The organism is Halorientalis regularis (assembly GCF_023698535.1).
GTDB classification, from domain to species: Archaea; Halobacteriota; Halobacteria; order Halobacteriales; family Haloarculaceae; genus Halorientalis; species Halorientalis regularis.
On record NZ_JALJCL010000006.1, the window covers coordinates 115,344 to 225,984 of the forward strand.

At 67.4% G+C, this 110,641-nt stretch carries 117 protein-coding genes and 2 tRNA genes (2 of these 119 only partly in view); 56 read left to right on the top strand and 63 right to left on the bottom strand.

The window, feature by feature from the left end; translation table 11 throughout:
- Together MU521_RS09370 and MU521_RS09375 are read left to right on the top strand one after the other, a co-directional pair.
- Nucleotides 1-850, top strand: the 3' portion of a protein-coding gene (locus MU521_RS09370) for an MFS transporter (protein ID WP_092691668.1). 371 nt of this gene lie to the left of the window's left edge; 850 of the gene's 1,221 nt are visible here — the last part of the coding sequence; the start codon falls outside the window, past its left edge; the stop codon is at nt 848-850.
- A 740-nt stretch (nt 851-1,590) separates the two neighbouring features.
- Nucleotides 1,591-3,003: an alpha/beta hydrolase gene (locus MU521_RS09375; protein ID WP_092691670.1), complete on the top strand. Its 1,413-nt coding sequence runs from the start codon at nt 1,591-1,593 to the stop codon at nt 3,001-3,003.
- Between the two features lie 19 nt (nt 3,004-3,022).
- Here MU521_RS09375 and MU521_RS09380 read toward each other — a convergent pair whose 3' ends face one another.
- Entirely contained in the window at nt 3,023-3,730 is a 708-nt protein-coding gene (locus tag MU521_RS09380) for a helix-turn-helix domain-containing protein (protein ID WP_092691673.1), read from the bottom strand.
- Nucleotides 3,731-3,822: 92 nt separating this feature from the next.
- Here MU521_RS09380 and MU521_RS09385 point away from each other — a divergent pair, with 92 nt between their 5' ends.
- Entirely contained in the window at nt 3,823-4,464 is a 642-nt protein-coding gene (locus MU521_RS09385) for a metal-dependent hydrolase (RefSeq protein ID WP_092691675.1), read from the top strand.
- Here the strand turns inward: MU521_RS09385 and MU521_RS09390 are convergent.
- Entirely contained in the window at nt 4,461-5,018 is a 558-nt protein-coding gene (locus MU521_RS09390; protein WP_092691678.1) for a DUF7978 family protein, read from the bottom strand. The two genes, MU521_RS09385 and MU521_RS09390, sit on opposite strands and share 4 nt — an antisense overlap.
- A 161-nt stretch (nt 5,019-5,179) precedes the next feature.
- Between MU521_RS09390 and MU521_RS09395 the strand changes: the two genes are divergently transcribed.
- Nucleotides 5,180-6,697 (top strand): replication factor C large subunit, encoded by a 1,518-nt coding sequence (locus MU521_RS09395; RefSeq protein ID WP_092691680.1) that lies wholly within the window; start codon nt 5,180-5,182, stop codon nt 6,695-6,697.
- Nucleotides 6,698-6,718: 21 nt separating this feature from the next.
- Here the strand turns inward: MU521_RS09395 and MU521_RS09400 are convergent, their stop codons facing one another.
- Nucleotides 6,719-7,228 (bottom strand): COX15/CtaA family protein, encoded by a 510-nt coding sequence (locus MU521_RS09400; RefSeq protein WP_092691683.1) that lies wholly within the window; start codon nt 7,226-7,228, stop codon nt 6,719-6,721.
- A 119-nt stretch (nt 7,229-7,347) separates the two neighbouring features.
- Between MU521_RS09400 and MU521_RS09405 the strand changes: the two genes are divergently transcribed.
- On the top strand, nt 7,348-9,606 hold the full coding sequence (locus MU521_RS09405; RefSeq protein WP_092691685.1) for an NADP-dependent malic enzyme: 2,259 nt from the start codon (nt 7,348-7,350) through the stop codon (nt 9,604-9,606).
- Nucleotides 9,607-9,825: 219 nt separating this feature from the next.
- Here the strand turns inward: MU521_RS09405 and MU521_RS09410 are convergent, their stop codons facing one another.
- Both MU521_RS09410 and MU521_RS09415 read right to left on the bottom strand, forming a co-directional pair.
- Nucleotides 9,826-10,221, bottom strand: coding sequence for a hypothetical protein (locus tag MU521_RS09410; protein ID WP_139171106.1), 396 nt, complete (start codon nt 10,219-10,221; stop codon nt 9,826-9,828).
- Between the two features lie 152 nt (nt 10,222-10,373).
- Entirely contained in the window at nt 10,374-11,015 is a 642-nt protein-coding gene (locus MU521_RS09415; RefSeq protein ID WP_092691690.1) for a ribonuclease H family protein, read from the bottom strand.
- A 120-nt stretch (nt 11,016-11,135) separates the two neighbouring features.
- Here MU521_RS09415 and MU521_RS09420 point away from each other — a divergent pair, with 120 nt between their 5' ends.
- On the top strand, nt 11,136-11,681 hold the full coding sequence (locus MU521_RS09420; RefSeq protein ID WP_092691691.1) for a CBS domain-containing protein: 546 nt from the start codon (nt 11,136-11,138) through the stop codon (nt 11,679-11,681).
- 3 nt (nt 11,682-11,684) lie between these two features.
- On the opposite strand, the gene MU521_RS09425 is transcribed toward MU521_RS09420, so the two are convergent.
- The 6 genes from MU521_RS09425 to MU521_RS09450 all read right to left on the bottom strand — a co-directional run bounded on the left by MU521_RS09425 (nt 11,685) and on the right by MU521_RS09450 (nt 16,445).
- Complete coding sequence (locus MU521_RS09425; RefSeq protein ID WP_092691694.1) at nt 11,685-11,945, bottom strand: DUF8028 family protein; 261 nt, start codon at nt 11,943-11,945, stop codon at nt 11,685-11,687.
- Between the two features lie 254 nt (nt 11,946-12,199).
- Complete coding sequence (locus MU521_RS09430; protein ID WP_092691697.1) at nt 12,200-12,469, bottom strand: helix-turn-helix domain-containing protein; 270 nt, start codon at nt 12,467-12,469, stop codon at nt 12,200-12,202.
- Nucleotides 12,470-12,505: 36 nt separating this feature from the next.
- Nucleotides 12,506-12,937 carry a DUF8009 family protein gene (locus MU521_RS09435; RefSeq protein ID WP_092691700.1) on the bottom strand — a complete coding sequence of 144 codons (432 nt, stop codon included), beginning with the start codon at nt 12,935-12,937 and terminating at the stop codon, nt 12,506-12,508.
- Nucleotides 12,938-12,981: 44 nt separating this feature from the next.
- The gene (locus MU521_RS09440) at nt 12,982-13,950 is read right to left on the bottom strand and encodes a methyl-accepting chemotaxis protein (protein WP_092691702.1); all 969 of its coding nucleotides are present in this window, start codon (nt 13,948-13,950) and stop codon (nt 12,982-12,984) included.
- Nucleotides 13,951-14,042: 92 nt separating this feature from the next.
- A complete protein-coding gene (locus MU521_RS09445; RefSeq protein ID WP_092691705.1) occupies nt 14,043-15,659 on the bottom strand; it encodes a bacterio-opsin activator domain-containing protein in 1,617 nt (538 codons plus the stop codon).
- 81 nt (nt 15,660-15,740) lie between these two features.
- Nucleotides 15,741-16,445 carry a 5-formyltetrahydrofolate cyclo-ligase gene (locus MU521_RS09450; RefSeq protein ID WP_092691710.1) on the bottom strand — a complete coding sequence of 235 codons (705 nt, stop codon included), beginning with the start codon at nt 16,443-16,445 and terminating at the stop codon, nt 15,741-15,743.
- A 109-nt stretch (nt 16,446-16,554) separates the two neighbouring features.
- Here MU521_RS09450 and MU521_RS09455 point away from each other — a divergent pair, with 109 nt between their 5' ends.
- Complete coding sequence (locus MU521_RS09455; RefSeq protein ID WP_175452840.1) at nt 16,555-16,728, top strand: hypothetical protein; 174 nt, start codon at nt 16,555-16,557, stop codon at nt 16,726-16,728.
- 222 nt (nt 16,729-16,950) lie between these two features.
- Here the strand turns inward: MU521_RS09455 and MU521_RS09460 are convergent.
- Nucleotides 16,951-17,091, bottom strand: a tRNA-Met gene (locus MU521_RS09460).
- A gap of 57 nt (nt 17,092-17,148) precedes the next feature.
- Nucleotides 17,149-17,319: a hypothetical protein gene (locus MU521_RS09465; RefSeq protein ID WP_175452847.1), complete on the bottom strand. Its 171-nt coding sequence runs from the start codon at nt 17,317-17,319 to the stop codon at nt 17,149-17,151.
- Nucleotides 17,320-17,666: 347 nt separating this feature from the next.
- Here MU521_RS09465 and MU521_RS09470 point away from each other — a divergent pair, with 347 nt between their 5' ends.
- Nucleotides 17,667-18,728: a DUF7115 domain-containing protein gene (locus MU521_RS09470; RefSeq protein WP_092691716.1), complete on the top strand. Its 1,062-nt coding sequence runs from the start codon at nt 17,667-17,669 to the stop codon at nt 18,726-18,728.
- Here the strand turns inward: MU521_RS09470 and MU521_RS09475 are convergent.
- Nucleotides 18,725-19,087 carry a DUF5830 family protein gene (locus tag MU521_RS09475; RefSeq protein ID WP_217630142.1) on the bottom strand — a complete coding sequence of 121 codons (363 nt, stop codon included), beginning with the start codon at nt 19,085-19,087 and terminating at the stop codon, nt 18,725-18,727. The two genes, MU521_RS09470 and MU521_RS09475, sit on opposite strands and share 4 nt — an antisense overlap.
- Before the next feature lie 83 nt (nt 19,088-19,170).
- On the opposite strand from MU521_RS09475, the gene MU521_RS09480 reads away from it, so the two are divergent.
- Nucleotides 19,171-19,839, top strand: coding sequence for a TVP38/TMEM64 family protein (locus MU521_RS09480; protein ID WP_092691722.1), 669 nt, complete (start codon nt 19,171-19,173; stop codon nt 19,837-19,839).
- Here the strand turns inward: MU521_RS09480 and MU521_RS21810 are convergent.
- Nucleotides 19,833-19,991 (bottom strand): HVO_2523 family zinc finger protein, encoded by a 159-nt coding sequence (locus tag MU521_RS21810; RefSeq protein WP_175452848.1) that lies wholly within the window; start codon nt 19,989-19,991, stop codon nt 19,833-19,835. The genes MU521_RS09480 and MU521_RS21810 overlap by 7 nt on opposite strands.
- Nucleotides 19,992-20,109: 118 nt before the next feature.
- On the opposite strand from MU521_RS21810, the gene MU521_RS09490 reads away from it, so the two are divergent.
- The 3 genes from MU521_RS09490 to MU521_RS09500 are packed head-to-tail and all read left to right on the top strand — an operon-like array spanning nt 20,110 to nt 22,221.
- A complete protein-coding gene (locus tag MU521_RS09490) occupies nt 20,110-21,591 on the top strand; it encodes a molybdopterin-dependent oxidoreductase (RefSeq protein ID WP_092691724.1) in 1,482 nt (493 codons plus the stop codon).
- Between the two features lie 51 nt (nt 21,592-21,642).
- On the top strand, nt 21,643-21,918 hold the full coding sequence (locus tag MU521_RS09495; protein WP_092691726.1) for a winged helix-turn-helix domain-containing protein: 276 nt from the start codon (nt 21,643-21,645) through the stop codon (nt 21,916-21,918).
- A 12-nt stretch (nt 21,919-21,930) separates the two neighbouring features.
- A complete protein-coding gene (locus MU521_RS09500; protein ID WP_175452849.1) occupies nt 21,931-22,221 on the top strand; it encodes a DUF8036 family membrane protein in 291 nt (96 codons plus the stop codon).
- A 13-nt stretch (nt 22,222-22,234) separates the two neighbouring features.
- Here MU521_RS09500 and MU521_RS09505 read toward each other — a convergent pair whose 3' ends face one another.
- From MU521_RS09505 to MU521_RS09515, 3 genes are all read right to left on the bottom strand, one after another.
- Nucleotides 22,235-22,771, bottom strand: coding sequence for a phage tail protein (locus MU521_RS09505; protein ID WP_092692029.1), 537 nt, complete (start codon nt 22,769-22,771; stop codon nt 22,235-22,237).
- 39 nt (nt 22,772-22,810) lie between these two features.
- Entirely contained in the window at nt 22,811-23,251 is a 441-nt protein-coding gene (locus MU521_RS09510) for a phage tail protein (protein WP_092691733.1), read from the bottom strand.
- Nucleotides 23,252-23,463: 212 nt separating this feature from the next.
- Nucleotides 23,464-26,604: an adenosylcobalamin-dependent ribonucleoside-diphosphate reductase gene (locus MU521_RS09515; RefSeq protein ID WP_092691736.1), complete on the bottom strand. Its 3,141-nt coding sequence runs from the start codon at nt 26,602-26,604 to the stop codon at nt 23,464-23,466.
- Nucleotides 26,605-27,120: 516 nt separating this feature from the next.
- On the opposite strand from MU521_RS09515, the gene MU521_RS09520 reads away from it, so the two are divergent.
- Nucleotides 27,121-27,324, top strand: coding sequence for a DUF8029 family protein (locus MU521_RS09520; protein ID WP_092691738.1), 204 nt, complete (start codon nt 27,121-27,123; stop codon nt 27,322-27,324).
- Here the strand turns inward: MU521_RS09520 and trpG are convergent.
- The 5 genes from trpG to MU521_RS09545 all read right to left on the bottom strand — a co-directional run bounded on the left by trpG (nt 27,318) and on the right by MU521_RS09545 (nt 32,632).
- A complete protein-coding gene (gene trpG, locus MU521_RS09525) occupies nt 27,318-27,944 on the bottom strand; it encodes an anthranilate synthase component II (RefSeq protein ID WP_092691741.1) in 627 nt (208 codons plus the stop codon). The genes MU521_RS09520 and trpG overlap by 7 nt on opposite strands.
- Nucleotides 27,941-29,602: an anthranilate synthase component I gene (gene trpE, locus MU521_RS09530; RefSeq protein WP_092691744.1), complete on the bottom strand. Its 1,662-nt coding sequence runs from the start codon at nt 29,600-29,602 to the stop codon at nt 27,941-27,943. The genes trpG and trpE overlap by 4 nt, the downstream gene beginning before the upstream one ends.
- Entirely contained in the window at nt 29,599-30,240 is a 642-nt protein-coding gene (locus tag MU521_RS09535; protein ID WP_092691751.1) for a phosphoribosylanthranilate isomerase, read from the bottom strand. Before MU521_RS09535 ends, trpE begins: the two co-directional genes overlap by 4 nt.
- A complete protein-coding gene (gene trpD / locus MU521_RS09540) occupies nt 30,237-31,238 on the bottom strand; it encodes an anthranilate phosphoribosyltransferase (protein WP_092691757.1) in 1,002 nt (333 codons plus the stop codon). Before trpD ends, MU521_RS09535 begins: the two co-directional genes overlap by 4 nt.
- A gap of 101 nt (nt 31,239-31,339) precedes the next feature.
- Nucleotides 31,340-32,632, bottom strand: a complete 1,293-nt coding sequence (locus MU521_RS09545) for an RNA-guided endonuclease InsQ/TnpB family protein (RefSeq protein WP_175452850.1) — start codon at nt 32,630-32,632, stop codon at nt 31,340-31,342.
- A gap of 231 nt (nt 32,633-32,863) precedes the next feature.
- Between MU521_RS09545 and MU521_RS09550 the strand changes: the two genes are divergently transcribed.
- Nucleotides 32,864-32,938 (top strand) — tRNA-Val (locus MU521_RS09550).
- Nucleotides 32,939-32,973: 35 nt separating this feature from the next.
- Here the strand turns inward: MU521_RS09550 and MU521_RS09555 are convergent.
- A complete protein-coding gene (locus tag MU521_RS09555; RefSeq protein WP_092691760.1) occupies nt 32,974-33,774 on the bottom strand; it encodes an HNH endonuclease in 801 nt (266 codons plus the stop codon).
- A gap of 113 nt (nt 33,775-33,887) precedes the next feature.
- Between MU521_RS09555 and MU521_RS09560 the strand changes: the two genes are divergently transcribed.
- Entirely contained in the window at nt 33,888-35,405 is a 1,518-nt protein-coding gene (locus MU521_RS09560) for a sensor histidine kinase (protein WP_092691763.1), read from the top strand.
- Between the two features lie 63 nt (nt 35,406-35,468).
- Here MU521_RS09560 and MU521_RS09565 read toward each other — a convergent pair whose 3' ends face one another.
- Nucleotides 35,469-35,963 carry an HTH domain-containing protein gene (locus MU521_RS09565; protein ID WP_092691769.1) on the bottom strand — a complete coding sequence of 165 codons (495 nt, stop codon included), beginning with the start codon at nt 35,961-35,963 and terminating at the stop codon, nt 35,469-35,471.
- Between the two features lie 281 nt (nt 35,964-36,244).
- Between MU521_RS09565 and MU521_RS09570 the strand changes: the two genes are divergently transcribed.
- Complete coding sequence (locus MU521_RS09570; protein ID WP_092691772.1) at nt 36,245-37,387, top strand: CBS domain-containing protein; 1,143 nt, start codon at nt 36,245-36,247, stop codon at nt 37,385-37,387.
- 15 nt (nt 37,388-37,402) lie between these two features.
- Here MU521_RS09570 and MU521_RS09575 read toward each other — a convergent pair whose 3' ends face one another.
- The 3 genes from MU521_RS09575 to MU521_RS09585 all read right to left on the bottom strand — a co-directional run bounded on the left by MU521_RS09575 (nt 37,403) and on the right by MU521_RS09585 (nt 41,019).
- Complete coding sequence (locus MU521_RS09575; protein ID WP_092691775.1) at nt 37,403-37,801, bottom strand: hypothetical protein; 399 nt, start codon at nt 37,799-37,801, stop codon at nt 37,403-37,405.
- A gap of 601 nt (nt 37,802-38,402) precedes the next feature.
- Nucleotides 38,403-38,555 carry a hypothetical protein gene (locus MU521_RS09580; RefSeq protein ID WP_175452851.1) on the bottom strand — a complete coding sequence of 51 codons (153 nt, stop codon included), beginning with the start codon at nt 38,553-38,555 and terminating at the stop codon, nt 38,403-38,405.
- Between the two features lie 238 nt (nt 38,556-38,793).
- Nucleotides 38,794-41,019 carry a CDC48 family AAA ATPase gene (locus MU521_RS09585; RefSeq protein WP_092691778.1) on the bottom strand — a complete coding sequence of 742 codons (2,226 nt, stop codon included), beginning with the start codon at nt 41,017-41,019 and terminating at the stop codon, nt 38,794-38,796.
- 228 nt (nt 41,020-41,247) lie between these two features.
- On the opposite strand from MU521_RS09585, the gene MU521_RS09590 reads away from it, so the two are divergent.
- The gene (locus MU521_RS09590) at nt 41,248-43,410 is read left to right on the top strand and encodes a PAS domain S-box protein (RefSeq protein ID WP_092691780.1); all 2,163 of its coding nucleotides are present in this window, start codon (nt 41,248-41,250) and stop codon (nt 43,408-43,410) included.
- On the opposite strand, the gene MU521_RS09595 is transcribed toward MU521_RS09590, so the two are convergent.
- Nucleotides 43,388-44,620 (bottom strand): MFS transporter, encoded by a 1,233-nt coding sequence (locus MU521_RS09595; RefSeq protein ID WP_092691783.1) that lies wholly within the window; start codon nt 44,618-44,620, stop codon nt 43,388-43,390. The genes MU521_RS09590 and MU521_RS09595 overlap by 23 nt on opposite strands.
- Nucleotides 44,621-44,880: 260 nt before the next feature.
- The gene (locus MU521_RS09600; RefSeq protein WP_092691784.1) at nt 44,881-45,132 is read right to left on the bottom strand and encodes a hypothetical protein; all 252 of its coding nucleotides are present in this window, start codon (nt 45,130-45,132) and stop codon (nt 44,881-44,883) included.
- Between the two features lie 147 nt (nt 45,133-45,279).
- Here MU521_RS09600 and larC point away from each other — a divergent pair, with 147 nt between their 5' ends.
- The gene (gene larC / locus MU521_RS09605) at nt 45,280-46,647 is read left to right on the top strand and encodes a nickel pincer cofactor biosynthesis protein LarC (protein WP_092691787.1); all 1,368 of its coding nucleotides are present in this window, start codon (nt 45,280-45,282) and stop codon (nt 46,645-46,647) included.
- On the opposite strand, the gene MU521_RS09610 is transcribed toward larC, so the two are convergent.
- Complete coding sequence (locus tag MU521_RS09610) at nt 46,644-47,408, bottom strand: hypothetical protein (protein WP_092691790.1); 765 nt, start codon at nt 47,406-47,408, stop codon at nt 46,644-46,646. The genes larC and MU521_RS09610 overlap by 4 nt on opposite strands.
- A 75-nt stretch (nt 47,409-47,483) precedes the next feature.
- Between MU521_RS09610 and MU521_RS09615 the strand changes: the two genes are divergently transcribed.
- The 5 genes from MU521_RS09615 to MU521_RS09635 all read left to right on the top strand — a co-directional run bounded on the left by MU521_RS09615 (nt 47,484) and on the right by MU521_RS09635 (nt 51,752).
- Entirely contained in the window at nt 47,484-47,891 is a 408-nt protein-coding gene (locus MU521_RS09615) for a hypothetical protein (protein WP_092691792.1), read from the top strand.
- Between the two features lie 49 nt (nt 47,892-47,940).
- Complete coding sequence (locus MU521_RS09620; protein ID WP_092691794.1) at nt 47,941-48,798, top strand: hypothetical protein; 858 nt, start codon at nt 47,941-47,943, stop codon at nt 48,796-48,798.
- Between the two features lie 19 nt (nt 48,799-48,817).
- Nucleotides 48,818-49,537: a DNA repair and recombination protein RadB gene (radB, locus tag MU521_RS09625; RefSeq protein WP_092692034.1), complete on the top strand. Its 720-nt coding sequence runs from the start codon at nt 48,818-48,820 to the stop codon at nt 49,535-49,537.
- A 104-nt stretch (nt 49,538-49,641) separates the two neighbouring features.
- On the top strand, nt 49,642-50,979 hold the full coding sequence (gene hisD / locus MU521_RS09630) for a histidinol dehydrogenase (RefSeq protein ID WP_092691797.1): 1,338 nt from the start codon (nt 49,642-49,644) through the stop codon (nt 50,977-50,979).
- Nucleotides 50,979-51,752: an SDR family NAD(P)-dependent oxidoreductase gene (locus MU521_RS09635; protein WP_092691799.1), complete on the top strand. Its 774-nt coding sequence runs from the start codon at nt 50,979-50,981 to the stop codon at nt 51,750-51,752. The genes hisD and MU521_RS09635 overlap by 1 nt, the downstream gene beginning before the upstream one ends.
- Before the next feature lie 183 nt (nt 51,753-51,935).
- Here MU521_RS09635 and phoU (MU521_RS09640) read toward each other — a convergent pair whose 3' ends face one another.
- The 6 genes from phoU (MU521_RS09640) to MU521_RS09665 form a co-directional block, all read right to left on the bottom strand.
- Entirely contained in the window at nt 51,936-52,622 is a 687-nt protein-coding gene (gene phoU, locus MU521_RS09640; RefSeq protein WP_092691801.1) for a phosphate signaling complex protein PhoU, read from the bottom strand.
- A 217-nt stretch (nt 52,623-52,839) separates the two neighbouring features.
- Nucleotides 52,840-53,508 (bottom strand): phosphate signaling complex protein PhoU, encoded by a 669-nt coding sequence (phoU, locus tag MU521_RS09645; protein ID WP_092691804.1) that lies wholly within the window; start codon nt 53,506-53,508, stop codon nt 52,840-52,842.
- Nucleotides 53,509-53,511: 3 nt separating this feature from the next.
- Nucleotides 53,512-54,477, bottom strand: coding sequence for a phosphate ABC transporter ATP-binding protein PstB (gene pstB, locus MU521_RS09650; RefSeq protein ID WP_092691806.1), 966 nt, complete (start codon nt 54,475-54,477; stop codon nt 53,512-53,514).
- The gene (gene pstA / locus MU521_RS09655) at nt 54,470-57,139 is read right to left on the bottom strand and encodes a phosphate ABC transporter permease PstA (RefSeq protein ID WP_092691808.1); all 2,670 of its coding nucleotides are present in this window, start codon (nt 57,137-57,139) and stop codon (nt 54,470-54,472) included. The genes pstB and pstA overlap by 8 nt, the downstream gene beginning before the upstream one ends.
- Nucleotides 57,136-58,257 (bottom strand): phosphate ABC transporter permease subunit PstC, encoded by a 1,122-nt coding sequence (pstC, locus tag MU521_RS09660; protein WP_092691811.1) that lies wholly within the window; start codon nt 58,255-58,257, stop codon nt 57,136-57,138. Before pstC ends, pstA begins: the two co-directional genes overlap by 4 nt.
- Nucleotides 58,258-58,351: 94 nt before the next feature.
- Nucleotides 58,352-59,416, bottom strand: a complete 1,065-nt coding sequence (locus MU521_RS09665) for a PstS family phosphate ABC transporter substrate-binding protein (RefSeq protein ID WP_092691813.1) — start codon at nt 59,414-59,416, stop codon at nt 58,352-58,354.
- 319 nt (nt 59,417-59,735) lie between these two features.
- Between MU521_RS09665 and MU521_RS09670 the strand changes: the two genes are divergently transcribed.
- Entirely contained in the window at nt 59,736-60,731 is a 996-nt protein-coding gene (locus MU521_RS09670; protein ID WP_092691816.1) for a phosphate signaling complex PhoU family protein, read from the top strand.
- Between the two features lie 4 nt (nt 60,732-60,735).
- Here the strand turns inward: MU521_RS09670 and MU521_RS09675 are convergent, their stop codons facing one another.
- The gene (locus MU521_RS09675) at nt 60,736-61,110 is read right to left on the bottom strand and encodes a 30S ribosomal protein S8e (protein ID WP_092691818.1); all 375 of its coding nucleotides are present in this window, start codon (nt 61,108-61,110) and stop codon (nt 60,736-60,738) included.
- A gap of 83 nt (nt 61,111-61,193) precedes the next feature.
- On the bottom strand, nt 61,194-62,153 hold the full coding sequence (locus MU521_RS09680) for a hypothetical protein (protein ID WP_092691821.1): 960 nt from the start codon (nt 62,151-62,153) through the stop codon (nt 61,194-61,196).
- 89 nt (nt 62,154-62,242) lie between these two features.
- Here MU521_RS09680 and MU521_RS09685 point away from each other — a divergent pair, with 89 nt between their 5' ends.
- Both MU521_RS09685 and MU521_RS09690 read left to right on the top strand, forming a co-directional pair.
- The gene (locus tag MU521_RS09685; RefSeq protein WP_092691824.1) at nt 62,243-62,683 is read left to right on the top strand and encodes a DUF2240 family protein; all 441 of its coding nucleotides are present in this window, start codon (nt 62,243-62,245) and stop codon (nt 62,681-62,683) included.
- Nucleotides 62,683-63,063: a DUF7993 family protein gene (locus MU521_RS09690; protein ID WP_092691826.1), complete on the top strand. Its 381-nt coding sequence runs from the start codon at nt 62,683-62,685 to the stop codon at nt 63,061-63,063. Before MU521_RS09685 ends, MU521_RS09690 begins: the two co-directional genes overlap by 1 nt.
- Before the next feature lie 9 nt (nt 63,064-63,072).
- Here MU521_RS09690 and MU521_RS09695 read toward each other — a convergent pair whose 3' ends face one another.
- On the bottom strand, nt 63,073-63,726 hold the full coding sequence (locus MU521_RS09695) for an HAD family hydrolase (protein ID WP_092691829.1): 654 nt from the start codon (nt 63,724-63,726) through the stop codon (nt 63,073-63,075).
- Nucleotides 63,727-63,831: 105 nt separating this feature from the next.
- Between MU521_RS09695 and MU521_RS09700 the strand changes: the two genes are divergently transcribed.
- The 3 genes from MU521_RS09700 to MU521_RS09710 all read left to right on the top strand — a co-directional run bounded on the left by MU521_RS09700 (nt 63,832) and on the right by MU521_RS09710 (nt 67,672).
- Entirely contained in the window at nt 63,832-64,590 is a 759-nt protein-coding gene (locus tag MU521_RS09700; RefSeq protein WP_092691832.1) for an SIMPL domain-containing protein, read from the top strand.
- Nucleotides 64,591-64,625: 35 nt separating this feature from the next.
- Entirely contained in the window at nt 64,626-65,465 is an 840-nt protein-coding gene (pyrF, locus tag MU521_RS09705; protein ID WP_092691835.1) for an orotidine-5'-phosphate decarboxylase, read from the top strand.
- A gap of 173 nt (nt 65,466-65,638) precedes the next feature.
- A complete protein-coding gene (locus MU521_RS09710; RefSeq protein ID WP_175452852.1) occupies nt 65,639-67,672 on the top strand; it encodes a PAS domain S-box protein in 2,034 nt (677 codons plus the stop codon).
- Here the strand turns inward: MU521_RS09710 and MU521_RS09715 are convergent.
- Nucleotides 67,660-67,857 carry a hypothetical protein gene (locus tag MU521_RS09715; RefSeq protein ID WP_092691840.1) on the bottom strand — a complete coding sequence of 66 codons (198 nt, stop codon included), beginning with the start codon at nt 67,855-67,857 and terminating at the stop codon, nt 67,660-67,662. The genes MU521_RS09710 and MU521_RS09715 overlap by 13 nt on opposite strands.
- Before the next feature lie 115 nt (nt 67,858-67,972).
- On the opposite strand from MU521_RS09715, the gene MU521_RS09720 reads away from it, so the two are divergent.
- The gene (locus tag MU521_RS09720) at nt 67,973-68,512 is read left to right on the top strand and encodes a J domain-containing protein (protein WP_092691842.1); all 540 of its coding nucleotides are present in this window, start codon (nt 67,973-67,975) and stop codon (nt 68,510-68,512) included.
- Here MU521_RS09720 and MU521_RS09725 read toward each other — a convergent pair whose 3' ends face one another.
- Nucleotides 68,513-69,391 (bottom strand): MBL fold metallo-hydrolase, encoded by an 879-nt coding sequence (locus MU521_RS09725; protein WP_092691845.1) that lies wholly within the window; start codon nt 69,389-69,391, stop codon nt 68,513-68,515.
- Nucleotides 69,392-69,482: 91 nt separating this feature from the next.
- Between MU521_RS09725 and MU521_RS09730 the strand changes: the two genes are divergently transcribed.
- The 4 genes from MU521_RS09730 to MU521_RS09745 all read left to right on the top strand — a co-directional run bounded on the left by MU521_RS09730 (nt 69,483) and on the right by MU521_RS09745 (nt 72,720).
- Nucleotides 69,483-70,154 (top strand): phosphoglycolate phosphatase, encoded by a 672-nt coding sequence (locus tag MU521_RS09730; RefSeq protein ID WP_092691847.1) that lies wholly within the window; start codon nt 69,483-69,485, stop codon nt 70,152-70,154.
- A 76-nt stretch (nt 70,155-70,230) separates the two neighbouring features.
- Entirely contained in the window at nt 70,231-71,877 is a 1,647-nt protein-coding gene (locus tag MU521_RS09735; RefSeq protein WP_092691849.1) for a GTPBP1 family GTP-binding protein, read from the top strand.
- Between the two features lie 47 nt (nt 71,878-71,924).
- On the top strand, nt 71,925-72,518 hold the full coding sequence (locus tag MU521_RS09740) for a nucleotidyltransferase domain-containing protein (protein WP_092691851.1): 594 nt from the start codon (nt 71,925-71,927) through the stop codon (nt 72,516-72,518).
- Nucleotides 72,496-72,720: a DUF8150 family protein gene (locus MU521_RS09745; protein WP_092691854.1), complete on the top strand. Its 225-nt coding sequence runs from the start codon at nt 72,496-72,498 to the stop codon at nt 72,718-72,720. The genes MU521_RS09740 and MU521_RS09745 overlap by 23 nt, the downstream gene beginning before the upstream one ends.
- A gap of 76 nt (nt 72,721-72,796) precedes the next feature.
- Here MU521_RS09745 and MU521_RS09750 read toward each other — a convergent pair whose 3' ends face one another.
- The 4 genes from MU521_RS09750 to MU521_RS09765 form a co-directional block, all read right to left on the bottom strand.
- On the bottom strand, nt 72,797-73,477 hold the full coding sequence (locus MU521_RS09750) for an HAD family hydrolase (protein WP_092691857.1): 681 nt from the start codon (nt 73,475-73,477) through the stop codon (nt 72,797-72,799).
- Nucleotides 73,478-73,562: 85 nt separating this feature from the next.
- Complete coding sequence (locus MU521_RS09755; protein WP_092691860.1) at nt 73,563-74,045, bottom strand: double winged helix-containing putative transcriptional regulator; 483 nt, start codon at nt 74,043-74,045, stop codon at nt 73,563-73,565.
- A complete protein-coding gene (gene mch, locus MU521_RS09760; RefSeq protein ID WP_092691863.1) occupies nt 74,045-74,977 on the bottom strand; it encodes a methenyltetrahydromethanopterin cyclohydrolase in 933 nt (310 codons plus the stop codon). Before mch ends, MU521_RS09755 begins: the two co-directional genes overlap by 1 nt.
- Nucleotides 74,978-75,001: 24 nt before the next feature.
- Nucleotides 75,002-75,322, bottom strand: a complete 321-nt coding sequence (locus MU521_RS09765; RefSeq protein WP_092691865.1) for an MTH1187 family thiamine-binding protein — start codon at nt 75,320-75,322, stop codon at nt 75,002-75,004.
- Between the two features lie 101 nt (nt 75,323-75,423).
- Here MU521_RS09765 and MU521_RS09770 point away from each other — a divergent pair, with 101 nt between their 5' ends.
- From MU521_RS09770 to MU521_RS09780, 3 genes are all read left to right on the top strand, one after another.
- Entirely contained in the window at nt 75,424-76,344 is a 921-nt protein-coding gene (locus tag MU521_RS09770) for a hypothetical protein (protein ID WP_092691870.1), read from the top strand.
- Between the two features lie 51 nt (nt 76,345-76,395).
- Nucleotides 76,396-77,283 (top strand): alpha/beta fold hydrolase, encoded by an 888-nt coding sequence (locus tag MU521_RS09775; protein ID WP_092691872.1) that lies wholly within the window; start codon nt 76,396-76,398, stop codon nt 77,281-77,283.
- 66 nt (nt 77,284-77,349) lie between these two features.
- Nucleotides 77,350-78,225, top strand: coding sequence for a homoserine kinase (locus tag MU521_RS09780; RefSeq protein ID WP_092691875.1), 876 nt, complete (start codon nt 77,350-77,352; stop codon nt 78,223-78,225).
- Between the two features lie 9 nt (nt 78,226-78,234).
- On the opposite strand, the gene MU521_RS09785 is transcribed toward MU521_RS09780, so the two are convergent.
- From MU521_RS09785 to pdxS, 4 genes are all read right to left on the bottom strand, one after another.
- Nucleotides 78,235-80,241 (bottom strand): DUF6114 domain-containing protein, encoded by a 2,007-nt coding sequence (locus MU521_RS09785; protein ID WP_092691877.1) that lies wholly within the window; start codon nt 80,239-80,241, stop codon nt 78,235-78,237.
- Between the two features lie 153 nt (nt 80,242-80,394).
- Nucleotides 80,395-81,612 (bottom strand): mechanosensitive ion channel family protein, encoded by a 1,218-nt coding sequence (locus MU521_RS09790; protein WP_245681172.1) that lies wholly within the window; start codon nt 81,610-81,612, stop codon nt 80,395-80,397.
- 76 nt (nt 81,613-81,688) lie between these two features.
- On the bottom strand, nt 81,689-82,192 hold the full coding sequence (locus MU521_RS09795) for a thiol-disulfide oxidoreductase DCC family protein (RefSeq protein WP_092691880.1): 504 nt from the start codon (nt 82,190-82,192) through the stop codon (nt 81,689-81,691).
- Between the two features lie 6 nt (nt 82,193-82,198).
- Nucleotides 82,199-83,107 carry a pyridoxal 5'-phosphate synthase lyase subunit PdxS gene (gene pdxS / locus MU521_RS09800; protein WP_092691883.1) on the bottom strand — a complete coding sequence of 303 codons (909 nt, stop codon included), beginning with the start codon at nt 83,105-83,107 and terminating at the stop codon, nt 82,199-82,201.
- A 111-nt stretch (nt 83,108-83,218) separates the two neighbouring features.
- Here pdxS and MU521_RS09805 point away from each other — a divergent pair, with 111 nt between their 5' ends.
- Together MU521_RS09805 and MU521_RS09810 are read left to right on the top strand one after the other, a co-directional pair.
- Nucleotides 83,219-83,983, top strand: coding sequence for a DUF1405 domain-containing protein (locus MU521_RS09805; RefSeq protein WP_092691885.1), 765 nt, complete (start codon nt 83,219-83,221; stop codon nt 83,981-83,983).
- 65 nt (nt 83,984-84,048) lie between these two features.
- Entirely contained in the window at nt 84,049-84,630 is a 582-nt protein-coding gene (locus MU521_RS09810) for a hypothetical protein (RefSeq protein WP_092691887.1), read from the top strand.
- On the opposite strand, the gene MU521_RS09815 is transcribed toward MU521_RS09810, so the two are convergent.
- From MU521_RS09815 to MU521_RS09830, 4 genes are all read right to left on the bottom strand, one after another.
- On the bottom strand, nt 84,631-85,545 hold the full coding sequence (locus MU521_RS09815; protein ID WP_092691890.1) for an HFX_2341 family transcriptional regulator: 915 nt from the start codon (nt 85,543-85,545) through the stop codon (nt 84,631-84,633).
- A 547-nt stretch (nt 85,546-86,092) separates the two neighbouring features.
- Nucleotides 86,093-87,583, bottom strand: coding sequence for a sodium:solute symporter family protein (locus MU521_RS09820; RefSeq protein ID WP_092692040.1), 1,491 nt, complete (start codon nt 87,581-87,583; stop codon nt 86,093-86,095).
- Nucleotides 87,576-87,788, bottom strand: coding sequence for a DUF3311 domain-containing protein (locus MU521_RS09825; protein WP_092691892.1), 213 nt, complete (start codon nt 87,786-87,788; stop codon nt 87,576-87,578). Before MU521_RS09825 ends, MU521_RS09820 begins: the two co-directional genes overlap by 8 nt.
- A gap of 126 nt (nt 87,789-87,914) precedes the next feature.
- Nucleotides 87,915-88,262 (bottom strand): tRNA-binding protein, encoded by a 348-nt coding sequence (locus MU521_RS09830; RefSeq protein WP_092691895.1) that lies wholly within the window; start codon nt 88,260-88,262, stop codon nt 87,915-87,917.
- A gap of 186 nt (nt 88,263-88,448) precedes the next feature.
- Between MU521_RS09830 and dnaG the strand changes: the two genes are divergently transcribed.
- Nucleotides 88,449-89,792, top strand: coding sequence for a DNA primase DnaG (dnaG, locus tag MU521_RS09835; protein ID WP_092691898.1), 1,344 nt, complete (start codon nt 88,449-88,451; stop codon nt 89,790-89,792).
- Here the strand turns inward: dnaG and MU521_RS09840 are convergent.
- Both MU521_RS09840 and MU521_RS09845 read right to left on the bottom strand, forming a co-directional pair.
- A complete protein-coding gene (locus MU521_RS09840; protein ID WP_092691901.1) occupies nt 89,783-90,211 on the bottom strand; it encodes a GNAT family N-acetyltransferase in 429 nt (142 codons plus the stop codon). The genes dnaG and MU521_RS09840 overlap by 10 nt on opposite strands.
- Entirely contained in the window at nt 90,208-91,599 is a 1,392-nt protein-coding gene (locus MU521_RS09845) for a DUF92 domain-containing protein (RefSeq protein ID WP_092691903.1), read from the bottom strand. The genes MU521_RS09840 and MU521_RS09845 overlap by 4 nt, the downstream gene beginning before the upstream one ends.
- 250 nt (nt 91,600-91,849) lie before the next feature.
- On the opposite strand from MU521_RS09845, the gene MU521_RS09850 reads away from it, so the two are divergent.
- Nucleotides 91,850-92,458 carry an undecaprenyl diphosphate synthase family protein gene (locus MU521_RS09850; RefSeq protein ID WP_092691906.1) on the top strand — a complete coding sequence of 203 codons (609 nt, stop codon included), beginning with the start codon at nt 91,850-91,852 and terminating at the stop codon, nt 92,456-92,458.
- A 214-nt stretch (nt 92,459-92,672) separates the two neighbouring features.
- On the opposite strand, the gene MU521_RS09855 is transcribed toward MU521_RS09850, so the two are convergent.
- Entirely contained in the window at nt 92,673-93,869 is a 1,197-nt protein-coding gene (locus tag MU521_RS09855; protein WP_092691909.1) for an outer membrane protein assembly factor BamB family protein, read from the bottom strand.
- A 163-nt stretch (nt 93,870-94,032) separates the two neighbouring features.
- Entirely contained in the window at nt 94,033-94,962 is a 930-nt protein-coding gene (gene uppS / locus MU521_RS09860) for a polyprenyl diphosphate synthase (protein WP_092691911.1), read from the bottom strand.
- Nucleotides 94,963-95,067: 105 nt separating this feature from the next.
- Between uppS and MU521_RS09865 the strand changes: the two genes are divergently transcribed.
- The 6 genes from MU521_RS09865 to hemA all read left to right on the top strand — a co-directional run bounded on the left by MU521_RS09865 (nt 95,068) and on the right by hemA (nt 99,129).
- On the top strand, nt 95,068-95,262 hold the full coding sequence (locus MU521_RS09865) for a cold-shock protein (RefSeq protein WP_092691914.1): 195 nt from the start codon (nt 95,068-95,070) through the stop codon (nt 95,260-95,262).
- Nucleotides 95,263-95,264: 2 nt separating this feature from the next.
- Nucleotides 95,265-95,459, top strand: a complete 195-nt coding sequence (locus tag MU521_RS09870; protein WP_092656603.1) for a cold-shock protein — start codon at nt 95,265-95,267, stop codon at nt 95,457-95,459.
- Nucleotides 95,460-95,600: 141 nt separating this feature from the next.
- Nucleotides 95,601-96,014: a DUF5778 family protein gene (locus tag MU521_RS09875; RefSeq protein ID WP_092691917.1), complete on the top strand. Its 414-nt coding sequence runs from the start codon at nt 95,601-95,603 to the stop codon at nt 96,012-96,014.
- A gap of 52 nt (nt 96,015-96,066) precedes the next feature.
- Nucleotides 96,067-97,140 (top strand): siroheme decarboxylase subunit beta, encoded by a 1,074-nt coding sequence (ahbB, locus tag MU521_RS09880; protein WP_092691920.1) that lies wholly within the window; start codon nt 96,067-96,069, stop codon nt 97,138-97,140.
- 13 nt (nt 97,141-97,153) lie between these two features.
- Nucleotides 97,154-97,801: a precorrin-2 dehydrogenase/sirohydrochlorin ferrochelatase family protein gene (locus MU521_RS09885; RefSeq protein WP_092691923.1), complete on the top strand. Its 648-nt coding sequence runs from the start codon at nt 97,154-97,156 to the stop codon at nt 97,799-97,801.
- Nucleotides 97,798-99,129 carry a glutamyl-tRNA reductase gene (gene hemA / locus MU521_RS09890; protein ID WP_092691926.1) on the top strand — a complete coding sequence of 444 codons (1,332 nt, stop codon included), beginning with the start codon at nt 97,798-97,800 and terminating at the stop codon, nt 99,127-99,129. The genes MU521_RS09885 and hemA overlap by 4 nt, the downstream gene beginning before the upstream one ends.
- A 2-nt stretch (nt 99,130-99,131) precedes the next feature.
- Here hemA and MU521_RS09895 read toward each other — a convergent pair whose 3' ends face one another.
- Entirely contained in the window at nt 99,132-100,328 is a 1,197-nt protein-coding gene (locus tag MU521_RS09895; RefSeq protein WP_092691929.1) for an MFS transporter, read from the bottom strand.
- 83 nt (nt 100,329-100,411) lie between these two features.
- Between MU521_RS09895 and MU521_RS09900 the strand changes: the two genes are divergently transcribed.
- Genes MU521_RS09900 through MU521_RS09910 form a run of 3 tightly spaced genes read left to right on the top strand, consistent with a single transcriptional unit; the run spans nt 100,412 to nt 101,409 of the window.
- On the top strand, nt 100,412-100,690 hold the full coding sequence (locus MU521_RS09900) for a 4a-hydroxytetrahydrobiopterin dehydratase (RefSeq protein ID WP_092691932.1): 279 nt from the start codon (nt 100,412-100,414) through the stop codon (nt 100,688-100,690).
- Nucleotides 100,687-101,103, top strand: coding sequence for an LWR-salt protein (gene lwrS / locus MU521_RS09905; RefSeq protein WP_217630143.1), 417 nt, complete (start codon nt 100,687-100,689; stop codon nt 101,101-101,103). The genes MU521_RS09900 and lwrS overlap by 4 nt, the downstream gene beginning before the upstream one ends.
- Before the next feature lie 54 nt (nt 101,104-101,157).
- Nucleotides 101,158-101,409, top strand: a complete 252-nt coding sequence (locus MU521_RS09910; protein ID WP_092691934.1) for a ribbon-helix-helix domain-containing protein — start codon at nt 101,158-101,160, stop codon at nt 101,407-101,409.
- A gap of 59 nt (nt 101,410-101,468) precedes the next feature.
- Here MU521_RS09910 and MU521_RS09915 read toward each other — a convergent pair whose 3' ends face one another.
- Nucleotides 101,469-102,230 (bottom strand): DUF547 domain-containing protein, encoded by a 762-nt coding sequence (locus MU521_RS09915; RefSeq protein WP_092691937.1) that lies wholly within the window; start codon nt 102,228-102,230, stop codon nt 101,469-101,471.
- Between the two features lie 133 nt (nt 102,231-102,363).
- On the opposite strand from MU521_RS09915, the gene MU521_RS09920 reads away from it, so the two are divergent.
- Nucleotides 102,364-103,782: a radical SAM protein gene (locus tag MU521_RS09920; RefSeq protein WP_092691939.1), complete on the top strand. Its 1,419-nt coding sequence runs from the start codon at nt 102,364-102,366 to the stop codon at nt 103,780-103,782.
- Between the two features lie 2 nt (nt 103,783-103,784).
- Nucleotides 103,785-104,489, top strand: coding sequence for a class I SAM-dependent methyltransferase (locus MU521_RS09925; protein ID WP_092691941.1), 705 nt, complete (start codon nt 103,785-103,787; stop codon nt 104,487-104,489).
- Between the two features lie 19 nt (nt 104,490-104,508).
- Here MU521_RS09925 and MU521_RS09930 read toward each other — a convergent pair whose 3' ends face one another.
- Entirely contained in the window at nt 104,509-105,150 is a 642-nt protein-coding gene (locus MU521_RS09930) for a class I SAM-dependent methyltransferase (RefSeq protein ID WP_092691943.1), read from the bottom strand.
- Between the two features lie 155 nt (nt 105,151-105,305).
- Between MU521_RS09930 and MU521_RS09935 the strand changes: the two genes are divergently transcribed.
- Nucleotides 105,306-106,061 carry an acetoacetate decarboxylase family protein gene (locus MU521_RS09935; protein ID WP_092691946.1) on the top strand — a complete coding sequence of 252 codons (756 nt, stop codon included), beginning with the start codon at nt 105,306-105,308 and terminating at the stop codon, nt 106,059-106,061.
- A 107-nt stretch (nt 106,062-106,168) separates the two neighbouring features.
- Nucleotides 106,169-106,867: an HAD family hydrolase gene (locus MU521_RS09940; protein ID WP_092691949.1), complete on the top strand. Its 699-nt coding sequence runs from the start codon at nt 106,169-106,171 to the stop codon at nt 106,865-106,867.
- A gap of 3 nt (nt 106,868-106,870) precedes the next feature.
- On the opposite strand, the gene MU521_RS09945 is transcribed toward MU521_RS09940, so the two are convergent.
- Entirely contained in the window at nt 106,871-108,775 is a 1,905-nt protein-coding gene (locus tag MU521_RS09945; protein WP_092691952.1) for a molybdopterin biosynthesis protein, read from the bottom strand.
- Between the two features lie 88 nt (nt 108,776-108,863).
- Entirely contained in the window at nt 108,864-110,114 is a 1,251-nt protein-coding gene (locus MU521_RS09950; RefSeq protein ID WP_092691954.1) for a molybdopterin molybdotransferase MoeA, read from the bottom strand.
- A 109-nt stretch (nt 110,115-110,223) separates the two neighbouring features.
- On the opposite strand from MU521_RS09950, the gene MU521_RS09955 reads away from it, so the two are divergent.
- Together MU521_RS09955 and MU521_RS09960 are read left to right on the top strand one after the other, a co-directional pair.
- On the top strand, nt 110,224-110,586 hold the full coding sequence (locus tag MU521_RS09955) for an Hsp20/alpha crystallin family protein (RefSeq protein WP_092691957.1): 363 nt from the start codon (nt 110,224-110,226) through the stop codon (nt 110,584-110,586).
- Between the two features lie 18 nt (nt 110,587-110,604).
- Nucleotides 110,605-110,641, top strand: partial view of an ABC1 kinase family protein gene (locus MU521_RS09960; RefSeq protein ID WP_092691961.1) — the 5' portion only. 1,844 nt of this gene lie beyond the right edge of the window; the window shows 37 of its 1,881 coding nt (coding positions 1-37); it begins with the start codon at nt 110,605-110,607; the stop codon falls past the right edge of the window.

Here is a 110,641-nt window from a genome sequence, read left to right on the forward strand (position 1 = left end):
CGTGATCGGGGACCTCGGCGAGAACAGCGCCGTCAGCAACGCCGGCAACTTCACCAGCGGGGACGACCCCAAGAGCGCGCTCGAAAACGCCAACGACCGCATGAACGACGTTCTCTCCGGCGACGTTGCGGCCCAGGGCGGTGCCGAGGGCGCGAGCGACGACGAGCGCGCCTACGACCGGCCCCGGCCCGACGGCGACGGGGACCGGCTGAAGGATAGCTGGGAGCGAGCCGGCGAGACACCCGGCGGTGCGGAACTGCCCGACGCCGACCCAGACCGCATGGACCTGTACGTCCAGTTCGACTACGGCAGTTACACCCACCCGCTCTCCCAGCGTGAACGGCAGGCGCTCAAGCAGGTCTGGGCGGACATGCCCGTCGAGAACCCCGACGGCTCGACCGGCATCACCCTCCACATCGACGACGAACGCGACGACGGGTACGGCGGCGCCATCGGCGCCGAGGTGTCCGTCTCCGGCGAGCGCGTCGAAGACGTCCACCAGTACTACACCGCCCAGAACCTCGGCCCACGGCGCTGTCACTACCACCAGGTCGTCGTCGGCGAGGTCCGCGGTGGCAGTCAGGTCGGCTTCGCCAGCGCGCCCGGCTTCGGTAGCGTCGTGGACGACGAACGCCGCGCCTACGACGGCGACGTTCCCTTCCGCGTCCACGTCATCACCCACGAACTCCTCCACAACGTCGTCGGCGAAGTCGACGGCGGCACCCACACCAGCGAGGGCTGGCTCTCCCCGACGGTCGACGCCGACGAGGCGTTCCTCTCGGACGCCGCCAAGGAGGAACTGAACGACGGGCTGGCCGGGTCGGGGTACTATCAGCAGAACCTCTGCTAACACACCCGTTTCCGTCCAGCGGTGGGCATCACCCACCCCAATCTGTACAGCCGCCACCGAGATCAGCGTGCGAGAGAGCGTGTGGATCGTTGCACGGAGCGTACGCGCTTCCTCCCACGGCTAAAGCCGTGGGCATCCGCGCTGTATCCGCTGTGAAGTCACCGAGCGATATCCCTTCGTTTAATCTAGAGGGCACTGTCGCAGAGCACGCAGTGACGAGGAAGGTTGCCACTCGCCCGCGAGAGACACCGGATTATGTCGAGAGACGAATTCAGCACCAAACAGGAAGAGCAGATAAAACGATACGTCATCTGGACCGCTGTCACAGTAATTGCGGGATTTATCGTATTGTATGTCGTCTGATGGACTCTCGCCCGACCGATGTCCAGAAACAGTTGGTCGCGTCGCAAAGCGGTCTGTGATTTGTCGCTGGGACTCTCGCTCGGGAGACCGCGGCTCGTTGCTGACTTGCACGATCGGTGGGGCAGTTCGTCGCGGAACGACTGGGAGTGTCCGGGTCGGCTTACCATCGACCGAAGTCGGAGCGCTATCTCTGATCCCGCCGCTGTCCGGTGTATCCGCTGGCTCTGTCGTCGCTCGCTGACCTCACTACGGCTCCGGTGAACCGGTCTCACACGGCCACCAGTATCGGTCACTCACAGCCAGTCGCGGCAGTGTTTCAGGGTACGAAACACTCTACCGGTATTGATGCATCTTCCCGGGTGCATACAGTATAGACGATGACGTCCCCCGACAGGCGGACCTTCCTCGGCAGTCTCGCGAGTATCGTCCTCGCCAGCAGTTTCGCGGGGTGTAACGAGTCGACGGACAACGCGCCGACCGCCGGAGTGACTCCGACCGAATCACCCACCGAGACGGCGAGTCCGACCCCAACAGACGCCGCCACAGCGCAGGCGTTCGTCAGTGACCTCAGCGATGGCGCATACGGGCGAGCACGCGAGCGACTCACCACGGACGCCGCGACTCGGTTGTCGGCGAGCACGCTCGAGCGACTCTGGCTCGGACTCACCGCACAACACGGCGCTTTCCGAGAGGTTGTAGGCGCCAAGCGTACGACGGAGACGGGGCGTCCAGTGGCCATCGTGACCGCTCGCTGTGACGAAGCAGACCAGTCCGTGCGATGTACGTTCGATGACGTGGGAGATATCGACACGGTTCGGTTCCCGGCGGAGTACAGTCCGCCGGCCTACGCGGACGAGTCGGCGTTCACGGAACGCACGGTCACCGTCGAGGGGACCGGGTGCTCACTCCCCGGGACGCTCAGCGTTCCCGGAGGGGTCGCTGGAAGCGCGGGCGGACGTGCGGATGCTGATGGCAGGACGGTTCCCGGGGTCGTCCTCGTTCACGGCAGTGGGGCGCACGGCCGTGACGAGACGATCGGTCCAAACAAGCCGTTCAGAGACCTGGCGTGGGGACTTGCTACTCGTGGTGTAGCGGTCCTGCGCTACGAGAAGCGGACGGCGGCCTGCGACGTCCCACCTGGCGACCGGGATATCGACAACATCGTCGTCGAGGACGCCGTTCGGGCGGTTGACCTGCTCGGCGCACAGGATGAGATCGACCCGGACCGACGATACGTCGTCGGCCACAGCCTCGGGGCCACCTGCACGCCGCGGATCGCCGAGCGGACGGCCCTCGCAGGCGGGGCGATGTTAGCCGCAAACGCCCGGCCGATAACTGCGGTCGTGCGTGATCAGCGACGATACCTCCTCTCGATTACCGGGGAGCTCAGCGAGGCGGAGAAGGAGAAGATCGCGGCCCTCGACGAGGCACTCGTTCGGATCGAGAACGGCGGCGTCGCCCCGGACGAACGAGTCATGGGTCTCCCGGGGTCGTGGTGGTCGAGTCTGCTCGCTTACGACCAGGTCGCGACAGCAAAGCGCGTCGAGACGCCACTGGCGTTCTTCCAAGGCGGGCGCGATTATCAGGTCACCGAGGAAGACGACTTCGCACAGTGGCGGTCCAACCTCGGCGACGCCGCGAACACGAGTACGTTTCTGTATCCGGACCTTTCGCATCTCTTCCAGTCCGGTACCGAGCCGTCGCTGGGTGCCGAGTACAGTTTCCACGACAACGTTGCCGAGTCCGTGGTGACCGACATCGCTGCCTGGGTCGACCGGAGCGGCAGATAGGCTGTCCTCGAACCCACTCTCAGGGCAACTCGCGCATCCCGTCGAGCATCGTCGGCAGGTCAGTGGTCGTCACGGCCAGCGAGAAGCCGTCGATGCGGGCCAGTCGCGGCGCGTGCTCCCAGAGGCTATCTTCGTCCAGTCCGTGGAGGACGATGGCGTTGGGCGTCGGCGTGACGACGCGCATCGCGACCAGCGGTGACTCCCCGCGCGTGACGTTCGTGAAGACCAGCGCCCGGTTCGTGGACTGCCCGTAGAGCCGGTAGAACTCCTCGCTGGAGAGTCGGGTGATCGCCTCGATGCTGTCGATGACGGTGTGGCCAGCGACGGTCGTCTGTGCGCCCTCGACCAGTTCCGTCGCGCCGATGGCGTCGTAGTACCGGTCTATCGGGATCGTCGCCGGGTACTCCCGGAGGTCGTGGACGATCTCGCTGTCGAATCCCGCCGAGAGTACCCGCGCGTGCTGGCGGATGCGCCCGCCGCCGCGGGCCTCGTCGATGTCCAGCAAGGCGCCGACGATGCGGTCGACGACGCCGATGCCGGGGCTCTGTCGGCGACCGCTCTCGTAGTCGGAGATTACGGAGGAGGAGACCTCCAGCGTGTCGGCCAGTTCGGTCTGGGACACGTCGAAGTCGGTCCGCCACTTCCGGAGGGTCGCCCCCGGGTCGTCGCTGAGCGTGATCTCGCCGGCGATCTTCTCGGCGAGTTCACGGCGTGGCCCACGTCCCATGTCGCCAGTGGACGCACTCGAGGACTTTAACGTATCGGCACAGCAGAGAGGTCACCGGAAGGGATTTGCCCGGACGTTCCCTGGACACCACTATGCCATCGACGGTGGTGCATCTCGCCTTCGCGGGCATCCTCGCCGCCGCCGTGCTCGGTGACGCCTTCTCCCGCCGAAGTCTCACGGTCGTGTTCGCGGTCGTGATATTCGCCGACCTGGACGTGTTCGTCGGGTTGGCGGTCCCGGGCGCGCACCGCGCGGCCTTTCACACGCTCCTCATCCCCGTCGTCGCCGGTGGCCTGCTATACTCCGACCTGCGCCGCGACCGGCCGTGGCTCACCGACCGATTCGGCGGGCGGGCACCGCGCGTCGCCTGGGTGTCGCTGCTCGCGTTCACGTTTGCGGCGGTCGGGCTCGACCTGTTCACCACGTGGGGTGCGAACCCGTTCTATCCACTGCACGATCAGTTCTACTCCGTCGATGGGACCCTCGAGTACTCCACCCAGCGGGGACTGGTCCAGACGTTCGTCGAAATCGGTACCGATCCCGTCAGCGACGGAACTGGAACGCAGGCACTTGGCACGACGGACAGCTACCACGTCAACAGCGGCGTCGACCCGACCGCCGGAAGAGAGCCCGAAACCGTCGACCGCGTGTTCCCCGTCGCCCAGTCGGGCTGGCAACTCCTCCTCGTGCTCACCAGCCCCGTCGTCCTGTGGGCCCGGGCACGGCAGAACTAGTTCGTCTGGCCGGCGACGACGCTCCCGAGTGCGCCCAGCACGAGCGGATACACCAGCCCTGCGACGAGAATCGCCAGCAGGGGGTCCGGCCCGACCGAACCGGCATCACCCTGAACCTGAACGAGGAACGCACCGACCGCCGCCAGCGGGAGATACCCGGCGACGACCGTCGCGCCCGCCTTCGCCGCCTCGGCCGCGTCGGCCGAGACGTTCCGGCGACGACCCACGGCCAGGCCCGCACCGAACAGCAGGAGGACCGGGAGCAGATACAGAACCGGAGAGATCGTCTCTGACCGGGAGATCAAGTCGACGGTCTCGCCGAAGATGGGCACGTCCACGACCGTCGAGACGAAGTGAGCGTTGTAGAACACCCACCCGACGGCCTGATATGTCAGGTCCTGTCCACCGAACGCCTGGAAGACTTGATTCAGGGCCGATTCGCGAACCTCGCTCCCGACCAGCAGGTACGTGAAGGCGTACCCCAGCAGGTACGCGCCCGCGCCAGCTATCGCTCCCGTTCCCAGCGGCAACCCACCGAACCGATCAGTGCTCATATCTTTCACCTCGTCGGTCCAGGGAAAGTACCTTGTGGCACCACCTTTTTGCCGCGTGTCGCGTTCGCTGGCCGGATTCAGACCCGGAGACGACAGTGCGTGCAAATCCGAAAGCCACCCGCTCCGCAACCCCTAAACGCGGTCCGTTCGTCCTCCCGACAATGAGTGACTGGACGGAGAAATACCGCCCGTCGACCCTCTCGGAGGTCCGGGGCAACGACAAGGCCCGCGACGCCCTGAAGGAGTGGGGGCGGACCTGGGACGAGCACGGGGAGGCGGCCATCCTGCACGGCAGCCCCGGGATTGGGAAGACCTCCGCGGCCCACGCGCTGGCCAACGACATGGGCTGGGAGGTCGTCGAACTCAACGCCAGCGACTCCCGGACCAAAGACGACATCGAACGTCTGGCCGGCCGCGCCGCCAAGAACACGACGCTGGGCGGGACCGGCAAACAGCTCATCATCGTCGACGAAGCCGACAACTTCCACGGCAACGTCGACCGTGGTGGCTCGAAGGCAGTCACGTCTATCGTCAAGGAGGCCGGCCAGCCCGTGGTCCTCATCGCCAACGACTTCTACGAGATGTCCAACACTCTCCGGAACGCCTGCCGAGAGATCGAGTTCCGCGACATCTCGGCGCGATCCATCGTCCCTGTTCTCCGGGACGTGTGCCGCCAGGAGGATATCGAGTTCGAGGACGAGGCCCTGGAAGCCATCGCCGAGTCCAACAGCGGCGACCTCCGGGGCGCGATCAACGACCTGCAGGCGCTCGCCCAGGGCCGGGCGGAACTCCGGGCCGAGGACGTGGTGACCGGCGAACGCGACCGGACCAACGGCGTCTTCGACTACCTCGACACCGTCATCAAGACGGCCGACGCCGAAGAGGCGCTGAAAGCGTCCTACGATGTGGACGAGACGCCCGACGACCTCATCAACTGGATCGAAGACAACATGCCCAAAGACTACGAGGGCAGGGAACTGGCGCGGGCCTACGACTTTCTCGCCAACGCCGACCGCTGGCTCGGGCGCGTGCGGGCGACCCAGAACTACTCCTACTGGCGGTACGCCGGCGACAACATGACCGCCGGCGTCGCCGCCGCCCGCGACGGCGAGAAGGGGGGCTGGACCCGCTACGGCCCGCCGAGTTACTGGTCGAAACTCGGCCGCTCGCGGGGAACACGGGAGAAACGCGACTACGTGGCCCGCAAGATCGCCGAGAATCTGGGGGTGAGCATGGCCACCGCCCGCCGGGAGGTCATCCCACACCTGGCGGCGATGACCCACCACTGCAAGAACCGCGAACTCACCGTGGCGATGACCGCCCGCTACGATCTGGACGCCGAGCACGTCGCCTTCGTCACCGGGTCGGGCGAGGACACGAACAAGGTCCAGGACATCGTCGCGGACGCCGAGCAGCTACGGGAGGAAGCCGCCGTCGAACACTCCGGCGGTGCGTTCGAGGGCGGTCGCGCTGGCGGCACCGACGAGGAGGAGGCGAGCGAGGACGCCGCTGACGGCGACGGTGATGGCGGTGACGAGAGCGACGACGGCGACGGCCAGGCGACGCTCACCGCGAGCGCCGGGGCCGACGAGAGCGACGACGACACCGGCGAGGCGGAGTCGGCCGAAGAAGACGCGAGCGCGGACGATCAGCAGTCGGGGCTGGGCGAGTTTATGTAGCGGCGGCGAAAAGGGGTGACCTCAGAGCCGGACTGGCCCCGAGGAGCCCTCGGCGCTGGCATCGGCGTCCGCGTCGCTCGCGGTGTCGGCCGTGGTGGCGACCCCCTGGAACGCCCAGGCGGTCGTCGCGGTCATGGCCGCGAAGATGGTCAGCGCGGCGGTGTGGTGGAGGACCTGCGCGACGGGTCCGTAGAACCAGATGGTGTTCGCGCCGAGCAGGACCTGCACGGGCAGGACGGCCAGCGCGACGGTCGAGGCCCAGCGGATGTCGGTCCGTGGTTGACGTTTCCAGGCGGCGTAGGTCGTCCCCATGATCATGAAGCCGGTGACCATCGCGACGAAGCGGTGGAACCACTCGACGAAACTCGGCCAGTTGGCCGGGAACAGGCCGAACACGGCCCCGTTACAGAGCGGCCAGCGTGCGCCGCAGGACAGTCCCGCACCGATGGCACCGGTGTAGACGCCGAGCAGGATGAGCGAGAACGTCATCCCGGTCGTCGCCGCGGCGAGGTGGCGAAAGCCCAGTCGCATACTCGCCTCTCAGGTTCGCGTCTACTTATGTTCGGCCTTTCGTTCCCGGGAGATGGGATCGACGAACGTCGAACATTATTTTCGGTTACCTTTTTACGCTGGCAAGGTCCCCATAGTGCATGGGACTAGACGAGGATTCGCTCGACTATCACCGGGAGGACCCCCCGGGGAAGATCGAGATCTCGACGACGAAGCCAACCAACACCCAGCGTGATCTGAGCCTCGCCTACTCGCCGGGCGTCGCCGCCCCCTGCCGTGCGATCCGGGACAACCCCAACGACGCGTACAGCTACACCGCGAAGGGGAACCTCGTCGGCGTCGTCTCCGACGGGACCGCGGTCCTCGGACTGGGCGATATCGGTGCACAGGCCTCCAAGCCCGTGATGGAGGGCAAGGGCGTGCTGTTCAAGCGATTCGCCGACATCGACGTGTTCGACATCGAACTCGAGGACGCCGACACCGAGGAGATGATCCGCTCGATCAGTTCGATGGAGCCGACCTTCGGCGGGATCAACCTCGAAGACATCAAAGCGCCCGAGTGTTTCGAGGTCGAGGGCCGGTTGCGAGAGGAGATGGACATCCCCATCTTCCACGACGACCAGCACGGCACCGCCATCATCTCCGGGGCGGCCCTGCTCAACGCCGCCGACATCGCCGGCAAGGACCTCTCGGAACTGGACATCGTCTTCTCCGGAGCCGGCGCGAGCGCCATCGCGACCGCCCGCTTCTACGTCTCGTTGGGTGCGGAACGCGAGAACATCACCATGTGTGACTCCTCGGGGATCATCACCGAGGCCCGCGCCGAGAACGACGACGTCAACGACTTCAAAAAGGAGTTCGCCCGCGACGTGCCCGAGGGCGACCTCGCGGACGCGATGGTCGACGCCGACGTGTTCGTCGGCCTCTCGGTCGGGGGCATCGTCGACCAGGAGATGGTCCAGTCGATGGGGTCGGACCCGATCATCTTCGCGATGGCCAACCCCGACCCCGAGATCGGGTACGAGGACGCCAAACAGGCCCGCGACGACACCGTCATCATGGCCACGGGTCGCTCGGACTACCCGAACCAGGTCAACAACGTCCTCGGGTTCCCGTTCATCTTCCGGGGTGCACTCGACGTTCGCGCCACCGAGATCAACGAGGAGATGAAACGCGCCGCCGCCGAGGCGCTGGCCGAGCTGGCCCGCCAGGACGTGCCCGACGCCGTCGTCAAGGCCTACGGCGACCAACCGCTCCAGTACGGCCCGGAGTACGTCATCCCGAAACCGCTGGACCCCCGCGTCCTGTTCGAGGTCGCACCGGCCGTCGCCGAGGCCGCCATGGACAGCGGGGCCGCTCGCGTCGAGATCGAACACGAAGAGTACGTCGAGCAACTGGAGGCCCGCCTCGGCAAATCCCGCGAGATGATGCGGGTCGTCCTGAACAAGGCGAAAAACGAGCCAAAGCGGGTCGTCCTCGCGGAGGGCGACGACGAGAAGATGATCCGCGCGGCCTACCAGATGGACGACCAGGGCATCGCCAAACCCATCCTGATCGGCGACCGCGAGCGCATCTGGGCGATCATGGAGACGCTGGCGCTGGATTTCGACCCCGAGATCGTCGACCCCGGCGAGGGAAGTCTCGAACCCTACGCCGAGCGGCTGTACGACCTCCGCAAGCGCAAGGGGATCACCCGCCGCGAGGCCGGCGAACTCGTCCAGGACGGCAACTACCTCGGGAGCGTCATGGTCGAAATGGGCGACGCCGACGCCATGCTGACCGGGTTGATGCACAACTACCCATCCGCTCTGAAGCCCCCGCTCCAGGTCGTCGGCACCGCCGAGGACGCCAACTACGCGGCGGGCGTCTACATGCTCACGTTCAAGAACCGCGTCGTGTTCTGTGTCGACACCACCGTCAACCAGAGCCCCGACGCCGAGGTCCTCTCGGAGGTGACCTGCCACACGGCCGAGCTGGCCCGTCGGTTCAACATCGAACCCCGCGCGGCCATGCTGTCGTACTCGAACTTCGGCAGCGTCGACAACGAGGGCACGCGCAAACCGCGAACGGCCGCCGATCTCCTGCGTGACGACCCGCAGGTCGACTTCCCCGTCGACGGGGAGATGCAGGCCGACACCGCCGTCGTCGAGGACATCCTCAACGGCACCTACGAGTTCTCCGACCTCGACGAACCCGCGAACATCCTCGTCTTCCCCAACCTCGAAGCCGGGAACATCGGCTACAAACTGCTTCAGCGCCTCGGCGGCGCGGAGGCCATCGGCCCGATGCTCGTCGGCATGGACAAGCCCGTCCACGTCCTCCAGCGCGGCGACGAGGTCAAAGACATCGTGAACCTGGCGAGCGTCGCCGTCGTCGACGCCCAGCAAAACGACCACTAGTCACCGTTTTGCCGCTCGGGTTCGTCGCGTCGCTCCGAACCACTCGCGGCAAAAACGTGGAGGAAAAAGATGGGACTCGCGCTCCGTGCGAGTCCCGGGATACCGGCGAGTGACCGCAGGGAACGAGGGGGTGCTCGTCAGAGCGTCGCTCTGACGGTGACCGGCGCGCCGGGGGCGCGCGGACGCTGGACACAGCATCGCCGTGAATTGATCCGGCACTCACTCCGGTCCCAGCGACGCCAGCCGCTTCTCGGTCTCGAAGTAGAACTCGGCGATCACACCCGACCAGAGAAAGGCGAGGACGACGACCGAGACGGCTCCAGGGACGCCGACGGGCGAGAGGAACCTGGCGACGGCCAGCCCCACGGCCAGCAACGTCACCAGGAAGACGTACTCGTCGAGGGGATCCGTGGCCAGCAGTGCGGTGTCGAAGTAGGCGTAGGTCGCACCGACGGTGACCCCGACGACGAGACTGGCCAGGGACAGCGCGACAGGGCCGTCCGGAAACGGACCGCCCCATAGCTCGACGACGACGTAGATCGTCAGCGCGAGTGTCAACACCCCTGCATGTGCGACTGACGCTGCTGGCTCCCAGAACCCCCCATCACTCCCCATTGCCCCATCGTGGCAACGCCCAGCGTGTTAAATCTTTCCGGCTATACTGCCGGATAGCAGTTCGGAACCGTCGGTTTTCGGGAGCGGCAGGAACACCGTCAGTTCCGTCGACAGTGATACACGTCGGATGCAAAATGTGCTGTCCGACAGTATCAGTCGCTGGCACCACGGTCCGACCGCGAGGGCGGTGGGACCTGTTCCTCGGTCGGGTCCTCCGGAATCACACACCGGTCGGGTTCGTGATTGACGTGTGCGTACTGGTCCGGCGCGTTCGCCAGCGGGTGGGCCGGGTTCACGTCACTGGAGATTCGAGCCGCGCGAATCTCGTCGAATCCGTTGATCCGGGCGCGGATGCCCCGCCAGTGGTAGTTCGTCGCCCGCGGGACGGAGACGGCGGGGTTCCAGTCCGCGCCACGGGAATCGAGGACGGCCTGGTTGACGTTACCCGCCAGATCGTCGTGGTCGATCAGGACGCCGATGCGAGCGTCGTCGGGCGCTCGCGCCGCGAGGACGTCCAGCCCCAGGTGGAGTGCGCGGTACTCGGCAACGTTGTTGTCGGGTGCGCTGTCCACGACCGAAAGCCGCGCCACACGCTCCCCGTCGCGTGTCTCGATGACCACGCCGAGACCGCCGTCGGGGTCGTCCCCGCCCCCGACCGCGCCACTCCGGCCTCTGTAGGAACCGTCTGTGGCGAGATAGAAGTCCCGGTGGTGGGTGCGAGGGGGGTGTGCAATGTGTGGCGTCGGCGACTCGTCGAACAGGTCCCGAAGGGACGGCCGGCCGTAAGCGGCCATGTCTCCACTATAGACACGGGACAATTTAAATATATGGGCCTTTCGAGGGAAACGACTGGACGCCCGCGGGCGGGGTCGCCCATCGGAAGGCCTACGGCCGGGCCGGCCGTCCCCCGGGATATGCCCACCGCTCGCGACATCATGACGACCGACGTAGTGACGGTCGCCCCCGACGACGACGTGGCCGAGGTGCTCACGAAACTGGCTCAGGCGCGGTTCAACGGCTACCCGGTCACCGACGGCGACGAACTCGTCGGCATCGTCACGCAGGGTGACCTGGTCGACCTGTTCCAGCCCTCCGACCGGACGCTGTGGATCCCCGTCGGTTTCCCCCCGTTCCTGGAGAGTCTGACCTACGGGATCGACCTCTCGTGGGACAACTTCGACGTGGGACTGGACATGGTCCGCAACTCCGGGAAGTCGATCAGCGACGTGATGACGGCCGACGTAGTGACGGTCGCCCCCGACGACGACGTCGACCGCGTGCTGGACCTCCTGGCCGACCGCGACCGGGACATCAACCGCTTGCCGGTCGTCGAGGACAGCGAGGCGCGAAGCGCCGCTGGCAGCCGGACACAGTCCGGCGACGGCCGCGTCGTCGGTATCATCGCTCGCCAGGACGTACTGCGGGCGCTACGCGACGAGCGAGTCGGAAGCGGGGAGTGAGAGTTAGTCGTGGTAGCGGTGGCCGATGACCGCCGCGACCACGTTCAGGGCGAGCAGGCCGACGAACGCTCCAACGATGGAGCTGCTCCGGAGACCGTAGGCCAGCAGCGGGAGGTAGAGGAAAGGCAGGACGATTGCGGACCAGAAGGCGAGACCGGTTACACCGGCTTTCAGACCGGTCCCGTACTGCGCCAGTGCAGGGCGGACGTCGCTCACTGGCGGGAACAGTTGCCGTTCGTTACTGGAGGGACTTGACGATGCCATCGTGTCGTTCTACTCCCTTCTTGAACAGCCGACCCCTTATAACCGGTCGAGCCTTCGACCCGTTTCGGCTCATTTCACTCGACTATCGGCAGCATCCGGACCTTTCACGACCGCCTCAGATCCGCCTATAAATTTTAAACTTCGATTTGACGCCGTAACTCCGGATTACGGCCCGACATTATTTCGCAGCCAGCTGGGCGGAACGAGTGGGACAGGCCGGGGGTGTAAGACATCGGTTAACACACGCATGATCGCTACTCCGTCGTATCGAGGTCGGCGAGCAGTCGGTCACGGGTCGTCGAGTCGAGGTCGGCGGCCGCGTCGTCGGTGAACGGGGAGGCCAGGAGTGTCGCGAGCGCGCGGTCGGTCTTCTCCCGGATTCGGTCGATGGCTTTCTCGACGGATTCGACGGACTCGTCACGTGCCGCGGCGATCTCGTCGACGGAGTCGTCGTCGTCGAGCATGGCTGCGATCTCTCGTTCGCCGTGGCTCAGAATCGACGAGTGGGGCGTGGCGTCGGTCATATCGGTGGTTCGGAGCGGGCGGCCAAAACGGTGGCGTCAGCCCAGCACGCTGACGGAGACCTCGTGGGGTTCGGATGGGGTGTCGAGCGTGACGGTGTCGGCGAAGTGATCGGTGACGGCCTCACGCCAGTTGGCGACGGCCTCGGCGTGGCGCTCGCGGTGGCGCTCGCGCGTGTACTCGACGGTCGGATCGGTTCGGAGGGCGTCCTCGGTCTCGGCCGGTGTGGGGTAGGCGGGTGCGGACTCGGTGACGAAGGCGTCGGGCTCGACGTGGATCGGCGCGGGTTCGTCCTCGTAGTCGGTGGCACCGTCGCGGTGAATTCGAGCGCGCATCCGCCCACTGAACGGCGGTGTCACGCGCAAGACGGGGTCCTGTCCGCTCCGCCGACCCGCCTCCAGGGCGGTGACTACGTCCTCGGCGTCGACCGCAATCGCGTTGATCGCCGTCGGATCGGCTGACCCGGGCATAGCGGGAACTATCGGCCCACAGTATTGAGGGTTCCCGTCCCCGCTCAGTTCCCGGTCGCGCTTTGCCGTTGCACGTCCGCGATCAGCTCGTCGACGGCCCGGTTGATGTCGACCACCTCGTCGGTCTGATCGTCGAGATCGCCCGTGACCTCTTCGACGGCGTCGACGATCTCGGCAGCGTTCTCGGTCGATTCGTCGATCATGCTGGCGACTTCCTCGGTCGAGGCGGCCTGCTCGTCGGTCGCCGTCGCGACCTCCTCGATCCCGTTGTTGACTTCCCGGACGGTCTCGCTGATCTCTTCGAGGGTGTCCATCGCGTCGTCGACGGACTCGATCCCGCGCTCGATGCGCTCGTTGTTCTGTTCGAGACTGCCGACGGCCTGCTCGGTGTTCTCCTGAATCTCGTCGATCATGGCCTCGATCTCGCCGGCCTGGGTCTGTGACTCGCCGGCAAGGTCTTTGATCTCGTCGGCCACGACCGCGAAGCCCTCGCCGGCCTGCCCGGCGCGGGCGGCCTCGATGGACGCGTTCAGCGCCAGAATGTTGGTCTGGTCGGCGATGTCGTTGATAATCTCGACGATCTCGTCGATCTCCTGGACGCTGTCCTGGATCGTCCGCACGTCCTCGGCGACGCTGTCGGCCGCCGCCTGAATTTCCTCCATCGCGTCGACGACCTCCGCCGCCGAGTCCTGGCTCTCGTCGGCGAGGTCTCGGGCCTCCTTGCTGGCGGCGGCGACCTCCTCCGCCGACGAGGCGATCTCCTCGACGGAGGCCGACAGCGTCGATACCTCGCTGGCCACCTCGGACACCCCCTGGTGTTGCTCGCGAGCCAGATCCGAGATCTCCCGGGTTCGTTCGGCGATATCGACCGAGGAGTCCTCGAGTTCGGCGATCGACGTCTGAATCTCGCTGGCCGCATCGTGGTCGTACCCCGCGTTACGGTCTACATCCTGTTCGATATCGTCTTCTATGTCGTCGTCGATCCCGGCGTCGAGACCAGCCTCACGGGACATTGTGACGGGAGAAAGGCAACTTGCAACAAAACGATGCCTACCCGACTGTCAGCATTGATAATCAGTCGGTCAGCCAGGTTACACGTCCGGCGCTACTGTCGGTCACGCTCGAAGAACGAGTCGAGCAGTTTCCGCTCGGCCACCCGGAGGTGCTGGTGGAAGGTCGAGCGGGAGATGTCCATCATCTCGGCGAGTTCGTCGCCGTCGACGGCGCGGGGCCAGTCGAAGAAGCCGCTGTAGTACGCCGTCCGGAGGGCGGTGAGCTGTCGGTCGGTGAGTCGCTCTTCGAGGCCGGCACGGAACTCCTGTCGGGTCTGAACCGGGCGCTCGTGTTCGTGGTAGCTGGCGAGTTCGGTGCCCTCGTACCGGTCCGCGATCAACTCGAAGAGCGATCTGGCGTCGGCCTCCTGGGAGAGTTCGACGGTAAAGGCCGTCACGCCGCCCTCGCTGGTGACCTCCTTGGTGACCGCACCCCTGTCGACGAGGCGTTCGACGAGCGAGCCCTCGAGCGTCAACTGCAGGAGACAGCCGTCGTCGTGGTCGGCCAGAACCGTCACGTCGGTGACGGCGTCCTGATCAGTCGCGAACGCGCGGACGGCCTCGGGATCACACCCCTCGACGGTGTAGAACTCCCGGAGCGCGCCGTTCGACCCGTAGACAGACCCGGAGTAGGAGAACTGGCAGTCAAGTTCGGTCGAGGCGGCGTTGAGCAGGAGCGTCGGATCGTCGACGGTGAACTCCATCTCGACGATCCGGTCGGCCGTGAGCGTTCGCTTGCTCTCCAGGGCGTCGATGGCGTTGGCGATGGCGCGGCCGAGCGCCTCCAGCACGACCTGTTCGCGCTCGTCGAAGGCGTCGGGGTGGCCCGCACAGACGGTGAGGACACCGTACTCGCTCTCACGGTTCCCGATGGGGACGGATATGACTGCCTCGATCCCGGCATCACCGTAGCGTCGCCCGACGGCAGAGCCGCCGTCGACCGTCGAGACGATGTGGCCGCTCCCGGTCGCGAACGCCCGTGCGCTCGGCGTCGGTGCGTCGGCGTCCAGCGCGACCGCCTCGTCGGCGAGATCCACGTCGGCCGGCCCGGCGGACGCCCGCACGCGGAGTCGTTCCTCCGAGATGTCGGCGCTCCCGATCCAGGCGAACAGGTAGGGGTCGGTGTCGGCCAGTCGCTCACAGACGCCGTGTTCGATCTCGTCTCTGGAGACCGACTCGACGAGCAACCGGGTGATGTCCTGGACGAGGCCATTGATTCGGTCGACGAGGTGTTCGAGCTTCCGGCGCTCCTGCTCGGCCTGGCGGGCGTTCTCCTGGGCCTCCAGTTCGGCGAGCCGCCGGTCCGTGATGTCGATGTGTGCGACGGTCGCGAAGTTGCCGTCGCCGATGGTGAACGGCGTCGCGCGCATCAGGAACCAGCTCTGCTGCTCGGGCGTGTGGCAGGGGTATTCGAGGGTGAACTCCTCACACTCGCCGTCGAGGACGCGTCTGATCCCTCGCACCGCCTCGATGGCGTAGTCGTCCTCGGTCGGATCGACCGAATCGAAGTAGTTGAACCTCTCCGCGTCCGCTTCGGCCCCGGCGGTCCCGTCACCCGCAGTCCCCCAGGAACTGTTAGTGAACAGAATGTGTCCCTCCTCGTCCAGCACAGCGACCTGGCTCGACAGCGTATCGAGGGCTGCCCTGGCTATCGATTCGGTGACTTCCATTCAATCACTTTCGGAACCGCAGACGCATAAAAATCCCCCCGCCGACCCCGGGCCGTGTCCCCCCTCGCCGCTGGGATGGGGTCACTCGGGCGAGACCCGCGAAAGAACCGGAATCTCGGCCCGACGCTCGTCGGAGAGCAAGGCCCAGTCGATGCCCGCCGGGTTCTCGCCACCACCGGTCCGGACCGTCCGCTCGGGCGTCACGACCGGATCTAACGGCACGTCGTGGTCCTCCGTCGGCACGTCCGCGTCGACCAGTTGTCGCTCGTGGACCGTCGTCGCGACCGGCGTCGCCCCGTCGACCAGCCCCAGTTCCCGCAGAACCGCGAACTCCAGGTCACTGTACCCCTCACCCTTGCCGACCCGTGCGCCGTCGGCCGTGACGGCGACGCTCCCCGAGACGATCAGATCGACCGACCGCAGCTCGTCGGGACCGACCTGGACGCCGACTTCGGCCGACCCACCGACTGTCGTCGCGTGGTCGATGTCTTCGATCTCCGCGGGATCGAGCCGCAGAAAACACTTCTCGTCGCGGAGCCGCGGCACGGCCATGTAGACCGTCTTCTCCTGTCGCAGGGCCGCGCGCCGAACCGGAAGCTGTGGCGCGTCCGGGTTGGCCTTGAGCACGTCGGCGTCGGCCCACTCGTCGGTCTCGGCCAGTCGCTCGGCGGCCTCCGCGGCCCCCGCGAAGTTGGGAATCCGCCCGTGTGGCGGGAAGGGGAACCGCGCCTCGCCGCTCTCGTCGAGGTCGTCCCAGACGCGTTCGCGGAGCGTCTCCTTGTCCATATCCGACCCAGCGGTGCCACCGGCTTCAGCCTTCAGGACGACGACGGTGACTTAAACGACCGCAATATGTTCGCACAACAGCTACTCACCAGTCCCGCCACTCGACTGTATGAGCAGCGTTGACAGGACTGATGGGGACGAGGGGGAACGCAGTGCTACGACCGAGCGGGGACGGCCGACCGTGACGGCGATCGCGGGGGCGTCGGACCGGACGGTGTTCACCGAGACGGGTAACACCGACGCATGGATCGCGACCGACTCCGTCAGCGACGTCCAGCGGTAGCGCCCGCTCCCACGCAGCGACGCGAGCGCGAACAGCCGTCTGCTCGGCTTTCTCACCGCGTTCGAGAGGCTGCCGGGGAGGGCTCGCGAACTACGTCGAGACGCGCAAGGCGCGTCTCGCCGCTTGCACGCTCACTGACGTTCGCGTGCAACCTACCGGGTTCTCGCCCACCGCCGGGCATTTCGGAGCAGTCGCTCACACGAGGTTCGCGACGGAAGGAAATGCCCGGGGAGGGCTCCGAACCCTCGATCTCCGCATGTCCCAGGTTCGAGGTTGACGGGCCTCACGGGACCGGGAGCGACGCCGCGCAGAGTCTCGAAAACCCTATGAGTGCGGCGCTATGTCCAGCTAAGCCACCCGGGCTCAGTGTGCACCCGGTGCTAAACGAGTGGTCGTCTTTAACCTTCCCATATCCGGCGGCTATCCCCGCCACTGCATGCGAATCCCACACACGAGAAGCGTCACCGCGACGAGTCCGACGACCAGCCCGAGGCTCGCACACTCGGCGTCCGTGACCCAGAGCCCGACGACGGTCCCTTCGGGCGTGGCTGCCGTCGTTGTGGCCGTGGCGTTTTCGGCGCCGACCGCCACTGGTGGGCCCACCGCCATCCCGACTCGCGTCCGATCGGTCGTCGACTGTTGCGTGGCCGTCGTGGGTCGCTCCGGCGTCGACTCCGTGGGCGTGCTATCGGCCGGTTCCGCCGTCGGTGGAGTCGGCTCGGGCGTTCCCGGGTCGTCGGGTTCCGTGGGGGTGGGGTCCGGTGTCGGCTCCGGTGCGGGCGTGGCCCCGGTGTCGTTCTCCTGCAGCGTGAGTGGTGACGGGGCGTCGGCCGCGGGGGTGACGGCGACGGCGGCGAAGACACCGAGCGAACACAGTGCGGGGACCGACGGGCCACACCACCCGCGGATTTAAGCCACCCGGCAAGTACACAACGATCATGGAGATTCCTGACCTCGTCCGGGACGCGCTCGGGGACGAGGACGTCGAGTTGGGCGTCAACCTCGGTGACGAAGACGTCGTCTGTCTCACGCCGACCCGGACGCTCCTGTACCGGGCCGAAGGGCTGTTAAGCGACGAGAAAGTCCAGGAGTTCCCCCACGACGTGGAGTGGCTGGACGTGGACGAAGGCCGCCGCAAGACGAAGTTCGTCCTCGAGTACGTCGAGAACACGCGCAAATTCGGCGTCCCGAGCAACAGGGACGGCGCGGTGCTGGAACTGCTGTTGACCGGTATCCTCCGTGCCGACGGCGTGACCGACCCCGACGAGTCCGTCGCCGGTGCCTTCCGGTTCAGCGAACTCGTGTTGATCGTCACGGACAAGCGAGTCGTCCGCCACATCGGTTCGGCGGTCTGGACCGAAGATTACGAGGAGTACCCGTTCAGCGACCTCACCGACCTCTCCTTCGAGCAGGGCAACGTCGCCACGGAGGTCGTTCTCGAGATCGACGGTCGGCCCAAACGAATCAAGACCCCCAACGAGCAGTCACGGAAGGTTCAGCAGGTCGTCGAGGACGCCGTCTTCGACTTCTACGACGTGGGCAGTCTGGAGGAACTGAACGCCACCATCGGCGTCGAGGAGAGCGAGAAAGCGGACGACGGCGACGCCGGCGGCAGCGACATCGACATCGGCGGCGGCATCGACCCGCTGGTCTCCGACGACGAGGAGCGGAGTGCGAGCATCGACGGCCCCACGGCGAGTGGCTCGTCCGAGGCTGCCACACAGGCAGAGTCCCAGTCCCGGAGCGGCGACGACAGCGACGCCGCGTCCGAATCGACCGGCCGACAGGAGCGAAGCGCCGACGCCGGCGGCAGTCGGTCGAGCGCCACCGAGACGACGACCCGGAGTCGGCAGTCCGGAGCGGCGAGTCAACGCGACCTCGACGCCGTCGAGTCACAGCTCGCGGAGTTGACGACGGCGGTCGAGCGCCACAACGAGTTGCTCGAACGGCAACAGCGGACGATCAAGCAGTTGATCGAGGAGTTGCGCGAGGGACGCTAGGTCTCGCGGCCAGTGACTTTCCGGATACACGAGGATCCGAACGGGCCGTGTTCGCCCGCGTCGAACGTGATGAAATAGCCCGTCGAGATTTCGGCACTACAGCGTCGACAGGTGAACTCGCCCTCTTTCGTGATCACGTCTGTCTCGAAGCTCACGTAGTCGTGACTCGTCGGGCGGACGGTGCCGTCCTCGCGCTCGACGACACCGCGGGCGACAGCGGTGTCGAGAATCTCGCGCTGGACGTTGGGATCGGTCGTGATCGTCTCGATCCGGTCGAGCGCCGCGGCGACGGACAGGGCGTCGTGTTCGAGGCTGGCGAGCAACTCCAAACCGAGTTCGACCGGGTCCACGTCCTGCACGCCCGACACTGTGACGGCGACCGGATTAAGCGTTGTGAGCCCACCACAAGAGGTATACGGCGCGGGCATCGCCTCTTGTGTAGATGCGAGGCGTGACGCGCCAGCGGTTCCTCGTCGGGTCGATACTCGTCGCCGTGGCGGCCGTCGCGGTCGCCGGTCGGTCGCCGACCGCGGTCCTCCGGTGGGCCGAGAGTCTCGCCGGCCAGCCGGTGCTGTTCGCCGTCGCGCTCGCGGGCCTGTATCTGTTTCGCCCGCTCGCGCTCCTGCCCGTCGCCGTCTGTTCGGTCCTCGTCGGCTACGTGTACGGCCTCGCGGGCATCCCCATCGCGATGGTCGGCGCGGCCGTGACCAACATGCCGGTCTTCCTGCTGGCCCGCTACACTGACATGAGCGGGCGGCTGGCGTCTTGCTTCGAGAGTCACGCCGGCCGGTTCGTCGCCGCGACGGGTGCGTTCCGGAGCGTTCTGGTGGCGCGACTCCTGCCGATTCCCTCGGACGCCGTCTCCTACGCGGCCGGGCTGACACGGGTGCCCGTCCGGTACTACGTCCTCGGCTCGACCGTCGGGGAGATTCCGTGGATCGTCGCCGCAATCCTCGCGGGGCGGTCGATGCACGACCTCACCGTGTCCGGCGCGAGCGTCGGCCTCGACGTGATCGTCGGCCTCGTGGCGCTGGCGGCCCTGTTGCTCGCCGGCCCGGCCTATCGGTACCTCACCGAGGGACAGCGACCGGGCACCGCCGACGCTCAGTAGAAGGTGTCCGCACAGTCGTAGACGACGCCGTGTTCCGGACAGACGTACTTGCAGTGGCGGCTGTACATCGGCCGCTCACACATCGGACAGGGGCGGCCCCCCGAATCGGAGTCCCGACCCTCGGTGTCGACGCCGCCGCTCTCCTCGTCCATGCTTGCCGAGTGAGGGCAGCGCAGGCTTGACTCTTCGGGTCGATCCCGGCCCAATTCTAGAACCATCCCGAACGGAGTTCGGACAATCGGTTTCAGTGGGCACCGCCTCCGAACAGGTATGTCACGGTTCCGTGTGCAGGTGTCGAACGCACTGCCGACGCTGGTGGTCGGCCTAGTCGCCGGGTTCACCGCCGTCGTCGGCTCCTACGCCGCCGCCGGGTTCACTCCGTCGTTCGTCGTCACGCCGGTCACGAACTGGATCCGGGAGACGAGCCCCGCGGTGGTCACCAACTCGATCATCGAGAACCTCGGGAGTCTCGGTCAGACGCTGCTCTTTCTGAGTGCCGTCGCGCTGTTCGTCGGCGGCATCGCCGCCCTGGTCGTCGGCTCGCGCTCCCTCGGCCAGCGACTCAACAACCGGGCGCTCCCGGTCGTCGCGACGACGGCCGGCACCTGGGCGTTCGTGGCGCTCACCACCGGCCAGCCGTTGCTCGCGCTCGGCGCGGCGCTCCCGCCGGGCGCGGTCGTCCTCCTGTTCGTCACCGCGCCGTCGCTCCCGGTGCCCGAAGCCGTCGACTCGCGCCGCCGACAGGTCCTCTCGAGTGGGGTCGCACTGGCCGGCTTCAGCCTCGCCGGGTACGCCGTCGGCCAGCGTCGCACGCCGGATCTGGGCGGCGAACCACTCGCGGAGAACTCGAAACAGCAGCAACTGCTCCAGGGCGCGGCCGAGAAGTCCTTCTCGATGGACGGTGCGGAACCGCTGGTCAGCGAGAACTTCTACACCGTCGACATCGCCAACGTCGACCCGACCGTCGACGAGTCCGAGTGGAACCTGACGATCACCGGCGAGGTCGACGAGGAGGTGACCCTCGGGTATTCGGACCTCAAGGCGATGGAGTCGGTCGACCGTTTCGAGACGCTGCGCTGTGTCGGCGAGGACCTCAACGGGAAGAAGATGGACACCGCGCTCTGGACCGGCGTCCCGTTGCAGGATCTGGTCGCACGGGCCGGCCCGAACGGCGACTGTGACTGCGTGCGGCTCCGGGCCGCCGACGGCTACTACCAGGTGTTCCCGATGGACGCGCTCGAAGACAGCCTGCTCGCCTACGGGATGAACGGCAACGCGCTCCCGCGCGGTCACGGCTACCCCGTCAGGGCGCTCATCCCGGGCCACTGGGGCGAGATCCAGGTCAAGTGGATCAGCGAGATCGAAGTCCTCGATCAGGACGCCGAGGGCTACTGGGAGAAGAAGGGGTGGCACGGGACCGGCCCCGTCGAGACCGTCGCGAAGCTCCACGCCGTCAACGACCTCGACGACGGGCGCAAGGAGGTCGGCGGCCACGCTTACGCGGGCGTCCGGGGCATCCAGCAGGTGGAGGTGTCCACCGACGGTGGCTCGACCTGGAACGCGGCCGAACTCACCGAGCCACTGGAAGGCATCGACACCTGGCGACAGTGGCGGTACCGCTACGATCCGCCGGGCGGGTCGCACGAAGTCGTCGTCCGCGCCACCGACGGCGAGGGACGGCTCCAACCCAGCGAGGAGAGCGACTCTTATCCCAGCGGTGCGACCGGGTGGGTGTCGAAGACAGTGCAGTGACCGAGACCAGCACGCATAAACGGGAACCGTGAGAACCCCGACCAACTGTCGATGGAGAAGGCCCTGTGGTACCTGCTGGCCGGCACACGCGGGGGTGAGAACCGCGCCCGGATCATCCGGACGCTCGACGAGCGTCCGCGCAACGCCAACCAGCTCGCCGAACACCTGGACGTGGACTACAACACCGTCCGGCACCACCTCGACATGCTCGAAGACCACGACGTGGTCGAACCGGGCGGGGACGATTACGGCCAGCTGTACTTCCTCACGGACCGCTTCGAACACCACCGCGACGCCTTCGAGGAGATCATCGATCACGTGGAGTGACAAATAATGGCAATGAGTACCTGGATCACGGCCGCGAGCGGACTCGCCGGACTGAACGTGCTGTTGCTGGCGTCGCTTGGCTTCGTCTGGCTACGCAACTACCGGCAGTTCAAATCGCCACTCGTCCTCGGCCTGCTGGCCTTCTCGGCCGTGATGCTCGTCGAGAACCTCGGCGCCATCTACTTCTTCTTCTCGATGGGCATGCTGTACGCCAGCGATCCCACGGCCCAGCAGTTCGTCGTCGCCCTGCGCGGACTAGAGACCATCGCCCTGGCCGTCCTGACCTACGTCACCTGGCAGTAGCGCGGGGGTCCAGTCACGCCGAGTCCTCGCCCGCCTCGGTCCACGCCGACAGATCCGACACGGCTTCGAGTCCCTCGTGGGCGAGTTCGAGTTCCTCCATCGCGACGCCGGACCGCTCCGCGACCAGTTCCGGCCCGGTCCACTCGACGGGCGTCGCCGCGAGACACCGCCAGCCCCGGACGGGCCGACCGGCCCCGTCGAGCAGGAAGACGTGGACCGGTCGCGGTTTCACCGTCCCCGCGACCCAGTCCTGGAGCCAGTCCCACAGCGTCGTGTCGTCGCCGACCCCACGCCGGAGTTCCAGGTTGGGTGACTGGGTGCGCCGGCGCTCGGTCGTCGGGAGTGACTCGCGATACTGGTCGAACCAGTCGCCGAAGTCCCACCAGGGGCTGTCCCCGGTGTCGCCCGCACCGCTCTCGGCCTCGTCGGGTGCCACCTCGACGCGGACGGAGAGCCCGCGGACGGCCGCAAAGCCCAGTCGCTCGCCGGTGCCGATGTCGACCGCGAACCGGTGACGCGGGTACGGGTCCGCCGACTCGTCAGCGGCCATCGGTTCGTCCCCGCCGGTCACGCGCCGGTTCGGTGTCCGTCATGCCGTGCGCTCGAACCCCTCACAGACGAGTTCGAGCGATTCGATGGCCACGTCCTCGCCGGTGGCGTCGAGTCGCGGAGCCTGGTAGGTCGCCGGCCACACGTCCCTAAGTTCCCATCGCGGACCCGCTTCGCCCTCGCGGTCGAGGACGACGATGGCGACCGTCCGGCGCGCCTCGTCGACCTTGCCCTGCTCGACCAGCTTGCGCCACTCGTACAGGACGATGGAGTCGTCCGTGACGCCGCTCCGGAGGACGACCCGGCCGTAGCGGTTCAGCCCCGCCAGCTGTCGGACCGTCGGTGGGTCGGTCCCCTCACGGTACTCGATCACATCTGTGCTGCTCGTGGGCTGGCGACACTCGGCGAAGCCGGCCTTGGCGATCCCGTCGATCTCGAGCAAGAACCGCACGTTCCGGTAGGGCCCGTGTTTGTCCGGCATGGCTACACCGTGCCCCCCGGTCGAAGTTCGATGTCGACTGTGCGTCTCCCTGGCGCGAGGCGCTGATACATTTCGTTTCGCCTTCAGGTCGGACGTACATAACGATACTGCTGCCGACGACGAGAGAACGAAAATCGGCGCGTCCGCGTTCGGTCGATCGCTCCCCGTAGTGTCACACGCTCCAGGTGCGAAGGGAGGTCCAGCCCGTCAGCTCAGCACTCGGACCAGCCACAGGACTCGCAGGTCTTGCAGCCCTCCGAGTAGTACAGCGTCATCGCGCCACAGTCGGGACACTCCGGACTCTCGCCGCTGGAGATGAGTTCCTGTGTCGCGTCCTCGCCGGATTTCGTCTGTGCCTTGGCCCCACCGTCAGGCTCGGGCGCGCCCGCGCCGGTGTCGGCGACGGCCTCGGCGTTGGGATCCTCGGCGGTCTCGGTCTCGGCGGCCGTCTCCTCGAGGGTCTTCTGCTCGGGGTAGCCCTTGTCGATCTCGTCGTCGAGGTAGCGACGCAGGGCCGTCCCGATGGCGTCCGGAATGGACTGGATCTGCTCACCCTTGTCCCAGGCGACCTTCGGGCTCCGAGTGCCCTGGAGTTCGTCGACGATCTCCATCGGGTCGACGCCGCTCCGGAGGGCCGTCGAGATGACCTTCGCCAGCGCCTCGGTGAAGGAGTTGGTGAAGCCACCGGAGTGGCCGATGTTGGCGAACAGCTCGAACGGTTCGCCCGTCTCGGGATCCTCGTTGATGGTCACGTACACCTTCCCGTAGCCGGTGTCGATGCGCTGGGAGACGCCCCGGAGCGCGTCGGGCCGGGAGCGCTTGTCGGCGTACTTGCTGGCGTCCAGGTCGAACAGGTCCTCGGCGGACACGTCCAGTTCGGCCTGCACGTCCTCGTGGTCGAGGAACGCGTCGATGCTGCCGAAGATGTCCTGTATCTTCCCCGAGAGAACTTCTGCGGCCTCCTCTTCGTCCATCTCGGCGAACTCGGTGTTGTCCGCCCGCGTCGTCAGCACCTGCTTCGAGCGGGTGCCGTCGCGGTAGTAGGTGACGCCCTTGCCGCCATGTTCGTAGATGTACTCGAACACTTCCTTGGCGTCCGCGACGGTGGAGTCGTTGGGCGCGTTGACCGTCTTCGAGATGGCCGAGTCGACGCCCTCCTGGCAGGCCGTCTGGATCGCGGCGTGCTGTTTGGCCGTCAGGTCCTGCGTGGTGACGAACAGTTCGCCGATGGCGTCCGGCACGGTGTCGAGGCCGTCGATGCCGTCGAACTCGTTCGTGGCCATCTGCTCTTCGGCCTCCTCCTTGACGGCGTCCACGTCGATGCCGTTCTCCTCCAGCACGCGGAGGAAGTAGTCGTCGAACTCCACCAGCATCTCGTCGCCCTGCACGTCGTCGGAGACGTTCTTGTAGTAGGCGACGTTGTAGATGGGTTCACAGCCGCCGGTGGTGTTGCCGACCATGCTGGTCGTCCCGGTCGGCGCGATGGTCGTCGTGTTGTGGTTGCGGATAGCGAAGCCGTCGTCCCACTCGTCGGCGTCGAGCCCGGTCTGTTTCTCGAACCACTCCCGGTACTCGGTGGGGTCGGCGTACTTGGACTTGTCCCACTCGTCGAAGGCGTCACGTTCCTCGGCGAGTTCGTGGGAAGCCCACTTCGAGCCGTGGTTGATGTGACGCATGATCTGGCGCGCGACCTCGTTGGAGGCCTCGTCGCCGTACTTCATGCCGAGCTGGACGTACAGCTGGGCCAGCCCCATCACGCCGAGCCCGATCTTGCGCATCTCCCGGACCTTCTGTTCGATCTTCTCGACCGGGAAGTCGGACATGGTGACCACGTTCTCCAGGAAGCGGGTCCCCATCTCGATGCGGTGGTCGAACTCGTCGGTGTCGAGTGCCTCGGAGAGGAACGCGTCGACGGCGTCTTCGAGACTGTCGTACTCGTCGAGATGCTCGTCGGACCAGATGCGCCAGTCCGGCGCGTCCTCGGCGGCCAGCGTCGAGAGGTTGATGTGGCCCAGGTTGCAGGCCTCGTACTCCTCGAGGGGCTGTTCGCCACAGGGGTTGGTGGCGAGAATCTGGTGGTCGGGGTGCTCCTCCACGTCGAAGGAGTGTTCCTTGTTCACTCGCTCGAGGTAGATCACGCCGGGTTCGCCGTTCTCGTGGGCGCCCTCGACGATGTGTTCCCAGACCTTCTCCGCGGGAACTGAGAGGATTTCGCCGACTTCGACGTGCTCGCCCAGCCCGAACATGTCGTACAGTTCCTTGGTCTCGGGCGTGGCGACGTGGGGTTCGTCGGTGCGGGGGTTGGTGAAGGTAAAGTCCTCGCCCGCCTCGACGGCGTCCATGAAGTCGTCGGTGATCCCGACGGAGATGTTGAAGTTCGAGAGGTGGCCCTCGACGGCGTTGCGGAGGTGTTCGGGCACCTTGCCGTCGTCGTCGATGAGTTCGCGGGCCTCGTCGAGTGCGTCGGCGAAGGAGTTGTGCGTGAAGTCGTCGGGGTCGTTCAGGCGCAGCGTCTCGGCCAGACTCACGTCCTTGTTCTTGGCGTGGATGAACTGGATCACGTCCGGATGGGAGACGCGCATGACGCCCATCTGGGCGCCCCGCCGGGCACCGCCCTGGGCGATTGTCTCGCACATCTGGTCGTACGTGCGCATGAACGTGATGGGGCCGGAGGCGATGCCGCCGGTCGAGCCCACGGCGTCCCCGTAGGGACGGAGCCGCCAGAAGGCGTAGCCCATGCCGCCGCCGGACTGGAAGACCTGGGCGGCTTCTTTCGCTGTTTCGTGGATATCGTCGATGTCGTCCTCGGGCGAGTCGACGAAACAGGCCGAGAGCTGCTGGAGCTCGTCGCCCGCGTTCATGAGTGTCGGCGAATTCGGCATGAAGGCGAGTCGCTCCATCAGGTTCTGGAACTCCTCGGCGGTGTCCTCGACGTGTTCCCGGACCGGATCGGGGAGTTCGGGAACCAGCGTGTCGTAAGCGAACTTGTTGACGTTGTAGATAGAGAGAGCCGTCTCGGCGTCGGCGTCGGCCGTGACGCCCGCACCGAAGACTTCCGCGGCGAGTTCGTCCCGTCGCGGGTGGTCGGGTTTGAGCTGGTCGGGCGTGACGGTGATCTCCAGATCCCGCTTCCCGGCCTCGAAGACGGCCTCGGCGAGCGCGATGTTCTTGCCGACGCGCTCGAAGAGGTCTTCCTGCTGTTCGATCAATTCGCCGTCGGCGTCTTTCCGCAGATACCGCGCGGGGAGAATGTTGTGGTAGGCGTTACCGGTCAACCGCTCTTCGAGGGTGTCGCCCTCGGTGCGCTTGATCGGCAGCGTCACCTCGTCGGTCGAGAGGTCGTGCCGACTCACGGACGCTCCCCCCTCTCCGGCGCTGTCTGGCGTACGATTCGCGACTTGGTCCTGAGCCTCTGACCTGTCATTTGTAGCGGAACTTGTTTGTCTCGGGTGGCAAATAACCCTTGTCGTTGGGGCGTTTTCCGCGTCGATACAGATGTAACTTGCTAGTCATTCCGTACCCGCAAGCACCGCTTCGCGGGCGTGATTGCTACGGTCGATAGCGAGGGACGGACACTTCTTAAGCCTGGGCAGACCGGAGTGAAAGTGAAATCGGCACCTCCGGAACCCAGAGACGGGAGCGGAGTTTCCAGTGGAAATTGGAGGGGGTTCGGGTGTGAGTGCGCCCCCGATCGGGGTAGTTTCTTTGCCCGCCTCGGGAGCCGAAAAAACGCCTCGGAATCCACAGATGTCGGTGGGATGCGTGGGCCAGTGCGGAACGGCAGGCGCGCGCGGCGCGCGCCGTAACCTCGACACGAAAAGCGGGGGCTGGCCAGTACGTTTTATTCCGGGGCGATGGTACTGTCGGCTATGCTACCCGTCCAACTAGGTCCGCTGGGGTCCCCGCCCGCGCTGTTGCTCGGCCTGCTCGCACTGGCCGCCGTGATCGTGGTCGGTCGGCTCCTGTTGCGCCTCGCCTGGAAACTGGTGGTGATCGCCCTCGTGGTCGTGGCGGCGCTGTGGGTGGTAGGTGCGATCAGCCTCGGTGACGTGCTGATCGCCGCGCCCTACTGATCGGCCGCCCAGTCGAGGAAGTTCCGGACCACGTCGTGGCCCGCGGCGGTCAGGACCGACTCCGGATGGAACTGCACGCACTCGATGGGATACTCGCGGTGGCGAATCCCCATCACGAGGTCCTCGCCGTCGTTCTCGCAGGTCGCTGTCACGTCGAAGCAGCCCGGCACCGCGGTCGCGACCAGCGAGTGGTAGCGGCCGCCCTGGAAGCCCTGGTCCAGGCCGGCGAACACGCCCTCGCCGTCGTGGTCGATGGCGAACGCCTTCCCGTGGATCGGTTCCGGCGCGCGCCCGACCGTCCCGCCGTAGACGTGGGCCGCAGCTTCGAGGCCGAGACAGACGCCCAGCGTCGGCACGTCGGGGCTCACCTCGCGTAACACGTCGTTTGTCACGCCCACGTCCCGTTCGTTCGCGGGGTGGCCGGGCCCGGGACTGATCACGATGGCGTCGGGGTCGACCGCGCGCACGTCGTCGAGCGACGCGGTGTTGCGCAACACCTCGGTCTCGGCGTGTTCGCTGACGTACTCGACGAGGTTGTAGGTGAACGAGTCGAAGTTGTCGACGAAGAGGACCTTCGGGCGATCCGCGTCGGCCGCAGTGGCGTCCTCGGCAGCGCTCATCGGGACACCTCCTCGGCCCCCTCTTTTTCACCGGCAGGGCCAGGGTGTGCGTCGGCCTCTACAGGCTCATCGGCGATGGCATCCAGCGCAGTCAACACGCCGTCCATCTTCTTCTCCGTCTCGTAGTACTCGCTCGCGGGGTCCGAGTCGGCGACGATGCCCGCACCGGCCTGGACGGTGATACGGTCGAGGTCGTCGTCGCGGTCGGCGGTGTAGGGCCCGGTGCCGCTCTCCACGGTCGCCGTCCGGATCACGATGGCGAAGTCGGTGTCGCCGGTCCAGGAGTAGTAGCCGACGCCGCCGCCGTAGAGGCCCCGTGGCTCGGGTTCGAGATCGTCGATGATCTCCATGGCGCGGATCTTCGGCGCGCCCGAGAGCGTCCCCGCGGGGAAGGCGGCCCGCGTCGCGTCGAACTGGTCGGCGTCGTCGGCGAGCGTCCCCGTCACGGTCGATTCGATGTGCTGCACGTGGCTGTACTTCAGGACGTTCATGAACTCCTCGACGCGGACGCTGCCGGCCTGTGCCACCCGGCGCACGTCGTTGCGCGCCAGGTCGACCAGCATCGTGTGTTCGGCCCGTTCTTTCCCGTCCGCGAGCATCTCGCCGGCCAGCCGGCGGTCCTCGACCGGCGAGGTCCCGCGGTCACAGGTCCCCGCGATGGGGTTGGAGACGATCCGGTCGTCCCGGACGGAGATCAGCGTCTCCGGGCTCGCGCCGACGACGGTCAGCCCGTCGTAGCCCAGCAGGTACATGTACGGCGAGGGGTTCACTTCCCGCAGCGAGTCGTAGAACGCCAGCGGGTCCACGTCGCCGTCGAGTTCCCGTTTCCGGGAGATCACGCCCTGATAGATGTCCCCGTCGAGGACGTGCTCCTTGGCGCGCTCGACGGCTTGCTCGTAGTCGGCGCGCGGGTCGGCCCGCTCGGCGTCGAGCGCGAATCCGCCAGTCTCGACGGCCACGTCGGCGTCGAGCAGAGCCGCGACCCGCTCTGCCTCGGCTTCCAGTTCGTCGTAGCGCTCGCCGGCGTCCTCGTCGGGGGTCACGAGCGGCGTAAACACCAGCGAGACGGTGTCGTCCCTGTCGTCGAAGACCAGCGTCTTCGTGTTCAGGACGAACTGCGCGTCGGGCAACCGTCCGTCGGGGTGGTCCAGCCCCACCTCGTCGAGCCACATGTCGTAGACGGCGTCGTATGCGAGAAAGCCCACGAGTCCGCCGTCGAGGTGCTGGCGGTCCGCGCCGTTGAACCCGCGCAGGGTCGCGTCCGGGAGCGCGTGCCGGAGGTGGTCCACCGGGTCGGGGTCGGCGCTCGCATCGGTCGCAACGAGTCCCGCGTAGCGGTCGTCGAACGTCTCGACGCCTGCGCCCGACGAGTCGACGGTTACGACCGCCTCGGGATCGTACCCGACGAACGAGTAGCGAGCGTGGCGTTCCTCCTTTGTCGGCGCGAACGCCCCGTCCGGGTCGCTGGAGGCGACCTTCTCGGCACTCTCCAGCAGGAAGGCGTACGGCGCTGGCTCGGCGTCGGTCGTCCGCCCGGTCAGCGCGGCGTAAGCGGCCAGGGGCTCTACGTCGGCGGGCAGGTCCGCGGCGACACGGACGACCGCTGGCCCGTCGGTGTCTGCCAGTTCGACGAATTCCTCGCGGCTGGTGTCGATCATGCACTGACCACCGCGCTCTCGGCCCGCTCGACGAACTGTCGGACCGCGTCGTGGTCCTTGACGCCGCCCTCGGCCTCCACGCCGCTGGCCACGTCGACGGCGAAGGGCCGAACGGTCTCGACCGCCTCGGCGACGTTGTCCGGGGTGAGCCCGCCGGCGAGGATCACCGGCGTCTGCAGGTCCGCGACCAGGTCCGCCGTGCGCTCCCAGTCGTGTGTCTCGCCAGTCCCGCCACCGCCTTGCTCGTCCACGGAGTCGACCAGGAGGGCGTCGGCCGCGTCGGCGTACGCGTCCACGGCGGAGTCGGTCGCGTCCACGGCAGCGATCACCTTCACCGGCGCACGCTCACGCACCGCGGCGATGGCGTCCGGCCTCAGGTTCCCGTGCAACTGCACGGCGTCCGGTTCGACCCGGTCGACCAGTTCGACGGCCCGGTCGACGCTGTCGGGCATCGTCACCAGCACGCTCGTCACGAACGGTGGGACGGCGGCCGCGAGGTCGGTGGCCCGAGTGATGGAAGTCTCGCGTGGCGTGTCGACGGTGACGGCGGCGGTGAGCCCGACCGCGTCCGCGCCAGCGGCGACAACGGCGTCGAGGTCCGTCTCGCGCGTGATGCCACAGATCTTCGCCCGCGTCATTGCTCGACCGCACGGAGATCCGCGAGTTTCTCGGTGGCCCCGCCCTCGGCGATGGCCTGCCGGGCGCGTTCGACGCCGTCCCGGTGAGAGTCGGCCTCGCCCGCGACGTAGATCGCCGCCCCCGCGTTCGCGAGGATGATGTCCCGTTTGGGTCCCGTCACCTCACCCTCGACGATACCACGGAGGTCCGCGGCGTTCTCCTCGGGGGACCCGCCGGCGACCGCCTCGATGTCCGCCCGGTCGAGGCCGAGGTCGGCGGGTGTGATCGTGTACTCCTCGACGGAATCGCCCTGCACCTCCGCGACGACCGTCTCGTCGTGAATCGCGATCTCGTCCAGTCCGGCCCCGTGGACGACCATCGCGTGGTCGACGGGCATGTGCGTCAGGGAGTTGGCGATCAGCGGCACCAGCTCGGGATCGTAGACGCCCAGCACCTGCGCGTCCGCGCCGGCCGGGTTCGTCAGCGGGCCGAGAACGTTGAAGATCGTCCGCATCCCGAGTTCCTTGCGCGGACCGATGACCGCCTTCATCGCCGGGTGGAAGACGGGCGCGAGCATGAATCCGATCCCATCGCGCTCGATGGCCGCCTCGACCGCCGGCGGTTCGGCCTCGACGTTCACGCCCGCAACCTCCAGCACGTCGGCGCTGCCCGACGAGGACGACACCGAGTAGTTGCCGTGCTTGGCGATGGGTACGCCCGCCCCGCTGGCGACGATGGCGCTGGTCGTCGAGACGTTGATAGTGTTGTAGTCGTCCCCGCCGGTCCCGCAGGTGTCGACCAGCGGCGACCGGTCCGGCGAGATCGTCCGCGCGGCCTCACGCATCCCCTGGGCGAAGCCCGCGATCTCGTCTTCCGTCTCGCCTTTGGCGCGCAACGCCGCCAGCAGCGCGCCGATCTGTGCCTCCGTCGCCTCCTCGAAGATCGCCGTCGCGGCCTCGCGTGCCGCCGCGACCGTCAGATCCTCGCCCTCCGTAACTCGTTCGATGTAATCCTGCATTGTGGACACCAATGGGCGTATTCGCGTTGTGATGTACAAATCCGTTCATCGACTTAAGCGTATCGGGTCCACGGTGGTCCGGACGGCACGACAGGTGCGTGTCAGCTACCCACCGCTGAAGCGGTGGGCTTGTCGGTGGACTCCCGTTCTGCCGACACGGGAGTGTCGGACGCTACGTCAGTCGCGTTCACGGTCATCACCCCCGACTTCAGGGCGTACTGACAGAACGCCCCTCCAGCAGGGGACTTCTGCCCCCGCTGGAGTTGAAGCGCGAGCTTCCGGGCGATATTCTTCGCCGCGTTGTAGTCGGCGTTCACCGAGTACGAACAGTCGAGGCAGGCGAAGCGTTGCCCGTGGCGGTTTTCTTCGAGCGTACAGCCACATTTCGAGCATTGCTGGCTCGTGTAGGACGGTTCGACTGTCTCGACCACGATGCCGTGTTCGTCGGCTTTGTACGCAACTTGTTCCTGTAACGCACGGAATGCCCACTGCTGGAATTTCTTGCCGTCGCTGATGCACTCTCGAATCTGTGCCAGGTCCTCGAACGCGATGTGCGTACAGCCGTGGTGTTCGGCCTCTGCAACGAGTTCTTTCGAACAACGATGCAGGTAGTCACGGCTCCAGCGACCGAACCTGTCACCGATGCGCTGATAGGTCAGGTGGGCGCTTCGCGTCCCGGTCTGTTGCAGGCTGGCACGCCGTTTCTCGAACTCGCGGCGCTCGTGGTTGAGGGAGTCGGCGTTGCCGATGAACGTCCCAGTCGAGGTCACGGCGATGTGGCCATCAACGTTGCAGTCCACGCCAAGGACTCTCGAATCCTCGGCTTTCTCAGGACTGCTCGCGTCGGGTTCCCGTTCCATCGCGGCGTGCAGGTAGAATTCGTCGGCGTCGCTGTCGTAGTGGACGGTGCTGGTCGAAAACGAGTAGGTCTCGTTCAGCAGGTACTCGCCGTGGGGTGTGCCTTCGGGGTCGTCGGGCAGGTCGTACTCGCATTCGACTCTGCCGTTGACGGTAGCGAGACTTACCTTGTCGCGGTAGTAGGTAGCGGCTCGCTTGTCGTAGACGATGCTGAACGTGTCGTATTCGGGCTTGCTGGTGGTCTCGCCCTCGGCAAGTCGGTCAACGCAATTGCCAATATCGTCGGTGGCGCGTTTGATGGCTTTCTGGACGAGGTTCGCGTGCAAGCCGTCCGTTTCGTCGCGGAGGTCGTCGTAGATACCGGCTTCCGCTTCACTCTTGTTGGTCACGCAGTCTTCGTCGGGATGGCGCCACGCCCAGTCTGCGGTGCGGTTCGCACAGTACTGGAATTTGGAGTTGGTAGCGTGGAGGTCGCTCTTTCGGTCGTCGGGCACGTCGAGACGGACGCGAACCGTTCGAGTTACCTCCCACACCATACGTCACAGTAGTAGCTATCCTTTATTAATATCTTTTATCACGTTGGGGAGTCAGGAATGCTGATACTGGTGGATCGTTGCACGGAGCGTACGCGCTTCCTCCCACGGCTAAAGCCGTGGGCATCCGCGCTGTATCCGCTGTGACACGGGCACGAGTGCCGGACGGAACGGCTTTCTCCAATCCGAAACCTTCAATTACCACTGCGGGTTACGGTGTGGTGTAGGCAGCACGGGTTCGTGGTCTAGATCGGTTACGACACCTCCTTGACATGGAGGAGGCCGACGGTTCAAATCCGTCCGGACCCATCTGCCAGTTTTCTGACATATTCTGTCGGAACGTGTTACCAGTAGGACTCCAGAGGTTGATCGTCTGGATCAGGCTCAACGGTCGTACCCGGTGCATCAGGGTGATGAGTTCGGCAGACAGTGACGAGATTCCGGAGAAGGTGTGCGTGTTCAGGTGGCTTCTCCCAGATTTTGAATAGCCGGACCGGAACAATGTGGTGGACCTCTACACCGCGACCGAAACGGCGTCGATGTTCTTCGTCGTGAATTCCGCAGACAGTACATCGGTAATCGTCGCGTACGAGAGCTTTTTCGCGCTGTTTGATCCAGTGTGTCGAATAGTATCCGCTGGTCTCGACCCTGTTGTCCTGCCCCCAGCACGCCATGGAACAGTACTCGGTATCCAGCGATTGCCGTCGCTCGAAGGTCTCTTCACAGCCGGAACAGGTGAGTTCGACCTGTCGCCGTCGCGGTTTCCCGGCACAGTCGTTCGAGCAGAACTGTCCGTCACGGACTGACGGGTAGTACCGAAATTCCTCGCCACAGGTTTCACACGCACTCGTTGCCAGCGATTCCCCATCGGTAATGTCGAGTCGGGCGAGCCAATGGCAGATGGTGGTCTCGGCGACGTTGCACTCGTCGGCGATGTCCTGTTGGTCACGGCGTTTCTCGACGTACTGCTCGCGGAGCCACTGCCGGTCCTGATACCGACGGTCGTCGTCGATGTCGTGCCGGGCGAGCCAGCGACGGATCGCACTCGGCGACGTACCGCACATCTCGGCGATCTCCGTCGAGGACTTCCCGCTCTCGACGTACTGAGTTCGGAGAACTTCCGCATCCTGGTAGCGCCTACTCATCGGTGGCCACGTGCCAGGTTCGTCCTGTTTCGATACGTGAATGTTCGGGCGAGAATGTCGGGACTCGAACCAGCGCGAACCCTTTTGCAGGTGGCTTCCGAGTAGAAACTAGGATGGCAGGTGAGGACGCACCGCCGGTCGACGCCGAGAGCGTCGAGGACCTGCTGGACCGGATGACGGACGCGTTCATGGGTTTGGACGACGAGTGGCGGTTCACCTATCTGAACGAGCAGGGGCGACGCGTCGTCTGTGAGGCCACGGGTACAGATCTGACCGTCGAGGAGTTGCAGGGCCGGACGATGTGGGACACGATTCCGGCGTTGGAGGGGACGATCTTCGAGGATCGCTACCGCGAGGCGATGGCGTCACAGTCGCCCGTGTCCTTCGAGGCCGAGTACGAACCGCTGGGCGCGTGGTTCGAGATCAACGTCTACCCCTCTGACTCGGGCCTGTCGGTGTACTTTCGGGACGTGACCGAGCGGCGACAGCGGCGCAGGGCGCTGGAGAAACGCGAGACGGTGCTCCGGGAGATGTACGAGGTCATCTCGGATCAGGCTCTGTCGTTCGAGGGCCGCGTCGAGGAGTTGCTGGCCATCGGGTGTCGGGAACTCGGCGTCGAGTACGGGACACTCTCGCGGGTCCGGGACGACGAGTACGTGTTCGAAGTCGTGCAGGCCCCGGGCGATGTCCTGGAGTCGGGGGACGTGGTCGACCTGGAGGAGACACACTGCGAGCGCGTCGTGTTGAGCGAAGAGCGACTCGTCACGGGTGACGTGGCGGCGGATCACCCGGATCTGACCGACGGTGCGGGCTACAGGGAGTGGGGCATCAACTGTTACCTGGGGACGCCCGTCGTCGTCGACGGGGACGTGTACGGAACCTTCTGTTTCTACGATGCCGAGACGATGACGCGGTCGTTCTCCGAGTGGGAGATTACGCTGGTCGACACCATGGGCCGGTGGATCGGATCGGCGCTGGAACGGAAACTCGCAACCGAGCGGCTCGGCCGGCAAAACGAGCGGCTCGAACAGTTCGCGACCATCGTCTCCCACGACCTCCGCAATCCACTGGGGGTCGCACAGAAACGACTCGACCTCGTCACCCAGGACTGCGAGAGCGAGCATCTGGCGGAGGTGGAACGCGCCCACGACCGGATGGAGACGCTGATCGACGACGTACTCGAGATGACACGGGTGGGCGAGACGGTCGAGAACATCAGCGAGGTGACGATGGCGGCGGTCGCCAGGGACGCCTGGGACAGCGTCCGGACCGGCGACGCGTCACTCGACGTCGACGAGGAACTCGTCGTGTCCTGTGACCGGAGCCGGCTCCGGCAGTTGCTGGAGAATCTGTTCCGGAACTCGGTCGAACACGGCACAGAGGGCGAGGACAGCGTGACGGTCCAGATCGCGGACCGTCCCGGTGGCTTCGTCGTCGCGGACGACGGCTCGGGAATTCCGGAAAGCGAGCGCGACTCCGTGTTCGAATTCGGCCACTCCGGGTCCGGCGGGAGCGGCGTGGGCCTGGCCATCGTCGAGCAGATCGCGACGGCCCACGGCTGGGAAGTCACGCTCACCGACGACTGGGACGGCGGCGCACGCTTCGAGTTCCAGACGACGGCGGATCGGTGAGCGCGGACGGCGGGCCGCCCAGAGACACGAGGGACGGTGAGAGAGACGTGTACCCGGTTACAGTTACTCTTCGGCCACCGTAGCGGCCGCGCTGGCCGTCGGCTGGTCGACCAGTCGGCGTTCGAGGGCGTCGAGGTGGTTCACGACGCTGGTCACGTCGTCTCCGTGGCTGCAAGGTGTAACCTGTTCGAGTTCGTTGCCGTGGTACTCGGCCAGCCCCATCTTCGGCAGGACGATGGTGGTGTGGTCCTGCCCGGTGATCGACGAGGACTGCTCGCGGGTCTGGTAGAACGATTCGAGGGTGGTGTTGTTGGCCAGCGCCCACTGTTTGAACTCGGCGATCCGGTTGAGGATGAACTCGCCCTGGTCGGTCTCGGCGGCGTTGGTCGTCGGGTCGATCTGGCGGCCCCAGACTTTCACGTAGAAGTCGTCGATGTGGCCCTCGTCTTCGAGGCGCTGGAGCCGTTTGAGTACCTGCTCCTGTCGTGTGCGCGCACCCGGTGGAGAGAGTGTCCGCACGTAGAGTTCGAGTCGTACTGGGTCTGTGTTCGATGACATTGTGGATCCCCTCCCATCGAACAATCGTGAACCCCGCTCCTAAAGTGTTCCTCTAATTAATATAATACCACATGGAACGCCTAATACCGATATAATGTCCCGCGGCCTGTCAAACCGTTACGTCCGGACTGTTGTCGAGTTCGCATCTAAACGTATCGGTAGCGACCGGGGCGCCGGCGGCGTGTTTCCCGGTTGGGAATCACTGCCGGCAATCGCCGGGAGCCGGGAACCACCGCTAAGTTTGATTACCCCGGGCAGTCAAGCAAACACGGGAGATTACGATGGATATTGCTGATATCGCCACCAGCGATTATATAGAAGTCGACGCTACCGAGCGGCTGGCGAAGGTCCGCTCTATCTTCGAGCGCAAGAACCCCCGGGGAATCATCGTCACGAACGACGGGGCCTACGAGGGAGTGATCGGCCGGCGGCAACTCCTCCAGTCCCACGTGCAAGACGACGCCAAGGCCGAGTCCCTGGTGGTCTCGGCCCCGCAAGTCGAGCGAACCGACGACGTTCGCGAGGTCGCGCGCGTCCTCGTGGAGGGCGGCACGAAGATCGCCCCCGTGTTCGAGGCCGACCAGCTGTGGGGGATCGTCACGACGAACTCGATCCTCGAGGCGGTGCTGGAACACCTCGACGCGCTGACCGTCGGGGACATCTACACCGAGAACGTCGTCACGGTGAGCGAAGACACCCACATCGGGCAGGCGATCAACCTCCTGCGCGAACACGGGATCTCGCGGGTGCCCGTCCTCGACGAGGACGGCCTGCTCTCGGGGATGGTCACCACCCACGACATCGTCGACGTGGTCGTCCGTGACATGGACAAGACGACCCGCGGCGAGCGCGCCGGCGGGAACGACCGCATCCTCGACATCCCGGTGTACGACGTGATGTCCAGTCCCGTCGCCACGACCGACACCGCCGAGTCGGTCCGGTCGGCCGTCAGCCGGATGCTCGACAACGACTACAACGGCCTGGTCGTCACCCCCGAGGGCGACGACAGTCAGGTCGTGGGCATCCTCACCAAGACCGACGTACTCCGTGCGTTGACTTACACCGAGGAGGAGCACATGGACGTCCAGATCACGAACATCACGTTGCTGGACACCATCTCGCGTGAGGACGTGCGCGTGGACATCGAGGGCGTCGTCGACAAGTACAGCGACATGCAGGTCCGACACGCCCACGTCCGCTTCCACGAACACAAGGAGAAACTGCGGGGCACGCCGCTGATCCAGTGCCAGATCCGCCTGCGCACCACGGAGGGCCAGATCGCCGGCTCCGGCGAAGGCTACGGCGCGGAACAGTCGTTCAACGTCGCGCTGGACAAACTCGAACGCAACGTCCTCGAGCTGAAAGACGTGCGCTCCGACGAGGAGTACCGCGGGCAGTTGCTCCGGAAACTCGGCGAGTTGTAGGCCGAGACTTCGCCGTCACTTCGTGTGGAGCCAGGCCCGTGCTTCCGACATATCTTCGGCGAACAGTTGTTCCAGTGGGACTTCCGTGTCCCTGCGGGCAGTCTTGTCCAGCTCGAACTGCGCGATCCGGTCTTCCGGATAGATGTAGGCCCCGTACTCGACGCTCGTCGCGAAGAGTCGGGGGGCCCAGTCCTCCAGAAGCCACTCCCGCTGGTCCGGGAACGACTCGAACGCGCGACAGTCGGCGAGGACTTTCGTCGCCCTCCGGTCTTCGACGAGCGAGAGCAGCGCCTCCTGCCCAGCCCGGAACGATTCCGCCTCGGGTGTGGTGTGCCACTCGAGGACTGCGGCGTCGAGTTCCGGCTCCCACCCAACCGTGTACACCTCCGTCTCGTCGTACGGCTCCAGTGGCATGGCGAGGGGTACGACCAGCGGGTATTTGTAACTGGACCTCGGTTCCGGATTTCGAAACTCCAGCGGGCCGGGACGACGTCGTCCCGAGCCAGTTGCGTGCTTCCTCGATGTCGTCGGTAAAGAGTCGTTCGAGGCCGGGGCGTAGGCTGTTTGCGCGCGGACATGTCGACGGTCGTTCTGGCTGGCCGATCCTCGGGGTAGACGATTGCCTTCTCCGCTAGCCCGGCCTCGACGGCCCGCGGTTGCCAGTCCGCCACCGTCCAGTCCCGGTCGACTTCGCTCATCAGTCCCTGCTTCCGGCAGTCCACGAGCGACTTGGTCGCGTCCCGGTCGACGATCCAGTCTATAACGCGTTCCGTCACGTCCCGATACTCCTCGCCGCCCACGTCGCCGGCCCACTCCACGGTGATCGTTCCGGTCCGTTCGTCCCAGTGTACCGAGTAGACGCCGGACTAGTCGAGCACCCCCTCGTCCGTACCCACCCTGGTGGCCGCAGTGTCTTGTATGCCACCCCGCAGGACGAGAAAGCAGGGGCCGCCGGAACGGCCCACGATGCCCGAGGTCGGTCGACGGCTGTTCGCGGACGGTCCGAAATGGCCTGTCAGGCCGCGACGCCACAGCACCGACAGCGTGACTCGCCAGCCGCCTCATCCCATACCAGCGTCCCCTCCTCACAGTTGCGACAGGGAGCGTAGCTCGCGGACGGTGCGTACGAGAGGTCGGTCCCGGTGGACGGGTTCTGCGCCTTCGACATTACAATCAACACTTGCCCACCAATACCGCATAAAGGTTTGGTATAATGAGAGTAATATCGAGATTATACCCTTAGACAAGCAATATTCATCCGTAGCTCTGGATTTCTTCAATCTCATTCTGTAGCAGGTTCGGAGAGGGACAGTTCGAGGAGAGCGATGCCGCTCCGGGAGGGAGATCGGAGAGATTCCGCTACGGTCGGTGGTCGAACCGCGAAAAACGAGTCGGTCGTCGAGTCGTTACTGGAAGCCGATGCGGCCGCCGCCACGACCACGGCGCTGGGTTTCGGCACCGCCTTTGAACTCGTCTTCCATCTGCTGGAAGTAGTCGCGGATATCCTCGTCGACGGTCGGGCGCACGCCCTCCATCGCCTGCCGGAAGTGGCGCATCTCGACGACTTCGGCGTCGTCGTCCTCGCGCAGAGCCTCGATGGCCGCCTCGCGGCAGATGCTTTCGAGGTCGGAGCCGACGTAGCCCTCGGAGATTTCGGCGAGTTCACGCAGGCTCACGTCCGCCGACAGCGGCGTGTCCTGCGTGTGGATGTGGAGGATCTGCTCGCGCCCCTCCACATCGGGCTCGCCGATGTAGGTGAGTCGGTCGAACCGCCCCGACCGGATCAGTGCCGGGTCGATCATGTCCGGCCGGTTGGTCGCGCCGATGACCATCACGTCCTCCATCTCTTCGAGTCCGTCGAGTTCCGTCAGGAGCTGGTTGACGACGCGCTCGGAGACGTTCGAGCCGACGTCGCCACCCCGGCCGGGCGCCAGCGAGTCGAGCTCGTCGAAGAAGATGATCGTCGGCGCGACCTGCCGGGCCTTCCGGAAGGTCTGCCGGATCGCCTTCTCCGATTCGCCGACCCACTTGCTGAGCAGTTGCGGCCCACGGACCGAGATGAAGTTGGCGTCGGTCTCGTTGGCCACCGCCTTGGCCATCAGCGTCTTCCCGGTGCCGGGCGGGCCGTACAGCAACACGCCCGATGGCGGGGTCACGCCCATGCGCTCGAACTTCTCGGGCTGGTTCATCGGCCACTCGACGGACTCCTGGACCTGCTCTTTGGCGTCCTGCAGGCCACCCACGTGGTCCCAGTTGATCTTGGGGAGTTCGACGAGGACTTCCCGCATCGCCGAGGGCGAGACCTCGTTCAGTGCGCCCTGGAAGTCGTCGCGCTTGATGATCATCCGGTCGATCAGGCTCGGCGGGATGTCCTCCTCGTCGAGGTCTATCTCGGGGAGGTACCGCCGCAGGGCTTTCATCGCGGACTCCTTGGTGAGGCTCTCGATGTCCGCACCGACGAACCCGTGGGTCTCCTCGGCGAGTTTCGAGAGGTTCACGTCGTCGGAGAGGGGCATCCCACGAGTGTGGATCTGGAGGATCTCCTCGCGACCCACCTCGTCGGGGACGCCGATCTCGATCTCGCGGTCGAACCGGCCCGGCCGCCTGAGCGCAGGGTCGACCGAATCGACACGGTTCGTCGCCGCGATGACGATGACCTGGCCCCTGCTTTCGAGGCCGTCCATCATCGTCAGCAACTGGGCGACGACCCGGCGTTCGACCTCGCCGGTCACGTCCTCGCGCTTGGGCGCGATGGAGTCGAGTTCGTCGATGAAGATGATCGACGGGGCCTCCTCGCTGGCGTCCTCGAAGATCTCACGTAACTGTTGTTCGGACTCGCCGTAGTACTTCGAGATGATCTCCGGGCCGGCGATGGAGAAGAAACTCGCTGAGGTCTCGTTTGCTACCGCCTTCGCGAGCAAGGTCTTCCCGGTCCCGGGCGGGCCGTGGAGCAAGACGCCCTGCGGGGGCTCTATCCCCAGTTTCTTGAAGATCTGAGGATGTTTCATCGGGAGTTCGACCATCTCCCGGACCCGCTGGATCTCTTTTTGCAGGCCGCCGATGTCCTCGTAGGTGATACCGCCACCGGTCTTCTCGAAGCCGCTGATGGGCTCCTCGCGGAGTTCCACGTCGGTATCCTCCGTAATGAGGACGACGTCCTCGGGATCGGTCTCGACGGCGATCAGCGGGATGGCCTGGCCCGGGGAGCGCATGAACGGGTGGTTCGTGCTGCTCATCACGGGCACGATGTCACGCTCGACGACCGGCCGCTTGAGGATCTGCCGTTTGACCATGCCGGCGGCGTCGGAGCCAAACTGCACCGATGCCTCCTCGGGCGGTGCCAGCACGAGTTCGTCGGCCTTCTGTGCCTCTGCCTTGCGGATGGTGACGCGTTCACCGATGCCCACGTCGGCGTTCTGGCGCGTAAACCCGTCGATGCGGACGGTGTCGGTGTTCCAGTCCTGTCGGTCCGCGCGCCACACCTTCGCGGCGGTGGTGTCGCTCCCTTCGATCTCGATGATGTCGCCCGGAGAGAGCTTGAGATGCAACAACGTATCGGGATCGAGGCGGGCGATGCCGCGGCCCGAGTCGTTCGGGTACGCCTTCGCCACCTCTAGTTGAACTTCATTCATACTCTGTGGGGATGTAACACACTCGGGTACGCCGGGAGATATGCTTTTTGCTACCGGTGGTCCACTCGCCGGTTCGTTGCCGCTCGGTTACAGCGGCAGCAGGGCGAAAGCCCACCCACGCGCTTCAGCGGTGGGATGACGCCCGGAAGCCTGGTTGACGCTGACCGGAATACGAACACCACGGATACGATCCAAAGATACTTTCGGTTTTTGTGATTCTGTGTGGGTATGGCCGACACCGCGTCGTCGATCCGGGTATTACAGGTCGACGACGACCCCGAGCTCGCGGCCGTGGCCGTCGACTTCCTCGAACAGGCAGACGAGCGTATCACGGCCGAGGCCGTCGAAGACGCAGATAGCGCCCTCTCGTATCTGGACGACCGCGCCGTCGACTGTATCGTCAGCGACTACGACATGCCGGGAACCGACGGGCTGGAACTGCTGGAGGCCGTCCGCGAGACGTACCCCGACCTCCCCTTCATTCTCTTTACCGGGAACGGCAGCGAGGAGATCGCGAGCGAAGCGATCTCGGCTGGCGTCTCCGACTACCTGCAGAAAGGGACCGGCACCGAACAGTACGAACTGCTCGCCGACCGGATCGGGAACGCGGTCGAACAGTACCGCCCCGCCCGCGCCGTCGAGCGCGCCGAGGACCGGCTCCGGGAACTCGCCGAGAACTCGAACGACGCCCTGTGGATGTACTCGGGCGACTGGTCGGAACTCGAGTTCGTCAACTCCGCCTACGAGGATATCTGGGGCCAGTCAGTAGAGCGACTCCGGGAGAACCCGCGGGCCTTCCTCGACGCCGTCCACCCCGAGGACCGCGAGTTCGTCCGGGAGGCAGTCGAGCGCCTCTCTACCGGCGAATCCGTCGACATCGAGTTCCGCGTCAACGAGTCCGAGGGGTACGGCCGGTGGGCGTGGGTGCAGGCCGAGCCGATCGTCGATGACGGGACGGTGGCACGGATCGTAGGGTTCACGCGGGATATCACGGAACGCAAGCAGCGCGAACGCGAGCTGGGCCGCTACCGGCGGATCGTCGAGACCATGGGCGACGGCGTCTACGAACTCGACGAGACGGTCACGTACCTCCACGTCAACGACTACATGACGGAACTGTCCGGGTACGACCGCCAGACGTGGCGGGAGAGCGACCCCTCGAAGTTTTTTTCCGCCGAGGACATCGAGGCGTTCGAGGACGCCATCAGGACACTCCTCTCGGAGGACGAGGTGACCGTGGAGAGCGTCGAGGCCGACCTCCGGACCGCCGCCGGGGAGACGGTACCCATCGAGGCGAACCTCACGCTCCGGCCGACGGAGGACGGCGAGTTCCGCGGCACCGTCGGCGTCGTCCGGGACATCTCAGACCGCAAGGAACGCGAGCGCGAACTCGAACGGTACGAGACGATCGTCCGGACGATTCCCGACGAGGTCTACGCCCTGGACGCCGAGGGGCACCTCGTCACGATCATCCCACCGACCGACGCCGAGGAGACGACGACCGGGTACGAACCGGCGGAGCTGGTCGGCGAACACGTCTCGGCCATCATGGACGAGGACGACATCGCGACCGGCCAGCGAAAGATTCAGAAACTGATCGAGGACGACGAGCGCCGGAAGGTGTCCTTCGAGATGGAGACGATCACCCGCGACGGCGAGCGCATCCCCAACGAGAACCACATCGCCCTGCGCCCGATGGAGGACGGCGAGTTCCGCGGCACCGTCGGCGTCCTGCGGGACATTACGGAACGCAAGCGACGCGAGCGCGAACTGCAGCGACAGAACGAACGGCTCGAACGGTTCGTCGGCGTCGTCTCCCACGACCTCCGGAACCCCCTGAACGTCGCCCAGAACCGCCTGGAGCTCGCAGAGCGGGAGTGTGACAGTGACCACCTCGAACAGGTCGCCCAGAGCCACGAACGCATGGCGACGCTCATCGACGACCTGCTGACGCTCGCCCGCACCGGCGAGCGAGCGACCGATGTCGGGGCGGTCGACCTGCGAGCGGCCGCCGAGGCGTGCCGGGACGCCGTCGACGAAACTGCGTCCGTCCGCGTCGAGACGAATCGAACCGTCCTCGCCGACGAGGGACGACTCAAACGCCTGCTGGAGAACCTCTATCGCAACGCAATCGAACACGCTGGCCCGGACGTGACCGTCACCGTGGGCGACGTGCCCGGGGGCTTTTTCGTCGAAGACGACGGCCCCGGCATCCCCGAGGACGAGCGCGACGCGGTCTTCGAGTCAGGGTTCTCGACGGCCGAGGACGGGACCGGCTTCGGCCTCTCCATCGTCGAGGAGATCGCAGAGGCCCACGACTGGTCGGTCTCGGTCGCGGAGAGCGACGCGGGCGGCGCGCGCTTCGAGTTCACCGGTGTGGCGTTCGCCTGAGCCGCCGGCGAGTCAGTGCCGCGCCCAGCGACAGCACGCCACCGCCGGCGGCGACGGCGGCGGCCCCGAACACGCCGCGCACGCCGAACAACGGGATCAGCGGGCCGAACAGGACGGGCGAGAGGAACTGCCCGACGTAGCCCGCGGAGGCGAGGTAGGAACTGAACTGCCCCTGCCGGTCGACGGGCGCGAGCGCCTCGATCCAGGCGAACGCCGAGGGAAAGACCAGTCCCAGTCCGAAACCGAAGCCGACGACGGGCGGGACAGCCGCGAGCGGCGAGTCGGCGACCGTCGCAGTCGCGAACGCGCCGAGCCACAGGGCGAAGGCCGCTATCACGAGCACGTGCCGGCGAACCCGCTGTGCGAGCCGGTCGTACAGCGCGGCCGAGACGCCGCCGGCCGCACCGTTGGCCGCCAGGTACAGACTGATCGACAGCGAGGAGGTCGTGCCGACACCCGCGAGCAACTGGGGATAGAAGACCACGATGCTGTACAGGAGCGCGTTCGCCCCGAAGTAGAGCAGGTACACCGCAAGCAGTGCGGGCCGCCGCCGGACGACCGCGAGGACACCGGCTACTCCGGCCGCAGGTGTGCCCCCACTCTCCGGGTCGGATCCCCCGTCACCGCTCCCATCCGCGGCCGCCGCAGCGCGACCGGATTCGGGTATCAGCGCCACCGCCAGCAGGCCGAGCGGCAGCGCGATCAGGTAGACGCCGAAGGGGAGTTGCCAGGAGAGGGTGCCCAGCGCGCCACCGACCAGCGGCCAGACGGCCGCGCCGGCGCTGTTGGCCCCGCTTCGCAGGCCCAGCGCTCGATCCATCCGCTGGCCCTCGAAGCGCTCGTAGATCAACACGGTAATCCCGGTATAGACGAACGCGGTGCCGACGCCCAGCACCGCCCGGGAGAGCAGGAGCGGGCCGAACGCGTCGATCACCAGCCCCGCGCTCCCGCCGGCGGCGTACAGCAGGAGCCCGGCGACGAACGGCCGGCGCGGCCCCACCCGGTCGATGATCGACCCCGCGACGGGACTCGCGAGGACGATCAACGCACCGTGGGTCGTGATGATGAGCCCGGCCGCCGACTCGGAGACGCCCAGTCCGTCCTGAATCGCCGGGACGACCGGGCCCAAAATTGCGCCGGCCATCACGGTCAGCGTGGCCGCGGCGACGACGATCCACAGCGTCACACGCGTGCCCGACGAGTCCGTCATCGACGGGCCTTGGTGCGCCCGGGTCTACGTGGTTACGGTTCCGCTCCGGGAAGCGACTCGCGCCACCGGGGCCAGTCGGTGCGCCCGAACAGGTGGCCGAGCACGAGACCGAGCGCGAGCGCGATGAGTGGCGGGAAGTCAGGGCCGCCCGGCTGGGAGGGAAGGAACAGTACTGGATCGATGGGGAGCAGGCCATCCAGTCCCGACGGTCACGTTGCCGATCTTTCTTACCGGGTCGACCCTCACCCGCGTCTGCAACGCTACGGGGACGCCTCGTCCGGGCTCTCGGTGAGCGGTTCGTCGGGGTCGGGGTTCGCGTCGGCGTCGGACTCGTCGTCGTGGTCCGCTTGCCCGTCCGGGTCTCGACCGCGCAGCCAACTGCGCTTCACCCCACGGGCGAGCAACAGGAGCGTCAGCAGGACGTACCCGAGCAACACGGCCGGCAAGGTGGCCTCGGGCCGGTCGAGCGAGGGGACCAACAGCGTCGGATCGGTCGGGATCAGCGGCGACATGACGATTACCCCTCCGGTTCTGGGAGGCCTAAGAGTGACCCCCCATATTGATGGGTACCTACGAGGGGTTGGATACCGGAGCCTGGCCAACCCCGTCAGCGACTGCGGGACCGAACGGTTTTCCCGGACCGCGACAGTTGCACGGGTATGCGAACACTCGCGTTCGACGGCCGGATGGGGGCCAGCGGCGACATGCTGCTGGGGGCACTGCTCGCGGCCGGTGCCGACCGCGACGCCCTCGCGCCCGTCGAGGACGCCGCGAGCCTCGACGTGACCTACGCGGTCCGGACCGTCGAGAAGACCGGGATCAGCGCGACCGCGGTCGACGTGTTGCTGGCCGACGACGAGACCGACGGCGCTCACGCCCACCACGACCACGATCACCACGACCACACCGGCGACGGCACCCACGACCACTCGCCGGACCCCGAACACGGCCACGGCGAGGACGACGACGGAAGCGACGAACACGCTCACGCGCACGACGACCACACACCCGCCGAGGGCCACGGACCCCACCGCACGTACGCGGAGGTCGTCGAGATCGTCGACGGACTGGACCTGCCCGCCCGCGTCGCGGCCGACGCGCGGTCGATCTTCGAGGTCCTCGGGGAGGCCGAGGCCGCCGTCCACGGCACGGGCCTCGACGAGACGCACTTCCACGAGGTCGGCGCGGACGACGCCATCGCGGACGTGGTCGGGGCCTGCCTGTTGCTCGACGACCTCGGCGTGGACCGGGTCGTGACGACGCCGCTGTCGACCGGCGGCGGCGAGGTTGCGATGAGCCACGGGACCTACCCAGTTCCGACGCCCGCCGTCGTCGAGATCGCCGAGCGCGCCGACTGGGCACTCCGTGGCGGCCCGGTCGACGCCGAACTCCTGACCCCGACCGGCGCGGCCATCCTCACGCACGTCGCCGAGGGCGTCGACCGCCTCCCCTCGCTCCGCGTCGACGCCTCCGGGTACGGGGCCGGCGGCTACGATTTCGACGACCACCCGAACGTGTTGCGGGCCGTGGTGGGGGACGGCGGTGGCGGCCTCCAGCGCGACGAGATCACCGTGCTGGAGACGAACCTCGACGACGCGCCCCCCGAAGTGCTGGGCGGCCTGCAGGACCGCCTCGCCGACGCCGGCGCGCGTGACGTGTCCATCGTCCCGCTCACGATGAAGAAATCGCGGCCGGGCCACCTGGTGAAGGTGATCGTCAAGCCCGAGGACGCGGATCGGGTCGCCCGGCGACTGGCCGAGGAGACCGGGACGCTCGGCGTTCGGGAACACGGCGCGGGTCACCGGTGGGTGGCCGCACGGGACGTGACGACGACGACGGTGACGGTTGCGGGCGAGACATACGAGGTGGCCGTCAAAGTCGCCAGCGACGCCGAGGGGACCGTGTACGACGTGAGCGCCGAGTACGACGACTCGCTGGCGGTCGCCCGCGAGACGGACCTGCCGGTCCGGGACGTGATGCGGCGCGCGGAGGAGGCCGTCCGGGACGAGGGTGGCGGAGAGGACTAGGCGTCGCCGTCGTTCCGTCCAGTTCCGTCTCGGTTGTCGTCGCCGCGGTGTTCGGCCAGCGCCTCCGCGATGGTCAACTCTCCCACCGCGACCCGGCGGGCCAGGTCCTCGTCGATTGCCCGATTGGTCGCTGACTGTTCGCGGGACCATTCTTTGATCCGCTTGAGTTCGCCGGCGGTGGGTTCGATATCGCGTGACTCGACTTCCTCGCCCTCGATCCGGGCGATGTTGACCGCCGCGAGTACGTCGCCCATCCCGCGCGCGCCGGTGCCCAGATACGGCGTCGTCCCGGTCTCGTCGACGAGTTCGACCGGCACGTCCGGCAGGTCGTCGATGATCCGCGCGCCGGTCGTCCGTGCGCCGTCGCCGATGCGGATCAACGGATCAGCGGCGTCCTCGCACTCGTCGGCCACCACGTCCGCGGTCTGGGCGGCCGGGACGTGGAAGGCCGCGACCACCGAGCCGCCGACCGTGACCGCGATGCCGGGCCGGTCGCCGGGGTCGATCCCGATCACGGTGCGGCCGTCGCCGCCCCGCAGGACGGTCAGCACGTCCTCGACGGCCCGGCGCGGGTCGTCGGGATCGGCGGTGACCACGGGCACGGACACGTCGGGATCGCCGTCCGGGCCGGTGACGACGACCGACGCGCGGTCGGGGAGGTCCTCGTCGGGTTCGACGGTGGTGAAGGGGACGCCACGGTCGCGGAGCTCGTTGACCACGCCGTGGTACACCTCGAAGTCCGCGGTGGCGACGACGATCACACCTCGATTTGGCACGCCGGCGTCTTAGTCCCACCCAACCGCAACCGCTTTGGGGCGAGGTCCGAATTCCCCGCCATGAGCGTCGAGTTCGAGGCCGGGCCGCCCGACGCCCTGCGCCGGCGGGTGACGATCCTGACCGGAATCCCGGCCCTGCTGGCGACGGTCGTGGGAACGCTCGGCCCGTTCGTCGTCGACGTGCCGGGCCTCACGAACCTCATCTTCGTCGGCGGCGTGTGGCTCCTGCTCAGCTGGCTCGTCGGTCACCGCGACAGCTACCGCCTCTCCGAAGCGGGCGTCCGGCGCAGCGGCCGGCTCCGAACTCGCACCTACGACTGGGAGGAGTTCGCGGGGTACGAGGCCAGCGACGAGGCGATGACCCTCTACCGGTCGGGCCCCTGGCCCGCAGTCCGGTTCTCGCTGTCCGACGTGGCGGAGCCGGATCGGGTGCGCGAGGTCGTCGCCGACAACCTGTCGGCCGCGTAGCCCGCCGGAACCCCCAAAGGATTTGCCCGTGTCAGTCGAACGAACGGACATGCACGAGAGGGTCCACCAGCCCGCCCCCCAGTCTCCGGACCGGCCGGACACGGTCTTCGCCCTCGTCGCGGGGCTGTACGCCGCCCTGCTGCTCTCGCCCGCCGTCGTGTTCGCCGCTGCGGTCGCGTACCCGCTCGGTGCGGGTGCGCTGTACATCGCCCTGCTCGCAGTGCTGACCGCCATCACGACCGCAGGCACGGTGGCGGTCGGTCGAGTGCGTGGCGTCGTCGAACGGATCGGTGCGTCCCGCGTCGCCCGCGGGCTCGCCGTCCTGCCGGTCCTCGGGATGGTCGGGTACGGCGTCGCCGCGGCCAGCGTCGACGCCCCGGGAACCGATGGCGTCGTGGCCGCCGGAATCGTCCTGTCGGGCGTCGGAATCGCCACGGGGATGGCCCTCGTCGCGATGTCCCGGACCCGATACGCGAGAGCAGTCGTCGAGGACGAGAGCGTGCGCGCGGAGTGGAAGGCCGGCTGGCCCCAGCCGCGCCGGATGCGAATCCAGATCGGTGCCGTGACCCTCTATCTGGCCGGTGCGGCGCTCCTGTTCGGCGGCGAGTTCGTCGGCCTCGGCGCGTACGAGTGGATCGGCGCGCTGGCGTTCGTTCCGGGCGGCGCCGGTCTCGGCTGGGGACAGCCCCGAGCCTACCGACTCGCCCCGGCCGGAATCGAACGGAGCAACTACGTCCACCGCCGGCTCTACGAGTGGGACGGCTTCGCGTCGGTTTCCGTGAGCGAGGACGCGGTCGTTCTGTACCGCGAGTCGTGGTGGCGACCCGCCTTCCGCTGCTGGCGCGAGGAGATCGACGACCCGGACGCGTTGATCGACGCGCTCGACGATCACCTCCCGCGGGCGTGAGCCGCGAGTGGGAGTGTTTTTGGGGGGTGACGCCCAACCTCGGCACGTGAGCGAGCCGATCCCGACCGGCTGCGGGGCCGTCGACGAGTTGCTGGGTGACGGCTTCGAGCGCGGCGTCGTCACGCAACTGTACGGGCCGCCAGCCGCCGGCAAGACGAACCTCGCACTGAGCGCGGCCGTCGAGACCGCGGCCCGCGGTGAGTCGGCCCTCTTTATCGACACCGAGGGGATCTCAGTCGACCGGCTCGAACAGCTCGCCAGCGCCCGCACGGACGACGTGGACGATCTGGCCGCCCGGATCATCGTCTCGGACGTGCTGGACTTCGACCAGCAGGGCGAGGCCGTCCGGGACGCCGAGGAGTTCGCCGAGCAGGTGGAGCTGATCGTCCTCGACTCGGCGACCGGCTTCTACCGTATCCGCCGGACCGAGGACGAGGAGGCCGGCGACGCCCTCCGGACCGTGGCCCACCAGGTGACACACCTGCTCTCGCTGGCCCGCAAGCACGACCTGGCGGTCGTCATCACCAATCAGGTGTTCACCGACCCGGACAGCGACCGCGCGCGGCCGCTGGGCGGGCACACCCTCACGCACTGGTCGGGTGTGGTCCTCCGACTGGAGCGGTTCCGCGGTGGAAACCGACGGGCGACGCTGGAGAAACATCAGGCCAAGCCCGCGGGCGATTCGGTGCAGTTCAAGATCACCGGCGAGGGACTGCAATCGGTCGAGGACGTGCCGTAGGTTCCGAGTGACCCGTCGCCGATCGGACCGGTCACGGTCTCGACCCCGCGCGGCCGCCGCTGTGCGGAGTAGCCTTTTGTAGCGTGCGTGTGACGGTTGGTCCCATGTCGAGAGAGTACCTCAAGGAGGCCGGCGACGCGTCGCTCGAGATCCCGCGTGACGTGACCGAATCGGTGCGGGACATCGTCGACTCCGTCCGCGAGGACGGCGACGAGGGTCTGCGGGAGCTCACACGGACGTTCGACGACGTCGAGCGCGAGGAGTTGCGGGTCAGCGAGGCGGAAATCGACGCGGCCGCCGGGGAGCTCAGCGAGGCCGAGCGGCGCACGATCGACAACACCATCGAGAACGTCCAGGAGTTCCACGAGGAACAGCGGTCGAACCTGGACGGGTTCGAGCGGGAGGTCGCCGACGGCGTGATCCTCGGGACGCGGCTGGTGCCGATCGAGCGCGCGGGCGTGTACGTCCCCGGCGGGCGGAAGCCGCTGGTGGCCGCCCCGGCCATGACCATCGTCCCGGCGGTCATCGCGGGCGTCGGCGAGGTCGTCGCCTGTGCACCCCCGCAGAGCGACGGGTCGGTCCAGCCCGCACAGCTGTACGCCATGGATCGGGCTGGGGCCGACGAGATCTACGTCGCCGGCGGCGCGCAGGCCATCGCCGCGATGGCCTACGGGACCGAGACGATCCCGAGCGTCGACAAGGTGACCGGGCCGGGCAACGTCTACGTCATCGAGGCGAAGCGGCAGGTGTACGGGCACGTCGGCATCGACTTCCTCGCCGGCCCGACGGAGGTACTGATCGTCGCCGACGAGAGCGCCGACCCCGAGATGGTGGCGACCGACCTGCTGGCCCAGGCCGAACACGACCCGCGCTCGCGAGCGGCGCTGGTCGCCACCGACCGCGGGATCGCCGAGGCCGCCGTCGAGGAGCTTCACGAACAGTTGCCGAGCCTACGGACCGAGGACATCGCCGAGGAGTCCTGGGAAGACAACGGCGAGGTGGTCGTCGTGGACGACCGCGAGGAGGCCGCCGCGGTCGCGAACGACTGGGCACCCGAACACCTCCAGGTCATGACCGACGACCCTCGGGACCTCGTGGACGACCTCCGCAACTACGGGTCGCTGTTCCTGGGGCACCACGCCCCGGTCGTGTTCGGCGACAAGGCGGTCGGGACCAACCACACGCTCCCGACGCTGGAGGTCTCGCGGTACAGCGGCGGGATCAACGTCACGACGTACCTGAAGGTGCTGACCCATCAGGAACTCACCGCCGAGGGGGCGGACGCCATCGCGCCGTGGGCGGCCAAGATCTGCGAACTGGAGGGGACCCACGCCCATCAGATCTCCGCGGAGAAGCGGATCACGTCCGACGACGGCCGACAGCTGGCCCGGGACCTCGAACTGGAGTCCAGTGGCGGGGTCGATCTCTCGGAGGGCGAGTGATGCTGTCGGGGACGACGGCGTTCGTCACCGGCGCGAGCCAGGGCATCGGCCGGACTATCGCGGTCGAACTCGCCGACGAGGGGGCGAACGTGGCGCTGGCCGCGCGGAGCGACGGCATCCACGAGACGGCCGCCGAGATCGGCGACGACGAGCGGACCCTCCCGGTCGAGACGGACGTGACCGACGAGGAGTCGGTCGCCGCGGCGATCGAGGCGACCGTCGACGAGTTCGGCGGGCTCGACTGTCTGGTGAACAACGCGGGGATCGCCGGGCCGACCGCGCCGGTCGAGGAGGTCGACGTCGAGGGGTTCGAGCGGACGATGGACGTCAACGTCACCGGCGCGTTCCGGTGTGTCAAGCACGCAGCCCCGCACCTCCGGGCGAGCGACCGCGGGAGCGTGGTCACCATCTCGTCGATCAGCGGCAAGCGACCGCTGGAGAACCGGACGCCCTATGCGGCCTCGAAGATGGCCGTCATCGGGCTCACGCGGACGCTGGCCTTCGAGCTGGGCGAGGACGACGTGACCGTGAACGCGGTCTGTCCGGGCGCGACCCGCGGCCCGCGAATCGACGACGTAATCGAGGCCCAGGCCGACCAGCGGGACCTCTCCTACGAGGAGGCCAAACGCGAGGTCTTCACCGACGACACCGCCCTGGGGCGACTCACCGAACCCGAGGACGTGGCGCGGACGGTGGTCTATCTCGCGAGCGAAGACGCCCGCAACGTGACGGCGCAGGACGTGAACGTCGACGCCGGGACGGTCTGGTACTGAACGGGGAGTGCGGTCGGCGGGGCGGTGCGGTGAGGTACGGAGCGGGGCAGGCAGGCATCCGCCGCGCTTCGCGCGGCGGTTCACTCGACGCGAGGCGAAGCCGAGCGTCGAGAGAGTTTTTCCCCAAGTTTTTGGAGCGGGGGGTTCGCCGGAGGCGAATCCCCCCGCTGTAAAAAGTGGGGGTTAGTAGATCAGGTCGTCGTCGTTCTCGACCATGTACAGCGTGCGGGCGGCGATGTTGACGGCGTGGTCGCCGACGCGTTCGAGGTCCCGGATGGTCAGCAGGAGTCGCGAGACCTCGGTCATGAACGTCTCGATGTCGTCCTCGTCGATGCCCTCGCGTTCGTCGAGTTCGGTCTCGATGAGGTCGCGGACGACGGTCTCGGAGGCGGCCTCGCAGTGGGCGTCGATGTCGTCGTCGCGCTCGGCGATCTCGAAGCAGTCCTCGGGATCCTGTGCGGCGTAGGCGGCCATAGCGTCCTCGACCATGTCCAGCGTCTCGTCGCCGATGGACTGGATGTCCACGTCGGGGAACACGTCGCGTTCGGCCTCCAGCGCGTACTCCCCGAGGTTCGTGGCGAGGTCGCCGATCCGTTCGAGGTCGGTGATGATCTTGAAGGAGGCGGCGATGAATCTGAGGTCGCCGGCGACCGGCTGTTGCAGGGCGAACAGGTCGATACAGTCCTGTTCCAGATCGAGATAGAGTTCGTTGACCTCGTGGTCGCCCTCGATGACCTCGCGAGCGAGGTCCTCGTCTTTCCGTTCCAGCGCATCGAGTCCCATCCGGAACCGTTCGAGGACGACTTCGCTCATGTAGAGCACGTCGTCTTCCAGCTCTTCGAGTTGTTCCTGATAGTCTTTCCGTGGCATGTTGCCCCCGTGACAGCCTGCACAAAAGTGCCTTTCGTTCGGTCTATATACTCTCAATAGCCGACAATAGGACAGATTGGCCACGGGAGGTTGCCGGAAACACCGGTCGTGGTCGGAGAGCAGCATCCACGCGAACGGAGTGAGCGCCGAGCGGTTTTCCCCACGTTTTTGGAAGAGGGGGTGCGCAGAGCGCACCCCCTGTTGTAAAAAGTGGGAGCTAGTAGATCAGGGCGTCGTCGTTCTCGGCCATGTACAGCGTGCGGGCGGCGATGTTGACGGCGTGGTCGCCGATGCGTTCGATATCGCGGATCGTCAGGAGGACACGGGTGACATCGGTGAGCAGCGGTTCCAATTCGTCGGCATCGGGGTCGCGCTCGACCAGGTGACGGATCACTTGCTGAGCGACCCGCTCACAGCGGCCGTCGAGATCGTCGTCACTGTCAGCTATCGCCCGACATCGTGTCGAATCGCCTTTCTCGTAGGCGGTCAGCGCGTCGTCGAGCATGCCGACGGCGGTCGTACCGAGATCGATGAGGCCGAGATCGGGGAACGTCTCGTCCTCGGCAGCGACGACGTACGCCGCGAGGTTCGCGGCGAGATCGGCGATCCGTTCGAGGTCGGTGAGAATCTTGAACGAGGCCGCGACGAATCGGAGGTCGCCCGCAACCGGCTGCTGGAGCGCGAAGAGGTCGATACAGTCCTGTTCGAGGTCGAGATACCGCTCGTTGATCTCGGAGTCTGCGTCGGCGATCCGGGCGGCGACGGACACGTCGTGGCTGTCGAGGGCAGTGATGGCTTTCCGAAGCCGAGTCGATACCACATCGCCGAGCCGGACGACGTCGTCCCGGAGCGCATCGAGTTCGCGCTGAAACTCGTCTCGGGCCATCCGTCACCCGAACTTGCCGGTGATGTAGTCCTCGACGCGCTGACTCTCGGGGTTCTCGAAGATCTTGTCGGTGTCGTCGTACTCGACGAGTTCCCCGCCAGTGAGGAAGACGGCGGTCTGATCGGAGATCCGCGCGGCCTGCTGCATGTTGTGGGTGACGATGACGACGGTGTAGTCCTCGGCCAGATCGGTGACCAGATCCTCGATCTTCGAGGTGGCGATGGGGTCCAGTGCCGAGGCTGGTTCGTCCATCAGGATGACTTCGGGGTCGACAGCCAGACAGCGGGCGATACAGAGACGCTGCTGTTGCCCACCCGAAAGGCCGAGCGCGTTGTCGTCGAGGCGGTCGTTGACCTCGTCCCAGAGCGCGGCCTGGCGCAGCGAGCGCTCGACGAGTTCGGCCTCCTTCTCGGAGTCGTCGCGGCCGAACAACCGCGCCAACAGTCCCTTGTTGATCTCGCCGTGTTTGCGCGGCCCGTAGGAGATGTTGTCACGGATGGACTTGGGGAAGGGATTGGGGGACTGGAACACCATGCCGATACGCTTGCGGAGTTCCACGAGGTTCGTGTTGGGGTCGTAAATCTCCATCCCATCGAGTTCGACCGAGCCATCGATGCGAGCGGCCTTGATCCGGTCGTTCATGCGGTTGAGACACCGGAGATAGGTGGACTTCCCACAGCCCGAGGGGCCGATGAGCGCGGTGACGCTCTCCTCGGGTATCTCCATCGAGACGTCTTTCAGCGCGTGATCGTCGCCGTACCAGACGTTCAGGTCTTCGACGGAGAGTTTCGCGGGGCTGTCGAACCGATAGTCGGTCCACTCGTCGCGGATTTGCTCTTCGCTCTCGCCGGCCGTCGTGGTGGTCGAGGTCTCGACCCCGGTGGTGGCACCCAGTTGGCTGTCGGTACTCGTGTCGGTGCTGACGTTCGTGTCTGTATCCGTGTCCGTGTCGCCGATCTGATTATTCATAGTTGATCTTCCTCCTGAAGTAGGTCCGCGCAATGATCCCGACGGCGTAGAACGACAGGACGACCACGAGCAGCATGAACGCGGTGGCCCAGCCCTTCGACGTCGAACCGCTGACGCCGGCGGTGATGATACCCCACACCTGAGTCGGGAGCGCCGCGGAACTGTTGAGCAACGCCTCGTTCGTAATAAACGGCGGTGAGGTGGTGAACGCGAATCCGCCGAGTACGTCGATAGCGTTCGTCGCGTTGATCTCCGATCCGAGCACAAGGATGAGCGGTGCGGTTTCGCCAGCGATGCGGCCGACACCGAGGATGACCCCGGTCACGACGCCGGGCATCGCTGCGGGGATCACGACGCTCCTGATCGTCGTCCACCGGTCGACGCCCAGTGCGGCGCTGGCGTCACGGTACTCGTCGGGGACCGACTTGATGGCTTCGCGACTCGTGATGACCACGAGCGGGAGCAGCATGAACGCGAGTGTCAACTGGGCGGCCAGCAACGACAGGCTGTTACCGAGTCGTGGGATCAAAAACGCCGCACCGAACAGCCCGAACACGATACTGGGTGTGCTCCAGAGCGCGTTAGTCGCCGTCTCGACCACTTCGGTGAATCGCCCCTGTTCCGCGTATTCGGTGAGGAACACCGCCGCCCCGAGACCGAGCGGGACCGCGAACAGCGATGCTCCGATCACGATCCAGATCGTCCCGACGATGGCCGGGTAGATTCCGCCGGGTGCCTGTCCGAGCGGAATCGCTCCCTGAAGCACGGTCGGCCAGGAGAGCGATCCGTGAATCGCGACTTCGACCGGTCCGACGGCGAAGGCCGTTTCGCTCGTGGCCGCGACGTGGAGGCCAATCAGGGTGACGAACCCGGCCGCAGCCGTGAGCGCGAGTGTCACCTCTTCGCCCAGCACCCGGTGTCTGAGCGTGTCGTCCGTCGACCGGCGTGCCCGTGCGGCGAACGCGGCGAGACAGATCGACACGAGTGCCGCGAGCAGCGCGACTGTCGGCACCGGCGCGAGAGGGCCGAGTTGCGGGTTCGAGACGGCCGTCCACTCGAGGACGATGACCGCGAACAGCAGGGCAACGCCGCTGAAGAGCCCGACGTTGAGTAGCTGTGCGTTCTCGTGTGCGCGCTCGGCGAGGCTCCCCTCGCCGGTCAGCAGGGCACCCAGGGGAGCGAGTACGAGCGCGGCGACCACGATTGCACCGAGCGTCGCCAGGCCGAGTCCAACCGTGGGACCGATCGGGATACCACCAGGGGCCGGTCCGATACCCACGAACACCAGGCTCAAAAGGACCAGCAGGCCGATTACGGCTGGCACGGCCTGGCGCACGGGGGAGAGTCGTTCGTACTCGATGCCAACGTCCCGGAGGCTCCCGTACCGGCGAAGGAAGTACGTGAACAGGAGCGTGCCGGAGACGATCACGAGCAGATTCCCGACGGCCAGCGACGGGGTCACCCGGAACGCCGTGTCGAGCATGACAGTGCTCCTGTCGACGAGGATCGCGTACTGGTACGGAATCTCGAACGGCGTGCCGGTGACGATGATACCAAGCAGCATCGCAGCGAACGATCCGACGGCCGCGAGTGGGAGGACCCGGAAGAACTGACGGGCAGCCGAGTGCCACTCGTCGGTCCCTGCAGGGGCTCTGGCACGTTGGACCGTCAGGACCAGAAGCGGAGCCAGTACGACGAGCAGCGAGAGGGCACCGATGGAGAAGTCGTGAAACGCCCAGCCGATCCCTTTGACCGCGACGAAGACCACGATCGCGGCCATGATCGCGACCATCAGGAACGCGTTGAGGTTGATCACGAAGAAGGCACCGTACTGGCGGCCCCTGGCACCGAAGTCGGCGCGACACTTCGCCGCCGACCAACTCGATAGCAACGACCCGAACAACACGAACACCGGAATGACAGAGCCACCGGTGAACCCACCACTGAGATTCTCCGGGGTCCACTGCCAGCCGACGCCGATGACCGCCGTCGCGATGGTCGCACCGAGGATACCGATGATCAGCGCCGGCGGGACCGTCGACCCGATATCTTCGCGAGGGGAGACCGTCAGCACGACGAAGCCGACACCGAACAGGAGACCGCCGAGCGCCCACAGCGGGACGCCCGCAATGACCCCGGGCACACCAGGGAAGGAGGCGACGATAACGGCACCGATAGCTGCACCGAGCAGACCGAACACGATACCCGCGAGCAGGCCCGCGCTCATGCTCGGGTCCGTCTCGACGAATCCGAACCGTGAACCAGCCCCAGCCGCGACGAGGAGTCCGGCCTCGACGATCATGACCAGACCGAGCATCGTCGCCAGCGAGACCGGCAGTGCGGCGGCCGCCACGGCCAGGCCGACCAGGCTCACGAGCAGGCCGAGCGCGACGCCCCGAACCCGCTGTGACGTGATAGGGACGACGTTCGTGTAGGAGAACACGGCGACGATCCCGACGCCGCCGGCGACGACGCCCAGAAGGATACCGAAGAAGGTCACCAACTCCATCCCGGTGGCCGCCAGCGAGACGCCGTCGGCGAACGTGATCATCCCGACGACGAAAGTGGTGATACTGAGGGCGATTCCGACGTCCATCGCCCGGTCGTAGAGGTTCGACTCCGCGCTGACGAGTTCGTTCTCGTGTGCGTACCCTTCGCTCATTGTTGGCCCTGCAGTTTCCGGTTGATACGTCGTTCGACGTACTGTGAAATGACACTCATGCCGGCGACGATGACGAACAGCATGACGCCGGCGACGAACAGCACGTCCAGCGTACTCTCGGTGGCGCTCCCGTAGTTGTGCGCGATGGCGCTGGTCAGCGTCGAACTCGCGTCGAACATGTCGAACAGCGGCACCGTGGGCTGGACGACGGCACCCAAGATCGCCGCGACGGCCATCGTCTCGCCGATGGCTCGTCCCAGACCGAGGATGATCGCCGCCGAGATGCCCGACGAGGCCGCGGGCACGGAGATGCTCTTCATGCTCTGCCAGCTCGTCGCGCCCATGGCAGCGGACCCGTCACGCATCGCGTCCGGGACGCTCGACAGGGCGTCTTCGGAGACGGAGACGACGGTCGGCAGTGCCATGATGCCGACGACCAGGCCGGCGATGAGGAAGCTGGCTCCGTCGTCGAGGAACGACTTCTGGATGAATCCGTTCAGTACTTTGAATCCGATAAACCCGTACACGATAGAGGGGATACCGGCGAGGATCTCGACGCCCGGTTTGATCGCTTCCCGCAGTCGGTCGCTCGCGACCTCGGCGATGAACAGCGCACCGAGTACGCCCAGCGGCGCGGCGATGAGTCCCGCGATTGTAGTGACGATAACAGTCGCCCAGATGAGCGGTATCAGCGAGTAGACGCCCGCACGCGGGTTCCAGATCGTCTCGCCGGTCGGCAAGACGAAATCGAGCCAGAAGAACCACTGGGGCCCCGATTCCAGAATCGGGATGGTCAGAAGATCGATCCCATGGGCTGTAAAGGCGGGGAACGCACTGAAGAAGAGGTAGACAGTGATTAACGTCACCGTGAGGACTGTAAGGATCGTCGCGACCAGCGTCAGCAGTCGCGCGATCTCCGCCTGGTGGGTCCGCCACCCGAACGCGGTCACGACGACGAAGGCGGCGAGTACGGGGAGCGCGAACCCTGGCGCGAGGAAGATGCAGAGCAGCGACGCCACCAGAGAGAGCACCGACAGCCCGACCGTCCGTAGCGCTCCCTCGGATGGGTCCTCACCGAGTATCGCGTCCTGTACCTCCGCCGTGACTGAGCTGAGCATTTAGGTTACCACCACGTATGCTGCTGTATGCTTTAGCTGTTTTCTAATTCTATCGATTCGGTGCAACCGGTCTCTAAAAAACAGTCACGGGACCTCAGGACTGCGACGGGAGCTTGTTCTTCTGTTCTTTCTGCCGGCGGGCCCCGAGCTTGAAGTAGTTGTTCGGGCCGACGAAGGTGTCCTGCCCGAAGTCGTGCAGAACCATGTTGATGACCGCGGCTTCCTGCTTGGACGTGCCGTCCCACGTGTAGCAGTGCAGGTCACGCGAGAGTGGGTACTGTTTCGAGTCCAGGCCGTTCTGGTCGTCCTGGTACTTGTACGTCGTTCCTTCCCACTCCAGCGCGACGGGCGAGAGCCCGCCAGTGTCGACGAACGCGAGCGCGAGGTAGCTGATCGCGTTGTCGGCCTGCGCGACAGCCGAGGCGAGTTGCTGGTTCTGGCCGTAGCGGTTGGCGACCGTGGTGTTTGCCTTGGGATCGCCGAACACGTTGCTCACGAAGGAGGTGCGCGTCCCCGAGCCCTTGACGCGACCCAGCACCTGGACGTCTTTGTCCGGCAGGCTGCTGTCGATCTCCGACCACGTGCTGATGCGGCCCTTGTAGAGGTCCTTGAGCTGCTGGCCCGTGATCTTGCTGAGGCCAGCGTCGGCGATCTCCTGGGAGACGACCAGCGGCTGGCCGTCGACGCCGACCACGTGGTCGATGAACTTCTCGTAGGAGTCACGCTCCGGGAGCTCGTCCTCGACGTTCCCCGAGGAGTTCCCGATGTCGTACTGGCCGTTCTTGACCTTCTCGACGCCCGTCCCGGAGTGGGACAGGCCGACGGTGTAGGGGAACGGCGGCTGACCGCTGTCCGAGGGCTCGAAGCCGTAGAGGCCGGCCCAGTAATCGGCCAGGTTCTTGTCCGTGTCAATGTCGTAGTCGGCCGCGGGCCAGTACTCGGTGTCCGAGGCGGGTCGGTTACCCTGCCAGTAGGACGCCGCGGTGTTCATGATCGGGTAGACGGTCGAGGACCCACCCGAGGTCAGCGTCCCCGGACCGTCACTCCCACTGCCGTCGCCACCGCCGATACAACCGGCGAGGGCTGTCCCTGCGATCCCAGTTCCCGCTGCCGCCACGAACTTCCGGCGCGAAAGGCCAGAGTCTGATTCGTGCGTCATCACCAAATACGGATAGGCAGATGAATAAATACCCTACTATTACTTTTACCCCTATATCCATTATCTATATAGAATTACGTATCACTACCTCCTACCGGCCGCTACTCGCCGGTTGTAGCTCCTCTACCCGCGTTTTCGAACGCGAGTGGGTCCCAAAGTCGGACTACCACCGGCCGCACGTGACGTCCAATAGCGAGGGTTCGGTGTCGATGTACAGTCCGGATCTACCGACAAGGGACTCATCGCGTCCACATGGGTTATTCGTCCGAGCATATATAGATATAGATTGATTTATTGGGGAGAAGTCAGAAGGACGGGTATGGAGACGCGCAAGGTGCAGGTCACGGGCGGGTCGACGTACACCGTGTCGCTCCCGAAGGACTGGGCGACCGAGAACGACGTGAGTGCGGGGAGCATCGTCGAGTTCCACGCCGAGGACGACTCGCTGCTGCTCTCGCCGAAGCAAGATGAGGAGCGCACGGAGGGAACCCTCGACGTGAGCGGGCTGGAGGGCGACCAACTCACGCGCGCCGTCATGACGATGTACGTCAGCGGGTTCGACATCATTCGGCTGGAGACACCGCGCGTCAGCGCCCAGCAGCGCCGGACCATCCGCCAGGCCACGCAGGGACTGGTCGGACTGGAAGTGATCGAGGAGACCAGCGAGCGCGTAGTGTTGCAGGACCTGCTCGATTCCTCGGAGCTGTCGGTCCACAACGCCATCACGCGCATGCGACTGGTCGCGCTCACGATGCTGTCGGACGCCGTGGATGCCCTCGTAGAGAACGACGACGATCTCGCACACGACGTGCGCGAGCGCGACGACGACGTGGACCGACTCTGGTACATGATCTCCCGGGTGTTCCGGTCGGTCCTTCGGGACCCGACAGCGGCCTCCCAGATCGGCCTCCCGCGGGAGACCTGTTTCGACTACCAGTCCAGCGCCCGCCAGCTGGAGCGGATCGCCGACCACGCCTCGAAGATCGCGCGGCTGACGCTGGAAGTCGACGACGTACCCGAGGACATCGGCGAGGGGCTGTACGAACTCCGCGAGGAGGCGCTTGCAGTGCCCGAGACGGCGATGGACGCCCTGCTGGAGGACGATGCCGACGAGGCCACCCGGCTGGCCACGGAAGCGCGCTCGCGTATCCGCCCGATCGACGACAGCGCTCGCGAGATCGACGACCTCATCCACCAGATGGACTCACAGACCGCCCAGGTCCTGGGACTGGTCGTGGACTCGCTGTCACGGACCGCCGACTACGGCGGCAACATCGCGGAGAGCGCACTGCAGAAAGCGGCACCGCGACCCTGAAACCTTACTCGTCGACGAGGACGCCGTTGACCTGGCCGTCCTGGCCGGGCCGGGAGGTGACGCGGACGCGGCCCTCGCTCGTCTCGAGGATCGCACCCTTCGTGATGATGTTTCGGCGGGCGTAGTTGGGGTTGGCGTCGTTGGCCTCGACGTTCTCGATCTCGGCGGCGACGACCTCGCCGTCGGTAGCGACGCTGGCGGTGTCGGCCTCGATAGCGCGGATCTTCTCGGTGTTGCCGCGCTTGTCGACGAACTTCAGCTTCGCGTCGCCAACCTGCGTCTCGGTCGGCTCGTCGCCGAGTTCGTGCTTTTTCTTCTTGTGGTTCGGTCGCAGTCGACCGCCGGTGCGCTTGCGCGTCGAACGTCCCTGGTCTTTCATACCCGAGGATTCGCAGGCGTTCACTTGAACCTCTCGACTCGCCAACGCCGTGGCCGCCACCGGCCGGGACGCGCTGTTCCCGCTCACGCAGGCCCGTGGTCGTCGAGTGCGGCCTGGACGGCCCCGAAGTCGACGGGCGGTTCGAACTCGTCGAGCGTGGCCTCGACCGCCGATAGAGCCTCGCCGTACTGCTCGCGCCACGCGGGGCGTGCCAGGTCGTCCAACCGGTCGCCGAGTCGCTCCCGGCGGGATTCGAGGTCGTCGAGCCGGTCGGCGAGTCCGTCGATGTCGGCCGTCTCCTCGCCCGCACGTTCAGCCCAGGTCCGAACGTCGGCGAGTTCGGCGCGGGCGTCCGCGACGACGAGTTCGTTCACCCGCTGTCGCTGGGTCACCGCGAACCACTGGGTGGCCGGGTCGGGTTCGTCCGCGCCGATCACGTCGGGCTCTTCGAGGCGGTCGGCGGCCGTTTTGAGGTCGTCGAACGCGGCCTCGATTGCGCCGACATCGGCGGACAGTTCGCCGACGCGGGTCTCGTGGCTGTCCAGCCAGCGCTCGAGTTCGTCTGCGTCGGTCGCGAGTTGCTGTGCGTCCCCGTGGAGGGCGTCGGCGTCCTGGCCCAGATCCCGGAGGTCGCGAACGTACTCGTAGACGGATTCGCTGTACTCGCGCCGATGGATGAGTTCGTGGAGGCGGTCGGCCAGGTCCAGCGCCCGCGACTCGACGGACTCGGCACGGGCCGCGAACTCGTCCAACCGCGCCGCGACGGTTTCGAGGTCGGGGGCCTCTGCGGCGGCCGCCTCGACTTCGTCGACCCGCATGGTCGCGTACTCGGCGCGGTTCTCTGCGTTCGAGACCGCCATCGACGTGTCGGATTCGAGTTCGGTGATGCCGTCCTCGGAGACGATGCGTTCGACCGCGACCTCCGCGAGAACCGTCCGGATCGTCTCCTCGTCCGGTCGGTCGTCGCGGGCCGCGATCCGTTCGGCGGCCTCCATCAGCGACAGTCCCGTCACGTCCCCTGGCGCATCGTCGTCCTGCTCCATGCGGGAGCGATAGAGCGGCGGCCCGATTAGCGTTTCCGTCGACACGGGTTCCGATGGGTTTAGGACCGTCCCGGTCGCCGGAAGTGACGATGAGTCTTCGGACAGCCGTCGCCGCCCCGTTCCGCCAGCAGGGCACGACCGCGATGGGAGAAAGCGAGTTCGTCGTCGCCCTCTCGCTGGACCGGGACTGGTTCACGCCCGACCAGGCCAAGCGCCTGCTCGACGTGGCCGCCGGCGAGGGGCTGGTCACCCGCGACGCGGGCGAGGTCGAGGTCGAGTTCGACCCCGACGGCGTCGACGTGCCCGAGGGGTTCGTCCCCGACGAGTCGATCCTCCAGCAGCGCTCGACGTTCGAGCGCATCCTCGACGCCGTCGTGGAGGCCGGGACCGAGAAACAGACCGCCGTCGCCGAGATCAACTCCCTCCAGGCGGATCTGGGCGTGACCGTCGAGGCCGCGGCCGTCGTCTACGCCAAACGGGAGGGGCTGGACGTGGCAGACACCGCCGAGCGCGCACTGGGTGAACTCTGATGGTCGAGGATACGATCACGGACGGCAAACGGATCGCACAACTGCTGGCCTCCGAAATCACGGGCCGGGAGACGGGGCCGCTGGCCGCGATGGCAGTCGTCGACGCCGACCCGGACGTGGAGCCGACCGCCGACGGAGCCGTCGCCTACGGCGTCGACCGCGACGGCGAGCGCGTGGCCGACGTGGCCGTCCAGCCCGAGCGCGTGTATCTGGAACTCCGAACGGGCGTGGACACGGGTGCGGAAGCGGCCGCCGACGCCGACCTTCGGGTACGGCCCAAGGCCGTCGAACCGCCCCGCACCCTCGTGTTCGTCGAGTCCGGTGCGGCGGTGAAGACGGCAGTGGACGTGCTCGTCGCGGCCGCTGGCGGCGAGTCTTGAGTCAGCGGATTACAGCGAGTCGAGAATCGCGGGCAGTCGCGCGACCAGTTCCTCGCGGTCGACTGCGGCGTCGGCCGCCGGGTGTGGCTCGGGTCCATCTGGATACAGCACCTGCACAGTGGCGAGACCGGCGTCGGCCGCACCCTGCACGTCGACTTCGGGACGGTCCCCGACGTAGACCGTCGCGGCGGGGTCGACACTCAGTTCCTCACAGATCGCGGCGAACGCCCGCTCGTCGGGCTTGCCGGTCGGGAGCGAGCCCGTGATGACGACGGCGTCGAACAGGTCGGCCCAGCCGAGCGTCCCGAGTTTGCCCCGCTGGGCGACCAGCGGGCCGTCCGTCAGCAGGCCGGCGCGGTAGGACTCGCGCAGGGCCGCGAGCAGGTCCGGGACGCCCGCGACGGGTTCGAGGGCGTCCTCGATGGCCAGCCGGTAGGCCGTCGCCACGGCCTCGGGGTCGGTGTCGTCGGTCAGCAGTCGCTCGAAGATGGGGGCGCGGGTCTCGGTCGCCGCGACTTCGCCGTGGGCGTCGAGGTAGTCCGCCCGCTCGATGGCGTGGGTGTCGGCCCGCTCGGTCGCGTCGTCGAGCAAGGCCTGACGGTCGCGGTCGGTGACCGCCAGCGTGTAGTCCAGATCGAACACGACGGCGTCGAACGACGGCATTCCGTCGACCGTAGCGGCCCGTCGGGTTTGAGTGTTCCCCAAGAGTCAAACCGGCGTTTGACTCTACGGCGAGTATTCATACGGGGCCGGTGAACTGACGGGTGCATGCGAAAGACGATTGCCCTGGCGCTCGCCGCCGCCGTCGTCCTGACCGTCGGCGCGGCGGGCACAGTCCTCGCGATGGGTGGCACCGGCTCGCAACCAGCACAGACCACCGCCGACACCGGTGGCCAGACGATCACCGTCTCGGGCGATGGCTCGGCCAGCGCCCAGCCCGATCAGGCCGTCCTCCGCTTCGCCGTGACCGCCGAGGGTGACGATCCGGCCGCGATCCGCTCCGAACTCGCCAGCGGTGCCAGCGACCTGCGGACCGCACTCTCGGAGGCTGGCGTCGCCGACGACGCCATCGAGACCACCGGCTACAGCATCGAGGAACCGCTGCGGCGCGTGCCGCCGGGTCGTGACGGCGGCGAGACCGGTCCGGAACTGCGCGGCGTCCACGTCTTCGAGGTAACCCTTTCCGACACCGACCGCGCCGGCGCAGTCGTCGACGCGGCGGCCGGCGCGGGCGCGGCAGTCCAGTCCGTCCAGTTCACGCTGGCGGCCGACACCCGCGAGGACCTCCGGAACCAGGCGCTCGAAAACGCGATGGACAACGCTCGCAGTCAGGCCGACACGCTCGCCAGCGCGGGCGGGCTGTCGGTGACCGGCGTCGCCAGCATCGACGCGACGGGCACCAACTACCGCCCCGTGGCCTACGACGCCGAACGGGCCCAGGCGGCCAGCGGTGGCACGACCATCGAGACCGGCGACGTGTCCGTCGAGACCAGCGTGCGGGTCGTCTACGAAGCGAGCGGCCAATAGGAACCTTGTAGTGAGTCCCGGGCCAGCGCCCGGTAATGACCTTCTTCGACCGACTGGCCGACCGCATCGACGCCGTCGACAGCGTCGTCTCCGTCGGCCTCGATCCCGATATGGACCGGTTGCCCGAGCACCTGCTGGACCGTGACCTCCCGCGGTGGGCGTTCAACCGCCGGATCATCGACGCGACCCACGAACACGCCGCCTGCTACAAGCCCAACGCGGCCTTCTACGAGGACCCAGACGGCTGGCGGGCACTGGAGGAGACCATCGCCTACGCCCACGGGAAAGACGTCCCCGTCCTGCTCGACGCGAAACGGGGCGACATCGGCAACACCGCCCGCCAGTACGCCGACCTGCTCGACCGCGCGGACGCCATCACCGCCAACCCCTACATGGGCCGGGACTCGCTGGAGCCGTTCCTGGAACGCACCGATTCGGGCGTGTTCCTGCTCTGTCGCACTTCCAACCCTGGCGGCGCGGACATCCAGAACCTCGAACTCGCCTCGGGCGAACCGGTCTACGAGCGCGTGGCCGCGCTGGCCGACACCTGGAACCGCAACGGCAACGTCGGCCTCGTCGTCGGCGCGACACAGCCCGACGAACTGGCGGAGATCCGCGAGATCGTCCCCGACCTCCCCTTCCTCGTCCCCGGCGTCGGCGCACAGGGCGGGGACGCCGAGGCCGCGGTGGAACACGGGCTGGCCGAGCTGGACGAGCGGAGCTCGCCGAACCGGTCGCGGTCCGGTATCGGCGTGGGACTGGTCAACTCCTCGCGCGGCATCATCTTTGCTGGTGAGGACCAGGGCGAGGACTTCCACAAGGCCAGTGGGCAGGCGGCGAAGCAACTGAAACAGCGACTCAATCAGTATCGCTGAGGCCCGGTCTCCGAAGTTACCTGATCGTCCCGCGATACGAACGCACGGTCGAGTGCGACGGTGCCCGGTTCGTCTGTGACCCTGCCGGTCGGCACCATCCCGCCCGATTTCGTCCCAACATCCATGAGTATATGCCCGCCTATCGACAAGGAAGTCGTCTGCCTGCAAGACCTATGAAAACTCGCTATGCATTTTTCCTCGTCTTGCTGTTCGTGACGGCAGTTCTCTCAGGCGCGATCTTCGTCGGGTTTCAGGAGTACAAGGCGACACTCTACGAGGAGAGTCGCGAGGACACGACACAGACGGCGGTCCACGTCGGTTCGGAGCTCGCCTCGGAGTTCTCGGGACGGCGACAGACCGTCCGGTTGGTCGCGGCGACGCCAGCGGTCACCCGGCACGGGACCGACGCCCAGCGAGCAACGCTCCAGCGACTGGTCGATGAGACCCAGTTCTCCGGGGCATCGGTCGTCGCCAGCAACGGGACGATGACGAACATCGTGTCGGACCTGACGCCGGCCGAGCGGGCCGAACTGATCGGGGCGGACTTCAGCGACCGGACCTACTTCCAGCGGGCGATGGCTGGCGAGACGTACCTGGGCGAGCCCATCACGGCCGAGTCGGGCAACGACATCGTGACCGTCAGCACGCCCATCCGACACAACGGGACGATCGTGGGGACGCTCAACGGTGCGTACCACGTCCCCGAGACGTGGTTCGCGGACGGCGTGACGGCCTCGCTGGGACGCGAGGACGGGCTGACGATCTACGCACGGTCGGGCAAGGAGGTCTACTCGGAGCCACCGGAACCGGGGGCCAACATCATCGTCAGAAACGCCACCATCGGCGACACCGGCTGGACGGTGAGCATCCAGTCGAGTCAGCGCCACGTCCAGTCGACGATCCAGACGGTGACGTACCTGCAGACCGGGAGCATCCTGGCAGTAGTGTTCACGATCGTCGGGTTCGGCTGGTGGGTCTACCGGCGGAACCTCCACCAGGTCGAGCACCTGCTGGACGGGTTCACGCGCCTCGAAAACCGGGAGTACGGGACCGATATCGACGTACAGGGCGGCGAGGAGTGGCAGCAGATCGAAGCGGGGTTCAACGAGATGAGCCGGTCGCTGGCCCGGTTCGAGCACGAGCGCAGGGAGCGCGAGCAGTCGCTCCGGGAGTTCAAACGCGCCGTCGAACACGCCGGCTACGCGGTGTTCATCACCGACACCGAGGGACGGATCGAGTACGTGAACCCGGCGTTCGAGGAGATCACGGGCTACCCGGCGGCCGAAGCGGTCGGCGCGACGCCGGACATCCTGAACTCGGGGGAGATGTCCGAAGACTACTTCGCCCGACAGTGGGAGACGCTGCTGGCCGGCGAGGAGTGGGACGAGGAGATCGTCAACGAGCGCCGCAGCGGGACGCGATACGTCGCCCGGCAGACGATCACGCCGCTGACTGGCGAGGACGGGTCGGTCGAGAAGTTCGTCGCCATCCAGACGGATATCACGGCACTCAAAGACCGCGAACGGCACCTGCAGACACTCAGTCGCGTGTTGCGCCACAACCTCCGAAACAAGATCGGCGTGGTCGTCGGCTCGGCGGAACTGCTCGTCGGCGACGGCGATGCCGGCGTCGACGAGGCGGTGATCGGCAACCGGATCGTCGACGCGAGCCAGCAGCTCACGGACCTCGCCGAGAAGGAACGGCGGATCGTCACACTCCTGACCTCCGACCCGCGCCGCAAGCGGATCGATCTCGCGGCGACGGTCGAGTCGGTCGCGACACGCGTCCGGCACGAACATCCCGACAGTCGGATCACGGTGACCTGCCCCGACGACGTGACTGTCACCGGGATCGACGAACTCCAGCGGGGACTGTACGAACTCGTCGAGAACAGCGTCGTTCACGCCGACGACCGGGCGACAGTCGAGGTCACCGTCGACCCATGTGACCGGAGCGTCGCGGTCACGGTCGAAGACGACGGCCCCGGGATCCCGTCGAACGAGCAACCGATCCTGACAGGGGGTGCCGACATCGAACCCCTCTCGCACGGGAGCGGCCTCGGACTCTGGCTGGTGTATCACATCGTCCGGCTGTCCGATGGCGTCGTCACCTACGCCGACGGCACGCCGACGGGCAGTGTCGTCACCGTCGAACTCCCGCGGGCAGACCCCCGCTCGGAACGGGACGAGGACAGTCAGAACCGATAGGTGTCCACACCGTCGGGCATATTTTCCGGCTGGCGCTCGCCGCGACCACCCACGTCGGAGAGGCACTCGACGCAGAGTCCGGTCTCCTCGTCGAAATGCTCGTCACAGACCATCTGGGCACATCGCGAGCAGGTGTGACTGACTTCGCCCGTGACACAGATCTCGCAGTTCCCGGAGACGCTCATGTGAGCTGATAGCACGGCCACGGGTTTGAATCCTGCGCGGAGACGGAGGAGCGCGCTGACGGCAGTCAGGGCCGCAGTCGAGAGGCTTACGAGGGTGGGGACCCAATCGAAGCGCGTGGATCACGACCGGCTCATCACGGGCATCGCGGCCGCGCTGGCGGGGTGTGCAGTCGTGCTGACCCTCCTCGCGTTCGTCTACAACCTCGCGATCCTCGCGGTCGCGGCCGGTCTCGGTGCCGCCGCCTACTTCATGTGGTACCAGGCCAGCGGCCGACTCGCCTCCAGGCTCTACCAGTCGGTCGAGGACCGGGCGCGGCAGAACGGCGCACGAGGACGCTCGCGGACCCGCGAGACTGGGGGGTTCGGCGCTGGACCGCGCGAAGAGTGGACCGCCCCGGGGGGTCGCGGCGGGCAGAGCCGTCAGCGTGCGGGCCAGCAACGGCAACAACAGCGCCAGCGCCGTCGGCCACCCTCGGCCGACGACGGCCCCAGCCGGAGCGAGGCGTACCGGATCCTCGGACTGGACACGGACGCCGACGAGTCCGAGGTCAAGCGAGCCTACCGGCAGAAGGTCAAGGAGGTCCACCCGGACACCGACGGCGGCGACGAGGAGCGGTTCAAGAAGGTCAACGCGGCCTACGAGCGACTCACCTGATCACTGCGTGTCGAGATACCGGCAGACGCCGACCACGTCCCGGCGAAGGGTCGGGCTCTCCCACTCCGGGCGCAACGCGTCGAGCATCGCGTCCAGATCGTCGTCGGTCTCGGCTCTGACCCGTTCGACCGTCTCGACGAACTCCGGCAGAATCTCCGCGTATGCGTGCAGTTCCGCCGTGGCTTCGCCGCGCTCGCCGGGCCCGAAGTGGCTGTACAGCGTCCGCGACGGCTCCAGGTCGAGCAGGCGGTCGACCGTGTCGAGGTTCGCTTCGAGGTCGAAACTCGGCGGCGGCGTCGTGGGGGCCACGGTGTCCGAGCGCGGGTCGAACGCGCCGACGGCGTCGGCACCGAACAGCGTCCCGCTGTCGGGTTCCAGCGCCACGTAGTGGTGGGGCGCGTGACCCGGCGCGTCGTAGAGTTCCAGTTCGCGGTCCCCGAGATCGAGGACCTCGCCGCCCGAGACGGCGCGACAGCGGTCCTCGGGGACCAGTTCGGGGTCGCCGTAAGGGGCTTCCATCCCGATAGCAGCCTCGACGCTCTCGACTAGCCGGTCCAGGCGCTCGGCGTCGGTGAGGTAAGAGAGGCCGCGCTCGTGGACGACGACGGTGGCGTTCTCACAGGCCGCCAGCAGACGGGCGGTGCCGGCGGCGTGGTCGAGGTGGACGTGACTGACGAGGAGTGTCTCGACCGCGGCGGGGTCGATGCCCACGGTGTCCATGGCGTCGAGGATGCGCTCGGCACCGGCGACCGTGCCGGCGTCGAGAATCGCCGGGTCGGCGGCGTCGAGCAGGTAGGTCGCGAGCAGATTCGGCGTGCCGAACAGTGCGTTGTCGACGAGGTAGGTGTCGGGACAGCCGTCGACGTGTGGCGCGTCCATACCCCCGAGTAGGACTGCGGTCACTTATCATATACGAGCCACTACTCGGTGGCATGGATCGGACAAGCGACCGAGTCTGGAGGGCGACATCGTGACGCCGCCGCTGGCCGTCGACATCGACGGGACGCTGACGGGGCCGAGCCGGGCCATCGACCCGCGCGTGATGCGTGTCCTGCGGGAGTGGGACGATCACGTGGTCGTGGCGACCGGGAAGGCCTTTCCCTATCCCGTGGCGCTCTGTGAGTTCCTCGGGATTCCGATCACCGTGATCGCCGAGAACGGCGGCGTCGTCGCCGTCGCGGGCGAGGAGATCGTCTTCACCGGCGACCCCGACAGCGCCTGGGCCGTCGCCGAGGAATACGAAGCCGCCGGCTACGGGTTGGGCTGGGAGGAACCGGACTTCGTCAACCGCTGGCGCGAAACCGAGATCGCCGTCGCGCTCGATCAGCCCCTCGATCCCCTCGAACGGATCGCGGCCGACCACGGCCTCGAAGTCGTCGACACAGGCTTCGCCTACCACGTCAAGACGCCAGACGTGGACAAGGGCAAGGGGCTGGAGGCCGTCGCGCGCACGCTCGACCGCGATCCCGCCGAGTTCGTCGCGGTGGGGGACTCCGAGAACGACGTGGCGACCTTCGAGACCGCCGGACGCTCCGTCGCCGTCGCCAACGCCGACGACAGCGCGCTCGCGGCGGCCGACGAGGTGACCGAGGCCAGCTACGCCGACGGCTTTCTGGCGGCGGTCGACCGGATCGATGGATAACCCGCCTCGCGAGCGCCGTGCTATCGTGCAACACGATCCGAGAAAGCTTTTGATAGTGGTCCCCTAACGCGAACGTATGAGCCCCGACCGGGCCGTCCTCGAGCGCGCCATCGAGCGCGGCGAACAGGAGGGCGGCAGCGTCGAGTTCAAAGAGCGGCTCACGAAAGACCTCCACGCGACGGAGGGACGGTTCGAGAGCCTCGCGGCACAGCTCCGCCACCGCGTCCTCTCGGGCGACGGTGAGGCCACCTACGTCGTCGGCGTCACCGACGACGGCGGTCTCGCCGGGATCGAGCCCGAGACGTTCTCCGAGTCGATGGACGTCCTCTCCCTGCTGGCCGAAGAGGCCGGCGCACACATCGACGACGTGGAGACGTGGGGTGTCGACGAGGCGACCAGTACGGCGGCGAACGGCGACGCCGGAACGGGCGGCATCGTCGGCGTCGCCACCATCCGCGAAGGTGCGGTCATGGGAGACGACGAGCACATCGTCGTCGGGACCGCCGGCCACGTCGACCACGGCAAGAGCACCCTCGTCGGGTCGCTCGTCACGGGCGACGCCGACGACGGGGAAGGCGGCACCCGATCCTTCCTCGACGTGCAACCCCACGAGGTCGAACGCGGCCTCTCGGCGGACCTGTCCTACGGCGTCTACGGCTTCGACGACGACGGCCCGGTCCGGATGGACAACCCGCACCGGAAATCGGATCGCGCCCGCGTCGTCGAAGAGGCCGACCGCCTCGTGAGCTTCGTCGACACCGTGGGTCACGAGCCGTGGCTGCGCACGACGATCCGCGGCCTGGTCGGGCAGAAACTCGACTACGGACTGCTCACCGTCGCGGCCGACGACGGCCCCACCAAGACCACTCGCGAACACCTCGGCATCCTGCTGGCGACGGACCTCCCCACGATGGTTGCCATCACGAAGGCCGACCTCGTCGACGAAGATCGACTGCGGGAGGTCGAACGCGAAGTCGAGCGCCTGCTCCGAGAGGTCGGGAAGACGCCACTGCGCGTCGAGCGCCACGGCGTCGACGCGGCACTGGAAGAGATCAGCGAGACCGTCGTGCCGGTCCTCACGACGAGCGCGGTCACGATGGACGGCCTCGACCAGCTGGACGAACTGTTCGAGCGCCTCCCCAAAACCGCCGGCAGTGACCGCACCGACGAGGACTTCACGATGTACGTCGACCGCACGTACAACGTCACCGGCGTCGGCGCGGTCGCGTCCGGGACCATCAGGTCCGGGACCGTGGAGGCCGGCGACGAACTCCTGCTCGGGCCGATGCAGGACGGCTCCTTCCGCGAGGTCGAGGTCCGGTCCATCGAAATGCACTACCACCGCGTCGACGAAGCCCAGGCCGGCCGCATCGTCGGCATCGCGCTGAAAGGCATCGCCGAGGTCGACATCGACCGCGGGATGGTCCTGCTTCCGCGCGAGGCCGATCCGACGCCCGTCCGGGAGTTCGAGGCCGAGGTGATGGTGCTGAATCACCCGACCCGGATCGGTGACGGCTACGAGCCGGTCGTCCACATCGAGACCGTCAGCGAGGCCGCCGCGTTCTACCCCGAGGGCGGGCAGCTCCTGCCGGGCGACTCCGGCGAGGCTCGCGTCCGCTTCAAGTTCCACCCCTACTACGTCGAGGAGGGCCAGCGGTTCGTCTTCCGCGAGGGGAGTTCGAAGGGCGTCGGCACCGTGACCGACGTGACGCCGGTGGAGTGAGTGGGGGGTCCTCGACTTTTTCACCCAAGGGAACGGAATCGAACACCATGGAGTTCACTGACGACGGTATCCACATCGACAAAGAGCCCAACGCGCTCGACGAGTTGATTCTCGACGTGGCCGACGTACTCGATTCGGTCGGGGTGGACTACGCTGTCGTCAGTGGCTACGTCGTCGTACTCCTCGGACGTGCCCGCGCAACCGAGGACATCGACGTACTCGTCGAGCGGTTCGACGAGGGAACGGCCGATGAGATAGCACAGCAACTGTGGGACGCCGGATACTGGGGGTCGACGATGCCACTCGAGGAGATGCACGCGACGCTCGCGGACGGTCTCCCGATTCGTATCGCTAGGGACGGCCATCGCGTTCCGAACGTCGAACTCAAGTTCCCGAGCGACGAGTTCGACAGAGCGTCCCTCGAAAACACGGTTCAAATACGGTTCGACGGGAACGAACTTACCGCTGGCTCCGTGGAACTACAGATAGCATACAAGCTCAGTATGGGCGCACAGAAAGACGCGGAGGACGCACTGTACCTCTACGAAGTCACCGAGGGAACGCTTAACACAGACACACTCGAAGGGTACGTCGACCGGCTCGGTGTTCGGGACGAATATGAGCAACTCAAAGGATCTTGACCGAAAACACGAGCGAAACCTGGCGGATCGTCGTGAGCAGATCAAACGATGGGCCGAGTACGTCCGGACGCATCCGGACAGAGATTGGAGCCAACAGGTGAACACCCTCGTGAACGCCCAAATTCAGTCGGCCCGGGCCCAGGAAGACGACCGACCGTCGATGGACGAGTTGCGGGACTCGCCCTTGCTCGACGACAACTGATCACCCCCCAGCGTCGCCCGCAACACCTTCGGTTCCGCTTTCCTACGGTGTTCGGCCGCCGTACCCGGTGCGGAATTCAGTTGTCTTCCCACGGCGGGTCTTCGAGGTCGGCCATCGAGGAGAGCAGGTAATCGGGCGTCGTGGTCGGTTCGGAGCCGTCGGTCAGTAGGGCGGCCTGGATGCCAGCGCCGTCGGCCCCGCGGACGTCCTTGTAGACGGTGTCGCCGACGTGGACGGCGCGGCGGGGCGCGGCGTCGAGCGCGTACAGCGCCTCGTGGAACGGCCCGGGTTCGGGTTTGGGCGCGGTGTCGTAGCCACCGTAGACGATCACGTCGAAGGCCTCACGGACGCCCAACGCGTCGAGTTTCGGGTCCTGCACCTCGGGACCGCCGTTGGCGACCAGCGCGAGGTCGTAGGCCTCGCCCAGCGCGTCGAGCGCCGACAGCGCCCCGGGAAGTGGTTCCACGTCGCCGTGGTCCCGCTTCGAGGCGTAGAGGGCGGCGAGTCGGCGGCCCACGGCGGGGTCACGGCCCGACTCCTCGGCGAGGCTGGCGAACGCCATCTCGCGGCGCTCGGCCCGGGTCTCGTCGGTGACGACTTGCATGAACAGTTTCTCGCGGTACTCGGCGGTGGTGAAGAACGGCTCGACGCCGAGTTCCTCGAAGGCGGCCGCGAGCAGTTCCTCGCGGGACCGCCGGTACTCACAGAGCGTCCCGTCGAGGTCCAGAAACACGGCGTCGGGCGGCCGGTCGTCCATCGGTCTCGGGTTCGGCGTCCGGCGGGTAAAGGGTTCCCCCCGTGACGAGAACTGCCGGTCGGTCGGGGTGGGTCCCGACGCGGACTCAGACCGGCCGATACCCCTCGTCGGCCCGCTCGACGTGGCCGAACACGACGCCCCAGTCGAGCAGGCACCGCGTCCGTGCAGTCCAGACGCGCTCCCAGTCGCCGTGGCGATTGCGCTCCCAGGTCGGGACGGCGTCCCGGATGGCCGCGAACCCGGCCTCGGCCGACAGCGGTTCGTCGGCCGCGTCGAGCGCGTCCAGCAGTTCCGGCACGCCGAACACTCGCTCGACGAACGCCTCGGCGACCGCTTCGTCCGTGGGGTCGCAGCGCTGTCGCTCGTAACCCCGATCGGTCTCGGTCGCCAGGTGCAGGGCCCGACAGAACGTGAGCCAGGCCTCGGCGTCCTCGCGGGCCGTGACGGCAGTGCGGTTCAGAATCCGCGCACAGCAGTCGTCGACCGAGCCGGGGACCAGTGGGATCGCCCCGTGGACGGCCCCGAGCAGGTCGGAATCGACGGGGTCGGGGGCGACCTTGAACCGCATCAGAGGTCGAAGCTCTCGGCCAGCAGGTCGTGGTTCGGCTCGCCCAGGACGTGTGTTGGACCGCCGACCACGTCGACGGTGACCTGTGCGGGCGCGAAGACGGACTCGGGCACGTCGTAGAACTCCCAGTCGGCCTCCTCGAAGATCTCGGCGAACGGGCGGTCGTACTCGTCGGTCGCGCTGGAGGGGACCTCGTCGAAGCGGTCGAACTCCTGATCGACGACGAGATGGGCGCGGCCCCCGTAGGCCAGTGCGTCGTTGGTGCGGGCGATGGCGGTCTCCTCGTCGTCGCCGACGGGCGCGACCGGCGCGGTGGCCGACACCGAGAGCACGTCCAGCGGGTCGTAGCCCAGTTCCGAGAGGCGGAAGACGGCGAGTTCGGCGGCGCGGGCGGCCATCGTGACGCTGCCCGTGATGCTGGCGCTGGAGAAGGCGGGCAGGAAGGCGCCGCTCTCGGGGACGCCCGCGACCTCGGCGACGTGTTCGGCGACGGATTCATCAGGCACCTGGTCGCTCTCGACGGCCAGCACGGCGAAGTCGAACTCGTCGCGGTAGCCGACCCGCTGGAACACGTCTTCCTCGGCGACCAGCGCACGAGCGGGGCCGCTCCCCAGTCCCTCGAAGCCCTCCAGCGAGAGTTCCCAGCCAGCCTTCTGCCCGCAGAGCAGTGCCAGCGCCGGGTGATCGGTCGACAGTTCGACGTGGGTCAGGGGCGCACCGGCCACGGTGTCGACGGTCGTCGAGACCGTCGAGAGGCCAGCGGTCGCGATCTCCGTGAGCAAGAGGCCGGCCTCCAGGCCGCCGGGGATCTCCACCCCGAAATCCAGTACCACTGCCTCGTTGTCGAGGCGGGAGACGGCGACGTTCAACTCGTCGGCGAAGTCGATAGCCTCGTCGACGAGATCCGTCGCCATCCGGTTCAGACTCTCCATACCTCCGCTTGTGCGCGCCACCCTTTAGGCGTCCGGGTCCCGGTCGCTCCGGGCCGGTCTGCCGAGTGCGTCTTCGACCCCCGCGACCTTCTCCTCGGCCGACTGGCGGGTGCGCTTGTCGTCGATCTTCAGGACCGTGCTCACCCGGTCGGCGTCGACGGCCTCGTGAGCGGCCTGTGCGGCCGCGAACAACTCGCCGATCTCCTCGGCCTCGATGGTCGTACCCATCGGCGTGGTCTCGTAGGCCACGTCGAACTCCTCCAGGGCGTCGACGGCCGCGGCGACTTCCTCGGCCATACTCCCCTCGATCACCGGTGCGACACTCAGGAATCCGACGACTGTCATGGGTGGGCGTGAGAGCGGCGCGAACAAAAGCCCGCGCTCGACCGGCGACACGTGTCAGACATGTGAAAAACACTATGTCAATCGCGTGTGAGAGCGACGACATGGATTCAGAGTTCACACGACGGCGTGCGTTGCGACTGGGCGCGGTGACGGCGAGTGTCGGAGCGGTCGGCAGTGTCGCCGGCTGTAACTCCATTCCGTTTCTCGGCGGGGGCGGGAAGACGCTCGCGTACAACAACGCGCTGTTCGCGCCGGGCGACGTTCCGGGGACCGACGAGGGGTACGTGTTCACCTACAGCGACTACGAGATCCTCCGGAACAACGAGGACAACCTCGAAAACGGCACGGCGACCTACGAGGACGACACGGAATCGTTCCCGTTCGAGCAGATGGGCGTCGACTTCGATAGCACGGACGCCAACCTGGCGATCCTGGCGGTCGGCGGCCACACCACGGGGAGTTTCGAGGCGAGCGACGTTGGCTCGTCGCTGGAGAGCAACGGCTTCAGCGAGGACGGCAGTTACAGCGGCTACACCCTGTACGCGGGCGAGGAGCGGACCGTCGGCGTCAAAGATGGGGCGGCGGTGTACGCGACTGCCCGGGACACTGCGGGGTACGACCGGGGGAGCGCGGTCGAGACCATCGTCGACACGAAGGCTGGCGAGGGGAACCGCTACGCCGAGACCGACGAGGAGTACTCGGCGCTGGACGAACACGTCTACGACGACGCGGTGATCGCCGTCGGCGGCACGGGCGGTCTGATCGAGTTCTTCGCTGGCGATATCGAGAACGTCGTCGGGTGGGCCATCAGCGGTCGGATCGACGGCGGCACCCAGTACGTCAAGAGCGCACACGTCTTCGGGAGCGAGAGCGACGCGAACACCGACGCGGTCGACCAGTGGGCTCAGGACAGCAGCCTGTTCGCGGACGCGACCGACCTCTCGACCTCACAGGACGGCCGCGTCGTGACCGTCGAAGGGACCGGGGAGACGTTCGGCGGGACCGGCGCGGATCAAGGGTAGTAACCGACGCGTCCCGGTGCCGGTAAGTGGCCCGCCTGCGACCGCCCGGGCATGACCGACCACGAGCGGACCGTCGCGGCGAACGGGCTCGACTTCGCCGTGCGCGAACACGGCGACGGCGACCGGCTAGCACTCTGTCTCCACGGCTTCCCCGACGACGCCGGGTCGATGGACCCGCTGGCGGAACGGCTCGCCGACGCCGGCTTCACCGCCGTCGCGCCGTACATGCGTGGCTACGGCCCGACCGACGCAGCACCGGAGTCCGACTACAGCGCTCGCGCGCTGGGGGCCGACGCGGTCGCACTGGCCGACCGACTGGTCGAGGACGACGGCTACGACGACGCCGTCCTCGTGGGCCACGACTGGGGCGCAGTCGCGGGCTACAGCGCGGCGCGGCTCGATCCCGACCGCTTCTCGGCGATGGCGACGATGGCAGTCCCGCCGCGGTTCGGCGCGGCCATCTGGAACCACCCCACGCAGTTCCTGCGGAGCTGGTACGTCTGGTTCTTCCAGCTCCCGGGCCTGGCCGAGCGGACGCTCCGTCGGGACGATTTCGCCATGATCGAAGTGCTGTGGAACCTCTGGAGTCCGGGCTGGGACTACCCCGAGGAACGCATCGAATCGGTCACGGAGACCTTCCGGACCGACGGGACCGCCGACGCGGCCCTGCAGTACTACCGCCAGTTCGTCAATCCCTTGGTGTCCGACCTGTTCCGGAACGGCCGGCCCGACCCCGACGACACCTCACCCATCGCAGTCCCCGGGCTGGTGATCGCAGGGGCCGACGACGGCTGTATCGGGCCGGAACTGTTCGCGGACGCGGGCGACGCGTTCGCGGCCGACGCCCGCGTCGTCCGGATCCGGGACGCCGGACACTTCGTGCACCAGGAACAGCCGGACGTGGTGGCCGAGGAAGTGATCGAGTTCTGCAGTGCGTGACGGTGTGACACGGCGAAAACCCCGGAGTCCGCTACCTTTTTGCCGGCCCTGACGGAAGCCACGTGCATGCTCACCGTCCGGGCGCCGGCCACGAGCGCGAACCTCGGGAGTGGCTTCGACGTGTTCGGGGTCGCCCTCGACCGCCCGGCGGACGTGGTTCGTGTCGAGACGGCCGACGAGATCAGCATCGAGGTCACCGGCGTCGGCAGCCAGTACATCCCCGAAGACCCCGACAAGAACACCGTCGGGGCCGTCGCCGAGGCACTCGACGCCCCCGCCCGCATCGAGATCGACAAGGGCGTGCGCCCGGCCTCGGGGCTGGGCTCGTCGGCCGCCAGCGCCGCCGCGGCCGCCGTCGGACTGAACGAACTGTACGACCGGGGCCACTCCCGCGAGGAACTGGTCCCCATCGCCGCCAAGGGGGAGGCCGTCGTCTCCGGCGACGCTCACGACGACAACGTGGCCCCGTCGATCATGGGCGGGTTCACCATCGCGACCGACGACGGCGTCACGAAGGTCGACGCCGACATCCCGCTGGTGGCCTGCCTCCCGGATATCGTCGTCTCCACGCGTGACGCCCGCCGGGTCGTCCCCGAGTCGGCCCGGGTCGACCAGTTAGTGGAGACCGTCGGCTGGGCCGCGACGCTGACGACGGGCATGCACCGCGACGACCCCGACCTCGTCGGCGAAGGGATGAACGACACCGTCGTCACGCCCGCCCGCGCCGAGTTGATCGACGGGTACAGTCAGGTCCGGGACGCCGCCCTCGACGCCGGCGCGACCGGCGTCACGATCAGCGGTGCCGGCCCGACCGTGATCGCCGCCTGCGAGGACGGCGACCGCCGGGCCGTCGGCACCGCGATGATCGACCAGTTCAACGCGGTCGGCGTCGAGGCCCGCGTCTACCAGACCGAGATCGGCGACGGCGCGACGCTGTTCTAAAAATCCGCGCTACCAGCGCTGCCGTTCGCTCTCGTTGATCCAGCGGAACCGCTCCTCGCCGGTGGTCGCCTCCGTGTCGGACTCCGCTGTGCCCGGTTCCTGCCAGGCGACACAGAGACTGCCACCGACGATGCCGACCAGCATGCCGATGACGAGGCCGCCGAAGGCACCGATCAGCGAGAGGATGGACATGGCGATGCCGGTGACGCCGATCAGCGTCGAGAGCTGTGGTTTGACGATGGCGAAGACGCCACAGGCCACGACCATGGCCGCGAAGACGATGCCCAGCGCCGAGTAGGACGGCCCCTGGGTCGCGGGGATCATCTGGAGCCGGATCGGAATGGCGGCGATGATCATGCCACCCAGCACCAGTAGCGTGCCGCCGGCGAAAGGACGCCGGGACCGCCAGCGGGCGAACGCTCCCGGCTGGGTCCCCAGCTGTTCTTCCTCCTCGACGATCCGCTCGTCGCCGCCCAGGGAGGGGAGGCTGAGGTCCACGTCGCCGAGGATCAGCCCGTAGCCGGTCCCGAGGAGCTGGCCGTAGAGGACGAACGCGACGACGATCAGCGGCCCGGTCGTCGGGAGGACGCCCAGCAGTGACCCGCCGTAGAAGGCGACGCCGACGAGCAGGCCGAAGCCCAGCCCCATGCTCCCGGCGGTCACCGCGAGCGCGGCCCGGGTCAGCAGGGGCACCAGCAGTTTCTGGGTGAGCGTCGAGCGCCGCGAGAACATGATCACCGTGTTCGTGAAGTCGTTGATCGTCCGGGAGACGTAGGCGACGAAGGCCAGTCCCAGCGCGACCGACATGGCCATCCAGATACCGAAGCCGGTGGAGATGCCGGTCGCGCCCAACGTGGACGCCAGCCCCGCGAACAGGTCGAGGCCAATCGCGAGGGCGACGAAGACCCCGCTGAGCAGGCCAGCACCGAGCGACGCGACGACACCAGCGCGGACCGCCTCGCCGGGCACGAACGTGGACGCGTCGACTTTCTCCATCATCAGGCCGTAGCCGTTCCCGAGGACCTGGCCGTACACGACAAGCGCGACCAGTCCCGCGAGGCCGAGGTTCGGGCCGACGCCGACCGCACCCAGCGCGATGACGGCCACGCCGAGGGCAGTCCCGTAGACCATCCCCATGCTCCCGGCGGTGACGGTGAGCGCCCCGCGGGTCAACAGCGGGACGAGGAGTTTCTGCGTCGCCGTCGACCGCCGCGAGAACATGATCACCGTGTTCGTGAAGTCGTTGATCGTCCGGGAGAGGACAGCAGCGAACAGCAGGCCGAACACGAGGCCAGCGGCCACGAACAGCGCCGCCCCGAAGCGTGGGGACTGGCTCCCGACCAGTCCGGCGATCTCGGTGAGGGCCGGGTCCCCGCCGAGCAGCGAGAGGACGGCGACACCGGCGATGCCACCGCCGACGGCACCCACGAGCGCCGCGTTCTGTTCGTCGGCGGTCCGGCCGGGCTTGAACCAGTGGGCTTCGAGCAGGACGCCGTAGACGGTGCCCATCAACTGCCCGTACAGCAGGTACGCGAAGATCACGGAGAAGTCAGCCAGCGGTGGGAGCCCCGCGTTGTAGCCCAGAATCGGCAACACGATGGGCATCACGTAGCCGAAAAAGCCGTAGGCGAGGATGTGACCGTACAGCAGGCCGAACCCGCCGGCGGTGACGCCGAGTGCCGACCGCTCCAGCAGCGGCACGAGGATCTTCCGCAGAATCCCGATGTTCCGGGACATCATGATGATCGTGTTCGTGAAGTTGTGCACGGTCCGCGAGAGGAAGACGCCGAAAAGCAGCGCGAAGACCACGCAGGTCCCGATCCAGACCAGCCACCCGGTGGTGAGCCCACTCCCACCGACCAGCCAGGCGAAATACTCGAACCCCTGCGTCTTGCTTCCCTCTGGTCCCGGCAGGAACTGGATCAACAGCCCCGCCGGAACCACAGCGACCAGTGCACCGATCACCGCTGCGACTTGCTCGTCCCGCCCGAACGTCGAGGTGATTTTCGTACTCATTATATGCCCCGCAAACCCCCAGGTTTTGCGGCTCTCTGCCCCAGACGTTCCACAGTCGGCATAAAAAGTATTCTGCACCTATTGACCGGCACTTTAAGCTATCGCGGGGGCGCGCCGGGTCCCGGAATCAGGGAGGTGTCTGCCGGCGACAGATCAGTCCGTCGAGTCGTCACACTCGGCGCCGTCCGGCCGGACGGTCTCGCTTCGGCCGTCGTCGACGCGGAAGCCACCGGTCTCGGCCCGGCCCGAGAGTTCCCGCTGGGGGTAGGGAATCGTGATGCCCTCGCGGTCGAACGCCGTCTTGACCCGCTCGACGACCCGGGCCTGAGCACGCCAGCGTTTCGGCGGTGTCGGGTGTTCAATCCAGAACCGCATCTCTAGCACGACCGCCGAGTCACCGAAATCTCGGGGGAAGACGTGGGGCCTCGGCGTCTCTTCGACCTGATCGACGGTCTCGATGGCTTCGGTGGCGACCTCGGCGGCAGTCGCCGGGTCGGCCTCGTATTCGATGCCCACGTCGACGCGCAGACGGAGGCGGCCCTTCTGGCTCCGATTGGTGATGGCCCGGTCGGCCACCCTGTCGTTCGGGATGACGACGAACTCCCCGTCGAAGTTCTCCAGGCGCGTGTTGATGATCGTGATGTCGGTGACGACGCCCGCCTCGTCGCCGACCTCGACCCAGTCGCCGATTTCGAAGGGTCGGGAGAACATCAACACGAAGCCCGCGATCAGCGAACCCAGCGTCTGCCGGGCGGCCAGCCCGACGACGATGCCCAGGAATCCCGCCCCGACCAGCAGACCACCGAGGTCGACGCCCCAGAAGCCCAGCAGGACGAACGCGACGACCACGAGCAGCCCGATCTGCCCGACCCGGGTGACGATCTGCTCCTGGTGGGCGGTCATCCGGTCGGCCTCCCGGCTGAACGCGGCCACGGCGTCTTCGAGCAGGCCCATCCCGACGTAGGCACCGACTACCAGCAGACCGGTGAACACCCACGCGAGCACGTCGCCTACCGAGAACTGCACGAGCGTGTAAGCCTGTGTGACGAGCCACTGCTGGTTCCAGATCACCAGCAGCGTCCCTCCCGTGACGAGACAGATGCCGACCTGGAGCGACCGGAGCAGGAGGACGACCGGCGTCGTCACCGGGAATCGGTCGTTGACCTGGCCGACGAAGTCGTCGATGGCTCCGCCGAGGTACCGCTGTGCGACGAGTCGCCTGCACTGCCGGAGCAGAAAGGGGACGGCCAGCGCGGCGAGGGCGATGGCCGCGAGCGCGAGGACGACACTGGCGAGGAGTCGCTCCTCGGTCGAGGACAGACGGCCGAGGACGGATCCGAACTGGGCGACGAGCGGTAGATACGCGGGCACTAGTCACCGCGTACGGCGACGGAAACGCAAAAGACGCCCGTGTGTATCGCGGGCCGAAAGGCGGTACCGGCCCCACTCAGTCCAGCGACCGTTCGAGGAATCGCCGTCGGAGTTCCGCGTCGGGGACGGGACACTCCTCCTTCTTGCCGAACACCTGATACCGGTGGTCGCCGACGAAATCGTAGACGCGGTCCCTGACACCTTCGGGGACGGCCATCAGTGCGTACAGGAGCGGGAGCGGGCCGTCCAGTTCCCGGCAGACCCGGAGCGCAGCCTCGGATTTCGTGTAGTAATCGTCGCCGTCGATCAGGACGATGGAGTCGAAGTAGTCCTGGTCCAGTCCGTGCCGGGTCAGCAGTTCTCGGCCGACCGGGGACTGGAGGGGTGCGAACCGAAAGTGGCCCGTGTCGTCGAACTTCACGAGTAGTCTGAGCGAGCGGTTACAGAGGTTGCAGACGCCGTCGAACAGGAGGACCGGGCGCTGGATCTCGTCGGCGATCTCGGCGGGGTCGCGGTCCGGGTCGGTCTCGCCGCTGTCGCCGCCAGTCCTGTCCCGCTGTTCGCCTGCGTCTTCACTCATGACAGGTTAGACGCCGCGACCCTGCAGTTTCTCTTCCTCCGGCAGGTCGGCATTGGCGTCGCCTTTCATGCCCGAGCCGATGTTCGAGGAGATTTCGGCCAGCTTTTCCGGGTCGTCCCAGTTGTTGACCGCTTCGACGATGGCGGTCCCCATCGCCTCGGGGTCTTCCGCGCCGAAGATGCCCGAACCGACGAAGATGCCGTCACAGCCGTGGTGCATCATCAGGGCGGCGTCAGCGGGCGTCGCGATGCCGCCGGCCGCGAAGTTGACCACGGGGAGCCGCCCCATCTCGGCGGTCTCGTGGACCAGGTCGATGGGTGCCTCGTGTTCGCGGGCCCACTTCTCGCGCTCCTCGTGGGTCATCCCCTTCAGTTTGCGGATGGAACTCTTGATGTTGCGCTGGTGGTGGACGGCCTGGTTCACGTCGCCGGTACCGGCCTCGCCCTTGGTGCGGATCATGGCCGCGCCCTCGTGGATGCGCCTGAGCGCCTCCTGGAGGTTGCGCGCGCCACAGACGAACGGCGAGGTGAACTCGCGCTTGTCGATGTGGTAGCGGTCGTCGGCCGGCGTCAGCACCTCGCTCTCGTCGATCATGTCCGCGCCCACGGCCTCGAGGATCTGTGCCTCCTTGGTGTGGCCGATGCGGGATTTCCCCATCACCGGGATGGAGACCTCGTCGATGATAGCCTCGAGCGAGGCTGGATCGGCCATCCGGGCGACTCCGCCGCGCTTGCGGATGTCTGCCGGCACGGCTTCGAGGTTCATCACCGCCACGGCACCGACATCTTCGGCGATGCGGGCCTGCTGGCGGTCGACGACGTCCATGATGACGCCGCCTTTCTGCATCTTCGCGAACCCGCGCTTGACCAACTCGGTCCCGCGACGGAGCTCCTCCAGATCAGTCGCCTCTGACATACCCCACGCTAGGGGTTTCACGCACTTAACCCGTGTCCTTTCCAGAAAAACGGAACCACGACCGCACCGGCCTCCGATACCGTTTTGCCACCGTCGGCCCATCCTCCCCGCATGTCCGTCGTCACCAGGCTCGGCCGCCGACTGGAGGGGTTCATCGCCCGCTACTTCGACACACCCCTCCCAGACCGCGAGAGCCTGCCGCGGTACGTCGCGCCCCTGCCCGCGTGGATGGAAGACGCCGCCCTGCGACTGGCCTGGCCCATCGCCATCGTCAACCTCCTCGGGACGGCCTTCGGCTTCTGGTACTACGGCTTTCACCCCGTGCCGGTCACCGATCCGCTGTTCGTCGGCCAGTTCGGGCTGACAGCCCCCGAGATGTGGCTGTTCGTCCCGGACAGCCCCGTGGCCACGGGCTTCATCGGTCTCTCGCTGGTCGCCTGGCGACTCGACTGGCAGGCCGAGTGGATCCACGTGCTGGCCTTCTTCGGCTGTATCAAACTCGGCCTCTGGACGCCGTACGTCCAGCTGCTCGTCAACGGCCTCGGTGACCTGAACCCGCTGATGTACCACTTCCTGATCTGGAGCCACGCGCTGATGGCCGTGGAGGCCTTCCTGATCCACCGCTACAGCCGGTTTCCCGTCTGGGCTATCGCGGTCGCGACGGGCTGGTACACGCTCAACGACGTGGTGGACTACTTCGTCCCGCTGGTCGGCGACCCCCACCACACCCTCCTGCGCGCGGAATCGACCGTGACCGGATTCGACCACTCGCTGGCCGCCCACGACCAGGCCGCCGCCGGCGCGGTCGTGTTGACCATCCTGGCCGTGTTTCTCGCCACCGCGACGCGAGCGAAGAAGGCCGAACTCGGGAGCTGATCACAGCAGTCGTCGGTCGTGAAACCGAACCAACCAATAAGTGCTGAGTGGCTGATAGCCGGTCCGTGACGGACCTTCAGGACCGAAGCCGGCGGCGGTTCCTCGCCGGCGCGGCAGTGGTCGCAGTCGGTGGCATCGCAGGCTGTATCGGAAACGGCGGTAGCGGAGCCGAAAACGGCGGTAACGGCGGTAACAGCGGCGACGGCGATAGTGACGACGGGACCAGTACCGGCACCGACAGCGAGAGGACCGGGCAGAGCAGGGGCGACGACACCGCGCAGGTAGCCGGCACGAGTCCCGAGACGGTCGTTCGGAAGATGCTCCGCGCGGCGGCCGAGGGCGACCGCGAGACGGTCCGCCGACTGACCGTCGAGGGCCACTCCCTGCGTGCTGTGGGTCGAGTCCAGGACCTCACTATCGAGTCCGTCCAGCGGTACTCGACGCAGGCCTACGCCGAGCGCACGGGAGCCGCCGTCTCGGCCGTCGAGGACGCACTCCAGCAGGCCGAGGACCGCGGCTACGACGATGCGACCATCGTCTCCTACACCGCAAGCACCGCACAGTACGACGATATCCAGCGCGACTACATCCTCGTCCTCGACGACGACCAGTGGCTCATGTACGACTTCGGGCGATTACCCCAGTAGTCAGGCCCCGTCGTTCCGGTCGGCGTGGGCCCTGACCCACAGTTCCCCGATCCGCGAGAGTCGCGTCCGGTAGGACTTCCCGTGTTCCTCCTGCTCAATGTAGCCTTTCCCGCCCGGTCCCAGCCGGTCGACGTTGTAGATCACCTTCGACCGGAAACTGTCGGTGTAATCCTCGCCGAGTTCCCGGGAGAGTTCCTGAGCCAGTTCCGAGACGGACTCGAACTCGCCGTGCTCGCCGAGGGTGAAGAGGATGATCTCCTCGAACGGTTTGACGTTCGAAAAGGAGGCGACAGGGAGTTCGACGACGTGGCTGCCGTCGATCTCCTTCGCGCCGATGGTGGTCCCGCGTTCGTCGAACTCGTCCAGGAGACTGCGGGCGCTCTCCAGCCGTTCGGTGACCCGGTCGTCGTCCACGTCCTCGCGCAGGTCCGAGAGCAGGTCGATCTGGCGGCGGAGTTCCTCGGCGAGTTCGGTTTCGAGGTACTTCTCGGGGACCGTGTAGTAGGTGTGGATGCGCTCGCGCTCCTCCTGGCGCTCGACCATGATGGAGTGGGCCGCGGTGGCGAAGGCGAACGAGACCGTTCGGGGCATCGCGGAGATGTTGACCCAGACCTCGCTGGCCTCGTCGTCGTCGCGGCCGCGGTCGAGTTCGGCCATGATGAGGCTGTACGCGCGCTCGAACGCGGCGTCGTAGTCGTAGACGTCCTCGATCACGATCCGTTCTGTTTCGGCTCCCAGGAGGTTCCTGAAGTCTTTCTCCAGTTTCTCGGCGAGGTTGCGCGAGTACTCGACGTTGGCCTCGCTCCCCACGGCCCCCTCCAGCAGGACCACCCGGTCCACGTCGAGCCGCTCGCGCACCAGTGGCGCGATGAGCCGGTCGTAGTCGAAGCCGACCGGCACGATGTGTGTCTGCATACTCTTCCTTGCCCCGGCGCGTTCAAAAGGGTTCGAGTTTCCTTGACCTCCTCCCACGGCTGAAGCCGTGGGATTCCACGCGCGGTGGGCATCCCGGTGATGCCGCACCCGGTGGCAAATTTCTCCTCGCGGGTACTCCGGTTTGCGGGACTCTGGTTTGGCCCCATCCGGGGTCTGACGTGTTCGCCCTTGCGGGCCGTATCCACTCCCAGCGACTGTCGTCCCCGGTTGTTCACCGGGCCGCGGGCCGGGCCATCGACCCGACGCGCCGCCACACCGCGTGGCGGCGCGTCCCAAGCCGGCGCAGGGTTGCTTTTTGATTTTCCTTGCGGGCCACGGGGACGCCCTCGCGGGAACGGTGTGGTAGCCTTTCGTCCACCGGGCAGACCCCAATCCAACTGCCAGTTTTTCGCCGTCTTGCGTGCCTCTATGTACGGTTTCCGGTAGATTAAACGTTGGGGATGCAGACAGCCATCGGCGGTGGCCTGACGGGGCGTGGTGTCGCTCGGACCCACCCCTGAAGGGGTGGGCTTCCGCTTCCTGCGTGTCAGTCCGCAGACCGGCCGCGGTAGACGGCGGCGTCCTCCCCGGCGGCGTGGCCGGTGACCGTCGAGACGCCCACCGTCAGGACGAGCCCCAGTGCCATCCCGACGACCGAGGCCGACCAGCCGCCCAGTCCGGGAGCCAGCGGGAAGACGTAGCTCGCCGGTACGAACGGGAGGAAGACGCTGGCGAGGTAGAACAGCTGACTCCCGCCGACGCCAGCGTACATCCCGGTGCGGGTCGTTCCCGGCCAGTAGAGCGCGACCAGCACGGGGAGCGCGAGCTGTGCGAACCCGCCGAAGGCGGTGTCGCCGATCTCGATCAGCGTCCCGGGCTGGAAGAGGCTCGCGACGAACGACACCAGGGCGATGACGACGACGCCGAGGCGGCCGACCAGCGCCTCCCGGCGATCGGTGACGCCGGCGACGGCCTGGCGGTACACGTCCCGGGTGAGATACGACGACCCCGAGAGGAGCATCGAGTCGCTGGAGGACATCATCGCGGCCATCGCACCGGCGATCACCAGCGCCGCGAACCACGCGGGCGTGTACTCGTTCAACAGCAGCGGGAGGACGTTCGCGTCCTCACCGGCCGCGATGCCCAGCCCCTGGGCCCACGCGCCGAGCATGAACGCGGGGACGAAAAGCAGGATGACCAGCACCGGCCAGAGCGCGAACGTGCGCTTGAGAACTTTCTTCGAGCCGGCCACGAAGAACCGCTGGTTGACCTGCGGGAACATCGTCACGCCGAACGCGATGGAGACGGCCGTCGAGAGCACGTAGGCCGGTGTGTAGAGCCCGCCGCCCAGTGTGACGTGACCGGGTGCGGCCCCGGCCAGTTCGGCCGTGGCCGCGCCGGGACCGCCGACCGCCGACAGAATCCAGGCGACCGCGGCCCACACCATTCCGAGCATGAATAGTCCCTGGAGGGTGTCGGTCCAGGCGACCCCGCGCATCCCCGAGAGCGCGACGTAGACGATCATGAACAGGGTGATGCCGCCGGCCCCCAGCCAGTAGGGGACCGCGCCGTCGGTCAGGGCCGCCAGCGCGGTGCCGGCCCCCTGTTGCTGGAGCATCACGTAGGGGAACAGCCAGAACAGGGAGACGCCAGCGACCAGCGCGCGGAGGCGTCGTGAGCCGAAGCGATCTCCGAGCATCTCCCCGAGGGTCACGTAGCCGTTGGCCTTCCCGACGAGCCACTGCTTGTACCCGATCACGTACCAGAGGATACCGAAGAGAACACCGTCCATCAGCCCCATGACGAGAATCCACTCGGGCCCGGCCGAGTAGGCGATGTTCGGTCCGCCGAAGAAGGTGAACGCCGACAGCAGTGTCGCGAACGTCGTGAACAGCAGAACGACGGTGCCAAGCGTCCGACTCGCGAGGAAGTAGTCCTCGGCGGTGCGGTCGGTCAGCCGGTAGGCCACCAGCCCGACGCCGAGCGCGAGCAGGAGGTAGCCGACGATGATACCGAGCTGGAGGCCCGTCTCAGCCATCGACACCACCCTCGACGCCGACGCCCCAGGCCCGGCGGGCGAAGACGGCGAAGACGACGGCGGTCAGCCCCATCCAGCCGACGTGCCACCAGACCCAGACCGGCAGGCCGGCGACGACGCGGCTCGACCCCCACCAGAACCAGGGCACCGCCAGCGCGACCAGCAGGACCGCGACCGCGCTCCAGACGAAGGTCTCTCGGGTCATGTTGTCGAAACCTTCCGCTGGACGCAAATAGACGTGTCGATAGCGTTCAGAACGGAGGTCCGAAGACATATTTCCTTCGACGGTCGGCAGGCTGTCCCGCCGACGGCTCCGGGCGTGGTGGGGAAGTCAGTACACCCGCGTCCCGTCCGGCACCTCGCGCTCGGGCTGGAGGTAGACCACGTCGCCCTCGGGGTCGTCCACACCGGTCACGAGACACTGGCTCTCGAACCCCGCGATGGTGACCGTCCCGAGGTTGACGACGGCCAGCACCTGCCGCCCCTCCAGCTCGTCGGGGCCGTAGTTGTCGGTCAGGCCGGCCGCGGACTGGCGCGTTTCCGAGCCGAAGTCGACTTCGAGTTTGTACACGTCCTTGCGGGCTTCGGGGAACGGTTCGGCGGACCGGACGGTTCCGATCCGCATCTCCACGTCCTCCAGAAACCGTTCGGGGTCGATGTCGGCTTCCTCGATACCCATATCGGAGGGGTGACCGCCACCGAAAAGTCGGTTTCGACGCTCGCCGGAAGTGTCAGAACCTGTACTCGAACGGTAGGTATTTCACGGCAAGGCCGTTACGTTCAGACGTATCCATGGGTGCGTTCATGGAGACATCATCATCACGCGGTTCACAGTATCGCCCCCAGCAGGGGCAGTTCACCAGCTATGCAGGATTCAGCGAAATACTTGATTCACGCGGACATCGTCGCCGACGGGGTGGTAGAGCGGAGTGACGTCGTCGGCGCGGTGTTCGGGCAGACAGAGGGATTGCTCGGCGACGAACTCGACCTCCGGGCGCTCCAAGAGTCCTCGAAGGTCGGCCGGATCGACGTGGAGATCGAGTCGGAGGGCGGCCGCTCCTACGGCGAGGTGACCATCGCCAGCGGCCTCGACAAGGTCGAGACCGCCATCCTCGCGGCCGCCCTGGAAACTATCGACCGGGTCGGTCCGTGTCGGTCGGACTTCCAGGTGACCAAACTGGAGGACGTGCGCGCGGCCAAACGCCGGGAGATCGTCGAGCGGGCGACGGACCTGCTCGCCGAATTCGAGGGCGAGGTGACTCGGAGCGCGGACCTGATCGAGGAGGTGCGGCAGGCCGTCCGGGTCGAGGACATCACGGAGTACGAGGGGCTGCCGGCCGGACCCCGCGTCAGCGACAGCGACGCGATCATCGTCGTCGAGGGTCGGGCCGACGTGCTCCAGTTGCTGAAGTACGGCATCAAAAACGCCGTCGCCGTCGAGGGCACGGACGTGCCACAGGCGGTCGCCGACCTCACCAGCGAGCGGACGGTGACCGCCTTCCTCGACGGCGACCGCGGGGGCGACCTCATCCTCAAGGAACTCGGGCAGGTCGGCGAGGTCAACTACGTCGCCTTCGCCCCCGAACACCGGTCGGTCGAGGACCTGGCCCGCGACGAAGTGATGGCCGCGCTCCGGGAGAAGGTCCCGATGGAGGCCGTCGCGGGCGCGAGTTCGCCCCACGAGACCGTCGCGGCGACCGACGGGAGCGCCCGTCCCGCGCCGCCGGAGACGACCGACGATACCGAGTCGGCCGCGACACCCGAGACGACCGACACCGCGTCGGCCGACCAGTGTGCCGAGGATGTCACCGCAGACACCGAGGCCACCGAAGACGCGACCGACGGCGACGATGCGGTGACGGACGACGACGCCACCGCGACGGCCGACGACGAGAATACCGCGGACGCGCCGACCGAACCGGAGACGCTGGCGGGCTACGTGCAGGCGGTCGTCGACGGGAACAGCGGCGAGGTCGTCCTGCTGGACGGCGAGTTCGGGGAGCTCGCGTCGGCCCCCGCGGGCGAAGCGTTCGACGCCGTCGCCGACGCCGACGTGACGCCGACGACGGTCGTCCTCGACGGGGAACTCGACCAGCGGTTGCTCGACGTGGCCGCCCAGCGCGGCGTCGAGCAGATCGTCCCGCGCTCGACCGGCGAGTTCGTCAAGCAACCCACCGGCGTCCGGATTCGGATGGCCGATCAGTTCTGAAGCGGCCGGGCCAGCAGTAGCCCGTCCCCGTCCTCGTAGTGGTCCGGAAGTCGCTCCTGTTCGGCGAAGCCGTTGGCGTCGTAGAAGTCCCGCGCCCGCTCGTCGTCGGCGCGGACCGTCAGCTCCAGGCGCTCGAACCCGTCCGCTGCGAGCCGGTCACAGAGCGCCGCCAGCAGTCGGGAACCGTGGCCCTCGCCACGGTGGCCGGCTGCGACCGCCAGTTCCGCGAGATACGCCACGGAATCCTGTGGGATGGCGACGGCGTAGCCGTTCGGCTCGTCGGCCTCGTCGACAGCGACGAGGACGACCGGTGGGCCGTCGATAGCGGGTTCGAGCAGTCCGTCCCATGGTTCGGCCAGCGAGGCCAGCTGGATGGCGCGCAGTCGCGGCAGGTCGTCGGCCGTTGCGGGCCGGATCATAGCGCGCCGAGTGCCAGCGCGACGCCGCCACCACCGACGGCGGCGACGGCCGTCGCGAGGAAGTTGACGACCTGGTTCCCGAAGTACCGCCCCTCGACGGTCGCTCCGAGGAGGCTGTCGGCAGTCATGCCGAGGACGCCCGCGCCGACGATCACCAGTGCGCCCAGCGGCTGAACCGACTCGAAGGCCACCGCGATGGCAGCGATCAACCCAGCACCCGCGATGCCGGCGAGTTCGCCCTGCCAGGTCACGGCCCCGTCGGTGCCGGGCGCGACTCGCTCGAAGGTCGTGATGAGCCGCGGTTGGTCGAACAGCCCCCCGATCTCGCTGGAGAGCGTGTCGCTCATCGCCGCGGCGACGGCCCCGGCGAAGGCGTAGAGGAACACCGCGGGCGAGACGGGCACGTAGGTCGGACTCGCGGCGAACCCGACGACGGCGACCAGCGCCATCAGGGAGTTCGCGAGGACGTTCCCGCTCCCGCGCACCCCCTCGTTCTCCTGTGCGATGCCGCGCTCCTGTTTCTCGTCGTAGCGGAACTTCGTCGAGAGCGCACCGACGCCGAAGAACGTGATCAGCATCGCGAACCAGCCGTAATCCCCGAGGACGATGGTCAACAGCCCCAGCAGGACGCCGGTGACCATCCCCGCGATGGAGGCCGCGTCGAGCCAGTAGGAGACGTAGCCGAAGCCACCAGTCACTGCGAGCGCGACCGCGACGCGGACGGGCGAGACGGCGACCCCGAGGTCCGCGAACAGCCACAACAGGAGCGCGACCGAGACCATCACCAGCGGGTCGTCCCTGGCGAACAGCACCGCCCGCAACAGCGAGGCCAGGAGTGCCCCGCTGACCGCGAAGAAGGCAAGCGTCGCCGGCAGGACGGACTCGGGCGTCAACGCGACGGTCGCCAGTCCCGCGCCGAAGCCAAGCACCGAGCCGCCGGCGACGAACCCCGCCGTCGCGACCGCCGGGTCCGACCGCCACGCCCTGACGAGATGCTCCGCGAGGTTCCCGTAGGCCAGGATGAACACCGCCGTCGAAAAGACCGTCATCGGGAGCGCGAACTGCAAGCCCAGCAGTGACAGCCCCGCGATGGCGAGCGAAAAGCCCGCCAGCCCGTAGAGGCGACCGTCTTCGCGGTCGCCCGGGCGGGCGAACAACTCGAACACGAATCCCTCGTCGATCACGTACAGCGCCAACACGGCGACCGCGATGAACGGGAGCGTCCCGGCGACGGTGGCGACCGCCTGCGACGTCATCCGGTCGGTGAACGGCACCGTGCCGGCGACGGCGGCGACCACCTGTGGAGCCACCCGGCTGACGGCCGGGACGAGCAACCCGCCCGTCCCGACCAGCGCGAACGCCCCCGCTCGCCGGACTGTCGTCGTCACGTGCCGCCCGTTTTTCCGAGACGCACTTAACAACCACCTTTTTTCGCGGGGGCCTCGCGCTCGCCTGGGGCGAGCGCTCGACCCCCGCCAAAGAATCTGGATCAAAAAAGCGGAACTCGCGCAAGCGCGAGTTCCGGTGCTGTGCTGGTACTCCACCGCTACCGCCCCGCCTCCGCGACCGCACCGCCACCGCGACCGCAACCGCCCTACGACCCGTGACCTTCATACTCCGTGACGGGAAACGCAGTCCGTGGGCATCTACGACCGATACCTCGCGGTCCGAACCCAGTGGGCCGACGAGGCGACGCCCGACAACGTCGCCGTCGTCATCACCGAGCGCGACCTGCTGGAGCAGGGAGCCTACGACACCCTGGAGTCGTTTTTCGACTGGGCCGTCGAGTACGGTGCCGAGCGCGTCATGGTCTACGTCTCCGTCCTCGACGAAGAGGCCGTCCCGACGCTCCGCCGTGCGCTCGAAGACGTTGGCGCGCCCCGCGAGATGGCCGTCCGCGGCCCCGACGACGACCGGCGGGCCGACGCCCCCATCCAGGTGAGCATCGGCCTCGGCGGGAAACACGAGTTCGCCGCCGCCGTCCGGAGCGTCGCCGAAGAGGTCGACGACGGCGAGTTGACACCCGGCGAGATCGACGAGGACGACATCGAGGAACGCCTGGTGTTCCCGACCGATCCCGACCTCGTCATCAAGACCGGGGCCGAGCGGCTCTCGGATTTCATGATCTGGCAGTCGGTCTACTCCGAACTCTACTTCACGGACGTGAACTGGCGTGACTTCCGGAAACGGGAGTACCTCCGGGCGATACGGGATTTTCAGGATCGCCAGCGGAGGTTTGGACAGTGACCGCAGGGAACTGTCCAAACGCCGGCAGACGAGCGCAGCGAGTCTGCCGGAAGTTTGGCCGGTAGGCCAAATCACGTCGGGGAGCGACCGGCGGGAGCGGACCGGCGGTGGTTCCGACAGTGACCGCAGGGAACTGTCCAAACGCCGGCAGGCGAGCGCAGCGAGTCTGCCGGAAGTTTGGGATTCGTTCGCGGCAGCGGAGTTCGGCGGATGGTCAGTATCGATAGCAGACGTACCCGGTTTCGGTCGCCGCGCCGCCGACGAAGACGTGTGAGTCGGTGCCGTCGACGAACTCGCCGAGGAGGTCGACGCTGGAGACCTCGTCGCCGGACTGGGGGTCGAGTGCCACCATCGGGCCACCCTGTTCCAGCACGATCACGCCGCGGTCGGTGATCACCGGATGGTCGACGGGGCGGGAGTCGTGGGAGTAGGTCCACTGGATCTCGCCCGTTCGGGGGTCGACGCCGACCGACTCGCGGCCGACGAAGACGAGCGTGCCGTCGGCGTACCCGTACGGCGCGGTCAACTGGTCGGACGCCTCGACTTCCCACTCGACGCTGCCGTCGGTTCGGTCGTACGCGCGGGCCGGGACCGCGGACCGGCCGTAGTTGTTCACCGTCTGGGCCGGCGTGAATACCCGGTCCGGTCCGACGGCGAATCCGTCTTTCCCCGGGCTCCCGGTCGTGAAACTGTCCCTGTCGATCGACCACTGAACCTCGTACGCCTCGAGGTCGTACGCGAAAAAGAGCGGACGGCCCGACGAGGTGAACAGCTGTCCGCCGTCCTGGGCCGGGTTCGATAGCTGGCGACGCTGGCCACCCTGCCTGATTCGCGCCAGGATCTCACCGGAGTCGCCGTCGAGGATCGCCGATCCACTCTCCTCCAGTCCGTTGGCACTGACGGCGACGCCACCGGGGACAGGGATCGCCAGCCCGCTGGCCCGGGCACCCTCGACGGCCCCCTCGCCGATGACGTCGCTGAGCGGGACCGTCCACTGTGCCTCCCCGGACTGCGGGTCGAGCGCCTCGACGACGTCCTCGCCGCTCGGTAGCCCGTAGATCCGGTCGGCCGTCGGGTAGAGTTTATCGTTGTAGAACTTCTCGCGTGTCCAGCGCTCTGCCCCCGAGACGAGGTCGTTACAGACGGTCATCGGGTCGCCGGTTTCCCAGAGGACGACGTCGCTCCCGACGACGAGTTGTTCACGCTCTTCCGGCCCACGGTCGAGTTCCCACGCCTGCTCGAACGTGGGCTCGCCACTGGGCTCGGGGTCGGGGTTCGAAGTGGTGACACTCGTTTCGGTCCCGTCTGTCGTCGAGTCGGTACTCGTCTCAGTCGAACCGTCGGTCGAATCGGAACTGCACCCTGCAACGATGGCGCTCCCGACCGTACCGAGGAACACCCGCCTGCGCATACCCTTCGACAGGACACGGACGGCTAAAACGATCCGTTGGCGGTAATAATCATATTTCTGCGACACGTTCGCGGAAAGGAATCGAACTCAACGCGAGACGAGTGGACGTTCGCCCAGTTCTCGGCGGGCGGTGGGTCCACGTCGCGCAGGCGAGGCCCGCGGATCAGTCGGCGGGGTTGACGTCGCCGTCGTCGACGGCTTCGGTGACGGCCTCGCGGTCTTCGCTCGGGAGCGCGTCGCGAAACCGGCTGAGGACCGAGCGCGCCTCGTCGAGTTCGGCGCTGCCCATCGCCCGAACGAGCGCCAGGGCACGCTTGGCGCGTGCGGTCCGCCAGGACTCCTCGCGGGACTCGTAGGTGCGGATCGCCCGGAGGAAGTCCACTTTCCGGAACTCGGGCCAGTAGGGGGTACAGAAGAAGACGGCGGCCTCGTTGCCGTTGGCGTGCCAGGGCAGGAAGTTGCTGGTGCGTTCGGCGCCGCCGGTCCGGAGGATGAGGTCCACGTCGCGGGACGGTCCCTCGTAGAGTCGTTCCTCGACGGTCTCGGCGTCGATCTCGTCGGGGTCGAGGTCGTCGTAGACCACGTCGCGGGCCACGTCGCGGGCGGCCCCGAGCAGTTCCGCGCGGCCGCCGTAGGCCAGCGCGATGTTCAACTGGAGTTCGTCGTAGTCGCGGGTGCGACCCTCGGCGTACTGGATGGCGGTGCGGACCCGACCCGGGAGGTCCTGCGTCTCGCCGATGGCCCGGATCTTCACCTCGCCCTCGTGGACGCGGTCGGCGTCGGCGAACTCGTACAACTTCTCCTCGATCAGGTCGAAGAGGGCCTCTCGCTGGTTGACCGGGCGGTCGAAGTTCTCGGTCGAGAACGTGTAGAGTGTCAGCTCCTGGACGCCGAGTTCGTCACACCAGTTGAGCATGGCCTCGGTCGTCTCGGCACCGGCGCGATGGCCTTCCGTGGCCCCCTCGCCCTTGTTTCTGGCGTAGCGACGGTTCCCGTCCTGGATGACGGCGACGTGATCCGGCATCCCCGACAGCTCCCACCGCAACAGTCGTTCGTACCCCGATAGCGCCTGCTGGCGCACCCACGCGAGCATTGTAGGAAAACTCTCACCCCGTTATAAGTATCTTGTCCTCGGCGCTGGTTTGGGGTGGGGTGACCCACAGGCTTTTAATACGGTGACGTCCTCTGAGTAGGTGCAATGGCGACCGGTACGGTTGACTTCTTCAACGACACTGGCGGTTACGGATTCATCGATACCGAAGACGCGGACGAGGACGTCTTCTTCCACATGGAAGACGTCGGCGGCCCCGACCTGGAGGAAGGTCAGGAGGTCGAGTTCGACATCGTGCAGGCCGACAAAGGCCCGCGTGCGGAAAATCTGGAGCGACTGTAACCATGGCGGAAGGCACAGTCGACTTCTTCAACGACACGGGTGGCTACGGCTTCATCGACACCGAGGACGCGGACGAGGACGTCTTCTTCCACATGGAAGACGTCGGCGGTCCCGACCTCGAAGAAGGGCAGGAAGTGGAGTTCGACATCGTGCAGGCCGACAAGGGCCCGCGCGCAGAGAACCTCACGCGCCTGTAACCGGGCACGTCAGTCGCGGTACTGTGCGGGGCCGCTGGCCCCGAGACGCAACCTATCGAGCGGCGGCACCGTCGCGGACCGTCGTCCGGGGTCGGTCCGAGACCGTGAGAGGTATGAGGACGGGACGGCCAGCATCGAACAATGGAGACACAGGACCCTATCGATCCGGACCTCTACCAGCGAGCAGAGGCGCTGCTCGAACCCGGCGAGATCGAACTCGTGGGGATCATCGTCCACACGGAACTGGGTAGCGACGACGAGGCCGCGCTCCACGAGACGACCATCGAGATCGGCGAGCTGATCGCCGACCACGCGGGCGTCGATCCCAAGGACACCTACGTCTACTCCGGCAACGACGACACCGAGTTCGGGCTGAACCAGCACCAGGGACGCACGCTCGACGGCGACGAGTTCGTCTGGGAGTGCCAGCAACTGCTCCGCGAGGAGGAGTTCAAGATCGTCTTCTACTACGAGGCCGACACCGACCAGGAGGGGCTGGTCGAGGCAGTCCGGGAGGACGGATACACGGTCGAACCGGTGGCAGAGTCGGGCTGACTCGCGGCCGGACAAGCGCGGATTTATGCCGCCCCGACCCCGACGTTCGGGTATGAGCGAAGACCTCTCGCGGGTCGACCGGGCGGTCGTCAACGCCTTCCAGGGCGGGTTCCCGGTCGTCGAGCGCCCCTTCGAGCCGGCGGCCGCGGCGCTCCGGGATCGGGGCGTCGACGTCGACGCCGACGCCCTCTTCGAGCGAGTCAGGGACCTCGACGACGAGGGTGTCTTGACCCGATTCGGCGCACTGATCAACGCCGAGGAGATCGGCGGCGCAGCCACGCTCGTCGCCATGCACGCCCCCGAGGACCGGTACGACGAGGTGGCCGAACAGGTCAATTCCTACGACGCGGTGGCGCACAACTACGAGCGCGAACATCCGCACCTCAACATGTGGTTCGTCGTCAGCGTCCCCGACGCCGACGCGGTCGAGGAGGTACTCGCCTCCATCGAGGACGACACCGGCCAGGAGACCTACAACCTGCCCAAACAGCAGGAGTTCCGCGTGGAAGCGAAGTTTCTGCTGGACGGGCCGGTTCCCGAGGGGGGCGTTGATCTGTCGCACCTGGGGCCCGACGTGACCCCGACCGACCGGACCTCGCTGACGCCGGCGGAACTGGATCTGGTGCTGGAGATTCAGGACGGCCTCCCGATCTCGCCGACGCCCTATCGGGACGTGGCCGAGGCACTGGGCGAGGACGTGGAATGGGTACTGGAGACGATAAAGCGCTTCGACGAGGAAGGAAAGGTCCGGCGCGTGGGCGTGATCCCGAACCACTACTCGCTTGGCTACACCGAGAACGGCATGACGGTCTGGGACGTGCCCGACGAGGTCGTCGACGAGGTCGGGCCGGCCGTCGCGTCGCTGGGGTTCGTCACGCACTGTTACGAGCGCCCCCGCCACGAGGGAGTCTGGCCGTACAACTTCTTCGCGATGACACACGGTCGCAGCGAGGCAGAGAGCGCCGAGCGCGTCCAGCAGGTTCGCGAGAAGATGGACGAGTTCTGGGACGTGGCCGACGCGGACTGGGACACGCTCTTTTCGACCCGGATTCTGAAGAAGACCGGCATCCGGATGGACGAGCGTGCGAAGGCCAACACCGTCGAACCGGAGGAGGCCGGCGACTGATGGGAGGGGCAGTTTGATCCCGCTCCTGCACGACTTCACGGGCGCGACCGTCCTCGTCTTCGGCGGTGGGTCGGTCGGCGCGCGGAAGGCCCGGCGGTTCGCACGCGAGGCCGACGTGGTCGTCGTCAGCCCGACGTTCGCGGACGCGGACTTCGGCGGGGCCGAGCGGGTCCGTGCCGCGCCGGATATCGATGCGGTCGAGGAGTGGATCGACGGTACCGATCCCGCACTGGTGGTGGCCGCGACCGACGACGGCGACCTGAACGCGGCCATCGAGCACGCCGCACGGGACGCGGGCGCACTGGTGAATCGCACGGACGAACACGGCGAGCGCGACCCGGAGAGCGTCGTCGTGCCGGCGACGGTGCGAGACGGACCGGTGACGGTCGCGATCTCGACGGGCGGGACGAGTCCGGCGCTGAGTCGGTACCTGCGCCAGCGAATCGAGGACGACATCGACGGGGCCGGTGAGATGGCGCGGCTGACAGGGGAGTTGCGGGCGGAGTTGCAGGCTGACGAGGTAGATCCAGAGCGGCGTCGGGATGCGATCCGGGCGGTCGTGCGATCCGGGCGAGTTTGGAAGCATTTAGATAGTGGCAGGACAAAGTCTCGGCAAGCGGCCGAGGACGTGATTGCGGACGTGACGGGTGATTTACAGTGATAAACGGAGCCGGCGTGATCGCGGGTGTCAGTATCGCCCACGGGCAGGCTAGCGTCGACGACATCGAGGCGGCCTGTACCGAGAACCAGCGTCGGGCCGTCGAGTCACTACTCGATCAGTCGGGCGTCGAGGAAGCGTACGTCCTCCAGACCTGCAATCGTGCGGAGGCCTACGTCGTCGCCCCGGAGGCGTCGGTCGGCCGGGCCGCCCTGGAGCGATATCGCGCGGACGTGTCCGACGACGCCGTCGTCGAGATGGGACACGAGGAGAGCCTGCGCCACCTCCTGCGCGTGGCGGCCGGCCTGGAGTCCATCGTCCTGGGCGAGGACCAGATCCTCGGCCAGGTCAGAGACGCGTACGAGGATTCCCGTGGCGTCGGTGCGATGGGGCCGGTGCTGGAAAACGGCGTAACCAAGGCGATGCACGTCGGCGAGCGCGCCCGCACCGAGACCGCCATCAACGAGGGGACGGTCTCGCTGGGGAGCGCGGCCGTCAACCTCGCCAACCGGAAGCGCGACCTCGCGAGCGCGACCGCGCTGGTCGTCGGCGCGGGCGAGATGGGGTCGCTGGTCGCCAAGGCCCTCGACGGGGCCGTCGAGCGCGTTCTCGTGGCCAATCGAACCGTCCCCCACGCCGAACATCTCGTGAGCCGACTCGACGTGGCGGGCGACGCGCTCGGACTCAACGGCGTCTCGACGGCCATCGAACGCGCGGATCTGGTCATCACGGCGACGGGCAGTCCCGACCACGTCGTCACGGTCGAGACGATGGACCGGGCCGGAGACACGCTCGTAATCGACCTGGCACAGCCCCGCGACGTGCCGCCGGCGGCCGACGACCTCGATTCGGTGACGGTCAAGGACATGGACGCGCTGGAGTCGGTGACCGCGGCCTCCCGGAAGCGCCGGGAGTCGGCCGCGGAGAAGGTCGAACAGCTGGTCGACGAGGAGTTCGAGCACCTGTTGACCCAGTACAAGCGCAAACGGGCCGATCAGGTGATCGCGGGGATGTACGAGAGCGCCGAGCGCATGAAGGCCCGCGAGCTATCGACGGCGCTGGAGAAGCTCGATCTGGACGAGGAGGAACGCGAGGTCGTCGAGTCGATGGCCGACGCGCTGGTGAGCCAGTTGCTCGCGCCGCCGACCCAGAGCCTGCGCGACGCGGCCGAAGAGGACGACTGGACGACGATCAACACCGCGCTCCAGTTGTTCGATCCGGAGTTCGGGTCGGACGTGCCGGAGTTCGTCTCCAGCATGGACCCCGAGGAGATCCCCGAGGACATGAAGGCCGAGATGCCCCAGGCAGTCCTCAACCAGCTGGACGACTGATTTTACGACTCGCGGGCTCGCGTCGCGACGCCCGGGATACCCAGTTTGAGGAAGGCCGGCACTGCCAGCGTCGCGACGGCGACTTCCATCCCGCCGACGGTGAGGAACGCGGCGAAATACCCGTACTCGTCGGCGACGGTCCCGCCGACGAGGACGCCGGCCAGGAAGCCCAGACTGCCGACGGCGTTGAACGCGGCCATCGCGACGCCGCGCTGATCGTCGGCCGCCAGATCGGTGACCAGCGCCATCGTCGCGGGGGCCATCAGCGCGCCGATCACGCCGACTGCGACCATCGCCGCGCCGGCGAGCGCGACGGTCGGCGCGAGTCCGACGCCGATCACGACGAGGCCGTACAGCGTCGACCCCACGAGGACGGGGATGGTGCGGCCGATCCGATCCGAGAGGACGCCGAACGGGTACTGGAAGAGCGCGAAAGGCGCGAAAAAGAGTGCGAGCATCAGGCCCGTGCTGCCCGGTGAGAGCTCGAACACCTCCCGGAAGTACAGGGTTCCGACGAGGGCGAAAAAGCCCGCAGTGAGCCGGTCGACGAAGCCGAACGCACAAGGGACGAGGATGGCGGGCGTCTCCCGAACGGTCTCGCGGACCGCGCCGAGTCGACCCCGGTTCTCGCCCGGCGCTCGGTCGGTGACGCGGGCGGCGAGGAGGCCGACGGCGACCAGCAGTGCGCTGGCGGCGATCAGCGGCGCGAACGGGCTGACCTCGTACAGCTGGCCGCCCAGCGGCGCGCCCAGTGCCGTCCCGCCGCCGATGGCGATGCCAGCCGCGCCCATGTTGCGGCCGTGGCCGCCCTCCAGGTCCATCAGCATCGTGATCGACAGCGAGAACGCGCCGATGGTCGCCGCGCCCTGCAGTGTTCGCAGGCCGAGGACGGCGAGGAAGGGGAGGTCGATCACATGCGGGAGGCCGGCCAGCAGGGCGTAGCCGGCCGCGCCGCCGAGTGCGCCGGCGACGATGAACGGGACCCGGCGGCCGGCGGCGTCGCTGGCCGCGCCCCAGAGGCCGGCAAAGAGAACGAACGCCCCGAATTCGGCGGCGAGGAACCACATACTCGCGTCCAGCGTGGTGTCGGCACCCAGGGCCGCAACCAGTGTGTCGATACCGGGGTAGAGCAACACCTGTGCCAGGAGGACGGCGAACACGACCGTCGCCAGGGCGGTGCGAGCCGAACGGGTCGTCACAGCCGGGCTTCGAGCCCGGGCGTGGAAGGGATTTCGATGCCGGGAGCCCGGACTTTTTGACCCGGCCGCCCGAGTGTACTCGCATGGCGGACCTGCTCGACGACTCCGAGATCGAAGCACAGCTTCCCGACGACTGGGACCGCGACGGCGACGAGATCGTCCGGACCTACGAGTTCGACTCCTATCTCCCCGGCGTCGGCTTCGCCTCGGGGATCGGCGGCATCGCCGAAGACGCCTGGCACCACCCCGAGATTACGATCACCTGGGGCGAGGTGGAGGTCCGGCTGACCACCCACGACGCCGGCGGCATCACGGAGAAAGACATCGACCTCGCCGAGCGGTTCGACGACGTGTACGAGTGACGCCGGACGGCGGTAAGGAGGGCGACCCGACAGGCCGCGCCGAGTACGTCCTGGGCTGTCGGTTTCGGCTCGATCCGACCCCGGCGGAGCTACGCGCCGAACCCGCCGAGTTCGAGACGAAACTCTACCCGGAGGCCGACCCGCCCGGCGAGGACGGGTGGCTGTTCTTCCGGGACAACTGCTGGCGCGGCGCGTTGAACGACCCGGACTATCTCCGTGAACAGACCGAAGACGCGCTGGGCGTCACGGTGCTGTCAGTCGACTTCCGGGAACTCCGGACCGACGAGACCTACCTCGACGCACTGAGAGCCGAGATCGCCGCCGATCTGGACCCGTTCAACGCCGACAGCACGTCCGGAGTCCTCTCGAAATACCTCGGCTCGTCGATCCGCGTGGTCGACGGCGACGGCTGAGCGACGGCCTGTCGAATCAGCACACCTTTCTTTCACGGAACATGAGTTGGAAGTATGAGTGGGTACGACGATACTACGGCGATCGAAGTCGAACTACCGACGGCGTTGCTGGCGGCGGTCGACGAGGCGGGTGCCGCCGGTGGGTACGACGGGCGGTCCGAAGCGGTGCAGGCGGCGCTCGTGGCCTGGGTCGACGCCGTCGAGGCCGAGAGCGGCGAGAGCAGTGGCGCTCTCGGCGGGTTGTCGGAGGGACTGAGTGACGTGGACGTGGACGTGGGCGTGGATGTCGGGGTCGACGAGGGATAGGAGGACGACCGGAGGGAGTCCTCCGGACTGAGTCCGGTGGCCGGCGAGAGCCGTGCGCGTCAGTCCGCGAACTTGCCGGCCGCGCGGGACCAGTCCCAGTCGCGGTGGCGCAGGCGCGGGCTCGCGTCGTCCGGAATCGCACCGTACTCCCGGAGCAGGTCCCGGATACCCGAGCCACCGCCGAAGTCGCCGCGGTACCAGCGGAACAGTTTCGGGACCGTCACGACGCCGGCCTCGGGGTCGTGATCGACGGTCGCGTCCAGATACGCGCGAGTCGCGCGGTCGAGTTGCTCGTCGATGCGGTCGGCCTCGTAGGCCCGGATCGCGGGGCAACTGGCCGCGCCGCAGTTGAGCGCGAAGTGGACCCGTGGGTCGGGGTCGGCCAGACGATACCGGCGCTCGAAGCGGCCGGCCAGGAGCCGTGGCAGGTACCCGAGGCCGTACTTCGTTCGGCTGCCACGGACGATGCCGTGTTCGATGGCGTCGAGACTCAGGTCCGTTCCGGCGACTGTGACGGCGGTCGCCCGGAAAAACCGGAAAAAGCGCAACGGACTCTCGTACAGCTCGGGCCGGCGTGAGAGCAGGAGTTGGGTGCCCGCGTTGTAACAGTTCGACCAGAAGGCCAGCGCCAGGTCCGGATCGGACCGGAGCGGTTCGAGCGCGGCCTCGTCGTAGGCGGCCAGCCGCTCCAGGTAGGGATCGGGCGAGTCGTCAGCCCGGACGGCGGCGAGGAGTTTCCGGGCACAGTCGGTCGGGGCGAGGTCCGGTGTGGTCTCTCGCACCGTCGTCTTCTCACCCAGCGGGGTCGCCCCGTCGCTCATGGAAGTACGGGAGGCTCGTGCGTCAAAAAGCGTTGTGCGGTCCGGTACCGGTCGCGCACACGCCCGTCGCCGGCTCTGTAGTCGCCGTACACAGAGCCCATATCATTAACAAAGCTTCGTCGCTAGGGGACCCATGGCAAACGAGCCGACGACGCTCGCGGAGACGACGAGTCTCTGCCCGGCGTGTCTGGAACGGGTCCCCGGGACCTACGAGGACCGGGGCGACGGGGTGCATCTCACGCGGACGTGTCCGGACCACGGGACGACCAGCCGGCAGGTCTGGGGCTCGCGCGACCACTGGGAGTGGGCGGACGCCTTCGGCCCCGACTTCTCGACCGACACCGACGAGGTGGACCTGACCGTCGAGAACGACCACGCCTGTCTGGCGGTGGTCGAGGTCACCTCGGACTGCAACCTCTCGTGTTCGTACTGTTTCGCGAGTTCCGGGCCGGGCGGCAAGCACCGCCCGACCGCGGAGATCGTCGAGCTGCTGGAGACCGTCAGATCCGAGGGCGGCCCGCGGCCCATCCAGTTCTCGGGCGGGGAGCCCACAGTGCGGGCGGACCTGCCGGACCTCGTGGAGCGCGCCCGGGAGATGGGGTTCGAACACGTCCAGGTGAACACGAACGGGCTGAAACTGGCGACCGTCGATGGGTACGCCGGCCGGCTGGCAGCGGCGGGTGTCACCGCGGTCTACCTGCAGTTCGACGGCCTGCGACCGGAGACATACGAGGCGATACGGGAGGTCGATATCGCGGCCGAAAAGCGCGAGGCCATCGCAGCCTGCCGGGACGCGAACCTGCCGGTCGTGCTGGTGCCGACCGTGGTCCCGGGGACTAACGACGACGAGATGGGCGACATCGTGCGGTTCGGCCTGGAGAACGCGGACGTGGTGCAGTCGATCAATTTCCAGCCGGTGGCTCACTTCGGCCGGTACGCCGAGAGCGAGGGTCGATTTCCGCTTGACGAGGTGGCGCGCCGGCTCGCGGCGCAGGTGGACGCGCTCGACCCGCGGGACCTCCTGCCGATCCCCTGCTGTTCGTCGTACTGTCAGCTGGCGACGGCACTCAAACCCGACGACGACGGCGGAGCGACGGCACTGACGACGTTCATCGACGACGATACGTTCGACTCGCTGTCCGGACTGGTCGACGAGGGCGACTGGATGGAGTTGCTGGCGAACACGACCGCCGGGAAAGAGCGGGCCTGTTCGGCGGCGGGCTGTTGTGGCGGGATGGACCTCCCCGCGGGCGCGGCGGACCTGTTCGATCAGGTCCTGCCGGTCTCGATCACGGGGTTCATGGACGCCGACGCCGCCGACGTGGAGCGGCTGGACAACTGCTGTATCTCCGTCCCGACGCCGGACGGCGACCTCGTGCCGTTCTGTGGCTACAACATGACGACCGAGGACGGCGACTACGCGCTCCGGAACCGTCACGACTGGGGCGGCCGGCCCGCAGTCGAGGCCCCCGAACTCGCGGACCTCGACGTGGACGACCCGCCGGCCGCCGACGGGGGCGAGGGCGAGACGGTCCCGGAGGAGGGTGACTGACCGTGCAGAACCCACTCGACGCCGCGCTGGCGAACCCCTGGGGCGCGCTCCGGCGCGTGCTGGGTGACCCCCTCCACCCTGGTGGGACCGACGCGACCCGGCGATTGCTCGACCGCGCTGACGTGGGCGCGGACACGCGACTGCTCGACGCGGGCTGTGGTGCAGGCGGGGCGCTCGACCTGGCCCGCGACCGCGGCGCGCGGGCGGTCGGACTGGATCGCGACCCGGGCGGCGACGGCGCGGTCCGGGGCGACCTGACGGCGCTCCCCGTCCGGACTGGTGGCGTGGAGGTGGTGCTCTCGGAGTGTGTCCTCTGTCTGGCCGACGACGTGGACGCGGCGCTGGCGGAGAGCCGGCGCGTCCTCGGTCCGGGCGGCCGACTCGCCCTCTCGGACGTGGTCGTCGACGGCGACGTGCCCGACCTCCCCGAGCCAGTCGCGCAGGCGCTCTGTCTCACCGGCGAGCGCGAGCGGGCGGCACTCCTCGACCGGATCGAAGGGCATAGCTTCGCCCTCGGCGAGGTCCGCGATCACCGCGAGGACCTGCTGGCCATGCGCGAGCAGGTCGCGGCCGCCGTCGACTACGAGGGCCTGCTGGGGCTGTTCGGTGCGCGAGGGGACCGACTCCTGGCGGGTATCGAGGACCTCGAAGCCGCCGTCGAGGACGGTCGGGTCAGCTACGTCTCGCTGGTCGCGACCGCGGAGTGAGCGGGACGACGACGGCAACTTACTCCTCCAACCGGGCCGTCGCGACGACGACGCTCCCGCCGTAGTAGTCGTCGACCGACGCCGTGGGGAAGGCCGTCGCCAGTGCGTCGGTTACCTCGGTCTCGGAGATCCAGTTCGTACTCGCCCGGAACAGGGGGAGGATCACGGGATTGAGAACGCGCCAGGGGAGCGACTGGAACGGGCGGGCGTCCAGCACCGCGAACCGGCCGCCGGGCGCGAGGACCGACCGGGTGGCGTCGAGGACGGCTCCGGGGTCGGGCATCGCGCTGAGCGACATCGCGGCGTAGGCGGCGTCGAAGGAACCGGTGACGGGGAGCGTCGCGGCGTCGGCCCGGACCACGTGGACGTTCTCCCAACCTGCTTCGCGGACGGTCTCGCGGGCGCGTTCGACCATCCCGGCGCTGTAGTCGAGGCCGACGACGGTTCCATCGGGGCCGACGCGCTCGCGGAGGGCCGCGAAGTTGGTCCCCGGCCCACAGCCGAGTTCGAGGACGCGTTCGCCGTGGTCGAGCGCGAGCGCCTCGACGCCGCGCCGGCGGAAGGTCCCCTCGCGACCGAAGAACGCCAGCCCGTAGAGGAGCCGCTGCGCGCCGGTGTGGCGACTCCACCAGTCGTAGAGCCGCTGACCGCGCGTGCTCACGCTCTCACCCGTGGGATGGTGAGCGGGTCCAGCGCCGTCTGCGAGTCTGTCATTGGGTTGGCCCTTCGACCGGCATCGGAAAGGGGATTTCGGCGGGCGGCGCACGACCCCGGGCGGCGACAACGCTTTCTGCGCCCGGGGAGACAGGCGCAGGCATGGGGACGACGCCACAGCCGGGGGGCACAGTCGACGAACCGATCACGCTGTCGACGGGGGAGACGGTCTCGGTGCCGCTATCGACGGACGCGACGGTGTACGGCGCGATCTTCTCGGCCGACCGGGGGGCCGTCGACGAGTTGCTCCCGCGGGGACTCGCGCCGATCCGGGCCACGCCGCGGCGCGCGGCGGTGACCGTCCTCGCCGTCGAGTACCACCGGATCGGCGACGACATCATGACGCCCTACGACGAGTTCAGCGTCATGTTCCCGGCCGTCGAGGCCGGGGAGCGTTCCTGGCCGCTCGCGTCGCTGGCCACCCACGGTGCGTCGGGGTACGTCTGGTACCTGCCGGTCACGACCGAACCCGCGAAGGCGCTCGGCGTCGACATCTGGGGGTACCCGAAGGAGGTCGCCGAGATCGACCACGACGACCACGTGGCCGGGCGGCGAACGACCGTCAGAGCCGACGGCCAGGACGTGATCACGCTGGACGTGGAGAAGGCGCCAGCAATCGACCAGGTGCAAGACGGCGCGTCCTACACCGTCAAGGACGGGCAGATCCTCCGTGAGCCGCTGACGCTGGACGGGAACCTCGGCGGGTGGCCCTGCTCGGCCCAGGTGGAGTGGACGCTGGGGGACCACCCACGAGCCGACCGGCTCCGGGAGCTGGATCTGGGGTCGCGGGCGCTGGCGCGGCTCTGGTTCGACGGCGAGTTCGTGATCGGGGCCGGCGAGCCCGTCGGGACGGTCTGACGGGGCCGAGCAGGTCGTGCATCCCCGTTTCGTCCGGTGGTACGCGGCCCCGAAACGGACAGAAGGCACTTATCGACTAATCCCGTAGCCACACGATCCCGAGTCAGATGGTGTCCTACGACTTCTGGTTGCTCGATCTCGACGGCACGCTGGTCGACGTCCAGCCCGACTACGTCAGCGGCGTGTTCGAGGAGGTCGGGGACCGCCTCGGTCGCGGGTTCACCGACCGGGAGGCCGAGATCATCTGGCACGGTCTGGGCGGGTCGCGCAACGAGCAACTGGCCGAGTGGGGCGTCGACGTGGCGCAGTTCTGGAAGACGTTCCACGACGTGGAGGACGCCCAGGCCCGGGCCCGACACACCTACCTCTACGACGACGCCGACTTCGTCGCGGACCTGGACGCCCCGGTCGGCCTCGTCACGCACTGTCAGCAGTACCTCACCGATCCCGTGCTGGACCGGCTGGACATCCGCGACTGGTTCGACACCGTCGTCTGCTGTACCGAGGAGATCGGCTGGAAACCAGACCCCGGGCCGGTCGAGCTGGCCATGGACGATCTCGGTGTCGGCTACAATGGACACGCGGGTGTCCCCGCGAGCCGAGCGAGCGGGGGCTCGGAAGCGCATCGCGTTTCCGGTGTCCTCGCGGGCGACGGCCCGCACGACATCGGCGCGGCCTGGAACGCCGGCCTCGACGGCATCCACGTCGAGCGCCACGACCCGCACCGCCGGGGCCAGTGCGTGCTGGGCGACCGCCGGATCGAGAGCTTCTCCGAACTCGGCGGCGAGTCGACGGCGGGCGACTGAGTTCTACGCCGACTCGTATCCCGGCAGATCGGCCAGCACCGACCCGACGTTCGCCACGGCATCGGCCAGCGCCGTGACGCCCTCTTTCCCGGTCCGGTCGGGATTGGCCAGCACGCGCACGTCCTGCTCGCCCAGCGACACGAACCCGAGGCCGAGTTTCGCGGCGGTCGCCCGCAGGCCAAGTCCCGCGTCGGCGTCACCGGCCAGCACCTTCCGGGCAGGGCTCTCGTGGGCTTTCACCGTGAGTTCGTAGCCGTCGATGGCGTCGGTCAGCTCGCGGCGGGCGGTGTCGCGTTCCTCTGCCAGCGAGTCCAGGGCGTCGTCCAGCGCCGCCCGGAGCCCGGAGTTCGTCCCGCGGTTGAGCAGGCGCAGGTCGTCGTCCACGAGGTCCGCCACGCCGTCCACGTCGTCGGGGTTGTTCTCGGGGACGAGCAGGCCCCACTCGCGGGTCCAGCCGCCCAGGTCCTCGTGGTCGGCGGCGACCTCGGGGTCACCGGCGGCGACGGCCGCGTCCGGCACGCCGTTGCGCAGACGGCGCAGGCCCTCCCGGGTCCCCAGCGAGAGGGAGCGCGGCCGGTCGAGGCGGTCGAGCAGTCGGGAGAGCGCGGGGTCGTCCTCGCCGACGGCGTAGAGCGAGGGGGCGCGGACGTCCGGCGAGAACAACTGGACCGTGACGGACTCGCCCGCCGCGAGGTACTCCGTCTCGGCGGGGACCTCGACGATGCCGTCGGCCTCGACGAGGCTCGTCGTCGCGCCGCTGCCCTTGTCGACGGGGTAGACGAGGGTGTCGCCGTGTTCGTCTTCGACCAATCCGACGGGCATCAGCCGCCGGCGACCCTCGGCGTAGCGTTCCTCGACGGCCATCGCGCCGTCGACGGTCGCGGCTCGTGGCTCGGGCAGGCCGGCGGCCTCGCGGATCGCAGGCGCGACGAACGTCCGGAAGATGGTGAGGGCCGAAACTGGATAGCCCGGCAGCCCGACGTACGCCGACGGCGAGTCGCCGCCGTCGAGCCGACCGATCAGCATCGGCTTGCCGGGTTTGACCGCGACGCCGTGGAGGAGGAGTTCGCCCCGCTCCTCGATCACCCGATAGATCACGTCGACGGCGGAGGCGCTGGTCGAGCCCGACGAGAGGACGAGATCGCACTCGCTCGCGGCCTCCGTGAGAATGTCCTCCATCTCTTCGTAGTCGTCGCCCGCGTGGGGGTAGAGGACCGCCTCGCCGCCGGCCTCCTCGACGGCCGTGGCGGTCGTGTAGCTGTTCACGTCGTAGATCTGGCCGGCGTCGGAGTTCAGGTCCGCGCCGGGCCGGACGAGTTCGTCACCCGTCGAGATGATGCCGACTCTGGGCTTCGCGCGGACGGGCACTTCGTCGACGCCCAGGGCCGAGAGCAGACCGATCTCGCGGGGTGTGAGTTCAGTGCCGGGGCCGAGGGTGCGCTCGCCGGCGGCCACGTCCGCGCCCGCGAGCATCACGCTGTCGCCGGGGGCGAGGGCGGTGCGGACCAGTACTGCCTCGCCACCGTCCGCTTCGTCCGTCTTCTCCACCATCACCACCGAGTCCGCACCGGGCGGCATGACCGCGCCCGTCGAGATCTCGGCGGCGGTGCCGTCCTCGACGGTCACGTCGGGTTCCGCGCCGGCGTGGACTTCGCCAACGAGGTCGAGGCGAGCGGGGTCTGCTTCGTCCGCGCCGAAGGTGTCGCGGGCCCGGACCGCGTAGCCGTCCATCGACGCGCGGTCGAACCCGGGCACGTCCAGTTCGGCGTCGATCCGCTCGGCCAGCACGCGGCCCCGGGCCTCCCGGAGCGGGACGGTCTCGGTGCCCCCACCCAGATCCAGCGAGGCGATGGCGTCGTGGGCGTCCTCGGGCGGCGCGAGGTCGCGGAACTCCTTGCGGTCTGTCATTTTCTCACCCCTGGTGAGAAAATGACGCTCGGAAGTCGCAGCCCCGCACAGCGAGCGGAGCGAGCGAGCAGGAACGCCTTCCGGTGGCTCATGGAGACCACTCCCAGTCCTGCACCGCGACGCGTTCACCCTCCGGAATCCCCTCGCGTTCCTCGGGGACGACGACCCAGCCGTCGGCCAGCGCGACCGAGGAGAGGACACCCGCGCCGCTCGCTCTGGTGGGAACGGCCCGCGGTACGTCCTCTGAGTCCTCGATTGCGGGACTGTCCCGGTCGAGCTGCACGCGGGCGAACGTCCGGACGCCGGGTTCGCTGGCGATCTTTCGGTCGAGGACGGCCTCGGTCTCGGGCAGCGCCGAGATGGGCATGTGCCCGGCCCACTTCGTCGCTGGGCGGAGCAACTGGAGGGCGTTGACGATGCAGGCCACCGGATAGCCCGGGAGCATGATGACAGGGGTCTCCTCGACGACGCCGAAGCCGGCGGGGTGGCCGGGTTTGACGGCGACACCGTGGACCAGCACCTCGCCGAGGTCGTCGACGACAGAGGGGAGGAGGTCGCGCTCGCCGACGGAGGAGCCGCCGGTGGTGACGATCATGTCCTTCGTGAGGTCGCGCTGGATGGCCGCCCGGAGCGCGTGTTCGTCGTCGGTGACGACGTTGCGGTACTCGGGGACGCCGCCCCAGCGCTCGACGTACTGGGCGACGGTCAACCCGTTAGTCTCGACGATCTCGCCCGGGGCGGGGTCGGCCTGGACGAGTTCCTCCCCGGTCGGGACGACGCCGACGGTCGGTGGCTGGTAACACTCGGTTTCAGTGACGCCGGTCGATTTCAGCAGGCCGATGTCGGAAGGGCGCAACTGGTGGCCCGGTTCGTAGAGGGGGCGCCCAGACGCAACGTCCTCGCCGGCAGGGGCGACGTTCTCTCCCTCGCCGACGGCGTCGAAGATCTCCACGTCCTCGGCGACGGTATCGGTTTGCTCGACCATCACGACCGCGTCCGCGCCGGGCGGGAGTTCGCTCCCGGTGTGGACGCGCACGGCCTCCCCGGGGACGACTTCGTCGCCGTCCTCGGCGTGGCCGCCCACTCGCAGGACGGCGGGCGAGCGGTCGCCGGCACCGAAGGTGTCCTTCGCCCGGACGGCGAACCCGTCCATGGCCGCCCGGTCGTAGTGAGGGACGGCTCGGCGGGCCGTCACTGACTCGGCGACGGTCCGGCCCGCGGCCGTCGACAGCGGGACAGTCTCGGTCCGGTCGTGGGGGGTGACCGCCTCCCGGAGTCGCTCGCGGGCCTCGGCGATCGGCGTCACGTCCTTGAAGCCCGACTCGCGTGGGTCAGTCATACCGCTCCGTTGGGACGGGGCGGGCAAAAAGCGTCGGGCGAACGAGCGCGGGACGGAAACACGAGGCGCGACCGCGGGCTTTTTCGCCTATCAGTCCCTAGCTGTCCCCATGTCAGCGCTGCGCGATGCGTTGCGGGACCTCCCCGAGACGGTGTTTGCAGACCTGCTGGAGAGCGACGACACCTATCTCCTGGTGATCGACCTGCCGGGAGCGACGGCCGAGACGGTCGACGTGCAGGTGTCCGCAGGCCGGTTGGAAATCGAGGCGCGGCGCGAGAAGGACCTCCCCACGGAGTTCCGCTACGTCGAGGAGGAACGCGCGCTCTTTCTGGACGCCGAACTCCCCTTGCCGCCGGACGCGACGGGTGCCGACGCCGAGGGCACCGTCGACCGGGGCGTCCTGGAACTCCGCCTGCCGAAGGCGGGTGCCAAGCCGGACGCGTCAATTCCCATCGCGGACGCGGACGCCTGACGCCGAGGTGGCCGCTCGGTGAACCTCCGCGCGTACCGACGGTTCCTCACCGTCG

Coding starts and splice junctions, on each gene's coding strand:
- MU521_RS09440 (WP_092691702.1), bottom strand. CDS start 13,950: ATGTCCCGTGAGGCTGGTCTCGACGCCGGGATCGACGACGACATAGAA.
- MU521_RS09910 (WP_092691934.1), top strand. CDS start 101,158: ATGAGTGGGTACGACGATACTACGGCGATCGAAGTCGAACTACCGACG.
- mch (WP_092691863.1), bottom strand. CDS start 74,977: ATGGAGAGTCTGAACCGGATGGCGACGGATCTCGTCGACGAGGCTATC.
- MU521_RS09755 (WP_092691860.1), bottom strand. CDS start 74,045: ATGCGGTTCAAGGTCGCCCCCGACCCCGTCGATTCCGACCTGCTCGGG.
- MU521_RS09865 (WP_092691914.1), top strand. CDS start 95,068: ATGGCGACCGGTACGGTTGACTTCTTCAACGACACTGGCGGTTACGGA.
- MU521_RS09900 (WP_092691932.1), top strand. CDS start 100,412: ATGGCGGACCTGCTCGACGACTCCGAGATCGAAGCACAGCTTCCCGAC.
- MU521_RS09495 (WP_092691726.1), top strand. CDS start 21,643: ATGGAGAAGGCCCTGTGGTACCTGCTGGCCGGCACACGCGGGGGTGAG.
- MU521_RS09750 (WP_092691857.1), bottom strand. CDS start 73,477: ATGGACGACCGGCCGCCCGACGCCGTGTTTCTGGACCTCGACGGGACG.
- phoU (WP_092691801.1), bottom strand. CDS start 52,622: ATGCCACGGAAAGACTATCAGGAACAACTCGAAGAGCTGGAAGACGAC.
- dnaG (WP_092691898.1), top strand. CDS start 88,449: ATGCAGGATTCAGCGAAATACTTGATTCACGCGGACATCGTCGCCGAC.
- MU521_RS09510 (WP_092691733.1), bottom strand. CDS start 23,251: ATGCCGGACAAACACGGGCCCTACCGGAACGTGCGGTTCTTGCTCGAG.
- MU521_RS09455 (WP_175452840.1), top strand. CDS start 16,555: ATGAGCAGCGTTGACAGGACTGATGGGGACGAGGGGGAACGCAGTGCT.
- MU521_RS09785 (WP_092691877.1), bottom strand. CDS start 80,241: ATGAGTACGAAAATCACCTCGACGTTCGGGCGGGACGAGCAAGTCGCA.
- MU521_RS09770 (WP_092691870.1), top strand. CDS start 75,424: ATGGATTCAGAGTTCACACGACGGCGTGCGTTGCGACTGGGCGCGGTG.
- MU521_RS09585 (WP_092691778.1), bottom strand. CDS start 41,019: ATGAATGAAGTTCAACTAGAGGTGGCGAAGGCGTACCCGAACGACTCG.
- MU521_RS09815 (WP_092691890.1), bottom strand. CDS start 85,545: ATGCAGACACACATCGTGCCGGTCGGCTTCGACTACGACCGGCTCATC.
- MU521_RS09915 (WP_092691937.1), bottom strand. CDS start 102,230: ATGAGCGACGGGGCGACCCCGCTGGGTGAGAAGACGACGGTGCGAGAG.
- MU521_RS09735 (WP_092691849.1), top strand. CDS start 70,231: ATGAGCCCCGACCGGGCCGTCCTCGAGCGCGCCATCGAGCGCGGCGAA.
- MU521_RS09710 (WP_175452852.1), top strand. CDS start 65,639: ATGAAAACTCGCTATGCATTTTTCCTCGTCTTGCTGTTCGTGACGGCA.
- MU521_RS09765 (WP_092691865.1), bottom strand. CDS start 75,322: ATGACAGTCGTCGGATTCCTGAGTGTCGCACCGGTGATCGAGGGGAGT.
- MU521_RS09565 (WP_092691769.1), bottom strand. CDS start 35,963: ATGTCATCGAACACAGACCCAGTACGACTCGAACTCTACGTGCGGACA.
- MU521_RS09615 (WP_092691792.1), top strand. CDS start 47,484: ATGAGCGTCGAGTTCGAGGCCGGGCCGCCCGACGCCCTGCGCCGGCGG.
- MU521_RS09840 (WP_092691901.1), bottom strand. CDS start 90,211: ATGATCCGGCCCGCAACGGCCGACGACCTGCCGCGACTGCGCGCCATC.
- MU521_RS09795 (WP_092691880.1), bottom strand. CDS start 82,192: ATGAGTGAAGACGCAGGCGAACAGCGGGACAGGACTGGCGGCGACAGC.
- hisD (WP_092691797.1), top strand. CDS start 49,642: ATGTCGAGAGAGTACCTCAAGGAGGCCGGCGACGCGTCGCTCGAGATC.
- MU521_RS09775 (WP_092691872.1), top strand. CDS start 76,396: ATGACCGACCACGAGCGGACCGTCGCGGCGAACGGGCTCGACTTCGCC.
- MU521_RS09945 (WP_092691952.1), bottom strand. CDS start 108,775: ATGACAGACCGCAAGGAGTTCCGCGACCTCGCGCCGCCCGAGGACGCC.
- MU521_RS09745 (WP_092691854.1), top strand. CDS start 72,496: ATGAGCAACTCAAAGGATCTTGACCGAAAACACGAGCGAAACCTGGCG.
- MU521_RS09620 (WP_092691794.1), top strand. CDS start 47,941: ATGCACGAGAGGGTCCACCAGCCCGCCCCCCAGTCTCCGGACCGGCCG.
- MU521_RS09870 (WP_092656603.1), top strand. CDS start 95,265: ATGGCGGAAGGCACAGTCGACTTCTTCAACGACACGGGTGGCTACGGC.
- MU521_RS09430 (WP_092691697.1), bottom strand. CDS start 12,469: ATGACCGACGCCACGCCCCACTCGTCGATTCTGAGCCACGGCGAACGA.
- MU521_RS09675 (WP_092691818.1), bottom strand. CDS start 61,110: ATGAAAGACCAGGGACGTTCGACGCGCAAGCGCACCGGCGGTCGACTG.
- MU521_RS09740 (WP_092691851.1), top strand. CDS start 71,925: ATGGAGTTCACTGACGACGGTATCCACATCGACAAAGAGCCCAACGCG.
- MU521_RS09805 (WP_092691885.1), top strand. CDS start 83,219: ATGTCCGTCGTCACCAGGCTCGGCCGCCGACTGGAGGGGTTCATCGCC.
- pdxS (WP_092691883.1), bottom strand. CDS start 83,107: ATGTCAGAGGCGACTGATCTGGAGGAGCTCCGTCGCGGGACCGAGTTG.
- MU521_RS09875 (WP_092691917.1), top strand. CDS start 95,601: ATGGAGACACAGGACCCTATCGATCCGGACCTCTACCAGCGAGCAGAG.
- ahbB (WP_092691920.1), top strand. CDS start 96,067: ATGAGCGAAGACCTCTCGCGGGTCGACCGGGCGGTCGTCAACGCCTTC.
- MU521_RS09590 (WP_092691780.1), top strand. CDS start 41,248: ATGGCCGACACCGCGTCGTCGATCCGGGTATTACAGGTCGACGACGAC.
- MU521_RS09390 (WP_092691678.1), bottom strand. CDS start 5,018: ATGAGCACTGATCGGTTCGGTGGGTTGCCGCTGGGAACGGGAGCGATA.
- MU521_RS09690 (WP_092691826.1), top strand. CDS start 62,683: ATGGTCGAGGATACGATCACGGACGGCAAACGGATCGCACAACTGCTG.
- MU521_RS09415 (WP_092691690.1), bottom strand. CDS start 11,015: ATGGCCGCTTACGGCCGGCCGTCCCTTCGGGACCTGTTCGACGAGTCG.
- MU521_RS09400 (WP_092691683.1), bottom strand. CDS start 7,228: ATGCGACTGGGCTTTCGCCACCTCGCCGCGGCGACGACCGGGATGACG.
- pyrF (WP_092691835.1), top strand. CDS start 64,626: ATGACCTTCTTCGACCGACTGGCCGACCGCATCGACGCCGTCGACAGC.
- pstC (WP_092691811.1), bottom strand. CDS start 58,257: ATGCTCAGCTCAGTCACGGCGGAGGTACAGGACGCGATACTCGGTGAG.
- MU521_RS09935 (WP_092691946.1), top strand. CDS start 105,306: ATGGGGACGACGCCACAGCCGGGGGGCACAGTCGACGAACCGATCACG.
- MU521_RS09410 (WP_139171106.1), bottom strand. CDS start 10,221: ATGGGGAGTGATGGGGGGTTCTGGGAGCCAGCAGCGTCAGTCGCACAT.
- MU521_RS09435 (WP_092691700.1), bottom strand. CDS start 12,937: ATGCCCGGGTCAGCCGATCCGACGGCGATCAACGCGATTGCGGTCGAC.
- MU521_RS09700 (WP_092691832.1), top strand. CDS start 63,832: ATGCGAAAGACGATTGCCCTGGCGCTCGCCGCCGCCGTCGTCCTGACC.
- MU521_RS09425 (WP_092691694.1), bottom strand. CDS start 11,945: ATGGCATCGTCAAGTCCCTCCAGTAACGAACGGCAACTGTTCCCGCCA.
- MU521_RS09580 (WP_175452851.1), bottom strand. CDS start 38,555: ATGTCGAAGGCGCAGAACCCGTCCACCGGGACCGACCTCTCGTACGCA.
- MU521_RS09855 (WP_092691909.1), bottom strand. CDS start 93,869: ATGCGCAGGCGGGTGTTCCTCGGTACGGTCGGGAGCGCCATCGTTGCA.
- MU521_RS09670 (WP_092691816.1), top strand. CDS start 59,736: ATGGAGACGCGCAAGGTGCAGGTCACGGGCGGGTCGACGTACACCGTG.
- MU521_RS09570 (WP_092691772.1), top strand. CDS start 36,245: ATGGATATTGCTGATATCGCCACCAGCGATTATATAGAAGTCGACGCT.
- MU521_RS09505 (WP_092692029.1), bottom strand. CDS start 22,771: ATGGCCGCTGACGAGTCGGCGGACCCGTACCCGCGTCACCGGTTCGCG.
- MU521_RS09955 (WP_092691957.1), top strand. CDS start 110,224: ATGTCAGCGCTGCGCGATGCGTTGCGGGACCTCCCCGAGACGGTGTTT.
- MU521_RS09480 (WP_092691722.1), top strand. CDS start 19,171: ATGCGAGGCGTGACGCGCCAGCGGTTCCTCGTCGGGTCGATACTCGTC.
- MU521_RS09380 (WP_092691673.1), bottom strand. CDS start 3,730: ATGGGACGTGGGCCACGCCGTGAACTCGCCGAGAAGATCGCCGGCGAG.
- MU521_RS09560 (WP_092691763.1), top strand. CDS start 33,888: ATGGCAGGTGAGGACGCACCGCCGGTCGACGCCGAGAGCGTCGAGGAC.
- MU521_RS09490 (WP_092691724.1), top strand. CDS start 20,110: ATGTCACGGTTCCGTGTGCAGGTGTCGAACGCACTGCCGACGCTGGTG.
- MU521_RS09825 (WP_092691892.1), bottom strand. CDS start 87,788: ATGACCCGAGAGACCTTCGTCTGGAGCGCGGTCGCGGTCCTGCTGGTC.
- MU521_RS09545 (WP_175452850.1), bottom strand. CDS start 32,632: ATGGTGTGGGAGGTAACTCGAACGGTTCGCGTCCGTCTCGACGTGCCC.
- MU521_RS09940 (WP_092691949.1), top strand. CDS start 106,169: ATGGTGTCCTACGACTTCTGGTTGCTCGATCTCGACGGCACGCTGGTC.
- MU521_RS09725 (WP_092691845.1), bottom strand. CDS start 69,391: ATGGACGCGCCACACGTCGACGGCTGTCCCGACACCTACCTCGTCGAC.
- MU521_RS09685 (WP_092691824.1), top strand. CDS start 62,243: ATGAGTCTTCGGACAGCCGTCGCCGCCCCGTTCCGCCAGCAGGGCACG.
- MU521_RS09575 (WP_092691775.1), bottom strand. CDS start 37,801: ATGCCACTGGAGCCGTACGACGAGACGGAGGTGTACACGGTTGGGTGG.
- MU521_RS09665 (WP_092691813.1), bottom strand. CDS start 59,416: ATGACGCACGAATCAGACTCTGGCCTTTCGCGCCGGAAGTTCGTGGCG.
- pstA (WP_092691808.1), bottom strand. CDS start 57,139: ATGAGCGAAGGGTACGCACACGAGAACGAACTCGTCAGCGCGGAGTCG.
- MU521_RS09405 (WP_092691685.1), top strand. CDS start 7,348: ATGGGACTAGACGAGGATTCGCTCGACTATCACCGGGAGGACCCCCCG.
- MU521_RS09555 (WP_092691760.1), bottom strand. CDS start 33,774: ATGAGTAGGCGCTACCAGGATGCGGAAGTTCTCCGAACTCAGTACGTC.
- MU521_RS09420 (WP_092691691.1), top strand. CDS start 11,136: ATGCCCACCGCTCGCGACATCATGACGACCGACGTAGTGACGGTCGCC.
- MU521_RS09385 (WP_092691675.1), top strand. CDS start 3,823: ATGCCATCGACGGTGGTGCATCTCGCCTTCGCGGGCATCCTCGCCGCC.
- phoU (WP_092691804.1), bottom strand. CDS start 53,508: ATGGCCCGAGACGAGTTTCAGCGCGAACTCGATGCGCTCCGGGACGAC.
- larC (WP_092691787.1), top strand. CDS start 45,280: ATGCGAACACTCGCGTTCGACGGCCGGATGGGGGCCAGCGGCGACATG.
- MU521_RS09375 (WP_092691670.1), top strand. CDS start 1,591: ATGACGTCCCCCGACAGGCGGACCTTCCTCGGCAGTCTCGCGAGTATC.
- MU521_RS09395 (WP_092691680.1), top strand. CDS start 5,180: ATGAGTGACTGGACGGAGAAATACCGCCCGTCGACCCTCTCGGAGGTC.
- MU521_RS09830 (WP_092691895.1), bottom strand. CDS start 88,262: ATGGGTATCGAGGAAGCCGACATCGACCCCGAACGGTTTCTGGAGGAC.
- MU521_RS09635 (WP_092691799.1), top strand. CDS start 50,979: ATGCTGTCGGGGACGACGGCGTTCGTCACCGGCGCGAGCCAGGGCATC.
- MU521_RS09920 (WP_092691939.1), top strand. CDS start 102,364: ATGGCAAACGAGCCGACGACGCTCGCGGAGACGACGAGTCTCTGCCCG.
- MU521_RS09780 (WP_092691875.1), top strand. CDS start 77,350: ATGCTCACCGTCCGGGCGCCGGCCACGAGCGCGAACCTCGGGAGTGGC.
- MU521_RS09680 (WP_092691821.1), bottom strand. CDS start 62,153: ATGGAGCAGGACGACGATGCGCCAGGGGACGTGACGGGACTGTCGCTG.
- trpE (WP_092691744.1), bottom strand. CDS start 29,602: ATGATCGACACCAGCCGCGAGGAATTCGTCGAACTGGCAGACACCGAC.
- MU521_RS09445 (WP_092691705.1), bottom strand. CDS start 15,659: ATGGAAGTCACCGAATCGATAGCCAGGGCAGCCCTCGATACGCTGTCG.
- MU521_RS09820 (WP_092692040.1), bottom strand. CDS start 87,583: ATGGCTGAGACGGGCCTCCAGCTCGGTATCATCGTCGGCTACCTCCTG.
- MU521_RS09500 (WP_175452849.1), top strand. CDS start 21,931: ATGAGTACCTGGATCACGGCCGCGAGCGGACTCGCCGGACTGAACGTG.
- trpG (WP_092691741.1), bottom strand. CDS start 27,944: ATGAGCGCTGCCGAGGACGCCACTGCGGCCGACGCGGATCGCCCGAAG.
- MU521_RS09715 (WP_092691840.1), bottom strand. CDS start 67,857: ATGAGCGTCTCCGGGAACTGCGAGATCTGTGTCACGGGCGAAGTCAGT.
- pstB (WP_092691806.1), bottom strand. CDS start 54,477: ATGAATAATCAGATCGGCGACACGGACACGGATACAGACACGAACGTC.
- uppS (WP_092691911.1), bottom strand. CDS start 94,962: ATGCTCGCGTGGGTGCGCCAGCAGGCGCTATCGGGGTACGAACGACTG.
- MU521_RS09450 (WP_092691710.1), bottom strand. CDS start 16,445: ATGGACAAGGAGACGCTCCGCGAACGCGTCTGGGACGACCTCGACGAG.
- trpD (WP_092691757.1), bottom strand. CDS start 31,238: ATGCAGGATTACATCGAACGAGTTACGGAGGGCGAGGATCTGACGGTC.
- MU521_RS21810 (WP_175452848.1), bottom strand. CDS start 19,991: ATGGACGAGGAGAGCGGCGGCGTCGACACCGAGGGTCGGGACTCCGAT.
- MU521_RS09470 (WP_092691716.1), top strand. CDS start 17,667: ATGGAGATTCCTGACCTCGTCCGGGACGCGCTCGGGGACGAGGACGTC.
- MU521_RS09600 (WP_092691784.1), bottom strand. CDS start 45,132: ATGTCGCCGCTGATCCCGACCGATCCGACGCTGTTGGTCCCCTCGCTC.
- MU521_RS09950 (WP_092691954.1), bottom strand. CDS start 110,114: ATGACTGACCCACGCGAGTCGGGCTTCAAGGACGTGACGCCGATCGCC.
- MU521_RS09595 (WP_092691783.1), bottom strand. CDS start 44,620: ATGACGGACTCGTCGGGCACGCGTGTGACGCTGTGGATCGTCGTCGCC.
- MU521_RS09535 (WP_092691751.1), bottom strand. CDS start 30,240: ATGACGCGGGCGAAGATCTGTGGCATCACGCGCGAGACGGACCTCGAC.
- MU521_RS09695 (WP_092691829.1), bottom strand. CDS start 63,726: ATGCCGTCGTTCGACGCCGTCGTGTTCGATCTGGACTACACGCTGGCG.
- MU521_RS09520 (WP_092691738.1), top strand. CDS start 27,121: ATGCTACCCGTCCAACTAGGTCCGCTGGGGTCCCCGCCCGCGCTGTTG.